Here is a 115,343-nt window from a genome sequence, read left to right on the forward strand (position 1 = left end):
GGACAAGGATGGGATGGAACCTACAATGGAAACCCAATGCCATCAAGTGATTACTGGTTTGTAGTAGAGTACGACGAACCAATTGGTGGGCAGAGAAAAGAGTTTAAAGCTCACTTTACTTTGAAACGATAAACCAAAGAAGTTTATAAAAAGAAAAGGCTGAATTTTTATTCAGCCTTTTTCTTTTTTTTATGTGTTGTATTCTTTCTATAAATTGAAAGCTAAAGATAAAGTTACATTAGAGTTTTTAGAATCTAAAAGAGCTGCATTTGTAAGACCAACACTATAGAATTGATGGTTAATCTCTCTGTCAGATTGATCAAAAGCTAAATCTAATTTTATATCACCAAAATTATATCCTAAACCTAGAGAATATCCAGTAAGATCACCATAAAAAGAATCATCTTCGTAAGGGCTTTCTTCAAAACGATAGCCACCTCTAAAACTTATTTGCTTATATCTGTATTCTCCACCAAATCTATATGTAGATGCAGCTTTAAGTGTATTACTAATAATATCATTTTGAGCAGAAAAATAAGTGTCAGAAGTTGGCTTGAATTTAGTGTTTGAGTAATCTTTTCTAGAATAATCAAAACTAATTAAACCTTGCTCTCCAAAAACATAAGCTAAACTTCCTGTTAGTTTACCTGGTGTTTGTAATCTGTATCTAGGAAAAACATTAATAATAGCTGGGTTAATTACTTGAGTGATGTTTGAACCTCCATCATTTCTAACTGTAGCAAGGTATTGAGTAGTTTCTTCTTCAATACTAAACCAAGTAGGAGAGTTATAGGTTAACCCTACTCTAAGTTCTTCTGTAAGCTTTGTAATTGCTCCTAGCTGAAAAGAAAAACCACTTCCTGTTGTGAATAGTGAATTTTCAAACCCAACTTCGTTAACCAAAGATCCTTCGTTTGAATTAAATTCATTCAAATAAGTATATCGCTCATAATTAATAAAGTGAGTATTTAGGTTAAGACCTATATATAATTTGTCTTTAAACTGTGAAGCAAAGTTAAATGTAAACTTGCCATTATATCCTGTAGCAAGATAGCTGTAATCGTGTTCAAAACTTCCAGGAGCAATATTTGAAAAATAAGAAGTGTTATCATCAGTATCACTGTTTGGTTCAAGAATATAGGATTCATAACCTAAAAAAGCTTGTTGGTTATTAAAACCGTAAGCAGAGCCAATATCAGCATAAGCGTCAGTATAGTTTTCGTCATCAAAGGCAGAAATTTCATCAAGCCTCAAACCTTGTGCATAAGACAAAAAGTAAGAATCTATTGAATTTGTACTTGTTCCAGTTGCAAACCAATCGTTATCATAATTAGCAACTTTATCATAAGCAATACTAAATACAAACTTTCTCCATGGTGAATTTTGATTAGTGTTATTAAAAACAAAAGCAGCTCCAGTTTGATGAAGATCAAATTTAGAGTCAGATGAAGATCGCATTTCTCCAAAATAATTAACATCATTATTGATGCTTAAAATGGAAACAGAAGCCGAAGCATGACTTCTAGTAAATACAGCTGCTCCTGCAGGATTTAAACTAACGGCAGACATATCTCCACCAAGAGCTCCAAAAGCTCCACTCATAGCTCTAAATCGAGCTGTTCCTTGAATTTCGTCTGAAGAATATCTCAACGCATCAGATATATCTTGAGCCATAACATTAGACATAGATAGTAGGCCTATGAATAGTAAACTTAACTTTTTCATATCAATTTTTTATTTAATATTTTAGGGAATATTATCGTCTTCTTCCAGATGAACCTCTGCTACCACTACTACGCGATGGAGAACCAGAAGAGCTTCTTACTGAAGAACTTCTAGATGGAGTATTTACTCTAGTTCTTGTCGATGAAGAGTTAACTCTTGTTCTTGTAGAATTTGATCTAGGTCTTACAGAGTTGTTAGATCTTGTATTAACTCTAGTTCTATTTGGTGTGATAGAACTATTTCTTCTCGTTGTAGAAGAATTTACTCTAGTTCTTGTAGTAGTACTTCTAGGTCTAGTTAATGTAGAACGATTAGTTCTCCCAATACGACTATTATTTATTACAGAATTAGAACGTCTAGAATTGTAAGCATTGTTAATTTGACCACGTCTTGAGTTTACACGATTGTATGCATACCCATTTCGGTATCCATTGTAGTAGTATGGTCGATTGTAATAACCTCCATAATAGAAGCCATTGTAATATGGGTTACCCCAAAACGAATTGTAGCCATAATATCCCCAACCAGAGTTCCAAGCCCAATTGTTCCAACCCCAAGAATTCCATCCCCAAGTGTTCCATCTATTCCATGAATAAAAAGGTCTATTCCAACCCCAATAATTGTAGTAACCCCAATTATTCCATCCATAATTAGAATACACATTTATGGTAATGTTATCGCTATCTTGTCCCCAACCAGCATATCCATTGTACTCATCGGTTGTATCTTCTTCTTCAGTGTAATTGCCTTCGTAAGATTCAATATCTGTGAATATTATATTTTCCTCAGGAATGCTTTCGTATTGTTGAGATTTTTCAGCAAAATAATTTTTGTAGTAGCTGCCGCTAGCGCTTGTAGTTTCTTGATAAGTGTCTTCTTCATAAACAACTCCATCAGAATTGTATATACCATCATTGTCATAACCAACATATTGGTATGAACCACAAGAAGCTAAAACAAAAGCAAAGCTTAGTGCAACAAAAAATGGCAATTTTGATATGATGTAATTTTTAAATTGCATAACTGTATAATTTTATTGTTGAACATTACAAAAATAGTTAGTTTTGTTGAACTATTTTTTTATTTAACATACGCACAATTTTTGTGCCAAAATACTTACAATGAGCAAAAATCTCACAAGTAGAGCAGAAGATTATTCAAAATGGTATAACGAATTGGTCGTAAAGGCTGATATGGCTGAGAATTCAGCAGTTAGAGGATGCATGGTTATAAAACCATATGGATATGCAATATGGGAAAAAATGCAAGCTGAATTAGATAGAATGTTTAAAGAAACAGGTCATCAAAACGCATATTTTCCACTATTTGTACCTAAAAGTTTATTTGAAGCTGAAGAAAAGAATGCCGAAGGGTTTGCAAAAGAATGTGCTGTTGTAACACATTATAGATTACAAAATGACCCTGATAATGAAGGAAAATTAAGGGTCGATCCAGAAGCGAGATTAGAAGAAGAATTAGTTGTGCGTCCAACTAGTGAAGCAATTATATGGAACACCTATAAAGGTTGGATTCAAAGCTATAGAGACTTACCTATACTTATTAACCAATGGGCAAATGTTGTACGTTGGGAAATGCGTACACGTTTGTTTTTGCGTACTGCAGAATTTTTGTGGCAAGAAGGACATACAGCTCACGCAACAGAAGCAGAAGCATTAGCTGAAGCCGAACAAATGAACAATGTGTATGCTGAATTTGCTGAAAACTTTATGGCTATTCCAGTTATTAAAGGATTAAAGACCGAAAGCGAACGTTTTGCTGGAGCAGTAGAAACTTATTGTATTGAAGCTTTAATGCAAGATGGTAAGGCTTTACAAGCAGGAACATCGCATTTTCTTGGGCAAAACTTTGCAAAAGCATTTGATGTAAAGTTTACAAATAATGAAGGAAAGCTAGATTATGTTTGGGCTACTTCATGGGGAGTGTCTACACGTTTAATGGGAGCTTTAATAATGACACATAGTGATGATAAAGGTTTGGTTTTACCTCCTAATTTAGCACCAACACAAGTGGTTATTGTTCCTATATACAAAAATGATGAGCAGTTAAAACAGATTTCTGATCTAGCAAATACTATAAAAAACGATTTAAAGGCTTTAGGAGTAAGCTGCAAGTTTGATGCAAGAGAAACACACAGACCAGGAGCAAAATTTGCTCAGCATGAATTGCAAGGTGTTCCTCTGCGAATTGCTATTGGACCTAAAGATTTAGAAAATGGAACTGTTGAATTAGCTAGAAGAGACACTTTAACAAAAGAAATTGTAAACCTTGATGGTTTACCTACTTTAATCTCAAAACTACTAGTTACCATACAAGAAGGATTATTTAATAAAGCCTTAAATTTTAGAAATAGTCATATCACAAAAGTTGAGACGTTTGATGAGTTTAAAGACGTTTTAGAGAATAAAACAGGTTTTATATCAGCGCATTGGGATGGAACTCCTGAAACAGAGCAAAAAATTAAGGAGTTAACAAAAGCAACAATTAGATGTATTCCTCAAGATGGAGAAGAGGAGGCTGGAGTATGCGTATTTACTGGTAATCCATCAAAAAGAAGAGTACTATTTGCAAAGGCATATTAATTTTTTTTGAAAAAAAATTGATTAGCTATTGCAACATTTAAAAATAGTTGTATTTTTGCATCCGCAATGAGGAAATTGCATGTTCATTTAAAGATTGTTGCATATTTAAATTTTATAATTAAATTTGTGCTTTCAAAATTTAATGGCCCGTTCGTCTATCGGCTAGGACGCCAGGTTTTCATCCTGGTAAGAGGGGTTCGATTCCCCTACGGGCTACAATTTTTTAATAAGGAAAAAGTAAAATGGCAAATCATAAGTCAGCATTAAAAAGAATAAGAAGTAACGAAGCAAAGCGTTTAACTAACAGGTATCAGCATAAAACTACACGTAATGCTATTAAGAAATTACGTGAAATGGAAACAGCTAAAGATGCTCAGGATTTTTATCCTACAGTAGTTTCTATGATTGATAAGTTAGCTAAGAAAAATGTTATTCATGCTAACAAAGCAGCTAACTTAAAATCAGGTTTAGCTAAGCATATAGCTTCTCTATAAGAGAATTACTTTTAAAAGATATTTTAAAAGCCTTTTCATTGAAAAGGCTTTTTTTATTGATTAAGTTTACAGTTACTATAAAGCAAATAAAAAACCCATGGAAACTCCATGGGTTTTTAATATTTTATTATTAGGATCTTTATTTATTAACCATTCATAGAGATTAAAAACTCTTCATTGTTTTTGGTTTGTTTAAAACGCTCGTTAATAAACTCCATTGCTTCAACAGGATTCATGTCTGCTAGGTATTTTCGCATTACCCACATTCTTTGTATGGTATTGTCATCAAGCAATAAATCGTCACGACGTGTACTTGAAGATGTAAGGTCAATTGCAGGGAAAATTCTACGGTTAGATATTTTTCTATCTAATTGTAGTTCCATGTTTCCTGTACCTTTAAACTCTTCAAAAATTACTTCATCCATTTTTGAACCAGTTTCGGTAAGTGCTGTAGCTATAATTGTTAATGAACCTCCATTTTCAATATTTCTAGCAGCTCCAAAGAATCTTTTGGGTCTATGTAATGCATTAGCATCAACACCACCACTTAATATTTTACCTGATGCAGGTTGAACAGTGTTGTATGCTCTTGCCAAACGAGTAATTGAATCTAAAAGGATTACAACATCGTGTCCACACTCGACTAATCGTTTAGCTTTTTCAAGGACTATGTTGGCGATTTTTACATGCTCGTGAGCTTCTTTATCAAAAGTTGAAGCAATAACTTCGCCACGAACATTACGTTGCATGTCTGTTACTTCTTCAGGACGCTCATCGATAAGTAAAATCATTTGATATACTTCAGGATGATTTGCAGCAATTGCATTTGCAACATCTTTAAGAAGCATAGTTTTACCTGTTTTAGGTTGTGAAACAATCATACCACGTTGTCCTTTTCCAATAGGAGAGAACAAATCCATAATTCTGGTTGAAATAGTACTTTGCTTTTCAGCGATATTAAATTTTTCCTGAGGGAATAAAGGTGTTAAGTGTTCAAAAGATACTCTGTCTCTAACAACTTCAGGTTTTTGACCATTAATTTTACTCACTTTAATAAGTGGGAAATATTTTTCACCTTCTTTAGGAGGTCTTACATGACCTAAAACTGTATCTCCAGTTTTTAATCCAAATAATCTAATTTGAGATTGCGATACATAAATATCATCAGGAGATGATAAATAGTTGTAGTCAGAAGAGCGTAAAAACCCATATCCATCTTGCATGATGTCAAGTACACCTTCACTTTGTATTATAGCATCAAACTCAAAATCTGGTTCTCTATAACGGTTACGGTTGTCTTTATTACCGTTATTTCCATTATTGTTATTGGAATTGTTATTTTGGTTATTGTCTTTAGAGCGCTGTTGCTTATTGTTGGTGTTGTCTTTTTGAGCTTGTTGTTTGTTGTTAGCGCTGTCTTTTTGAGTTTGCTGTTTTTGGTTCGAGTTGTCTTTTTGAGACTGTCTTTTATTGTCTTTCGCAGCTGGCTTTTGGTTGTCTTTACTGTTATTGTTGTTGCTGTTCTCTTTTTTAGACTCAGAAAACTCTATTTTTTGCTGCTCTTTAGACTGTTGATCGGCAGGTTTTTTTTGAATTCTCTGCCTTGGTTGTCTAGGTTTTCTTTCGGTAGTTTTTTTGCTTTTATTGCTGTCGTTAGATGCTGGAGCTTCGTTTTTAAGTGCATCAGGGTTTGCAGCCTGATAATCTAGTATTTGATATACTAAATCCAATTTTTTTAATGAACGGTATTTAGGAACGTTCAGTTTTTGAGCTATTTCCTGTAACTCAGAAAGCTTTTTTTCTTTTAATTGCGAAATTTCAAACATGTATGTTTATTGAATAATTTTTATTGAATAGATTTAATCTGAATATTCTCTATTTTGAAATAAAAGGGAAAAACTAGAAAAAAATCTTGAAGATTAATAACCTGAAACTGTTGTGTGTAACAAATTACTACTGCAATAATACAATTTTATTTTAAAAACAAGTATATGTTTTAAAAAGAAACTACTAATTTTGTGCTTTAAATTTAAAAAAAAGTAGATGCTTCAACGTATTCAAACGGTTTATTTATTAATTTCTGCTGGTATCTCAGCTGGTCTAATATTTGTTTTTCATTTATGGACTAATGCTTCGGATGTGCAGGTTTTTGTAAAAGACAACAATCTTTATTTAGGTTTGTTTTTGGCTTCAGCTTTTTTATCTTTGGTTTCAATATTTAGATATAAAAATAGGAAGTCGCAATTTGTTTTGGGACGACTTAACATCATATTAAACTTTATTTTATTAGGATTATTTGTATATCAATCGCTAAACTTATCTGGAGAAGCTGATGTTTCTGAGAAAGGTATTGGGATTCTTCTACCTATTTTTTCTATCGTATTTTTGGTTTTAGCCAATAAAGCCATCAAAAAGGATGAAGATCTTGTAAAATCTGTGGATAGATTACGATAAACCTTATATCTTAATTAATTTAGTGCGTAAGCCCAAGGTGAAGATCTTGGGCTTTTTTTATCGCTTCAACTCAATAACTTCTAGGTTATCAATTTTTTCTCCATCAATAGTAAAACGAAGCATTGTTCGTACTTTATGAAAACCATGTTTACCAACTGCACCAGGATTCATATGCAATATATTGAGTTTTTTATCAGGCATTACTTTTAAAATGTGGGAATGACCACAAATAAATAGTTTAGGCGGATTGTTGTAAATTTCAGGTTTTACCCGTGGATTATATCTGCTAGGATAACCACCAATATGAGTTATCCATACATCAACATCCTCACACATAAACCTATTATGCTCAGGAAATTCAACTCTAGCTTTAGCGTCATCAATATTACCATATACAGCTCGTAAAGGTTTAAGTGCTTTAATAGCATCAGTAACACTTAAGTCACCAATATCACCAGCATGCCAAACCTCGTCGGCTTGTTTTACATATTTTAAAATAGTGTCGTCAATGTGACTATGTGTGTCTGAAAGTAGAAGAATTTTCTTCATATAATGTTAATGTAAAATGTTAACTCAGAAAACTAATTATCTTTGTCATTTACAAAAGTAGAAGTTTCCATTGAGATATTTTATCGAATTGTCATATAACGGAAAAGCATATCATGGTTGGCAAAATCAGCCTAATGCTATTTCTGTACAAGAAGTTATAGAGAAAGCACTTTCAACGTTATTGCAGCAAAAAACAGATATTGTTGGAGCAGGAAGAACTGATGCAGGCGTGCATGCATCGCAAATGTATGCCCATTTTGATTCTGAAATAGAATTAAATACTCAGGATTTAACCTATAAGCTAAACTCATTTTTACCTAAAGATGTGGCAATACACAACATGTTTTTGGTGACTAACGATGCTCATGCGCGTTTTGATGCTACTGAGAGAACATATCATTACAAGGTTTCCAATCGTAAAAATGTGTTTACTTTTGATTATGCTTACTTGTTACAACTTCCGTTGGATGTAGAAAAAATGAATGCAGCCTGCGATGTCTTATTGCAGTATAAAGATTTTCAATGTTTTTCTAAAACAAATACAGATGTAAAGACGTATAATTGCATTATAAAGCATGCACGATGGATTAATGATGGCGGAGAGTTAACCTTTGTAATTACTGCTGACCGTTTTCTTAGAAATATGGTAAGAGCCATAGTTGGTACTATGGTGAATATTGGATTAGGTAAAACTACCGTTGAGGAATTGCATGATATTATAAAATCAAAAAATAGGAGTGAAGCAGGTTTTTCGGTTCCTGCTCATGGACTGTATTTAACCGAAGTAAAGTATCCTGATACGATAAAGAAATAAAAACTATATATGTCTAAAAAAGGAGCAGACGTTTTTGATATAAAACTTTTTAAACGATTACTAAAGTTTGTAAAACCTTACAAGCTTGTGTTTTTTGGTACCTTAATTTTTGTTATTGGACTGTCTGTTTTTGGAGTTTTTAGACCTAAAGTGCTTCAATTAGCTATTGATACAAAAATTGCTTTGCAAGAGTATGATGGCTTTTTGTTTTACATCATTATCATGATTACGCTTTTAGTTTTAGAAGTTATCTCTCAACTCCTTTTTATTTATTATGCAAGTTGGTTAGGGCAATCTGTAGTTAAAGATATACGAGTAAAGTTGTTTAAACACATGTTGAGTTTTAAAATGAAATATTTTGATAACTCTTCAGTAGGTGTTTTGATTACTAGAGCAGTTACCGATATGGAGCGTATTGCTGATATTTTTGGTGAAGGCTTGTTTATGATTTTTAGCGATGTGTTGAAAATGTTGGCTGTAGCTATTATGATGTTTTCAATGAATTGGAAATTGAGCCTTATTGTATTTACTACATTGCCAATTGTATTGTTTGCTACCAAGATTTTTCAGAAGTATATGAAATTAGCGTTTCAGGATGTAAGAACGGAAGTGTCTAACCTAAATAGTTTTGTTCAAGAACGTGTTACAGGTATGAAAATACTTCAGCTGTTTACAAGAGAAGATACAGAATATAAAAAGTTTATGGCAATTAATGAACGTCATAAAAAAGGTTGGTTAAAAACCGTATGGTATAACTCTATTTTCTTTCCTATTGCAGAATTTTTATCATCAATAACCTTAGGGTTGGTTGTTTGGTATGGAGGACTAAATGTAATTATGGATAGTACAGCATCTCTTGGTGAGCTTACTGCTTTTATTATGATGATTCCTATGTTGTTTAGACCGCTTAACCAAATTGCTAATAAGTTCAATACGCTACAAATGGGAATGGTTGCCGCTGATAGAGTGTTTAAGGTATTGGATACTACATCTCAAATTGATGATAGTGGTAATGTGGTAGCAACTCAATTTAAAGGAGACATAACTTTTAAAAACGTGCATTTTTCTTATATAGAAAATGAAGAAGTTCTTAAAGGTATATCTTTTAAAGTAGAAGCTGGACAAACCATCGCTATTGTTGGTGCTACAGGAGCTGGAAAGTCTACAATTATTAATTTGTTAAATAGGTTTTACGATATTCAAAAAGGTGAAATTTGTATTGATGGTGTCAATATAAAAAATATGACTTTGCAATCGTTACGCGCACAAATTGCAGTGGTATTACAAGATGTGTTTTTGTTTGCTGATACGATATTAAATAACATTACACTTAATAATGATACCGTTACGGAAGCTGAAGTGCAACAAGCAGCAAAAGATATTGGGATTCATGATTTTATAATGAGTTTGCCTAATGGTTATCATTATAATGTTAAAGAAAGAGGTGTGATGCTATCTTCAGGTCAACGTCAGTTAATCTCATTTTTAAGAGCTTATGTTACTAATCCAAGTATTTTGGTGTTAGATGAAGCGACCTCTTCGGTAGATTCTTATTCTGAGCAATTAATACAAGATGCAACCGATAAAATTACTAAAGGTAGAACATCAATAGTTATTGCTCATAGGTTAGCAACCATTAAAAAAGCAGACAAAATCATTGTGATGGATGCTGGTAAAATTGTTGAAGAAGGTACACATAAAACGCTTCTTAAAAAAGAAAATGGATATTACAAAAACCTATACGAAGTGCAGTTTATGAAAGAAGAACTGGCTTAAGCACCTTGAGCAGCTTTTTGGGTTTCAATCATTTGTTGAAAATCACCATTTAAATACATTATAACAAACATTCCAATACTAAGGGCAATAAAGAAAAATATTAAAATAAAAATAAATAGTAAGCCTCTTAGTAGTAAATGTTTTAAACTCAGTCTATAAATTCTTTGTAAGCAATACGCTGAATATAATATCATTAACGGAAGCAAAAACAAGCTCATTACGCCATAAGTTATACCAAAAAAAGCGCCTATAATTACTATTGCTGCAGAAACAACAGATATTTGTGCTTGTATGTACATAAACACAACAACCATTTCGGTGTAGTTGAATTTTTTTAGTCCAATAAAAGTCAGTTTTGCAATTAACGCATAGATAGGTACATATAGCATCATAACAATAGATTGATACTCTTGTAAAAAACTCATGTTGCGTTGTTGCATTTCTTCTTGACCTTTTGGTGTTATTGCAGAAAAATCCATGATTTCAGGAAAAAACTTATTTAAAGCTAAAACGTAAAGACCACTAAGGGTTAATGCGACACCAAAAAAACTAATAGGGTTTACATAACGTTTTCTAACACCTTCAATATAACTTACAATAACAGCTTCGGGTTTTTTAAATAAGTCGATAATAGTACGTAGTAGCTTGTTGTCGTAATTAAAGAATGTTTCGCTAATGTGTTCAAATAAATTCTTAAAATTAAGTCTGTTTCTTATTACTTTTCCGCCACAAGCATTGCAATAATCGCTGTTTTCGGATAAAGTAATATTACAGTTTTTACAATTCATGCTTATGCGCCTTTTACTTTGTTAGCTGCATCAATTCCTTCTTTTATACCATTAATTATTATAGGAGATAATAGGATTAAAGAAATGATAGCGTATATAAAAAACATAACTAGCATATTGGCTAAAGTTTGCCAAAAACCAGCTCCAATAACTCGTTTAAATATATAGATGTAATAGACGATTGTAAGAAATGAGATCAATGAAGATATTACATAATAATTTGCTCCAACGCATAAGAAAATAATGTTAAGCAAAGCAGTAACAATAATAGCTTGCGATGAATAGTAAAGATTTATGACTATATGCTCAGTGAAATTAAATTGCCTATAATTGGTTAGGTAGTGAGCAGCCCAAGTAGCAAAAGCAGATATTGGAACAGTTATTATATAAATAATGTTTTGATAGTTTGAAACTTTTTGTTGTATGGTGGCTTGGTCCTTTAAAAAATCGGATGAGTTAGTGACACCATTATCAAACTTGTTTAAAAATGAAATGTCTTTAAACAAAACATCTTCAAAAAAAGTATTGAGTAAAAATACTTGAATACCAATAAGTGTAAGCGAAATAGCAAAATACTGTATAACATTAATGTACTTTTTTCTAGTGCCATCAATATAACTATTTATAACAGCCTCTGGTTTTTTGAATAGTAATATAAACGTTTGAAAAAGCTTATTGTCGTATTGAAAAAGATGTTCTTTTACTTCTGAAAAAATGTTGGATAGAGTAAGGCGGTTTCTAATAATTTTAGCACCACATTCAAAGCAATAATTTTGCTCTACTGCAAGGTTAGTATTACAGTTTTTGCAATTCATTTTATACCATATCTTTTTTAATCATTTCAGTAAGGTCTGCAGTGTCATTATACATCACAAACTCACCATTTTTAATATATGAAATTTGTCCAGTTTCTTCACTAACAACAATAGCTAAGGCATCGGTTTTTTCGGTAATTCCAATAGCTGCTCTATGTCTTAAACCAAAACGTTGCGGAATATTTTTCTCGTTATTTACAGGTAAAATAACACGAGTTGCTTTTACCACATTGTTTTCAATAATTATGGCTCCATCGTGCAGCGGACTGTTTTTAAAGAATATACTTTCAATAATGGCTTGAGTAACCGAGATATTCATATTGTCTCCAGTTCCTGTTAAAAAATCAAGATTATTATTGCGTTCTAAAACAATTAAAGCTCCAGTTTGAGTCGTTCCCATTTTGTTGCATGCAGCAATTATGGCGTCAATATCTGTTTCAGTTTCAACTTCGGTTTTTAAGAACCGTATTTTACTAAAGAATTTTCGTTTACCACCTAAATTCGTAGATCCAACCATAAGCAGAAATTTCCGTATTTCGGGTTGAAATACTACTATTAAGGCTATAATTCCTACTTTCATAAACCCATCAAAGATATTATGAAGCATATTCATGTTGAGTAAATCGGTAAGTTTCCAAACGGAATAAATTACTATAATTCCTATAAAAATATTTATGGCAACAGTACCTTTTACTAGCTTATATACATAGTAGAGTAAAATAGCGACGAGAAACACGTCGATAAAGTCTATAAGCGTAAAATCCCAAAATTTGAATTTATCCAAGGTTAAGGTGTTTGTGTAAATGTAACAAAATATGATTAATAAATAAATTCGTTGTTATCTATTGTTATTGAATCTAGCTTTATGTTAGAAACAAGCGATTTAAAAGTGATGTAGTCTTGAATACTTAATTTTTCATCAAAGTTTAGCTTAATGCTAATTGTCTTGTTAGGGAATTGGTGTTTTAAGTTTGTAAGATGATTTTCAAACTCAGAATAATGTATTGTTTTAATACTTAATTCATCATTGGTGTTAGAAATATGAATTTTTTTATCTAAACCTAACTTTAGATGTATAGCTATAGTATTGTCTTTAGGAAGTTGAGACGTCTTTTTTTGTATGCCAACTGAAGATTCTTCCCAATAGACCACATCAGTAAACTCTATAAACCCTAAGTTTTTAATGCTAGTATCATTGCAACTATAATAGTTTTTAGCATTTTCATTTTTATGCATTTCAGCATTTCTCTTTTTGTCTTGTAAAAATTTTATTTTGGGTATAGCTTGTTCTAGTGTTAATCGCTTATCAACATTAACCAGCCAATTGGTGGTGCTAATTAAGTTTTTTCGGTTGAGTTCTAGACTATCTGGTTGGGTTTCATCGTAAAACAAATAGGCTGAGGATACATCTTTTACTTCTGTAATTTTTGCCGTATTAATTTCCGGCAGCAAAACAACTTTGTCTTTTCCACAGGATAAGCATAAAGCAGTTAGTATTACTATATAAAATTTGATTTTCATTAGTGTAATAGATTTGTAAGTTTTATACATTCCATAGCTTCCTTAACATCATGTACTCTTAAAATAGTTGCTCCTTTTTGTAAGGCAACAGTATTTAAAACTGTTGTGCCATTTAAAGCTTCTTTTGGAGTATTGTTTAAGGTTTTGTAAATCATCGATTTTCTAGACACTCCAGTCAATAATGATAATTCAAGCATTTTAAAAAGGTCAAGCTTGTTTAGTAGCTCAAAGTTTTGTTCGGTAGTTTTGGCAAAACCAAAACCAGGATCTACAATAATATCAATAATACCAAGAGCTCTTGCGGCAGTTATTCTTTCAGAAAAGTAAAATAAAATATCTTTTACCAAATCATCATAGCTTGTATATTGTTGCATAGTTTGAGGTGTACCTCTCATGTGCATCATAATATATGGAACTTGCAATTGGGCAATGGTTTTAAGCATATCTTGATCCAATAAGCCTGCTGAAATATCGTTTATCAAGGCAGCTCCAGAGTTGATAGCATGTTTAGCAACGGCACTTCTAAAGGTGTCAACCGAAATTAAAACATTAGGAAATTCTTTTAAAGCTAGTTCAATAATTGGAAGTATGCGCTTTAGCTCTTCGGTTTCAGAAACATGTTCAGCATTAGGTCTTGAACTGTAAGCGCCAATGTCTATAAACCTTGCTCCATCTTTAAGCATTACATATATTTGAGAGAGTAGCTCACTTTCGTTTTTGTATTTTCCACCATCATAAAACGAATCTGGAGTTACATTTAAAATACCCATTACTTGAGGTGTGCTTAAATCTATAAGTTGCCCTTTGCAATTAATAGTCATAAATAAGAATTTGAAGTGTTAATAGTAGCAAACTTTAAAGGCTAAACTTTGAACTTTAAACTTTTTTATGCGAAATTTACGGAAAATTAAATGTTTTAAATGCAAGATACCTCAAAACAGTACGACGACGTTATAAAAACATGCCGAGACTTATTTGTTAATAAAATGAAAGACTACGGAAGTGCATGGAGAATATTAAGATTACCGTCGTTAACCGACCAAATTTTTATAAAAGCGCAACGTATTAGAAGTCTTCAGCAAAACGACATACGAAAAGTTGATGAAGGCGAAACCAGTGAGTTTATAGGTATAATAAACTATTGCATTATGGCGCTTATACAGTTAGACAAAGGTGTTGTAGAACAGCCAGATCTATCGGTTGAAGAAGCTACTGAATTGTATGATGAAAAAATAGGCATTACCAAGCAATTAATGATGGATAAAAACCACGATTATGGTGAAGCTTGGAGAGAAATGCGCGTAAGTTCATTAACCGATTTAATTTTACAAAAACTATTACGCGTAAAACAAATTGAAGATAACGCAGGAAAAACACTGGTTAGCGAAGGTATAGATGCTAATTATCAAGATATGATAAACTACGCTGTTTTTGCAATGATTCACTTAAAAGAATAACACATGAAATTTATAGTAAACGTTAGTAGATTGCTTGTTGGAGCACTTTTTATATTTTCTGGTTTTATAAAACTTAACGATCCGTTAGGGTTTTCGTATAAACTCCAAGAGTATTTTAGTTATGACGTACTTAATATTCCTTTTTTAGAGCCTTATGCTTTAGGGATTTCCATTTTTGTGGTCATTTTTGAAGTGGTTTTAGGTATATTTTTACTCATAGGTTACAAACCTAAGTTTACTGTTTGGAGCCTTTTGGCAATGATTGTGTTCTTCACATTTTTAACCTTTTATGCAGCCTATTTTGATAAAGTAAAAGACTGTGGTTGCTTTGGTGATTTCTTAAAACTTACACCTTGGGAATCATTTACCAAAGATGTTATTCTGCTAATACTTATTTTAATCCTGTTTTTTGGAGTAAAACATATCAAACCAATTTTTGGAAAATTAGGACTAACCGTTGCATCGCTATTAAGTTTTATAGCATGTTTATGGTTTGCTTACCATGTGTTAATGCATTTACCTGTATTTGATTTTAGAGCCTACAAAATAGGAAGCAACATACAAGATAATATGACAATTCCTGAAGGCGCTAAAAAACCAGTTATGGAATGGACATGGTTATTTGATGTCAATGGTGAAGAAAAAGAATTTGTGACTAATGGGTCTTATCCAACAGTTGAAGGAAAACTTATAAGTTATGAAACCAAGGTTATTGAAAAAGGATATGAACCTTCAATATTGGATTTCTCTATAGAGTCTGACGACGAAGATTTAACCACTCAATTTCTTGAAGAAGACCACCTTGTAATGATAACGAGTTATAGCCTAGAGTCTGCTGAAGTTGATGGACTTAAAAAACTTAAAGCAGTGTCAGATAAAGCTATTGAAAACGGTTATACTGTTATTGGGCTTTCAGCATCTGGAAACGATGTAAAAGCACAAATTAAAAAAGATTATGACTTAAATTTCGATTTCTATTTGTGTGATGAAAAAGTGCTAAAAACTATTGTGCGTTCTAATCCTGGAGTATTGGTGTTAGAAAAAGGAACTGTACTTCAAAAAGAACATTGGAATGATATTGAAGATATTGAGTTGCCAAAGGTTGAGCGTAAGCAAGAGGTAATTAAAGATGATGGAACAGTATACTTAATTGATGGCGAAATATCAACCAAAGAAGAAGTAGAAGCTTTAACTAAAGATGATATTGAAGCAATGTATGTTCTAAAGGAAAGAAACGAAGGCGATGTTTTGGATTCAATTAATGCAGCAAATAAAACCAACTATACATCATTTGTTGAAGCTGTTTTAAAAAAGGAGTAATCTGATAAGCTATTTCCTAAATAAAGCCTTTTATGCAATACTTACCTTATTAGGAGTAGTTACGGTAATCTTTTTTCTGTTTAATGTCTTACCAGGAGATCCTGCTCAAATGATGTTAGGTCAAAATGAAGACAGCAAGCAGCTAGCAATTGTTAAAGCAAAATATGGTTTCGATAAACCCATAGGAACCCAGTATTTATATTACCTTAATGATTTGTCACCTTTGTCATTCCATTCAACTTCTGAAAGTGATTACACGTATTTAAGAAACGGAAAATACACAGCTTCAAAGCTATTCACTATTGGTAATACTACAACAGTTTTAAAATTTCCTTACCTAAGAGAATCGTTTACCAAACAAGGAAAAAAGGTGACGCAAGTAATTGGAGAAACGCTTCCTAATACCTTTGTGTTGGCTGTTTCTGCTATTGTAATTGCAATAGTTTTAGGGATTATTTTCGGGATTATATCAGCATTGTACAAAGACACATGGATTGATAAAATTATTCAAATTCTAAGCACATTAGGAATGAGTGTACCTTCCTTTTTTAGCGCAATACTCTTTGCGTGGTTATTTGGGTTTGTACTTCATAAATACACTAATCTTGAAATGACAGGAAGCCTTTATGAGTTAGATGATTTTGGCGAGCGTATGCATATTAAATGGAAAAACCTTATTCTACCAGCTATTGTATTGGGAATTCGTCCACTAGCAGTAGTAATACAACTTATGAGAAACTCGCTATTAGAAGTCTTTAATCAAGATTACATACGAACAGCTAGAGCAAAAGGACTAAACGAATTTCAGGTTATAAAACGTCATGCTATAAAAAACGCATTAAATCCTGTGGTTACTGCAATTTCAGGATGGTTTGCATCTATGCTAGCAGGAGCTGTTTTTGTAGAATATATTTTTGGATGGAATGGTCTCGGAAAGGAAATCGTGAATGCATTAAATACTTTAGATTTACCAGTAATTATGGGAGCTGTATTAGTTATTGCAATTGTATTTGTAAGTATTAATATTTTAGTCGACATAATCTACACATGGTTAGATCCTAAAGTAAAATTGCAATAAAAATGAAAAAAATGAACATTCTATTAGTAGCACTAATTAGCTTTTTAAGCTGTAGTAAAGACACTCCAACTCAATTTTCGCAAGACGCTTTAAATGATACATTTATAACCTTAAGCGGAGAAACAATACCATTTAATGAAATACTTACCAAGCACAAAGGCAAGACCTTATTAATTGATGTTTGGGCATCTTGGTGTAAAGATTGTATAAAAGGCATGCCAAAAGTTAAAACTTTACAAGAAAATAATACTGATGTTGTCTATGTCTTTTTATCTTTGGACAAGAGTATGGATAGCTGGAAGAGAGGAATAGATAAATATCAGGTTGAAGGCGACCACTATTTTATGCAATCAGGTTGGAAAGGTGACTTTGGAACTTTTATTGACTTAGATTGGATTCCAAGATATATGGTAGTTGATGAAACAGGAACAATCAAACTCTTTAAAGCAGTGAAAGCCGACGATAGTAAACTTATAAATGCATTAAAATGAGAAAAAAAATAGTAGCAGGTAACTGGAAAATGAATAACGATTTATCGTTAACAGAAGGATTAATAACCGATTTAAAATCGCAATCAAAAACATCTAATGCGCAAGTGATGGTTGCTCCTACGTTTACCAATTTGTGGCCTGCTTTTCAGTCATTAAGAGAAACCGATATTGAAGTTGTAGCACAAAACATGCACTTTGCTGAGAATGGTGCCTACACAGGAGAAATAAGTGCAAGTATGCTGAAAAGTGTTGGTGTTAAAACAGTAATACTAGGTCATAGTGAACGTCGTGCATATTTTAATGAAACCGATGAGCTTTTAGCTAAAAAAGTTGATGCTGCTTTAAACAATGAAATGACTGTTATTTTTTGTTTTGGTGAGGAACTAAATGATAGAAAATCTGGTAATCATGAGCATGTAGTTGAAAGCCAAATTAAAAATGCTTTGTTTCATTTAGAAGCGTCTGCATTTAGTAATATAATATTAGCTTACGAACCTGTTTGGGCTATTGGTACAGGAGAAACTGCGTCACCAGAACAAGCTCAAGACATGCACGCATTTATTAGAACAACATTGGCTAATAAGTATGGCAGTGAAGTAGCTGATAGTGTTTCAATATTATATGGAGGAAGTGTAAAGCCTAATAATGCTAAAGAAATTTTCTCTAAACCAGATGTTGATGGAGGGTTAATAGGTGGAGCATCACTAAAAGCAGAAGACTTTTTTGCGATAGTTAATGCGTTCTAATTAAAAAGTAAATAATATAAAAAAAACGGTCTTAAAATTTTAAGACCGTTTTTTTATATACCTATTTCAACCTGAAAGCGCACATACCAATTATTAGCACTGCTAGAATCGAAATAGCTTAAATCGCTATTGGTAACTTCGGCTTGCAGTTTTAAAGCGTGTTCCCAAATGTATTTAGTTACACCCAAACTGTATTGATTGGTTTGTGGAGTTAAGGCTTCAATATCTTCATGAGGTTTTTGATACGAATATCTACCTATAAGTTCGTAGTTGTTTTCAAAAACATAACTCAATTGCGCATCAAATCCATGGCCAACAAAAACGTATCTAGTGTCAGTATTGTCTTCAGGGTTTACCGTTATAGGGTTGTTAGTTGTTCTATTCATATAAGCAGTTTGAAACGCCCAACCATTATACTTTAAAATCGCGTCTAAAAGAAAAGATTGCATATCGCGCTGCTCAAATAAATCGTCACCTAGAGTGCCTCTGGTTCGTCTTGCTTTTTCATTATAATGATACACACCAGATAACATTAGTTTAGGCGTAGTTTCTCGCTTGATATCACCTTCAAAAAGAGTTCCATTGTTTTTAAATGCACCAAAAGGAAACAATTCTAATCGACCTGTAAATGCTAATCCATTGTCAGGGTCTTTGGTCCAGTTTCTACCTTCACCTGTACTAATCGCAGTTTTAACATTGTAAGAAAACTGATTTTGTAATTCGTTTAAATAATACACTTGCAAACCAAAATCTCTATCAATATTAAAACGAGCGTTGTTGATAGAACGATCTGTAAGTTGTAAAGCTCCCGAAGAGTTAATACGTTGTCTGTTACCAGGTAATTTTGTTTGACCAAAACCAATGTTCCAGTGATTATCTGGTCTATAAAACACAATAGCATCTCTTATAATGTTGAGGTTTTCACCATCTTCAATAGCTCCAACATCGTTTGGAGAAAACGATAACTGAATCACATAAATTATTTTTGGGTCACCAACATAACCGTCAAAACGTAAACGTAAACGTCTTATCATGGCTTCATAAGCAGGATCTTCGTCTTCGTTGTTTAAATACGTTAAACGATTTTGCATTCTAAATCTAATATTCAACTTAAAAATACTATCAGGAGAGGTAATACCTAGTCCTTTTCCGTAGCTATAATAAGGAAGTGCAGAAAGTTTAATATCGTTATTGTCTTGAGCATTTGTTATTGTACAAAAGCAAAAAAAACATAAAGCAATAATGAGTTTGTTCATTTTAAAATCAATTTAGCTACAAAAGTAAGAGTAACTAAATTAAGGATTAGTAAATTTGCAAAAAAAAAGATGTCAAATACAATATACATAGGCTATTACTTTAAAGTACAACCGTTGCAACCAGCTGTTGAAATTTTGATTGCTGAATTAGGTTATGCTGGTTTTGAAAGTTTTGTTGAAACAGAAGAAGGTGTTACAGCGTACATTCAAAAAGAGGAGTGGAGTGAAACTATTCTTGACGATATACAAATCTTAAACTCTAATGAGTTTGAAATTTCTTTTTCGTTTGAAGACATTGAGCAAACCAATTGGAATGAAGAATGGGAAAAAAACTTCACACCAATAGTTGTAGATGAGAAATGTTCGGTACGTGCGCCTTTTCATGACAAACCTAATACGGAGTACGATATAATTATTGAACCAAAAATGAGTTTTGGTACAGGTCATCATGAAACCACACATATGATGATACAGTATATTCTTAATAATGATTTTAAAGATAAATCGGTTTTAGATATGGGTTGTGGAACAGGAGTTTTAGCGATTTTAGCTGAAATGAAAGGCGCAAAACCAATTGATGCCATAGACTATGATAACTGGTGTTATTTAAATAGTTTGGAAAATGTAGAACGTAATAATTGTGAGCATATTACAGTTTTAGAAGGAGATGCAAGCTTATTGGTAGATAAACATTATGATGTTATTATAGCTAATATAAATCGAAATATCCTTTTAAACGATTTAGACAAATATGTAGCATGTTTGAACAAAAATGGTATGTTGCTCTTAAGTGGTTTTTATAAAGATGACATACCAGTTTTAGAGGCTGAATGTAATAAGCATATGTTAAAACTCGTTGAAACTTTGGAGAAAAACCATTGGGTTGCTCTAAAATTTTTAAATTAGTCTAAAAAAAGAAGAAGAATGGGAACTATAGAAAAAACATCAGAAGAAGTTCTTTTTAAAGAAGACACCCTAAGACAAAACGAAATTGTGCTTTACAATGACGATGTCAATACTTTTGACCATGTTATTGAAACTTTAATTTTTGCTTGTGACCATACTCCAGAACAAGCAGAGCAATGCTCTATTATAGTGCATTACAAAGGGAAATGTACTGTAAAAACTGGTGATTACGACGATTTAAAACCACGCTGTTCTAAACTCTTGGAAGCAGGTTTAAGTGCTGAAATTGTTTAGTGAGGCAATTTGTCTTTTAAAACACCGTAAATGTAAGTTCCAAATATAGCAGCAGCTATAACTATAAGCATACTAAAAACACCAGTACCAACTAAAATATACATTGGTCCAGGGCACGCTCCAGAAAGTGCCCAACCTAGTCCAAATATTGATCCACCTACAATGTAACGTGTTAATCCCATATCCTTTTTAGGGACATTAACATGAGTGCCTTCAATATTTTTTAGTTTTAAAATCTTAGCTATTTGTAATAATAAAATACCAGTTACTACAGCGCTTCCTATAATTCCGTACATGTGAAACGATTCAAATTTGAACATTTCATAAATGCGATACCATGATACAGCTTCAGACTTTACTAAAACAATTCCGAAGAAGATACCTACTAATAAAAATTTTAAATACTTCATACTAACCAAAAATTAAAGGAAACAATAAGTGAATCATTACTAAGCCACCAATAAAAAAGCCTATAACTGCAATAAGAGAAGGTAATTGTAAGCTACTTATACCTGTTATGGCATGACCAGAGGTACAACCTCCAGCATAGCGAGTACCAAAACCAACTAAAAAACCACCAAAAATTAAAATGGCTAAATTTTTAATGGTGAAAATAGAGTCTAAACTATAGAGTTCTGGTGGTAACAGTGATTTACCAACGTTATTAAACCCTAAAGCATTAAGGCTTTCAATAGTTTTTGGGTTTAGGTCAATATTAGTAGGTTCTGACAAATAAAATTGAGCGATAAAACCACCAATGACAGCACCTAATACTACAATAAGATTCCATTTGTAGTCTCTCCAGTTTATATTAAAAAAAGACACTTTTTTTCCTGCACCACCAATGGCACAAAATGTTCTTAAGTTTGACGACATCCCAAATGTTTTTCCAAAGTAAATAAGTGTAAACATTACTAATGCTATCAAAGGACCAGTAACATACCAAGGCCAAGGTTGTAAAATATAGTCTATCATAAATTTATTTTTTGCAAAGTTACTTTTAAGTCAATTATCGTTGTGTGATAAATGTTACTTAAAAGTCTAAAACTTCTATTTTATTTCTACTGAGTTTTATTTTGTTATCATTTTCTAGTTGTTTCAATAGTCTAGAAATTACAACTCTAGAGGTGTGAAGGTCTTCTGCAATATTTTGATGGGTTTTGCTAATTGTTGTAGATGCATTTAGTTTTACTTGGTCAATTAAGTATTTAAATAAACGCTCATCCATTTTCATAAAAGCAAGGGTATCGATAGTTTCCAGCATTTCATTAAAGCGTATTTGATAGCTTTGAAGAATAAAGTTTCTCCAGCTAGTATTATTATTAAACCATTCACTCATTTTTTCATTAGGAATCATTATAACTGTAGAGGTTTTGTCAGCAACAGCTCGTATTTTACTTTTTGATTTAGCCATACAACAGGTAAGAGACATTGCACAGGTATCTCCAGTTTCGAGAACGTATAATAAAAGTTCGTTACCATTGTTGTCCTCTCTAAATACTTTAATGTTGCCTTCAAGCAATAGAGGAACGTGTGTGAGTTCTTGATCAATATCCATAATAATGTCATTAGCTTCAAACGTTTTTAATACACCATTCTTGGTTATGCTATTTACCAATTGTTCGTCAAAATTGTAATGAAAAGGCGCTAAAATTTCTTTTTGTATCATACATCAAAAATAAGGAAATACATTTTTGAAATAATTGTTTGGAAGTTTTTTAATAAAAGTATTATATTTGCACCCACTTTAAAACGGCCTCGTGGCGCAACTGAATAGCGCATCTGATTACGGCTCAGAAGGTTACAGGTTTGAATCCTGTCGAGGTCACTAGATAAAATCCTAATTCATTTGAAAATAATGAGTTAGGATTTTTTGTTTTTACTTTATTAATTTTATTTGTTTGTTAATTAGTACAGCAAATTTATCTTACAGTTTTTACATAAGATAAGATTATCTACTTAAGATTTATATACTGTTTGTACAGCATTTATCGGTTTTACACAGGCAGTATTTTAAATTATAAATATGTAACACTGCTAAAGAAACAGAAGAGATATGCATTAAGCTTTCAGGTAATGAAATCCACAATAGTCTTTCATTTATTATTAAAAAAAATAAACAAGACCAATTAATCCATAACAAAGGCTTCATGAAAGGCTTTGATGTGTTTTGAGTAGAACGTTTTACTGCTATTAATGAAATAGCAAGAAAGACAAAATCTAAACTTTTCCACCAAAAAGGACTTGAAGCACAACCTCCAACAGCACAAGAGTGTACTATGAAGAGCAAAGGTGTGGCAATACAATGGAGTAAACATAGCGTACTTGCAAGCGCTCCAACTGTATCTGGTTTTTGTAAAATAATTTTCACTTAATATAATTATTAATGCAACTAGGTTGCAAATGTAATTTTATTATTTGGTTTTACAACATAGTTGTGATAACTTTGAGTTATGGCAATAATAAGAAAGACCAAATCAGTAGAAGCGCTTTTAACCTTATTTAATAAAGCTGAGAATGCAATGTCAGTTGTAGAGTTGGTAAAACAACTAGAAAAAGAAATGAATAAAACAACTGTTTATCGTATTTTGGACCGTTTAGAAGAGAGTGGGCATTTACACTCATTTATAGGTAAAGATGGATTAACGTGGTATGCCAAATGTAAAGATTGTGATGAAGCTCATCACCATGATGCGCATCCTCATTTTCAATGTTTAAATTGTGGTAAAGTAGAATGCTTGTCAGTTGATGTTTCTATTCCAAAAATACCTAATCGAGAAGTAGTTGTCTCTCATGTTTTAATTCAAGGAAAATGTGAGTCTTGTGTTAAATAATATAATATTTATAAAAATAAAAAGCAGCTATTTTATAGCTGCTTTTTTTATATTATCAATGAGTGTTTACTTTTATTCAACAATACTTAACTCATCAACAATGTGACTTGATTTTGCGTATTTGTCTATTAACCATAGTACAAATCTTATATCAACATTAATAGTTCTTTGTAGGTTTGAGTCAAAAATAACATCTCCAGCCATAGCTTCAATGTTTCCGTCAAAGGCTAAACCAATTAATTCTCCTTTTCCATTTAGTACTGGAGAACCAGAGTTTCCTCCTGTAATATCATTATCTGATAAGAAGTTTACAGGCAATTCACCTTTACTGTTTGCGTATCTTCCGTAGTCTTTTTTATTGTAAATATCTAGTATGCCTTGAGGTAAATCAAACTCATCATCATTAGGCTTATATTTATTGATTAAGCCTTTAAAAGTTGTGTAGTTATTTACAGCAGCATCGTTTCTTGGATCTTTAGGTAAAGCTCTTACTTTACCATAAGTTAGACGTAATGTAGAGTTAGCATCTGGATATTTTATATTACTTAATTCAGATTTTCTTAACCCATCAACCAACAATCTAAAAGATTTTTGGTAGTCTTCTAGTGGTTGTTTTATATGTTCAGGTTGTTCTCTGTATTTTTCTAATAAACCTGATGAAAGTTTATAAAGAGGATCGTTAGCTAGTAAATTAGCATCAGGATATTTTAAAAACGCTTCTGCGCGTTCTTTTGATGAAAATAAACTTAACTTAAAGATTGTGTCAATAAACGAATTAAAATCATTGCTTTCAGAAACATTCAATACTACTTCTGGTAAGTCGTAATTAGATTTAGAAGTATAAAGTTCTAATTGAGCTGCTAACATTTCTTTTTCTAAAGGAAGGTGAAAATCTTTATAAGAATTCTCAATGAATTTAGTTAATTCAGGTAATAATTCTTTACGCTTTGCTTCATTAGCTTCAATATAAGCTTCAAACCCTTTTCCTATACGATAAGGTAACATTGAAAACGTACTAGAACGTAACATTATTCTAAGGTAATTGTCATGTTTAGCTTTTTCGTTTGTTAAGTTGTAGTAGTTGTTTATGTTACTAATTACATCTCCATAGGTTTCTTTATTAGGTTTTTTGTTAGCCCATTTATCAAACTTTTTCTCTACCTTTCGTTTAGTTTCAGCAGTTTTATGAGCTGTTAAGGCATCAATCATCCCTTGTCTATTTTTCCAATAGTTTGCTATGCCTGCATATTTAGAGGCGTACATTAAATTTATGGACTCATCTTTATCCATATATTTTTTCATAACGTCCATACTAAGCTTTGAACCTTCAACCCAAGCAGGATAAGCATAATTAACATTTTGCTCAATACCTTCTGCAGGCATCCAACGGTTAGTTCTTCCTGGATAACCTAAAATCATTGCAAAATCATTTTCTTCAACACCTGAAATATTTACAGGTAAGTGATATTTTGATTTTAAAGGAACGTTACTAGTTGAATATTGAGCAGGATTACCATTAGCGTCAGCATATACTCTAAAAATAGAGAAATCTCCTGTATGACGAGGCCACTCCCAGTTATCAGTGTCTCCACCAAATTTTCCTATTTTGTCAGATGGTGTTCCTACTAGTCTTACGTCAGTATAATCTTCATAAACGAAGTAGTAATATTCGTTACCTTGAAAAAACGAACGAACAGAAACGGTGTATTTACCACCTTCGTTATTTTCTTGCTCAATTTTTGCAATTTCTTTGTTAATGGCAGCTTCACGCTCTTCTTCGGTCATTGAATCGTTAACTTGAGACAATATACGGTTTGAAACGTCATCCATTCTAACAAAAAACCTCACGTATAAGCGTTCAGGTTTTAATTCTTCTGAAAGTGATTTTGCCCAAAACCCATTTTTTAAGTGGTTTTGTTCTGCAGTTGATAATTCGGCAATTGCATTGTAACCACAGTGGTGGTTAGTTAAAACCAGTCCGTTTTCAGAAATAATACTTGCAGTACAACCACCATTAAATTGTACAATGGCATCTTTAAGGCTTTGGTTGTTGATGCTATAAATTTCTTCGGCAGTTAACTGAAGTCCCATTTTTTGCATATCGCGTTGATTTAGTCTGTCGATATGCATTAAAAACCACATGCCTTCATTTGCAAAAAATGAAGTAGGTAAAGAAATTAAAAATGCAATAAGAATTAATTTAGTTTTTTTCATTATGTAATTAAGTGTTAATGATTTGTGTTTGGGCTTCGTTATAGTTCTAGGAAAAGAACTAGTTTGTAGATAAGTCGCTGAGTTGAAGCTTACACATTTTTTAATTGATATTTATTTAATGCTACTTAGTAGCAAAATTAAGTATTTATTTATAAACGCAACCATGTTGCTTTAAAAAAATAGTGATTTTTTATTTTTCTTTTTGAGTTTTGCAATTCACCTTGAGTATATTAATTATTTAATGCAACTAAGTTGCGATAGGTAAAATTTAATCGTATTTTTGTTGTAAAGTTTTGTAACACAACTAAGCTTATTATGTTAAATTAATAACTATGAGTGTTACTGACTCTAATTATAGTTTTGCTTCATTTTACAATATGCATTGTAGGTGTGAGTTAAATGTAAATAATGACTAGAAGAGAAATAATTAAACTATTTGGAGTATCGGGTTTGGTGCTAGCGTTACCAAAACCTTTATCACTCTTTGCTAAATATAACAACATGGATAAAAATGAATTTGAAGTAATTATAATTGGTGGAAGCTATTCAGGGCTTTCGGCAGCAATGGCTTTAGGGCGTTCTTTAAGAAAAACCTTAATTATAGATTCTGGAAAACCTTGTAATAGGCAAACACCACACTCCCATAATTTCTTAACACAAGATGGTAGTACACCACAAGAGATTTCTACGATTGCTAAACAACAGGTTTTAAGCTATGACACTATAAGGTTTTATGAAGGATTGGCTATTAGTGGCAAGAAAATAGCTGAAGGTTATGAGGTTACTACTTCTAATCAAGATGTCTTTAGAGCAAAAAAACTTGTTTTTGCTTCAGGAATAAAAGACTTAATGCCTAATATAAAAGGGTTTTCAGAATGTTGGGGAATATCTGTAGTACATTGTCCTTATTGTCATGGGTACGAAATACGTAATAAAAAAACAGCAATTATAGCTAATGGTGAACGTGCTTTTCATATTGCTTCTTTGGTCAATAACTTAACAAAAGACATCACGATATTAACTTCTGGAAAAAAAGATTTTGATGACAATCAACTTCTTAAGCTCAAATCACATAATATAACAGTTATAGAAAATGAGGTTTTAGAGATTGAACACAAGGAAGGACAATTAGAGACTATCATTTTTAAAGATGGTAGTAAAGCACATTTTGAATGTGCTTATGCTTCTATTCCGTTTGAACAAAGCTCTAAAATACCCGAAGAATTAGGTTGTAAGCTAACTGAACATGGACATATTGAAGTGGATTTTATGCATAAAACAACCCAAGATGGAATTTTTGCTTGTGGTGATAATAGCTCAATGATGCGTTCTGTAGCTACAGCTGTTTATGGAGGAAATATTACTGGAGCAGTTATTAATAGTGAGCTTACAAAAGAAAATTTTTAGTATGGTGGAGGTGTTAATAACTAATGTGAGAACGGAAGCCTTCTCAAACAAAATTTTAAAAATATTAGTTGATAAATTTCCAAGCTTAAAGTTTAATTTTGATTTAGAAGATTTTAATGAGCCATATCCTTGTGGGCACTCCGTTTTAAGAGTAGAAGGTAACCTTATTAAGATTAACTCTATTATTAAAATAGTTAAAAGTTATAATATAGAATGTCAGTTACTGGAAGATAGAATTTGTAGTTAGTGATAATGAATTAATTATTGGAACTTTTTATGTTTCATATACGTTTTAATTTCATTTTCTGAGTTTAATTAGTTTTTCTTGTTTTGTAGAGAAGTTTATTTCTTTTATTCAAACCTAGCGAAGTAAATACAAAAACTTACTGTGCACTTTTTACAATTCATATAAATAGGTAAATTAGTACCTTGTAAAAGGATTTATCTGTTGCTATGAATTTTTCCCAAATAATAAAGTATGTACTGTTTCTAGTGCTTTGTTTTCAAGCACAACTAGTTTCTGCACAATATTCACCTTATTTTCAAAACTATTCCCTTTCAGAGTATAATGCTGGTAATCAAAACTGGGATGTTTCTAGGGCTAAAAATGGAAAGCTTTATGTAGCCAATAATGATGGTTTGTTAGAGTATGATGGACTTAAGTGGAATTTTTATGAGTTACCCAATAAAACCACTGTTAGATCTGTTTTGGCTCATAACGACATAATTTATACTGGTTCTTACGAAGAATTTGGATTTTGGAAAAAAAATGAAAAAGGAATTTTAGTGTATAAATCGCTTAGCCAAGATATACAAGATCAAATTTCTGCAAATGATGAGATTTGGCAAATTATTCCTTTTAAGAACCAAATCATTTTTCGAGCATTTTCTAGCATTTATAGTTTTAAACCCGAAGTAGGTATCGAAAAAATAAGACCTAAATCGGTAATTATGTCTTGTAGTATTGTTGATGATGAATTGTTAGTCTCTACACTTAATAATGGCATTTTTACCTTAGTAGATAATGAGTTAAAACAAATAATTAGTGACGAAAAATTAGTAAATACAAAAGTTATTTCTATTGATAAGTATAGAGAAGGGTTGTTGCTTACAACTTCATTAAAAGGCTGCTTCTTATATGATGGTAACGGATTAATTAAAACCAACTTTGAAGTGGATGACTACATTATTCAACACCAACTAAATGACTTTTCAATATTAGCAGATGGCAGAATGGTGTTTGGTACTATTAAAGACGGAATTTACTTAACTGATAGTAAAGGAAAAGTGCTTTTTCATTTAAGTAAAGAAAATGGACTTGTCAATAACACTGTTTTAAGGCATCATTTAGATGAGACTAATAAACTTTGGTTAGGTCTAGACAATGGTTTGGCGTCATTAGATTTAAGTAGTCATAATTATTTTTTTAATGATGTTTCAGGAAAGCTAGGAGCTGTTTATGACGTTATAGATTATAAAGGAGATATATACATAGGCAGTAACACAGGCTTATTTTATTTAGATAAAAAAAATAAACTTCAATTTATTGAAGGTTCTCAAGGACAAGTCTGGAATTTAAAAGAAATTAATGGAGAACTTTTTTGCGGTCATAACGATGGAACATTTTTAATTAAAGATAAAAAGCCTATACCTATAAGTAACTACACAGGAGGCTTAACAATAAAAAAAGTACCAGAACAGAAGAATGTTTACATTCAAGGGACTTATACTGGTTTAGTCACTTTTAAAAACGAAAATAATACCTGGAACTCACAGCGACTTGGAGGAGGAATTGCAATGCCAATTCGCTTTTTGGTTTTTGAAGACCAAAATACAGCTTGGGTTTCTCATGCTTATAAAGGACTTTATAAAGTGAAATTTAATGGTAATTATGATAAAATAACAAGTTTTAAAAGTTATGAAAATAAAGGTATTTGGTCGAGTTTTAATGTAAGAGTTTATAAAATTAAAAATGACATTTGTTTTAAAACTAATGACGGATGGCAAAAATATGAACCACTTTTAGATAGTATAGTTCCTCATAAATTACTAAATGAAAGTTTTGGAAAAGGAACACATATTATTTCTGAAGACAACGTAAAACGATTAGTCTTAAAAAATGAAAATGACGTTATAAGTTTTAAATCTCTGGCAATAGCAGAAGATGAGTTTTCATTGACTAGCAATTATTTTAAAAATAGGCTTATTGTGGGTTATGAAAATGTTTCAAAAATTAGTGACTCTACCTATGCTTTAAATTTAATTGATGGTTTTATGCTTATTGACGATAGGTTAAATGAAACTCTAAAAATGGAACAGCCACAGGTAGAAATGGTTGAAATTAATAAAGAACCTGTTGCTATTAATGAAGAAAAACCAATAGAACTTAAGTTTAATCAAAGTGTTGGTGTATCTATATCTTCAGCTAAATCTGATAACCATTTTTTTGAATATGCTTTTCTTGGGATTGACTCCTCTAAGTGGAATAGAATGGAAAATCATAAACTAGAATTATCCAACCTTAACCATGGAGAATATGATATAGCTATAAGAGCAAGTAATGGATTTGGCGAAACTTCGCCTGTTAAAGAATTAAAAATTAACATACTTCCGCCATGGTATAAAGATGATATAGGTTTTGCGTTATACACATTTTTAATTCTCTTAACCTTATTGGTAATTTTCATTTTACACAAACGAAAAATTATTAAAGAGCAAAAAATACTCGAATTAAAGTTTGAAAAGCAACAAGAGGAACTACTCAAAGAAAAAACCTTAGAAAACGAGAAACGTATAGTGCAGTTAAAAAATGAATCGCTTCAAAATGAAATAAAGCTAAAGAGTAAGCAATTAGCAAATACTGCTATGGCTTTAGTTAAAAAGAACGAAACCTTGCAAGAGATTAAGCAAGAATTAGTAGGTAACAAAACAAGTTTTGACAATTACTACTCATACAAAAAGCTATTGAAAAAAGTAGATGGTTCAATTGCACATAAAGATGAATGGAAAGTTTTTGAGTATAACTTTAATCAAGTTCACGAAGAATTCTTCAAAGGTTTAAAGGAAAACCACCCGCAATTAACACAAAAAGACTTAAAGATTTGTGCCTACATCAAAATGAATTTATCCACTAAAGAGATTGCGCCATTGATGAATATTTCGGTAAGAGGCGTAGAAACACATAGATACAGGTTAAAAAAGAAGCTTGATTTAGAAAATGACATTTCTTTGACTGATTATTTGCTAAATTTTAAATAATCACTACTTATTTTTATCTAAATCTTATTTTTTAATACGTCATTAATACGTCATTTATCGTTTTCGTTAGTCTTTTAGCGTACTTCTTTGTAAATTTAAAGTACGTCAAACGTTGATTTTAAGCGGAGTTTCACTTTTGTTAATTCAAATGGCGTAATTAAAATGTAAACAACACTATTTCGTCAAACGCTTAGATTATTAATTTAGAAGTCGAAAACTAACTCATTCTAATTATTAATTTATGAAAACTAAATTCAGTTTATTATTACTTTTATTTTTCTCTCTTGTCTCATGGAGTCAACAAATAGAAGTAAATGGTCAAGTGACCGCTGCAAGTGATGGATTACCATTGCCAGGTGTAAGTGTTATTGTCGATGGAACAAATCGAGGAGCATCCACCGATTTAGATGGTAGATATACCATAAGTGTAGCACTAGGTGAGGTGTTGCAATTTAGCTACATAGGCTTTAAAACACAAAAAATTACAGTTGGTAGTCAAACAACTTTAAATGTTGTTTTGGCCGATGATGTTGAAGCTTTAGAAGAAATTGTAGTTATTGGATATGGTACACAAACCAGAAAAGAAGTAACTGGTGCAATTGCAAGTGTATCTGGTGACGAATTATTAAAACAACCAGCTGCTAACGCCTTACAGTCAATACAAGGTAAAATGACTGGTGTTAATATTGTAAATACTAATGCTCCAGGTAGTCAACCTAATATTATTATTAGAGGTATTGGTACTGCAGCAGGAGGTGATGATCCTTTATATGTAGTAGATGGTGTACAAGTTAACAGTATTACCAATATAAACCCTGCTGATATTGAGTCTTTTGATGTACTTAAAGATGCTTCATCAGCAAGTATTTATGGTATGAATGCTGCTAATGGAGTTGTAATTATTACAACAAAAAAGGGTAAACAGGGTAAGATGAAAATTGAATTATCTTCTTTTTATGGAGCTAAGTCAATGCTAAACCCAGTTGAAATGGCTAACTCTAGTCAATATGTTAGATATTTTAATGAAAATCAAGTAGCTATTGGTGAAACAGCATTTTTATCACCAAACCAACCTCATGATACCGACTGGTATGATGAATTAACAGACATAGGGTTTAGTAACTCTAACAACATAGCTATCTCAGGAGCAAGTGACGATTTTAGCTATTTTTTTAGTTTCAACAATTATAATGAAGATGGTATTTTAGATAATGATGACTATAACCGTAATACTCTAAGAGCAAACAATAGCATTGAGTTATTTGATGATCGATTAAAAATATCTTCAAATATTAGTGCATCTTTTATCAGGTCTTTCCCAAAACCATTTGGAGCATTTAATGCAGCTTACAGACAAGCACCTGTAATTCCTGTGTATTATGAAACAGGACAATATGGTCAATCGTTTTGGAATCAATCAACTGGTATTGCAACTTACTTAGGAAACCCAGGAGAAATTATTGACAGATTAAACTCTACAGGTAACCCAATTATGGCTGTTGATTTTGCAAATGAAAAAAACAATACTACAGACTTACAAGGAAGTATTCAAGCAGATTTACAAATTACTGACTACTTAAAAGCTTCCGCTAGATATACTGCTACAAAATCGTTTAACAAGTCAAGAGCATTTAATGATACAAGAGGTCAATGGTTAGCAGGAGATCCTACTAGAACAGATGAGGAGTTTCAAACTAATCAAGATAACAACCCATCAGTAGTATCATGGGCAGACAATAGCTTGTTTTATCAAAACTCTGAAAGTTATAGATATAACGTAGAAGGATTTTTAACTTTCGATAAAACCTTTAATAGTGTACACAATGTAAATGCTGTTGTTGGTCTTTCAAGAGGACAAAGAAACGATGTGTACACAATGAATGCAACTGGTTACGGTGTGCCATTACAAGAAAACTATTGGAGCATAAACTTTGCGGACGATGGATATGAAAAAGTTGTAAACCAGTTTTATACTACACCAACAAGAGAGCAGTCTTATTTTGGTAGAGTAATGTATAATTATGATGAAAAATATTACATCCAAGCAAATGTAAGAAGAGATGGCTCTAGTAACTTTAGAAACGATAATAACGAAGAGTACTATGATAACTTCCCAGCAGTAAGTTTAGGCTGGGCATTATCAAACGAAGAGTTTTTTAATGTGCCATCAATCAATTACCTAAAATTAAAAGCAGGTTGGGGGCGTGTAGGTAACTCTAGAGTACCATTTAACCAAACAACAATAACAACTAGTGCAGGTAGTAACAGTGTTAACTATGTGTTTGGAGCAAATCAAGATTTGGCATTTGGAGCAGCATTTGGAGCTGAAACATTCCCAATTTCATGGGAGGTGACTGAGGAGTTAAATGCAGGTTTTAACCTAAGTGCATTAGATAACAGATTAGATTTTGAATTTAACTATTATGACAGAAATACTGAAAATGCAGTATTGTTAGTAACGCCAATATATACAACCGAAGGTTCTTTAAGCTCTTACGATCATGGAGCAGAAGTATCAAACAAGGGTATTGAGATTAATCTAGGTTGGAAAGATTACATTGGAGAAGATTTCTCGTATAACATTGGTGCAGTGTTCTCAACTAATAAAAACAGAGTTGAAAATGTAAAATCTGCTTATGATGGACAAGTTGGAGGAAGTTTAGGAAATGGACAAATAACTAAACGATTAGAAGAAGGACAACCATTATATGCATGGTGGATGTACGAAGTAGAAGGCGTTTGGCAAAACGAAGATGAAATAAATAACAATGCTAGTATATCAGGAGCTTTACCAGGTCACTTACGCTACAAAGATCAAAACGAAGATGGTGTTATTGATGATAAGGATAAAAAGTTTTTTGGAACATACTTACCAACGTTTTCTTACGGTCTTAACTTAGGATTCAATTATAAAAACTTTGATTTAATTGTTGAAGGTTATGGAGCTGGAGGAAATAAAGTTTACAATGGATTAAAAGGAACTAGAATTAATGGAGGAGAGAACATTACTGCAAATGTGTATAACACAAGATGGAATGGAGAAGGATCTACAAATACTAATCCAGGAGCAAACAGAGACTCTTACGCATCTAACTATTACCTAGAAGACGGAGACTTTTTCAGAATTAATAATATTACTGTAGGCTACACATTGAAAAATGTTTTAAGCGGAGTAAATTCTTTAAGAATATATGCAACAGCGCAAAACCCTTTTATGTTTACTGAATATACAGGATTCACTCCTGAAATAGTAGGAGGAGCAGGAGGTAGTGCAGCAAATACATCAGGTATAGAGCTGTCTGCTTATCCAAACCTTAAAACATTTTTATTTGGTGTTAACATTGAATTATAAAAAAAACGAATTATGAAACTAAAAGAAATAAAATTTGGAATACTACTATCCTCATTATTAATGATAGTGAGCTGTAGTGATGATTATTTAGATGTAGACAGTAGAGCTGAAATTGATGCAGCTGATATTGGTGAAGCTATACCACCAGAGCAAATGGTAAATGGTATATACGGAATGCTAACAGATTGGAATTACGCTTTCTCTTATTTAGGAATTACTGAAATTATTTCTGATAACGCTGATAAAGGTAGTTCTGCTTCTGATACAGGTACTGATAAACACCAGTTAGATGCATTAGAGCATACAACTACAGGACCTTCAATTAGATCTATGTGGGAACATTGGTATAAAAGTATTGGTAGAGCAAGTATTGCTATTAACTATACTGAAAACTTTGGATTAACTGATCAGTCGTATAGAGACAGACTAATTGGTGAGGCTAAATTTTTAAGAGCATTAAACTACTTTTGGTTAGTACGTTCTTTTGGAGATGTGCCTTTACAACATGTTGATTATGTTGTACGTCAACCTAAAAATGATGTATACGAGTTTATAGAGCAAGATTTATTAGACGCAATCGATATGCTACCTGAAAAGAGTGAGTACAGTGCTTCAGATTTAGGTAGAGCAACAAAAGGAGCAGCTCAAGGATTATTAGCTAAAGTATACATGTACCATGAAAAATGGCAAGAAGCTTATAATATGGCAACAATAGTTGCAACAGATCCACAATATAACCTTCATCCTAATTATGAAGAAATCTGGAGAGCTTCTCAAGAAAACGGAGTTGAATCACTTTTTGAAGTTCAAGCTAGAGGAGAGTCAATTGCTCATGGTGTACAACAATATTCTCAAACTCAAGGTGCTAGAGGTACTGGAGGTTGGGGCTGGGGCTTCAACACGCCTTCTCAAAATCTTTTAAATGCTTTTAATGCTGAAGGAGATGTAATTCGTAGAGATGCTACAATAATCTTTGCCGGAGAAACACTATGGGATGGAAGACAAGTTAGTGCTGCAGCTGAAAACCCAATGTATAATGAAAAAGCATACTCAAGCGCTAATGCTGGAGCTGGCGATGGAGACAAAAATGTTAGAATTCTTCGTTATGCTGATGTATTATTAATTCAAGCAGAAGCAGCTTTACATGTAGGGGAAGATGCAGCAACACCTCTAAACAGAGTTAGAAATAGAGTTAACCTTACTCCAATCAATTCTCCAACATTTAACGATGTATGGAAAGAAAGAAGATTAGAACTAGCTTTTGAACACGACCGTTGGTTTGACTTAGTAAGAACAGGTCAAGCGCAAAGCGCTATGGCTGCAGATGGTAAAACATTTGTTGTAGGAAAACATGAGTTATTCCCTATCCCAGACCTTCAGTTGATTCAAACACCTGAAATGACTCAAAATCCAGGTTGGTAATACAAATTTAAAAATGACCTAAAACACCTATGATTAATAGCGTGTAGAAATCTTTGAATTAGTCTTTATTGCTTTAGCTGCATTTAATAAATGTAGCTAAAGCTTATTCTAACTTTGCTAATGAAATCAATCCATCAAAATAAAATTTTTGTTTTGACAGCTATTCTTTTGTCGATTTTTAGCTGTAAAAACAATACCGAAAACAAAGAAAACTCTGAGTTAGCTTTACCTAATAATACTAAAGTTGAATTAACCGAAAATCAACTGTTAGACACTATTCAATATCAGACATTCAATTACTTCTGGGATGGTGCAGAACCTAATTCAGGATTGGCAAGAGAACGTATTCACATGGATGATAAATACCCTTCATCACCAAAAAATACAGTTACAACTGGAGGAAGTGGTTTTGGGCTTATGGCAATTTTGGTTGGTGTTGAGCGTGGTTGGATTACTAGAGAACAAGCCTTCAATAGATACACTAAAATTGTAAACTTCCTTGAAAAAGCTGATCGTTTTCATGGTGCTTGGTCTCATTGGATAGATGGTGAAACAGGAAAAATGTATCCATTTGGAAAGAAAGATAATGGAGGAGATTTAGTTGAAACAGCGTTTTTAATACAAGGCTTACTTACTGTTTCAGAATATTTCAAAGACGGAAACAAACAAGAGCAACAATTAGTCGCCAAAATAGATAAACTTTGGAAAGAAGTTGAATGGAATTGGTATACCAAAGGAGGTGAAGACGTCTTGTATTGGCATTGGTCGCCAGAATACGGTTGGGATATGAATTTTCCTGTAGGCGGTTATAACGAATGCCTAATTATGTATGTGCTTGCAGCAGCATCACCAACGTATCCAATTACAAAAGAAGTTTACGAAAAAGGTTGGGCAAGAAACGGAGCTATTGTTTCCAAAGATTCATATTATGATGAAGAATTAGTTTTAGACTATTTTGAACATAGCGATGCACCAATAGGTCCTCTATTTTGGGCACATTATTCATACTTAGGTTTAAACCCAAATGGTCTTACAGATCAATTTGGCGATTACTGGAAACTGACTCAAAATCACGCTAAAATACATTACAAGTACGCTATAGATAACCCTAAAAATTACAAAGGTTACGGAAAAGATATTTGGGGATTTACCTCAAGCTATTCCGTAAAAGGTTACGCAGGTCATAGACCTGGAGACGATCTAGGTGTAGTATCACCAACAGCTGCGTTATCCTCTTTTCCTTATACACCAAAAGAGAGCATGCAAATGCTAAAAAACCTTTATAAAAACCACGATAGTTTAGTAGGTAAATATGGTCCTTATGATGCTTTTAGTTTAGAACATAATTGGTACGTACCAAGATATTTGGCAATTGATCAAGGTCCAATTCCAGTAATGATTGAAAATTACAGAACAGGTTTGTTCTGGGATTTATTTATGAAAAATAAAGACCTGCAAAACGGTTTACAAAAACTAGGTTTTAAATACGAAAACAAAAGCTAAATGAAGACATTCTGTTTTATATTATTATTAATTTTTTTTAGTTGCGGTTCTAGCGATGAATCTACATATCAAGAAAATAATGATCCTGTAGATGACGAAGTGCCAACAGATGATGATCCTGTTGTAGTTAATCCTCTAACTGATGATCAAATAATGAATTTAACCCAGCGAGAAACCTTCAAGTATTTTTGGGATTATGCTGGTACTAATTCTGGTGCAGCTAAAGAACGTTATCATCCTAACAATCCGTCAGATAGTCAAAATGTAATTACAACTGGCGGAAGTGGTTTTGGACTTATGGCTATTTTGGTAGGTATAGAGCGTAATTATATTTCTAAAACTCAAGGTGTACAACGTCTAACACAAATACTCAATTTCTTTGAAAATGCTGATCGTTTTCATGGAGCATGGTCACATTGGATAGATGATGGAACAGGAGCTACAATTCCTTTTAGTACGCAGGATAATGGAGGAGATATTGTTGAAACAGCATTTTTTGCTCAAGGCTTAATTTGCGTGAAAGAATATTTTAAAAACGGAACAACTGAAGAACAAGCTTTAGCAAACCAAGCTGATGCGCTTTGGAAAGGTGTCGAGTGGGATTGGTATACTGATAACCAAAATAAATTATTATGGCATTGGAGTCCATCAGGTGAGTTCGCCATAAACTTAGAATTAAAAGGTTATAACGAAACTTTAATAGCATTTATTCTTGGTGCTGCATCACCTGACTATGCAATTTCTTCAGATGTATACCATCAAGGATGGGCAAGTAGTGGAAGTATTGTGTCTTCATTAAGTCAATATAGTATTCCACTGATATTAGATCATGCAGGTTCAGGGACTGGTCCTTTGTTTTGGGCACATTATTCATACTTAGGATTAAACCCTTCAAACCTAAACGACCAGTATGCTAACTATTGGAACTTAAATGTTAATCATACCAATATTAATTATCAGCATTGTGTTAGTAACCCTCATAACTTTGCCGATTATGGTCCAGATTGTTGGGGATTAACAGCAAGTTATAGTCGTAATTCCGATGGTTCTGTAGGTTATTCTGCTCACGAACCAGAAAATGATAACGGTACAATTTCGCCAACAGCAGCTGTGAGTTCTATTCCATATACGCCTGAGAAATCATTAGCAGCAATGCATTATTTCTACAATAACGATTTAATGGGACCAGCTGGTTTTTATGATGCATTTAGCCCGCAATATAATTGGGTAACAGAGCGCTACTTGGCAATAGACCAAGGTCCGCAAATCATCATGATAGAAAATTACCGTACAGGTTTACTGTGGAATTTATTTATGCAAAACGAAGACGTACAAAACGGATTAGACACACTAGGATTCACCTATTAAACTCACTAAAAATGAAACACATTAAAACGCAAATTACTTTTTGTCTGCTACTAATGACATCACTAGCATTTGCACAAAAAGATCTTTATAAAGAAAAGGTTCATATTAAAGGCAAAGACACGCTTAAGTACCGTATTATGTACCCTGAAAATTTTTCAGAAGACAAACAATATCCTGTTTTATTATTTCTTCATGGTGCTGGCGAACGTGGAAATGATAACCAAAGACAGTTAGCACACGGAAGTAAATTATTTGCAGACAAAACCAATCGTGGTGCATTTCCTGCAATAGTAATTTTCCCGCAATGTCCAAAAGATAGTTACTGGTCTAATGCAGATGTAGATCGGTCATCTTTTCCAATAAAATTAGTGTTTCCTAAAGATAAAGAAGCTACAAAACCAATGCAATTGGTTATAGATTTAATGCAAGAAGTTACCAGCAAAGACTATGTAAATACAGACAAAGTTTATGTTGGCGGATTATCTATGGGAGGCATGGGAACATTCGAAATTCTATCAAGACAACCAGACATGTTCGCTGCTGCTATCGCTATTTGCGGTGACGGTAATGCCGAACTAACTAAAAACTACGCAACAAAAGTAGATTTATGGGTGTTTCATGGTGCAAATGATGATGTTGTAGACCCAAAAGGTTCAATAAAAATGGTTAATGCTATTCTAGAAAATGGCGGAAAACCGAATTTCACTTTATACTCAGATGCAAATCACAACAGTTGGGATCCTGCTTTTGCAGAACCTGAATTATTAACATGGCTTTTCTCTAAATCAAAAAAATAAATAATGACAACGCTTAAACTTACTAACATAAAATCCCTAGCAATAGGTTTTGGGTTACTAACTGCTATATCGTGCAATACCAATAGCAACAAAACTACATCGGCAAAAAGCGATAACCCATATCAAACTAAAGTAGATTCTATTATCGGGTTAATGACTTTAGATGAAAAAATTGGTCAATTAAACCTTCCTGCTACAGGTCCAATTACAACAGGTGCTTCAAAAAGTACTGATGTTGTAAAAAAGATTGAAGACGGTAAAATTGGTGGTCTTTTCAATATTAAAGATCCAAAAAATATTTATGAAGTTCAGAAAATTGCAGTTGAAAAAAGCCGACTTGGTATTCCACTTATTTTCGGAATGGATGTAATTCACGGTTTTAAAACCACATTCCCAATTCCGTTAGGTTTATCTGCCTCTTGGGATATGGACATGATTGAAAAAACAGCACAAATTGCAGCTAATGAAGCTAGTGCAAACGGTATTAACTGGACCTTTTCCCCAATGGTAGACATTTCTCGAGATCCACGTTGGGGACGCGTTTCCGAAGGAAATGGTGAAGATCCTTTTTTAGGTAGCGCTATTGCTCGCGCTATGGTTCGTGGCTATCAGCAAGATGATGTGGCTGCAAATAATACCTTAATGTCTTGTGTAAAACACTTTGCATTATATGGTGCGCCAGAAGCAGGTAGAGATTACAATACAGTAGATATGAGCCGTATTCGTATGTATAACGAATATTTAGCGCCTTACAAAGCTGCTGTAGACGAAGGTGTTGGTTCTGTAATGGCATCGTTTAACGAGATTGATGGTGTTCCTGCAACTGGAAACAAATGGTTATTAACAGATTTACTTCGTGATGATTGGGGATTTGATGGTTTTGTAGTGTCTGATTATACTGGTATTTACGAAATGCGTGCACACGGAATGGGTGACGAATACGATGTAACGTCACTAGCATTAAAAGCTGGATTAGATATGGATATGGCTGGTGATTCGCCAAATATTAAAGCCTCTTTTACGCATGCTTTAAAAGGCGCTTTAGACCAAGGTAGAATTTCTATGGAAGATATTGATACTGCTGTAGCACGTGTGTTAACCGCAAAATATCAATTAGGTTTATTTGACAATCCTTACAAATATTGCAGTGAAGAGCGTGCTAAAAACGAAACTTACACACAAGAAAATAGAGATTATGCACGTCTTGTTGGTGCAGAATCTTCAGTATTATTAAAAAATGATAATCAGCTTTTACCATTAAAAAAATCTGGTACTATTGCTGTTATTGGTCCGTTAGCTAAAGCTAATAGTAATATGGCTGGTACTTGGTCTGTATCTACAGATCATCAAAGTTCTATTTCAGTTTGGGACGGTTTACAACAAACCGTTGGTAACGATGTTAATTTGTTATATGCAAAAGGAAGTAATGTAGATTACGATTTAGATTTAGAAAAACGCGTTACAATGTTCGGTAAAGATATCCCAAGAGATGGAAGAACCGATCAGCAAATGCTTGATGAGGCTTTAGCAATCGCTAAAAAATCTGATGTTATTGTAGCTACTATTGGTGAGTCTGCTGAGTTTAGTGGAGAAAGTAGTAGTCGCACAGATTTAGGCATTCCGCAAGTTCAAAAAGATTTATTACAAGCCTTATTAAAAACAGGAAAACCGGTTGTTTTAGTACTGTTTACAGGTAGACCTCTAACGTTAGTTGAAGAGAGTGAAACTGTTCCGGCAATCCTTAATGTTTGGTTTCCTGGTAGCGAAGCTGGTTTATCCATTTCAGATGTGCTGTTTGGTGATGTTAACCCTTCAGGAAAATTAACGGCAACATTCCCAAGAAATGTTGGTCAAGTTCCGTTATTCTATAATCACAAAAATACAGGTCGTCCATTAGGAAACGACGAAGGTCATTTTGAAAAATTCAAAACCAATTATTTAGATGTTCGTAACGAGCCTTTATATCCGTTTGGTTACGGATTAAGCTACACTACCTTTGAGTATGGTGATCTTAAATTAGATAAAACATCAATGTCTCAAAACGATACAATTAATATTTCGGTAGATATTACAAATACTGGTGACTACGACGGAAAAGAAGTAGCTCAATTATATATAAGAGACTTAGTTGGCAGTGTAACAAGACCTGTAAAAGAGCTAAAAGGCTTCCAAAAAGTATTCATTAAAAAGGGTGAAACTGTAACAGTTACTTTTAAAATTTCGGTTGAAGACTTAAAATTCTACAACTCTAATTTAGATTTTGTTGCAGAACCTGGTGAATTCCAAGTTGCTATCGGAACAAACTCTGATGTTGCATTAAAAAATTCATTCAAACTTTTAGATTAATAGCTAATTATTATGCCACACATAAAATATAAGACGTTTTCCCTAGTTTTAATGGCGTGTGTGGCTTCCCTTTTTTTAAGTCACGCACAATCTAAAATCATCAATTCGGGTTGGCAATATTCCGAGGATAAAACCCATTGGCAAACCGTAAATATTCCACATACGTGGAATGATAAAGATGCTTTTGATGACGAGTCTGGTTACCGTCGTGGCTTAGGCTACTACAAAAAGCAAATCTATGTGTCTTCTCAAGATAAAGACCAGATTTTCTATCTAAAATTTAACGCTGTAAATCAGGAAGCGACTGTTTTTATTAATGGAAAAAAAGCAACCAATCACAAAGGTGGTTACACAGCGTTTAATTTTGAAATTACATCGCTTTTAAACTTTGATGCTTATAATTTAATTGAAGTTGAAGTCGATAATGCTCACAACGACAACATTCCGCCATCAGATGCAGATTTCACCTTTTATGGTGGTATTTGTCGTAATGTGGAATTGATTAAAGTCCCAAAACAGCATTTTAGTTTAAAGGATTTTGCATCCGATGGTTTTTATGTCAATTATTACAACGTTTCCAACGACAAAGCTGGTGTAAAAGTTGACGTATTAATAGATAATTTTGAAACCAAAACCGATGCACATTTATATCTTGAAATTTTAGATGCCGAAGGAAATCGTATTAGAGAAGAACATCAAGGATTAACTTTAAAATCCAATAAAACCGAAATCGTAAAGGTCACGTTTCCTGAAATTAAAAACCAAAAATTGTGGTCACCAGACAATCCATATTTATACAAATTACAACTAACCTTAAGTGATAAAAACGGAACCATTTTAGATCAAAAACAGTCTAATTTAGGCTTTCGTTGGGCAACTGTAGATCCTGAAAAAGGCTTTTTTCTTAACGGAAAACCAATAAAATTAATTGGTGTAAATAGTCATCAAGATTATAAAGATTATGGTAATGCAGTACCCATTGAGCTACAAAAACAAGATATTCATCTTATTAAAAATATGGGTGCAAATGTGATACGTTTTGCACATTATCCGCATTCTAGAGAATTATACAAACTTTGTGACGAACTTGGTATTTTGGTATGGACTGAAATACCAATAGTAAATAAAGTGACCGATTCTGAAACCTTCTTTGAGGTCTCACATACAATGCAAAACGAGCACATCAAACAATATTACAATTACCCAAGTGTAGTAATGTTTGGATATATGAACGAAATTTTTCTGCGTTTAGCATTCGATAGAAAATCGTCTGATAAAGAAAAAGAAGCTCTAAAAACAACGACTTTAAAACTCGCCAACCAGCTAGAAGATTTAACCCGAAAATTGGCACCTAACCACATTACAGTTATGGCTGGTCATTTAAACGAAGTTTATAACGATACTGGCATAGCAGATTTACCAATGCTGTTTGGTTGGAATCTGTACTTTGGTTGGTATGATGGGCAGATTGAAGATTTAGGTAAATTCTTGGACCAACAACATCAACGCTATCCAAAACGTTCGTTATTGTTGTCGGAATATGGTCCTGGTGCAGATGTTAGAATCTTTACCAAAACACCCAAAAAGTTCGACTTTTCCACCAATTATCAAGCAAAATTGCATCAATCGTATTACAAACAGATTACAGACAGACCATTTATGACAGGAATGACAACGTGGAATTTTGCCGATTTTGGTTCAGAATTTCGTGGTGATGCCATTCCGCACGTCAACCAAAAAGGACTTGTGCAGTACGACCGAACACCAAAAGACATTTACTATTGGTACAAATCAGTTTTAGATAATAAAAAACCATTCATACATATCTCAACAGATTATTTAAAGCAACTAACAGTTTTAGAAAATGAAACTGTTCCTATCCAAATATATTCAAATCAAAATGACGTCAATGTCAGTTTGAATGGTCACAATTTAGGTGATTTTAAAGTTGAAAACGGTGTTATTTCTATTGATATGTCTTTCAAAAATGGAAATAATTCTATTAGAGTTTCAACAGGAACCATTTCCGAAGAAAAAACAATAAAAGTTAATCGTATTGAAGTTTTTGATTTTAAAAACTTCAAACGTTTCGGTATCAATTTAGGTGCGCATTTCAACTTTTATGATAAAACACAAAACATCACATTTGTACCAGACCAAGCGTATAAAAAAGGATGGTTTGGATATAAAGATGGTTTAGCTTTTGGGATGACCAAAGATAAAAATCAAGGTCTGCCACATAACATTAAGAACACCGATGCAGAACCGTTATTTCAAACCTTATTGGAAGGTTGCACAGAATATCAACTGGACGTTCCTGAAGGTAACTATAAGGTAAAATTATATTTTGTAGAGCCACAAATTAAACCAACTGAAAATATTTATAACCTTTCAAAAGTAACTTCAAGAAATACTAGAACACAGCGCATTTTTGATGTGTATATTAACGATACATTAATAGAAGAACAATTGAACTTGGCTCAAGCTTATCCAGAAAAATATGGTATAACGCTGCAGGCAACTATTCAAACAAAAAAAGGATTAACTTTAAAACTCAACGCTATTGAAGGTTTACCTGTAATTAGCGGTATTTTAATTGAAAAACTAGACTAAATGAAATTAGTAATAAACGTATTTATTTTCTTTTTTGTGTTAACAATTTCGGCACAAAACAAAGCGACTTACACCTACTCGATCAAAGGAAAAGACACATTAAAACTAGACGTTTACACACCAGAAAACATCAAAAAAACAGACACGTTACCTGTATTGCTTTGGATGCATGGTGGCGGATTTTCAGGTGGTCATAGAGAATACATAGATGATGAAAATTTAGTTAAATATGCAGCGAAAGAGCAGAATTACATTGGTATTTCCATTTCGTACCGTTTGCTAAGAAAAGGTACAAAAACAGGTTTTGGTTGCGATTGTAGTAAGGACGAAAAGCTTGAGACCTTTAAACAAGCTGCTATCGATTATATGGATGCTGCAAAATATGTAGTTGAACACGCTAACGAGCTTCAAATTGATACTACAAAAATCATTGCTGGTGGTAGTAGCGCTGGTGCTGAAGGCATTCTAAATGCAGTTTTTATGCGCGAGTATTTTTTAGATAATGCCGAAGCGTATAGCAATGTAAAATTCGCTGGTGCTTTTTCTTGCGCTGGTGCTATTGTAGATGCAAGTTATATGACGCCAGAAAACGCTGTGCCAACTGTGTTGTATCACGGTACAAAAGACCAATTGGTACCTTACGGAAATGCGCCACACCATTATTGCGCGCCAACAAAGGATGGTTATATAATGCTAGATGGTTCTAAAATTATTGCTGATAAATTAGAGGAATTTGAAACGTCTTTTTATTTCAATATTGTTAAAGAAGCACGTCACGAAATTTCCAGAATTCCTTATGAAGAATTGGATATTGTGTTCAACTTTTTTGAGCGTACAGTGATTAACGATGAGGTTGTTCAAACTAAAATTATAAAAACGAAAAAGTAATGTATTTTTTGAATACAAATAAAAGCGTCAGTTCGAGTATTTCGACCCAAAAGTCGAAATGTATCGAGAACAAGAGTATTGGTAATGCTCTGTTTATTTTTATACTATCATTTTTTTTATTGACACTCCTATCTTGTAAAGATAAACATAAAAAGGATGTCAGTTCGAGCGCAGTCGAGAACATAACAAGACCAAACATCATTTACATTATGGCAGACGACCATGCTGCACAAGCCATTAGTGCGTATGGTCATCCTATTGGTCAACTGGCACCAACACCAAACATTGATAGATTGGCAAAAAACGGTGCGATTTTCAAAAATAATTTCTGTACCAATTCTATTTGCGGACCAAGTCGTGCTGTAGTTTTAACCGGGAAACATAGTCATATTAATGGATTTAGAATGAATGGCGACCGTTTTGATGGTTCACAACAAACGCTTCCAAAATTATTGAAAGAGTCAGGTTACAATACTGCAATTGTCGGTAAATGGCATTTACACGGATATCCTGAAGGTTTTGACCACTGGAATATTTTAAACGACCAAGGGAACTATTACAATCCGCAGTTTATTAAGATTCAAGATACAGTTCACATCAACAAAAAACACATTGATACCACTGCGCATTGGACAACCAAATTACCAGATACCACTGTGGTTAAAGGTTATGCAACCGACTTAATTACAGATTATGCAATTGATTACATAGATGAAAAGAAAAACAGCGACCAGCCTTTCTTTTTAATGGTGCATCACAAAGCGCCACATCGTAATTGGATGCCAGCGTTACGTCACGTTAATAAGTACGATTCGGTGCAATTTCCGTTACCTGACACGTATTTTACAAAGCATGAAAATTCAACAGCATCAAAAGAGCAGTTACAGACTATCTATCGTGATATGTACGAAGGTCACGACCTTAAAATGACCAAAGAAAAAGGCAATCCAGAATTGGCTTGGAATCCTTGGAAAACAGATTTTGAACGTATGACACCAGAGCAACGTGCAGCTTGGGATAAAGCCTATCAACCAAAAAATGATGCATTTCACGATGCTAATTTATCTGAAAAGGCGTTAGCAGAATGGAAAGGACAACGTTATTTACAAGAATATTTATCAACAATAGCTTCGGTAGATGAAGGTATCGGGAAGATATTAGATTATTTAGATGCTAATGGTTTAACCGAAAACACCATTGTTGTGTACACATCAGACCAAGGGTTTTATTTAGGCGAAAAAGGATGGTTTGATAAGCGATTTATGTATGAAGAATCCTTAAAAATGCCATTATTAATCCAATATCCTGAAAAAATCAAACCAGGAACTGTTGTTGAAGGCTTAACCCAAAACCTAGACTTTGCTGAAACCTTTTTAGATTTTGCAAATGTTGATATACCTAATGATATGCAAGGAAAATCCTTTGCAGGTTTATTAGATGGCACTGAAAACAAAGAAGGTTTTAGAGATGCGGTTTACTACCATTATTACGATTATCCAGCATTCCATATGGTTAAAAAGATGTATGGTGTTCGTACCAATCGTTATAAGTTAATTCACGTGTACGACGATATTGATGAGTGGGAATTATACGATTTACAAACCGACCCAAAAGAGTTAATCAACCTTATCGATGACGAAAATTACGACGAGATTGAAACCAAATTAAGAACACGTTTAGCCGAATTACAACAACAATATAAAGTTACCGAAAAAGAATTTGAAAAAGCGCCAAAGCAACGTGTTGATAATGCTTACAGGCAATTTGACAGATTAAGAGGTAACACAGGATCAAAATATCATCATCATTAAAATGAAACATCTCTGATTAATCTCAAGTCACTTAGTGAGCATATTAATAAGATGTTCCATCTGACGATTGAAAAACAATAAAAATTAACAGATGAAATTAAAACATAGCATACAACTCGCATTCGTAATTATAGCAATGGTATCTTGTAAACAAAAACAAGAAAATACTATTGTTATAGAAGATAATAAAACTGAAACAGCAACAATAGACACCACGCAAACCTACATCAATCCGTTAGATATTGATTACACCTATATGGTTTACAATTCTGCCAGAAATCAATCCTATCGTTCTGGTGCAGATCCAGCGGTTATAGAGTTTAAAGGCGAATATTATATGTTCGTGACACGATCTTTTGGGTATTGGCATTCTAAAGATTTAGTCAACTGGAAATTTATCAAACCGCAACAATGGTTTTTTGAAGGTAGTAATGCGCCAACAGCTTTCAATTATAAAGATTCACTAGTTTATTTTGCTGGCGATCCTGCTGGTTACGGAAGTATTTTATATACCGACGATCCTAAAAAAGGATTATGGTCACCAACAGCATCTATTTCAAATAACATTCAAGATTCCGAATTATTTATTGATGACGATGGTAAGTCGTATTTATATTGGGGAAGTTCTAACGTGCATCCTATCCGTGTAAAAATGCTGAATAAAGACGATCGCTTTTTAGAAACTGGTGTTAGAAAAGAGCTAATTAATTTAGATGAAGAAAAGCACGGTTGGGAACGTTTTGGTGAAAACAACTTTCATCCAACTTTAAAAGAAGGTTATATGGAAGGCGCGTCAATGACTAAACACAACGGAAAGTACTATTTACAATATGCAGCACCAGGTACGCAATTTAATGTCTATGCAGATGGTGTGTATGTTGGCGATTCGCCACTTGGACCTTTCACCTATATGAAAAATAATCCGATGAGTTTTAAACCTGGCGGATTTACCAATGGTGCAGGACACGGTATTACAGTAAAGCAAACCAACGGTCAATACTGGCATTTTGCGACGATGGCGTTGGCATCTAATGCACAATGGGAACGTCGTTTATGCATGTTCCCTACCTATTTTGACGAAGATGGTTTAATGTACAGCAATACCTCTTATGGCGATTATCCACGTTATGGCGCTAATCACCCAACAAAAGCCGGACAACATAATGGTTGGATGTTATTATCGTATAAAGGCAATGTAACAGTTTCATCTTCGCTTCAACAAATCATGAAATTTACGTCTAATGATGATGAAGTTGAAGTCAAAGAAATCCCAACAGAAACCAATGCTGAAGGGAAAATAACTTCAAAAGTTTTAACCGACGAAAACCCTAAAACCTTTTGGGTTGCCGAAGCTAATGACAATCAACAATGGATCACAATCGAATTGTTAAATGAAGGAACTGTACACGCTATTCAGTTAAATTACCACGATCACGAATCAGGAATTTACACACGTGTTGAAGGATTAAAACATCAATTTACTATTGAAACTTCTGAAGATGGAAAAAACTGGAAGACGGTTGTAGATAGAAGTAAATCTGAGATTGACGCACCAAATGCCTATCTTGTTTTAGATAAACCTGTAAAAGCAAAATACGTTAGATATAACAATATAAAAGTACCAGGAAACAACTTCGCGATGTCAGAGGTTAGAGTTTTTGGTTTAGGCTTAGGTGAAGCACCAAACAAGGTGTCAAATTTCAAAATTAATCGAGAAAAGGACCGCAGAGATATTTCATTTTCTTGGGATAAAGTTAAAGGTGCACAAGGGTATAACATACGTTGGGGAATTGCACCAAACAAATTGTACCAATCTTGGCAAGTTTACGATACCAACACGCATTTTATGCGCTGTTTGGATAGAGATACACCGTATTATTTTACCATTGAAGCATATAATGAAAACGGAATTTCGGAACAAACTGAAACGATTTCTGTAGAGTAAAGATGAATCAAATTTAATTTTATAAACGATAATAAATTTATTTTAAAACTGAATATTAACTTAATAATTATAAATATGAAAAATCTCACAACCAGCAAATTAATTAAGTTGGCACATTTTTGTCTTTGTGCATTCTTAGTTATCAATTTTTATTCGTGTAGTAGAACATCTGACGATTATACAACATCAAATTTAGAAACTGAAGCATTACTTGAAGGAGACTTAACTTTAGCGACAAGTTGTCAATATACAATTGTCCCAGAATTTAATAATGTTATTTTTCCATCAAGAAGCTACACTTGGTCAGCTGAACCTTCTAATTTAGTTGATTTTACTGTTGACCCATTAACATTTGCAATAACTATTCAAACACTTGCAGAGGGAACTGTGACATTGAGCTTAAACTCAGATGATGGTCAAGTTTCTTCATCTACTCAAGTAGTTATTGACGATGAAAATGATGGAATTTTAAAGATCTTAGCAATTGGTAATAGTTTTTCTGAAGACGCGTTAGAATCGCATTTTTGGGGATTAGCTAATGCTCAAGGTAAGCAAGTAATTGTAGGGAACATGTATATTGGTGGTGCAAACTTAGATACACACGCTACAAACGCATCATCTGATTCAAATAGTTATAGTTACAGAAAAATTGACCTAGATGGAACTCGTACAGTAACTTCTGGAGTTTCTATTTCTGAGGCTGTAGCTGACGAGAACTGGGACTATATTAGTTTTCAGCAAGCAAGTTATGAATCAGGACTTTTTGAAACCTTTATAAACCCACTTCCAATTGTTTATAATGCTGTAAAAAGTCATAATAGTAACCCATGTACTAAGTATATCTTACATAAAACTTGGGCTTACGCACAAAATTCAACGCATTCTGGTTTTGCAAACTATAACAATGACCAAATGACGATGTTTAACGGAATTATAGATGCTTACATTTTAGCTGAAAATTTAATTCCTGTAGAAATGGTTGTACCTGCTGGAACTGCAATTCAAAATGCAAGAACAAGCTTTTTAGGAGACGGATTTACAAGCGATGGTTATCACTTAAACGATTTTGGTAAATATATTGCTTCTTGTACTTGGTATGAAACCCTATTTGGTGAGTCGGTTATAGGGAATTCATATTCTCCAGATGGTATGTTGCCTTTGTATATAGAATTGGCTCAACAAGCAGCACACGAAGCAGTGTTGACGCCTAATGAAATTACTGAGTTAACTGATTATCAAGATCCAGGTGGAAATGGTATTTTAACTCAACCAGTATTCATTAACTTTTCTACTAGTGATAACCCTGATGGATGGAATGCTTATACAGGTTTTTTAGAAGGTGTTGCAATACCAAATATGATTTACACTAATGGACAGTTTACAGGAATTGAGGCTGCTACAACTTCTAGATTTAGAGGTGTTAATAATACTTCAGGAGCAGGATCTACAACTACTGATTTAAATATGGATGATTCAGTATCAAAATCTAATTTTTATTCTCATGCTTTAGCTTGGGGATCAAATGACCCAATTGAAGAGAGTATTATTGAGTTTTCAGGTTTTGAATCAAATGATACTTATGAATTTTGCTTCTTTGCTTCAAGAAATAGTGTAAGCGATAATAGAGATACTAAATATACTCTTGTTGGAGCTAACGAGCAATCAGCAAACTTAGACGCTGCAAATAATGCAACAAATACAGTTTGTATATCGAATGTACAAGCTGATGCTAACGGTAAAATTATCTTAAAGGTTGCAGCTGGAGATTCTAATAATAACGGAAACCAGTTTTATTATATTAATGCTTTAAGAATATCTCCACAATAAACTCATAAGTTTATACAATGAAAAAAGCCTCTTTAAATGTTTACATCAAATACATTTAAAGAGGCTTTTTTACTAAACTATTTATGCATAGATTTAAACATATATAAAGATTTTTATTTCATGATTATGAAGCGTTTTTTTACCATTATAGCTATAATTATTTCATTTTCGGCTACATCTCAAGAGCTGAAAATTATGAGCTACAACATAAAGTTAGATTACCCGAAAGAAGGTAAAAATAGTTGGACTAACCGAAAGCCTTTTATGATGAATCAAATCAAGTTTTATGAACCAGATGTTTTAGGTGTACAAGAGGCAATGCCAAATCAAATGAAGGATTTAGATGCTTTGTTGACCAATTATAGTTTTGTGGGTGTTGGTCGTGATGATGGTAAAGATGAAGGTGAGTATTCAGCAATATTTTACAGGAAGGATGACTTAGAAGTTTTAGAATCTTCAACATTTTGGTTGTCGCAAACACCAGATAGAGTAGGAATGGGTTGGGATGCAGTTTGTAATCGTGTGTGTACCTATGCCTTGTTTCAACATAAAACTACCAAGAAGAAATTTTGGGTATTTAATACGCATTTTGATCATGTAGGTAAGGAAGCACGTTCAAAAAGCGCTGTTTTAATTTTAGATAAAATTAAAAGCTTAAATACAGAAAATCATCCTGTGTTTTTAACTGGCGATTTTAATATGGAGCCTAATCACGAAAGTGTTGATTATATTACACAAACTTTAAAAGATTCTAAAATAGATACAGAATTAGATTTTGGTCCAGAAGGTACATTTAATGGATTTCATTTTGACCAACCTGTAACGCGAAGAATCGATTATGTTTTCGTTTCATTTGACGTTAAAATAAACAAATATGCAGTGTTAAGTGATAATTGGAATATGCAATACCCTTCAGATCATTTACCAGTACTAATAGAAGCGAGTTTTTAGTTCTGAATTAGTTTTAAATCAAAGCTTACAAGGACTTCATTGGACAGTTTGTTCTTAACTATTTTGGGGATTTTTATGTTAAAATCTGAAGCTAAAACTTTAAAGTTTCCTTTTAAAGTAATTGTGCTTCCTTTTTTTTGAATTGTTGCTGAAATATTATCAATTTTTTTGGTTTCTCCATGAAAGCTTAATTCGCCTTCAATTTTAATTTGCGTTTCGGTTTCAATTTCTGAAAGAGAAAAATCTACTAAATTTCCTTTAAATGTTGCCTTTGGAAATTTTGAGGTTTCAGCATAATTTTCATTGAAATGCTCTTCCATTAATGCGTTTTGAAACCTAAACCCTTTTACTAAAGCTAAAGCTGCAAACTCACCATTTTCTGTATTAAGTATTGCTGTTACTGAGTTATTGGTTGCTGCAACTTCTTCAAATGAAGGGACTGAAGCTTCAAAGTTTAGTATGCCTGTTTTAGTCAAAAATTTACCTTGAGAAAAACTTTGGAAGCTAATAAGCAGTATTATTAATAGTGTTTTTTTCATTATGTTTATTCTTCTAAGAGTCCATCGGTTTCCCATTGTATAACAATGTCTATTAGGTTTTGAGGTAATCTTGGGCCACCAAAAGGCATTAAAAATCCAGTGTCTTCTGATGAAATTCTGCTAATTAAGTCTCTGTTTTCAACAGCATTTTTTACATCTTCATAAGTTAGTAAAGGCATTGGAGCACTATTAACAGGAGGGTTGTTGTGACACGAAATACAGTTGTTGTCAATTATTGGTTTAACATCATTTACGTAGGTAATGTTCTCTATTATTGGAGTAGCATCAATTAAATCTTCTTCGCTAGCGTTGGTACAGCTATTAGTGACTATAAAAAGACAACTTATAATGAGTATTAATTTTTTCATTTTAAATTCTTAAAAAACTCTACTTAAATTAAATCCGAAATAAATATTACCATCACTCCAATCGCCGGTACTTTGTCCTAAAAACCCATTGGTGTTCATTGGTTGTGCATTGGTAAAATGCATTTGAAATACATGTCCTCCTGTTTCTAAATCGACACCTATTGAAAGCGGATTTTTAAAAGGAGAATTTGAAGCTCTGTTGAGGTGCCAACCATAATCTACATTTAAAGACCACCTGCTTGCAAGTTTATAACGACCACCAAAACCTAAAGCAAATTGTGAATTGTCTTGCTCATCAAATTGTACAAAATTGTCATGGAAAAAAGTAGGAGCAATCTCTAATGAAAGATTATGGTTTATTTTCCTTGAAGCTAATAATTGTACTGTATAGCCTAAACGGTGTTTGAACTCTAACTTAGGTAAATTGTCTTTTTCTAAAGCGGTATTTACAAGAATAGAATTATAACCAACGATAGTAAAAGGAAATCCATTGTCGTGTTGTGATACTAAGCGATATTTAATTGCGCTTTCATAAATTTTTTGGTAAGAACTACGAGAAACACTAATGTTAAATGCATCTGAAATACCATAAATAAAATTTAATCTAGTGACAGCATCATCAAGACCAAAAAAGGTGTCAAAACCGTTTTCGATACTTCCAAACCTGTGAGCAACCACAAAGGTGAATTCGTTTTTAGCAACCAGTTTTGTGGACTCAAAATTTACAATTTTGAGCCCTTTAAAAACCGCTATAGTTTTTTGATTTTCTAAAGAGTCTGTATCGATTTCGTCTAGCAAACTATCTTGAGAAAATGCAAGGAATGGGAATAATACTATTAAAAGAGTTCTATAGAGCACTTTTTCAATTTTTAATGAAACGTTTACTCTCTTTATTGCTTTCAGAAGTAACTGTAATAATATACATACCACTATTTAATGAAGAGACATCAAATGTTGCTAGGTTTGTATTGCTTATGTTTTTTGAATTTACTTGCTTACCTAAAAGGTTGTAAATTGCGACTTCTCCTGAAAAAGCACTTTGAGAAAAATTAAGGTTTAAAACAGTGTTTGTTGGATTTGGTGTTAGACTAAAGCTTGAAATGTTTTCAAAATCTTCTAGTCCTAATAAAGTATCCCAAAAAGGAGCTCCATTTTGCCCACCATTTCCAGTATATTCAAATGGAGGCGCAACATTAACAAAAGTTCCTGCTGTCCAAATTCCTTTATTTACCGCAACGACTTCTCGTTGATGTCCAGCAGAACCCCATTGCATATAGTCTTGCATAGCAACGGATGATGCAAAACTAGCAGAATTGTATAAACCTAACTCTGCATCATTAGGATTACTGATTACTGTGGTTATTACGGTTACATCAGCACCAGCTGCTAAGTTTAATGAGCCTTGAGTAACTGTTAAAGAGCTTAATTGGTTGTAACTTGGGAAATTACATAATTGGTAATTACTAATGTCTACTGTAGTTCCTCCATAATTATGCATAGTAACTTCTCCTGTTGATGGATTAACAACTGTTAACCTCACTTGAGCATTTGTATTAAAACAAAATGCGGTAAAGAACATTAGGGCAATAATTGTTTTGAGTGTGTAATTGTTTTTCATTTGAATTTATTTTTGGTTAATTAATAATTATACATTGGTCTAATTTGATTTCGTTTAGTAAATCGTCATAGCCTATAACACGTCCTTTTATTTTTATGTTTTTATCTCGTTCGATGTTGTCTAGAGGTGTATTGAATTGACAAAAAATACTGTTGTTTAATGTGATGCTGTTCTTGTCAGAATCAGTTACAGTTCCATCCACTTCAATGGTTTTGTTTAGGTATTTACTTTCAGATGCTTTGGGGTTTATAGAAAATTCGGCTGAAAAATTTGAAGCTTTAAATACAAATTCAGCTTCTTCATTTCCAATATCTCTATGGTCTTGATAGATGTAATTATATGCTATAAGAGCAATAATGATGAGTATTACTATGGCGATCCATTTTTTCATGTTGTCTCATTAGCTTAAAACCTAGACTTTACTTTTTTATAAACTGCTCCAACATTGTTGAAGCAGTTTAAACATCAATCTAAGAACTTAGTTGTGCTTTTAGGAAAAACAAATAATAGTGGAACTTTTCTTTTTCAATTAATCTTTTCCTTTGGCTAACACAATCACTAAGTGTATTTTTAATTACAAGTACTCTCGTATCTCAATCTATCTTCACCGCCAACTCTAAGATCTACTTTGGTTTCCCCAGAATATTGTTGAATTTCATGTAAAACCCAATCGTTATTACAATATGGTAAACCTGTAATGTTTATTGTTACTGTTATATCGTTTCCACTACCGTTAGTTGACCATGTTCCGTTGTATGTAGTTCCTAAATAATAAGCATAAACAGTGCCTTCTTCATAAAACTGAAATGTATAACCATCATATAAATCGTCATAATCATTATCATTTCGTTCTAGTTTATCAACAATCCAACTATTGCAACTTGTAAGTATATTCACTAATTCAACAGGAGAACAATTGTCGCAATCGTCATCATTGTAATCATTGTCATCATCTTCATCGCAACTTTCAGCATAAGCGTTTATAGTTGTTTCAAGTTCAGTAAAATTGCTAATCGTAATCTCGGTGTTGTCCTGTAAAACAACAGTGATAGGAAACCCAATAGTAATTAAATCATCTTCATCTATTTCATCAATAAAATCAAACAACATGAAGTCATTTGTGAAAGTAACAGTGTTTATAATTTCATTGTTTGTATTAAAAAAAGAAGCTGTAATAGGGTATTGAAAATCTAAACATTCAATGTCATCGTCATATTGGTTTTCACCATTACAGTCATTTGCAAAGTTTTGTAGTTCACTTATGTTGTTTATTGCAGTTTGACTGAAGTCAGAAAAAATGATTGTAATAGGAAAAATTATTTCAAGAGAGTCAATATCATCGTCGCTATCATCAAAAATGATTTCTATAGCTTCATAATCATCAGTAGTGTTAATTACAAGTTCTTGCCCATTGGCAATAACCGTTACAGGAAGTTCAACATTAAAACAATTGGCGTTATCAATAATATTATCATTAGAGCCATCATTCATAGCAGTGCGTTGCATTAAATTGGCAACGACTGATCCGGCTACTAGAGTTTCTTCTTCTGGAGCTTGCTCAAATACTACTTCTTCTTTTCGGCATGATGTAGCTAAAATAGCTAAAGCTAGTAGTGGTAGAAAAAAGGTTTTTAATTGTAATTTCATTTTATAAGCAATGTTTATTATTAAACAACTCAGTTTTAAAAACTCCTGAACACTTTAAAAAATATTTATATACATTTAGGCAATTAAAGTGCTCAAATTGTCAAAAGATTTAAAAGAAAATATCTGCGAAGAAACTGTTTTTGAACGTGTTTATAATAAGTATTCAAAAGACTTAAACGACTTTTTATATTATAAATATGGAGCTCAGTACAACCCTAGTGATAAAGCGCAAGATGCTTTTATGAAATTATGGGATAATTGTAAAAAAGTAACATTAAGTAAAGCAAAATCTTTTTTATTCACTGTTGCCAATAACATGATGTTGAATGAAATAAAGCATCAAAAAGTGGTGATGAAATTTGAAAAAGAAGCACCTAAGAAATATACAAACGAAACTCCCGAATTTTTACTTGAGAAGGAACAGTATTTTGAGCGTTACCAAACTGTACTGGAGAGTTTAACCGAAGAGCAACGAGTCGCTTTTTTGCTAAGTAAAGTTGAAGGTAAAAAACATGCTGAAATAGCTGAAATGTTAGGTGTTACCAAAAAAGTTGTTGAGTATAGAATTTATTCAGCATTTGACAAATTGAAAGAGGGATTGGACGATTTTAAAATTAAATAATCAGGATTAATTAGGGTTAAGTTGTTATATATAAAATGATGGTTAATGGATAAAGATTACCTATTACAGAAATGGTTAAGAAATGAACTGACAGATGAAGAGCGTGAAGCTTTTTCAAAAATAGAAGATGCTGATTTTTATAACGAGATAATAACTTCAGCAAAAGCTTTTAAAGCATCAAATTTTTCAAAAGTAGATTCTTTTGAAGTGTTTAAAGCCAAAGCCTTAGAAACTCAAAATAAAAAACCTGTTTACAAGCTTAATACTAAAAAATACTTAATGCGAATAGCTAGTTTATTAGTCATTGCTTTCGGTATTTATTTTTTGTTTGTTTTTAATCCAAATACTCAAATAGAAACATTAGCTAGTGAAAAGACTACCATTGAATTGCCTGATGCTTCTTTGGTTAGTTTAAATGCGTATTCGACTATCTCATTCAATAAAAAAGATTGGAAGGAGAACAGGTTGGTTGAATTGGATGGTGAAGCTTATTTTAAAGTTTCAAAAGGAGGTCAGTTTGATGTAAAAACCCAAGAAGGACTAGTAACAGTTGTTGGAACAGAGTTTAATGTTAAACAACGTAGTAACTACTTTGAAGTGGTTTGTTTTGAAGGTAAAGTTAAGGTTGTTTCAGATACCATATCAAGACTTTTACAAGCAGGAGATAGTTATAGAATCCTTAATAATATGTTTACTGAAACGACTACTGCTTCAATAAAACCAAAATGGACAGAAAATATTAGTGAGTTTGTTTCAGTGCCTTTTAAAGAAGTTTTGGCAGAGTTAGAGAGACAGTATAATATTGAGGTTACGTTTAAAGATGTAAATGTTAATCGTATATTTACAGGAGGCTTTATGCATAATGATTTAGAAAGTGCATTATTATCCATTACTCAACCTATGGATATGACCTTTGAACTGAGCTCTGATAACCTTGTTGTAATTCATGCAAAGAAGAATTAAAAAAGGGTTTTTACTATTTTGGTTTCTATTTTTTACTGTTCTTACCATAAATGCTCAAGATAGTAAAGAACAACAATCTCTTGCTCAAATAATTCAAAATTTACAACAGAGCTATAAGGTGCAATTCAATTATGCTCAAGATTTAGTGGACAATATTTTTATTGCTCCTCCACCTCAAAATATATCTTTACAAGAAGCATTACAATACCTTGAGAATAATACACAATTAGTCTTTTCAATTACTAATAATCAGTTTGTTTTAGTAACGGCAAAACAATCTATTATCATTTGTGGATATTTAAAAAACAAAGAAGGGCAACCTTTAGGTAATGCAACAATACAGAGCGAATCTGTTTTAACTGTTAGTGATAATAATGGTTTTTTTGAGTTGGAGCTACCTTTAAAAGCAAAAACTATAACTGTTAGGTATTTGGGTTATAAAACACTACAAAAGCCAATTAAAGAGCTTCTTTCTAGGACTTGTGAAACTGTTGAGTTAATTCCAAATTTTGAATCACTTTCAGAAGTAATTATTTCAAACTTTATTACTCATGGTATTAAAAAACTTAATAACGGAACATATCAAATAAACTTTAACGAGTTTGATATTTTACCAGGTGTTATAGATACTGATGTTTTGCAGTCAGTACAAGCGTTTCCTGGTATTCAGAGTATTAATGAAACAGTATCAAATATAAGTATTAGAGGTGGAGCACATGACCAAAATTTGTTGCTTTGGGATAATATAAAAATGTACCAATCTGGTCACTTTTTCGGGCTTATTTCTATGTATAACCCTCAAATTACACAAAGCGTTAGTTTGGTTAAAAATGGAACTGATGTAGCTTTAACAGATGGAGTTTCGGGTACAATTGATATGAAAACCGAAAAAGAACTGAATACAAAGTTTAAAGGAAGCTTAGGAGCTAATCTTACTGATGTTAATGGATTTGCCGATGTGCCAATAGGAAAAAAATCGTCTTTTCAATTTGCTGCTAGAAAATCAATTAGTGATTTTGTGAAAACACCAACTTACAATGAGTTTTTTGATCGTATTTCTCAAAATACTGAGGTGGAAACAAATATGGGAGATATTATTAATTCTGATAAAGAGTTTGACTTTTATGACGCGTCGCTTCGATGGATTTATAAAATAAGTGAAAAAGATGAACTAAGGCTCAATTTTATAACAGTATCAAACAGGTTGCTATTTAATGAAAATGCTATGGTGAATGGTGTTGAAGACTCAAGAGAAAGTAGCTTAACCCAAAATAGTATTGCTGGTGCAATACGATATGATAGAGAGTGGAATACTAAGCTTAAAACCGCTCTTGAGATTTATGAAACAGATTACAAATTAAAAGCCGTAAATGTAAATATACTAGATTCGCAAAGATATTTACAAGAGAACGTGGTGTCTGAAACGAGCTTAAAGTTAATCTCAAATTACAAGCTAAACCCAAAAATGCAGTTATTAAGCGGATACCATTTTGTAGAAACTGAAGTAACTAATCTAGATGATGTTGATAATCCGCTATACAAACTATTGGTCTCAGAGGTTGTTAGAACTCACGGTGTGTTTTCGCAATTTGGTTATACTTCAACTAATAGAAATACGAATATAAATGCAGGAGTAAGGTTTAATTATATTGACAAGTTTAAAAAAACAATTTGGGAGCCAAGGCTTAGTTTTAGTCAGCGTTTTCTTGAGGATTTTACGTTTGAAATTCTTGGAGAGTTTAAACACCAAAACACGTCTCAGGTAATAAACGTTCAGAACGATTTTTTTGGAATTGAAAAACGTAGATGGCAACTTTCTAACGATGACAATATTCCTGTAATTACCAGTAAACAAATTTCTACAGGAGTAAGTTTTTCAAAAAAAGGATGGTTATTAAGTTTAGAAGGATATTATAAGAATGTAGACGGAATAACTTCACGTAGTCAAGGGTTTCAAAATCAATATGAACTTTCTAGAACTTCAGGAAGCTATGAGGTAAAAGGTCTTGATGTTTTACTTAGAAAAGGATTTGATAAAGTAAGTGCTTGGTTGAGTTACTCCTTTATGGATAATAATTATGAATTCAAATCTTTACAAGAAACAGTTTTTCCTAGTAATTATAATATTAGGCACGCAATTGCTTTTGGCACAACGTATTCTTCAAATAGATTTAAGGTTTCAGCAGGCTTAAATTGGCATTCAGGTAAACCAACAACAAATCCTATGGTATTAAATCCAATAAGTGATGGTGAAATTAATTATGAAGCATCAAACAACAGTAACCTACAAGACTATTTAAGAGTAGATGTTTCTGCTATATATAATTTGAAGATTTCTGAAAAAGTAAATTCCCATTTAGGACTTTCAGTATGGAATGTTCTCAACAAAGAAAACCAAATCAATAAGTTTTACAGTTTGGAAAATAATTCGGTAACACAATCTATTCAACACTCGTTGGGTATAACTCCCAATGCAGTTTTTAGAGTGTATTTTTAATTAACCCAAAGCATTTTTTGTAACATAAGCTCTCCAAGCAATAATTGCTAATTGGAGTTTACTGGCTTTGGTAATGTCGAGTTTTCGCTTAGTGAAGCTTGGTAGTAAAGCTTTGTTAACTGTTGCCAAGGTTTTGAAGACTTGCTTTTTCATTTAGCAAAAATAGTAAAACTTATTCTAGAACTAAGTTTTATATTTTTGTTAGGGTTGTACTTAACTGAAAATAATATCAATTAAAATTTTAGCAATTGTCATCATAATTTCTTGGTTTTTGGTTGTTAAAAATTCTTTGTTTTTTCGATTGAGTTTTCAATATATATTTTTAGAAATCTATCCTCCAAGTCTTTTAATGAAAATCGATGAAATTAACTTCTAATTGATAAGTAAAAAAATCATATATGTTTCGATTTATATGTGACTTGTCTTAAATAAAGTTTTATATTGTAATTTTTAAATAGTTTTTTGTTTTAAATTGTAATAATTGTAGGGCTTTTTTGAAGGTGAAAAATAAAACCAAGGGGATTTTGGTTATAAAAAGGCTGTTTTTTTAGCTTTTCATCTTTTTGAGTTAGTTAAAATATAAATACGAACCAATAAAGATAGATGTAGTTTTTAGCTCATTTTATGTTAAAATTAATGATTTGGTAAACCCCAAAATGTATTCTAGTTAAATTGATGCGTACATTTGCAAAAACTCCCTAATATGAAAAAAAAATTACTAGCAGTCATTTTACTTTTTTTTGCATGTACAACATTATTTAGTCAAGTTGTGATTAATGAGTTGGACTGTGATACACCAGGAATAGATGACCAAGAGTTTGTTGAGTTAAAGTCTGATACACCAAACTTTTCTTTAGACGGTTATGTTTTGGTGTTTTTTAATGGTTCTTCTTCTGGAGGAGATTCTAGTTATATGACTATTGATTTAGATGGTGCAGTTACTGATGTTAATGGTTTATTGTTAATAGGTAGTAGTACTGTAACTCCTTTTCCTCAGTTCTTAATTTCACCTAATGTTATTCAAAATGGAGCTGATGCAGTTGCGATTTATTTAGGAGACGATACCGATTTTCCTGAAGGTACTCTAGCAACTCAGACTAATTTAATTGATGCGTTGGCTTATGATACTAATGATAGTGACGATACTAATTTAATGGCGCTTTTAGGTTTAACTGAACAGATTAGCGAAGGTGCTTCAAACAATACAAATTCTATTCAAAGAAATGATGATGGCTCTTATACAGCAACAACACCAACTCCAAGAGCATTAAATGAAGGTGGAGGAGTCGTGTTTAATGCGATTAGTATTTCAACTGCGCTAACACAGTATGGTGAAGGAGACACGTTTGATATCACTTTTACAGCACAAGAAAACGTTACTGCAGATTTTCAGTTTGACTTTACTTTAAACAATGGAACTTTTGATACTTCAGATTTTACAGGAACCACAACTGTTACTATTCCAAATGGACAAAACTCTGTAACCACTTCAATAACTATTATTGACGATGCTATTGATGAAGGTGATGAAGAACTCTTAATTCGATTTTCAGGTCTAGAGCCTCCTTATATTCCATTTAATAATTTTATAAAAATTAGAGTTATTGATAATGATTTTACTGTTGCTCCTTTTGGGACTCCAATAAACCCAACATATGGTGTTGTAGAAAGTACACAGCCTAGTGGATATTACAATAGTTTAGATGAGTTGTCTGATACAGCTTTAAGACAAGCGTTACAAGATATTATTGCTGAAGAAGGTGTGGTTAGAGCTCAAACCTATACTGATGTTATTGATATTTTAAAAGAAGCAGACCAAAACCCTGAAAACAGTAACCAGGTTTGGTTGGTGTATTTAGAACAAGGAAGGGCAAAATTAGATTTTCAAACCACTTCTAATAATGTAGGAACTTGGAATAGAGAGCATACTTTTCCAAGGTCTAGAGGAGGGTTTGATAGTATTGAAGAAGATGAAGTTGGTGACGGAATTGATATATTTTGGAATACCACTGCAGACTCTCTTCGTCATGGAAACTCAGATGCTCATGCACTACGAGCGGTTGATGGACCAGAAAATAGTAGTAGAGGAAACCAATTTTATGGAGAGTACAATGGACCTTCAGGAACTTTAGGTGGCTTTAAAGGAGATGTTGCAAGAAGCGTATTTTACATGGCTGTTAGATATAATGGTTTAGAAATTGTAAATGGTTTTCCAGAAGGATTGACAGGACAATTTGGAGACTTAGCAACGCTTTTGGATTGGCACAGAAATGATCCGCCTGACGATTTTGAAATGAACAGAAACAATGTGGTGTATCAATGGCAATTTAATAGAAACCCATTTATAGACCAACCTGATTTAGTGGAATACATTTGGGGAAATATGGTAGGGCAAGTTTGGAATCAAGAACTTGGAATAGATGATGTCGATATCACTCAAATAAAGGTGTATCCTAACCCAACAAGCAGAGGTGTTCATATTTCAGGAATTAATAATCCTGCAAGTGTTGAGGTATTTGCTGTTGATGGTCGTAAGGTTTATACTGAAAATATTTCAGGAGGGAATTCATATTTGAATATTAACGTTTCTCCTGGTATGTATTTGCTTAACATAGTCTCAGAGGAACTAACAATTGTCAAGAAAATTATAGTGGAATAACAAAAAAGCCCAAACTTAAGTTTGGGCTTTTTTGTTTGTATAAGGGTGTCTAGTTTTTCTTTGTAATGATAATGACAACACCATCTTTGGCTTTATCTCCATATTTTTCTACTGCTTTTTCGCCTTTAAGAACTTCAACCTCTTTTATTGTTTTTGGATCAATGTCTTTCAATTCTTTTCTTGAAACTTCCTTTCCGTCTAAAATAAATAAAGGATTGCCATTGCTATAAGCAAAAGAATTGTTACCGTTTTCAGAAGCTATAATTTCAACATCTTTACCATCTTCATCAGTTAATACAATAGTTTTTACATCTTTTGTTACCCAAACATTGTCCTTATCTTTTTTAACAACAAAAACATTCTCTTCGTTATCTGTGTCTTCGTTTAATTCTATAATTTGAACATTGTCATCATCGGTTTTAATTTCAATAACAGTATTGCTTTTTCCGTTGGTGGTTGTTTTAACGTTTTGTTTTACAATAACTTTTTTGTCAGCATGTACGTTATCATCATCTTTTGAAATGAAAACTACATTGTTACCATTGTTTTGGCTGAATTTTACTTTACCATCATCAGATACAAAATGGATGTTTTTTAAGCTGTTTTCTACATGGCCAATTGCAACACTTTTACCGTCTTCGTCAAGTGCAATTTTAATATCTGCTATTGGTTCGTCTCCTTTTACATGATAGTTAGCATTTGAATTTTTGTATTCAATATCAATTTTAATGGCAGTTATTTCATTGCTTTTGTTGCGTTTTATGCCTTTGAATTTTACCGAAGCACCATTGCTTTCCAGCTTAGATTTTAAATTGTCAAAATCAGCGTCAGTGAAATCTTTAGTAATTAAAAACATTTCAGTATATGCTAAGATAGATGTTGTGCTTTTAGCGGTTTTTGATTTTACAGCAGCTACTTTCTTGGTTGATGTCTCTTTAGCAGTTGCAGTTATTGCTTTTGTTTGTTTTTGTGTTGTAGCAATTTTAGGTTGTTCAATAGCGTCTAAACCTTCAACTGTAGCGTAATCAATTATTGGTGTTTCAATAGGAATTACTTTTTCGATATAAACAGTTTTAGTGTTGAAGCTCATTAAAAATAAAGCTAAAGCAGGAAGTATTAATATATATTTCCAAGCTCTTAATTTGTTCGATTTTGATTTGTGTAACATGACTATTCGTTTTTTGATTAATGAAGTATAAAAATTGTTGGCTAATGCCAATTGATTGCTGTTTGTGCTTGCTTTTACTAATAGCATTTGATAACTTTTTTCACATGATGAAACATGCTGAGCTTCTTGGTCTGCAATAAACTCTAGGTTTTGCTGTAGCGCTTTTTTGTACAACCACATAAAGGGGTTGAACCAAAAGAGTATAGTAGCAAGATGGGTAATTATTATGTCAATTGAATGAAACTGTTTTGAATGCACTTTTTCATGATTGATAATATGTTTAAGCTCTTCAGGGTTAAAATGAGAAGGGTTGTAAACGATATAGTTGAAAAATGAAAAAGGAGCGATGCTTTTACTTGTTTTTATGTAATAATGATTTTCAATTTTTTCAAGGCTGTTCTTTTTTAATAAAGAGAATAAAGAGAATAATTCTATTCCAAACTTTAGTAACAATACTACAACTCCAATGCTGTAAGCTAATGGGAGTAGTTGCATGTAGTTAAAAGTTTGTTCGGTTTGTTGCGTTTCAATAATTTTTCCAACAGCAATAAAATTTTGAGTTACAGGAGTGTATTCAACATAAACAGGAATAACAATAAATGGAATAGTGATTGCTGTAAATAACCCTGTAATTAAAAACCAACGGTTAGATGTAAAGAAGGTTTCGCGTTGTAAGAATAGCTTATAACACAAATAAAAAAGTACAATTATGGCTGATGATTTTAAAAGATATTCCATAACTAGCTCTTGTTTTCAATTAAAGCAATAATCTCTTTAAGCTCATCAACGCTTATCTTTTCTTCTTTAGCAAAAAACGATACAACATTCTTGTATGAGTTGTTGAAATAGTTTTCAATAGCTGTGTTCATAAAACGTTTCTTGTAGGCTTCCTTAGAAATAATAGGGTAGTATTGATGCGTTTTACCATAAGCATTATAACTTACATAACCTTTCTCTTCAAGGTTTCTAATTATGGTTGATAGTGTGTTGTAATGAGGTTTGTCGTCTTTTATTTCAGCAAGTACATCTTTAACGAAAGCTTTTTCAAGTTTCCAGAGTACATGCATAATCTCTTCTTCCTTATTGGTTAACTTTTGCATAGTGGATTTTAATTTGATTGAATACTCAAACTTATAACTATTTTTCTAGTTACACAACTACAAATATAGTTTTTTAACGAAATTTTTAGTTTTTAGCACAGATTGAAACTAAATAGTATCTTCGCCAAAAAATAGTTTTTATGAGTGTAATTTGGGTTATTTTAGGGTTATTGCTTTTAGTGGTAGGAGGTGAGTTTTTAGTACGCTCATCGGTTGCACTTTCATTTAAATTAAAATTATCCAAGCTTGTAATAGGTATGACAGTTGTGTCTTTTGCAACTTCAGCTCCAGAGCTATTAGTGAGTTTACAAGCTGCTTTAGATGGTTCTTCAGATATTTCTTTAGGAAATGTTATTGGTTCAAATATTGCCAATATTGGTTTGGTTTTGGGTATAACCGCAATTATTTCTCCGTTATTAGTAGATAAAGACTTTTACAGATTGAATTGGCCAATGATGATGCTAATGTCTGTGTTGCTTTATGTTTTTCTGAAAAATGATGATTACTTAAGCTTGATGGAAGGTGTGCTTTTTATTGTTATGCTTACAGTATTTCTTATTGTGCTTATTAAAGATTCTAGAAGAAAAACTAAAGTTAATTTAGATGAGGTCGACGATTCGCTTAAAGAAACATCCAATTTTAAAATTATACTTTGGTTATTAATAGGAGCTGCTGCGTTGTATTTTGGTAGTGAGTGGTTGGTAAAAGGCGCAAAAGATTTAGCTTCAGCGGTTGGAGTAAGCGAGTATGCTATTTCGGTTACTGTTATTGCAATTGGTACAAGTGTTCCTGAGCTAGCAGCATCAGTTATCGCAGCACTTAAAAAGGAAAAAGCAATTTCTTTAGGAAACCTAATAGGTTCAAATATTTTCAACATTGCATCGGTTTTAGGGTTTACAGCTATTATAAAGCCAATAGCAGTAAATCCAAATACTCCAGAAATTTTATCGACCAATATCTTTTGGATGATAGGTTTTGCGGCTGTATTAATTCCGTTAGTGTTTTTACCTAAACGTTACGAACTAGGACGTTTAAAAGGTTTTTTGTTGTTTGGTGCGTATTTGATATTTATCTATTACGCAGTGGTATAAAAAAACAAAAGCTTACAAATTAATGTAAGCTTTTGTGATTGTTTTTATGAACAAAACAAGATAATGTCTAATTAAACATTTGCCGACTTAACTGTTTTTACAATTCTACCAGCAATTTTGTAAGGGTCTCCATTAGAAGCAGGACGTCTGTCTTCTAACCAACCTTTCCAGCCTTTTTCAACGGTAATAATAGGTATTCTAATTGAAGCTCCTCTATCTGAAACTCCATAACTAAAATCAGTTATAGCTGCAGTTTCGTGCTTTCCTGTTAAACGTTGGTCGTTAAATTCACCATAAACTTCAATGTGTTCTTTAACAACTGGTCTGAAAGCTTCACATATTTTTTCATAAGTTTCCTTGCTACCACAAGTTCTTAAAGTGGTGTTAGAGAAATTAGCGTGCATACCAGATCCATTCCAATCCATATCTTTTCCTAATGGTTTTGGGTGGTATTCTATATAGTAACCATATTTTTCAGTTAATCTATCTAAAAGATAACGTGCAACCCATAATTCATCACCAGCTAATTTAGCACCTTTGGCAAATAACTGGAATTCCCATTGACCACAAGCAACTTCTTGGTTGATACCTTCAAAGTTTAAACCAGCAGCAATACATAAATCAGCGTGCTCTTCAACAAGCTGTCTACCATGAGTGTTTTTTCCACCAACTGAACAATAATACAATCCTTGAGGCGCAGGATAACCTCCTACAGGGAAACCTAAAGGTAATTGTGTTTTAGTGTCCATAATGAAATATTCTTGCTCAAATCCAAACCAAAAGTCATTATCATCGTCATCAATTGTAGCTCTTCCGTTAGATTCGTGAGGAGTACCATCTGCATTTAAAACTTCAGTCATTACTAAGTATCCATTTTTTCTTTCAGGATCAGGAAAAATTGCAACAGGCTTTAATAAGCAGTCAGAAGATCCACCTTCTGCTTGTCGTGTTGAACTTCCGTCAAAAGACCAAATAGGACAGTCTTCTAGTTTACCGCTAAAGTCTTCTTCAATCTTTGTTTTACTTCTCATGTTTTGAGTAGGATAGTAACCATCCAGCCATATGTACTCAAGTTTAGATTTTGCCATTGTGTAAATAGTTTTTGTAATTAAGCTACAAATATAATTTTTTTGTTTTTAAGTGTCATTTTTGAGGGGTTAATTTATTAACAAGCGATATTTTTTTATTTACACCCTTAAATTTAAAGGGTGATTTTAATAAATAATCATTTTAAAGCGTCTTAATTGTTAAATTGTTAATAATCTAATGTTAATTCGCTTTTTTAAAATTCATCATAACTATAAGTTTGTACTTTATTAACAAACAAAAACATACGTTATGTCCACATTACGATTTCATGCGATAAAAGAATCATTAACAAGAAAACCTTTAGAGATTAAAGAAACAGAAAGACGTTCTGAAATCTTTGGAGCTAATGTTTTTAATGAGGTTTCAATGCGACAATACCTTACTAAAGAAGCATACATGAGCGTTATGGATGCTATAAATAAAGGGACAAAAATAGATAGAGTTGTTGCTGACCATATTTCAACAGGAATGAAAGAGTGGGCAATTTCTAAAGGAGCAACGCATTATACACATTGGTTTCAGCCTTTAACAGGAACTACAGCTGAGAAACACGATGCCTTTTTTGAGCCATTAGGAGGAGGTCAAGCTATTGAAAAATTTGGAGGAGGTCAACTTGTACAGCAAGAACCAGATGCATCTAGTTTCCCAAATGGAGGAATAAGAAATACTTTTGAAGCAAGAGGTTACACCGCTTGGGATCCAACTTCGCCAGCATTTATTTATGGTACTACATTATGTATTCCAACAGTTTTTGTAGCATATACAGGTGAAGCTTTAGATTATAAAACACCATTGCTTAGAGCGCTTCAAGCAGTTGATAATGCAGCTGTAGATGTGTGTAAGTATTTTGATAAAAATGTGAAAAAAGTAAATGCGTCTTTAGGTTGGGAGCAGGAATACTTTTTAATAGATAGTGGTTTGGCAGCTTCTAGACCAGATATTGTTTTAACAGGAAGAACTTTATTAGGTCACTCTTCGGCCAAAGGACAGCAGTTAGACGATCATTATTTTGGTACAATACCTAATAGAGCTATGGCGTATATGCGCGATTTAGAACACGAGTGTATGTTGTTGGGAATTCCTGTAAAAACTAGACATAATGAGGTGGCACCAAATCAGTTTGAGTTGGCACCAATATATGATGAAGCTAACCTTGCAGTAGACCATAATTCGTTATTAATGGATGTAATGGGTAAGATTGCCGAACGTCATAATTTTAAGGTGTTGCTGCACGAGAAACCTTTTGCAGGAGTTAATGGATCAGGTAAACATAACAACTGGAGTTTAGGAACCGATACAGGAGTTAACTTATTAAGTCCAGGAAAAACACCAATGAGTAATCTTCAGTTTTTAACCTTTTTTATCAATACTATAAAAGCAGTTAATGATAATGAGGAGTTGTTAAGAGCAGCAATAGCTTCGGCAAGTAACGATCATAGGTTAGGAGCAAACGAAGCTCCACCAGCAATTATTTCGGTATTTATTGGTGAACAATTAACTAAGGTACTTAGTGAACTAGAAAATGTAACCGATGGAAAATTGTCTCCAGAAGAAAAAACGGACCTTAAACTAAACGTGGTTGGGAAAATTCCTGAGATTTTATTGGACAATACTGATAGAAATAGAACTTCATCTTTTGCTTTTACAGGTAATAAGTTTGAGTTTAGAGCTGTGGGTTCTAAAGCGAATTGTGCAAATCCAATGACCACGCTCAATGCTATTATGGCAAAACAGTTAATAGAGTTTAAAAAAGAAGTAGACGCACTTATAGATAAGAAAAACCTTAAAAAAGACGAGGCTGTATTTAATATTCTTAGAGAGTATATTAAAAAATCAAAAAACATATTATTTGAAGGTAATGGTTACAGTGATGAATGGGAAAAGGAAGCTAAGAAAAGAGGTTTAAGTAATAATAAAACCACTCCTGAAGCATTAAAAGCTAAAGTAACCAAAAAGGCAATCGACCTTTTTGAGGAGTTGGGTATTATGAATAAAGTAGAGTCTGAAGCACGATATGAAATTGAAATGGAAGAATACATTATGCGTATTCAAATTGAAGGTCGTGTATTAGGAGATATAGCTCGAAATCATGTGGTTCCTACTGCTGTACGTTATCAAAATATCTTGATTGATAATGTAAAAGGGTTAAAAGAAATTTATGGAACAAACTATAAAAAGTTAGCTCAAGAACAGTTGAATTTAATCGAAGAAATTTCTGGGCACATTGCATCAATAAATTCTAATGTTACAAAAATGACAGAAGAACGTAAAACCTCAAATAAAATTGAAGATATAGAAAAGAAAGCACATGCTTACTGTAATAAAGTTAAACCAATATTTGATGATATAAGATACCATTGTGATAAGTTAGAATTACTTGTTGACGATGAGCTTTGGCCACTTACAAAATACAGAGAGCTACTTTTTACTAAGTAGTAAATACTGTGTTTGTGGCTCTTTTCTGTAAAAATTGATAAGTAGGTATACGTACATGAAAATGAGTAGGATAGCATTTCAACGCTAAATTTTACTAATAATCGATTATTTGGTTAAACATAGTCAGGTCAGCTACTTAATTTAGTAAGTTTGTGACGCTATTAATCAATTATTTGTAAAATGAAGAAGTTACTATTAAGTGTGGCTGCTTTGATGTTTGCTACATTATTATTTTCTCAAGATGATTCTAATGTAGAGAATGACGAATTAACACATGACACAAGTGTTGTTAAGACAGAAATGAAAGTAACGAAAGAGTCATAATATTCTTTCGTAAATACTTAACTGTTTTATTAAATGGGTTTCACACTCATTTAGTAGGAAAAAGACAGGTGATTTTAAAATCATCTGTCTTTTTTTGTTTCAGAAATACCTAATAAGTTGATTCTTTGAATTTTATTTTGTTATATTGTGCTCCTTATTGCCTCAAAATTAGAACTTTAAATCTCTTTTGTTATTAATTAAAGAACGTTTAATTAATACTAAATTGATGATAGCAAAATTCAAATGTATTAAGACGCTTGTCTTAATATTCCTAACTTTCTGCACGACTATATCTTTTGGTCAGGAAAACGAAAACCTTGATAACAGTAAAGCTTTTAAAAAGCTAAAATTTTATGACTATAGAAGTGATAATGTTATTGATGTTGCAGGAGGAACTTCAGTAATGAATGGAGATTATTTTACCTATCCGTTATTTGAAATGTTTTTTCATGTTGGTTATAAACGTTATATCTTTCCTCATTTAAATGTCAATTTCGGGTACAACAAGTTCAATCTTGCATATAAAGATATTTTTAATGAAGGGTTTATGTCTTTCGATTTGAACTTAGAGTACACAATACTACCTTATGAAAAATTCACACCTTATGTGTTTGCAGGAGCAGGTTATAATGCAGCTAATTATTTTGAGCGTACAGATATGAAGGCACAAGCAGGACTTGGCGTAGAATATATAGTTATTGAAGGTTTGGGGCTAAAACTTTACGCTGACTATAATCATGTTTTTACTGATGAACTTGATGGTTTTGAGTTTGGTGATGCTGATGATGTATACTGGAGAATTGGGTTCGGAATTAACTTTTATTTAGGTGGAACTAAGAAAAGAGAAAAGATTTTAGCCAAATTACCAACAGTTATTAACACCAATTCTATAATTGAGAAACAAAATTGGGGTAAAAAATAAATTACAATCCTTATTTTTGTGGCTCAAAACAAATCCATGAGTCAAAATATAAGTAAAAGATATGCGCAAAGAGGCGTTTCAGCTTCTAAAGAAGACGTGCATAACGCTATCAAGAATATTGATAAAGGCTTGTTTCCTAAAGCATTCTGTAAAATTGTACCAGACTATTTAACAAACGATGAGGACCATTGCTTGATTATGCATGCAGATGGAGCTGGTACAAAATCGTCTTTAGCTTATATGTATTGGAAAGAAACAGGAGATGTTTCAGTATGGAAAGGTATCGCACAAGATGCACTTATCATGAATATTGATGACTTGCTATGTGTTGGAGCTACTGATAATATCATGCTGTCTTCAACTATAGGGAGAAATAAAAACTTAATTCCTGGAGAAGTTATTTCGGCAATTATTAATGGAACTGAAGAGCTGATCTCTGAATTAAAAAATTTTGGAGTAACCATTCATTCTACAGGTGGAGAAACTGCCGATGTTGGTGATTTGGTAAGAACTATTATTGTAGATTCTACTGTTACTGCTCGAATGAAACGTGAAGACGTCATTGATAATGCTAATATTAAAGCAGGTGATGTTATTGTTGGTTTGGAGTCTTTTGGTCAAGCAACTTATGAAAAAGAGTACAATGGCGGAATGGGAAGTAATGGATTAACATCGGCTAGACATGATGTTTTTAATAGTTATTTAGCTGAAAAATATCCTGAAAGTTTTGATGCCTCTGTGCCTAAAGATTTAGTGTATTCTGGTAATGTGAAGTTGACTGATGAAGTTGAAAATTCGCCAATTGATGCAGGTAAATTAGTGCTGTCACCAACACGTACTTACGCTCCAATTATTAAGAATATTTTGTCAAAATACAATAGTGATTCCATTCACGGAATGGTACATTGCTCTGGTGGAGCACAAACTAAAATCCTTCATTTTGTGGACAGCCTTCACATAATTAAGGATAATATGTTTGGAATTCCTCCGTTGTTTAAGTTAATTCAAGAGCAATCAAATACAGACTGGAAAGAAATGTACCAAGTGTTTAATTGTGGGCATAGAATGGAGTTATATGTGTCTCCTGAAGTTGCACAAGACATTATTACAATTTCAAAATCATTTAACGTAAACGCTCAAATTATTGGAAGAGTTGAAGCGTCTTCAACTAAAAAACTAACTATTGAGAGTGAATACGGAACCTTTAATTACTAAATTTTTCACATCCGCTTAAACCCTATGATATAATGAAAAACCTTTTTTACCTTATCTTTTTATTAGTATTTCAATTTTCATACTCACAACCAGATTCATTGTTTTTCAAGAAGAAAATTAAAGAGATTGCTCCCAAATGGGAATTGGTAAATAGGGCAGGTTTAGATTTAAGTGAAGTGGCATTTGTAAACTGGAGTGCTGGTGGTAGTAACTCAATATCTGCACTTGTAGGTGTAACTTCTAATTTAACTTATAGACATAAAAATTTTGTTTGGAAGAGTATTGGTTCTGTACGTTACGGAATTAATAAGCAAGAGAGTCAAAAAGTAAGAAAAACAGAAGATGTTATTGAGTTAGCGTCAAATTTAGGCTATAGAAAAGATACCCTAAATAACTGGTTTTATTCTGCAAGGTTTAACTTTAAAACACAAATTACCAATGGATATAACTATCCTGACAGAAATAATCCTATTTCTCAGTTTATGGCACCTGGTTATTTGTTTTTTGGTGTTGGTGCAGAGTATGGCAAGAACATGGAGAAACTTAACCTGTATTTATCGCCATTAACCTTTAAATCAACATTTGTTCTGGATGAAGATTTAGCTAATGCTGGTTCTTTTGGTGTTACACCTGCTGAATTTGATGACGAAGGTAATGTGCTTATTCCTGGTCAACGAGTACGAACCGAAATGGGAGTTTTAATAACTAATGCCTACGAAACGACGTTGCTGGAAAATATATCAATAGTGAATTTAGTGAGTTTCTACACAGACTATCTCAATAGCTTTGGAAACGTAGATGTCGATTGGGAAGTTGTCTTCGATTTTAAAGTAAACAATTATGTGAGAGCAACTTTAGGGTCTCATCTAAAATATGATAATGATGTAAAAATCATTGAGCCAACCGAAGTAGAAGACGAGTTTGTTGAAAAAGGAGCTAGAGTACAATGGAAACAACTTTTAGGCGTTGGCGTTGTTGTAGACTTTTAATTTAGATTTCCTGTATTAACATAGTTATAGGTCTCAAGTTCTTTGAGATCGTTAATAGGTTTGCTGCATCTGTTTTTTATTAGATACAAGTTATCACTTGTGTTAATTACATTTTTAAACATGTGATCTGTTATGATAATTATCTTTTCGTGCTTTTCTTCAGAAATTAAGCCTATAATTTTTTGAATATGTAAAGGCGATAAGTGCGAAAACGGTTCGTCCAATAAAGCAATTTTGTTTTTTCCTTTCAGTATTAGGTAAGTTTCAATTACACGACGTTCTCCACCTGAAAGTCTATTGAGCCTTTTGTCTTTGTAAGACGAAAACGATTCAAATTCTGCTACGAAATCATTCCAGTCTATCTTTAAAAGTTTGAAAACAGTTTTTAATTTAGCATGATCTGGAGTAAAATTAAATTGAGGTAAAAAGCTTGCGAGTTTTGTTTTATATAAAGCAGATGTAATTGGCTTTCCGTCAATTCGTATAAGCTTATATTTTGATTGTAACGAGCCAAAAATAATGTTTAACAAGCAACTTTTTCCAGAACCATTACTACCAAGTACACCTGTGACTTTTCCAGTTTCGGCTTTTAAGTAAATACCGTTTAAAATGCATTTATCTTTAAAATAAAGCTCAACGTTATCTACCTCTAACGTCATATAAACTCTTTAATGAGTATAATATAAACAATCATTATAGATATGTCTATTATAAAAAGGGACGAGAAAAGTTTAAAAGATGAAATACCTAAGTTTTTGTAGAAAATAAGCTTTCGTCTAGCATTAGTTTCGGTTACTAAATACCACAAAAACACAGTAAGAAAGAGTTTGGTAATTACAGCAGGAACAATGTGTGGATTAAATATAGTAATGCCAATATTAACAAGAAAAGACCAAATAAAATAAGGTCTGTAAAAAGAAAGTATAGCTCCAAATTGCTGCATAATACTAAGAAAACGTATTTTTAATAAAAATATTTTGAAGCAGTAGTCGTAGCTAATAGTGCATATTAAAATTTAAGGATTCATAAATCATTGTAAATTCAATTCAAAGAAATTTTTTTATTAAAAAACACTTGGATAAAAGAGTAAGTGTTGTATGTTTAAAGTTTCTTTTAAGTAAGAAAGGTTACAGTAATTTTTTCATACTATTTTTATAATGCTTAAAACAAATTTGGGAGTATTTATAGCTACCATCATCTTAATTTTATTCAATTTTTTATCTATATATAAATTCGGATTAAAATATTTTGATGAAACTAATTGTGTTGTTGTGTTTCTTTTATTTGTAGTGTTTTTGTATAACAAATGCTACTTAAATTTTAAACTATGTCTGGCATTCATATTGGCATTATTAGCCAATATTTCACTCATATATTATGAAAACATTGTGTTTTCTTTTTTGGTTAACATATTTAAATTTCTCTTTTATGTTGTGTTAATGTGGCATGTAATTCCGCTTCAGAGAAATGTCAAAATAACCCGTTTAGATTGGTTGTCTTATATATTTGTGTCTTTTTTAGGATTCGGTATAATTAAATTACTTATTGATTCTATTCAACAAAATCTAGAAGCAGGTCTAAGCCTATTGTTTTATATTCATGGTTTATGTTTAATGATTGTTCTGATTATAGCTTTTAGGTATAATAGTACTGATTTTAAAGGTGCTAAGTATTTTGCGTTTCTTTTAGCTTTGTTCCTTTTTTCAGACATATTTTCATCCTTTGGGTACTACCTTGGTTATGATAATTTGTCTTACTTTGAGCGTTTTTTCTATACTATGGGACTTTGTTTTACTATAATATATTCAAAAAAATATATAGCAAAAAGCTTGAGTGAAAAGGATAGAGTTATCTAGCAATGTATATCGAGCAGATTTAAACATTTTAAATTCATAAATTATCGTATTTTTGCGGCACAATTTTAAGAAGATAAATGTTAGATAAATTACAAATAGTAAAACAGCGTTTTGATGAGGTTAGTGACCTAATCATTCAACCTGATATTATTTCAGACCAAAAACGCTATGTTGCTCTCAATAAAGAATACAAAGATCTTAAAGTGCTTGTTGATAAGCGTGATGAGTACCAAGAGCTTGTAAATAATATAACTGAAGCTGAAGAAATCATTGCTGATGGAAGTGACCAAGAAATGGTTGAAATGGCTAAAATGCAGTATGATGAAGCTAAAGCAAGAATACCTGTTTTAGAAGACGAAATTAAATTCTTACTAATACCAAAAGATCCTGAAGATGCTAAAAATGCTGTGGTTGAATTACGTGCAGGAACTGGTGGAGATGAGGCTAGTATTTTTGCGGGAGATTTATTTAGAATGTATACTAAATACTGCGAAGGTAAAGGGTGGAATGTAAGTACTGTTGATTTTAGCGAAGGAACAAATGGTGGGTTTAAGGAAATCCAGTTTGAAGTGTCTGGTGAAGATGTTTACGGAACTTTAAAATTTGAAGCAGGTGTACATCGTGTACAACGTGTACCGCAAACCGAAACACAAGGTAGAGTACACACAAGCGCTGCAACGGTTATGGTATTCCCAGAAGCCGAAGAGTTTGATGTGGAGATAGACCCAAAAGATGTACGTATTGATTATTTCTGTTCGTCAGGACCAGGAGGACAATCGGTAAACACTACCTATTCAGCTGTACGTTTAACGCATATCCCAACAGGTTTGGTGGCGCAGTGTCAAGACCAAAAGTCACAGCACAAAAACAAGGAAAAAGCCTTTAAAGTATTACGTTCGCGTTTGTATGACTTAGAGCTTGCGAAAAAGCAAGAAGAAGATGCAGCAAAACGTGGTAGTATGGTAACATCTGGAGATCGAAGCGCAAAGATTAGAACCTACAATTATCCACAAGGACGTGTTACAGATCATAGAATAGGGCTTACGTTATACGATTTACAAAATATCGTAAATGGAGACATTCAAAAAATAATAGACGAATTAATGTTAGCTGAAAACACTGAGAAGTTAAAAGCTAGCGAAGAACATATTTAATAATAAGCCTCAATTTTGAGGCTTTTTTAATAACCAATTGTTAAGCTGTATTAATACAGAACTAAAAGAATATGACAACAGAACAATTAGTTGAACAAATCAAAAAAAAGAAATCCTTTTTGTGTATAGGTTTAGATGTTGACCTTAATAAAGTACCACAACATTTATTAGATGAAGAGGATCCTATATTTGCGTTTAATAAAGCAATTATCGATGCTACACATCACCTCTGTGTAGCTTATAAGCCTAATACTGCTTTTTATGAAGCCTATGGTATAAAAGGATGGCAGTCTTTAGAGAAGACAATTAATTATATAAATGATAATCACCCAGAGATCTTTACTATTGCAGATGCTAAGAGAGGCGATATAGGTAATACAAGTAGTATGTATGCCAAAGCTTTCTTTGAAGATTTAAAGTTTGATAGTGTAACTGTTGCACCTTATATGGGAAAAGACTCTGTAGAGCCATTTTTAGCTTTTACTAATAAACATACTATATTGTTAGCATTGACCTCTAATCAAGGCGCTTTCGATTTTCAAACAAAAACAATTGAGGGCAAAGAACTTTATAAAGAGGTTTTGGAGGTTTCTAAAACTTGGGAAAATTCTAAAAACTTAATGTACGTTGTAGGTGCTACTAAGGCAGAATATTTAGCAGAGATTAGGCAGATTATTCCTGATAGCTTTTTGTTAGTACCAGGAGTTGGTGCACAAGGAGGTAATTTACAAGATGTTTGTAAATACGGAATGACAAAAGACATTGGCTTACTTATTAATTCTTCACGAGGTATAATATATGCTTCTAATAAAGAAGATTTTGCTGAAGCTGCTGCCCAAAAAGCCCAAGAATTGCAAGCGCAAATGGCTTTTGAGCTACCATAATCATTATCATGATTGTTAAAGATCAGCTTAATAGAGAAATATATTTAGAGAAAACCCCTAGACGTATAGTGTCTTTAGTGCCAAGTCAAACTGAGCTTTTGGTAGATTTAGGTCTTAAAGAGGTTATTGTAGGAATAACTAAGTTCTGTATTCATCCTAAGAATTTAAGAAAAGAAAAAGAAGTTGTAGGAGGAACAAAGCAGGTAAATATAGATAAGATTAAGAAGTTAAATCCAGGCATTATTCTTTGCAATAAGGAAGAAAATACTCTTGGAATGGTTGAGCAATTAAAAGAGATTGCTCCAGTTCATATTAGCGATATAAATACTATCGAAGATTGTTGTCAACTTATTGAAATGTATGGCAATTTGTTTAATGTTCAAGAGAAATCATCCTATGTGATCTCTAAAATTTTAGAAGAGCGCTCTAAGTTTAAAGCAACATTAAAATATAGTAAAAAAGATAAAGTTGCTTACTTTATTTGGAAAGAACCATGGATGGTAGCTGCTTCAAATACATTTATAGATTTTATGATTAATGAAGCTGGATATACAAATGTTTTTAAAAATCAAGAGCGTTATCCTGAAATTGACTTAAGCGATAGTGATTTGCAAAAAGCAGATACACTATTTTTATCTAGTGAACCTTACCCATTTAAAGAAGAGCATGTGCAAATCTTAAAGGAGGAATTTCCGAAGAAAAATATTGAAATTATAGATGGAGAAATGTTTTCCTGGTATGGCTCAAGACTAATAAGATCTTACGAATATTTTACTTTGCTAGTTGATAGTGCTAGTTGATAGTGCTAGTTGATAAATCTCGTTCTAAATATTTTAACCGATTAATTTTATTTAATAGTTTTATGGCTTTGTATTCCGAAACGTCACTTAAAGCATGGTCGGTTTGCCTAAGATTATAAGCTTGCTCTATAAGCTGTTTATAACGCAAATGAAGCTTGTTTTGGCGATTTTTTATTTCGGTTAGTTTTAGCACTTTTAAAGAGTTAAGTACTAAATATACTTAAATTAGTTGGTCTTGCCAAGATAATTAGTGCTTAATATGCAAGAAATTTAATTTTAATAAGAGTAACTATTCTAGTTTTAAAAAACATATAAATTAACACAATCATATGAGAAAATACATTTTAATCATTACTTTTTTGTTTACTTCAAGCTCAATATTTAGTCAGATAAATTTTGAAAAAGGATATATTATAAATAGCTCTTCTGGAAAAATTTTATGTTTTATAAAAAATGAAGGTTGGGTAAATAGTCCTGATAAGATTTTATACAAATTGGATATGTCTTCGGATAAAGTCTTTGAAGGTGATTTAAGTAATATTAAGGAGTTTGGTTTTAAAAGTAATGTAAAGTATGTGAATAGATTAGTCAATGTAGATCTATCTTCTAATTTGATTAATAAATTAAGTAAAAACAGAGAGCCTAATTTTGTATTGAAACAAGTTTTTTTAAAACAGTTGATTGATGGAAAAGCAAATTTGTATGAATATAGAAGTAGTAAAGTAACTCGTTATTTTATCTCATTAAGTCTCGATGAAATTATTCCATTAATTTATAAAAGATATAAAGTTAATGTTACACAGATAGCCGAAAATGTTTCCTTTAAAAGTCAATTATATGAAAATTTAAAGTGCTCCTCTGGTGAATTATCAACTTTAAGGAAAATGGATTATTACTATAAAGACCTTATGGAGTATGTTGGAGCTTATAATTTATGTGAAACTGGGGAAAATATTGAATTGATTGATTTGAATCGTAAAAATCAGTTTTTGTTAAATGTAAAAGCAGGAGCTTTTCTTTCTACCATGTCAGTTGATTATAGAGCTAGTGGTTTCACGGCAAATGTAAACTCAGGAAAATTTGATAATAGGTTTTCACCTAGGTTTGGGTTAGAATTAGAGTACATGTTACCATTTAATAAAAACAAGTGGTCACTTTTTGTAGAACCTTCTTATCAGAGTTTTAATTCTTCTGGTGTTACAGATTTAAATGGTACGCTAAACTCTCAAGATATTAATATTGAATATAGCTTTGTGGAAATTCCAGTAGGAGTTCGTCATTATATGTATCTTTCAAATAAGGATTCAAGACTGTTTTTTAATCTGGCTTATGTTGTAGTGGCAGATTTTGGTGGTGAGCTTGAATATTCTGAAAATCTAAACTTAGATATTAAATCAAGACCTAATTTATTGTTCGGGTTTGGTTATAATCTAAACAAGGTAAGTTTAGAGTTTAGAATAGCTACATCCAGAAATATAGTTTCGGAATACTCAAGTTATTCAACAGATTATAAAAATATAGGAATTGTTTTTGGATATCACATCCTTTAATAATTCTATATGATTTTTCATTAAAAAAGTCGGTAACCTTACCGACTTTTTACTAACCAACTTGCCAACCTAAATTAAAGAAGTATGACTTAATTATTGTGCAAAGATGTAAATTAATAGGTGTTTTAATGTTATGTTAATATTAGCTTTAAATTAAGCTTCGTTTAATAACTTTAAACGAATGCTAAAACCAACCTAATGAAATCAACTATATTTTTATTGAGTTTCCTTTTTCTTTCTGTTTTAGGATACTCTCAAAATAATTCTGCTAATTGTAATTGTTGTACAGAAACCCATTCACAGTTTGATTTTTGGATAGGTGATTGGGTAGTAACCAACCCAGATGGTAAAAATAGTATTGATAAGATTCAAGATAAATGTATTTTAAGAGAAAACTGGACGAGTGCTAAAGGAAACTTTACAGGAACGAGTTATAATTTCTATAATGCTCAGAAAAAGCAATGGGAACAAATATGGGTTGATAACCAAGGCGGAAATCTTCATTTAAAAGGGCATAGAAAAGGAAATCAAATGATTCTAAGAACTGAGAATGCTAAAAATAAAAATGGCCAGACTTTTTACCATTAAGTCATATGGACTAAAAATGATGATGGCTCAGTAAGGCAACTTTGGGAAACTTATACTCAAGGAGTTGGTGTAGTTGTTGCTTTTGATGGGCTTTATAAAAAATTAAAGTAGAGTATAGTGTAACTCTAGGGTTTAAGAGAGAGGCGACTTTGACGTTGAGATTTATTTAACAATAAGATTTTAATCAAATCGTTATTTTAGCACAGTATTTGAAGTGTTAGAAGTTGTTTTATGGATATATTACTGTATAAAAAAGTTTTAATTTTTTCTATTTGCCTTAATGTATGTTTTACATTAAACGCACAAATTAGTGTCTCTGAAGTTATGCAAGAGTCAACAATTGCTACACATGATAACAATAAGTTGTATTATGTTGATTTTTGGGCAACTTGGTGTGGTCCATGTATTCATGCCAAGAAACATTTGACTGTGATTCAGAAGTTATTTCCTAATGACTTACATGTTATTTCTATATCAGAAGAAAGTCCAGTTAGGATAGAGCAGTTTTTGGAAAGGAATAATACTAAATTAACAATAGTTAGAGATTATTATGGTGAAACTTTTGATGCTTTTAAGATTAAAAGTTTACCTGTAGGAATGCTTTTTGATACTAAGGGTAAAAAGCTATGGGAAGGCCATCCAGGTGATTTAAATGCATCTTTAATCAATAGGTTTTTAAGAACTTCTTCTAAGGTTTCATCCCTTCATGATTTTGTGAATGTCATTGTGGAAGTTGAGGATGATATGGCCGATTACATGCCAGCTAAATCAATTGAAATAAACCCTTTAAAATCATCTAGTTCTGAATTCTTAATTATTGATAATAAGAATTATTTGGAGCTAAATGGCGATTTATTGGATATCGTTAGTTACTTATCAAGGATTTATAAAAAACAAATAGTGATAGATAATGATCTTAATAGCTCATATCAGATTTATATTAAGAAGCCAGTTGCAAATAAGGCTGATATTGCTATTACATTATTAGAGCAATTGGATTATTCAATTGAAATTAATGAAACTACAAATCAAGTATTTTCTCTAAAACTTGATAATCCAAATTTTTGGGATACAAATCAAATTAATTGGGGAAATAATAACAATCATTATTTAATTAGTGATACAGACATCACAGCAGATAATGTCTCTTTAAAAGATTTAACCTACGAGTTGTCCAGAGTTCTCGAAACACCTGTAGTGATTTTAGATGAAGATGAGCAAAGCTTAAAGATTCATGATTGGCAAATCCATTACAAGTATTTTGAATTTATGTACAATAATTTTTTAGATTATGGAATAAGTATTAAAAAAGAAAAAATAAACTATCCAGTATATTCAATTACTAAAAAAGCTCCTTAATAAGGAGCTTTTTTATTCTTGTTTCTATAACTAAAACCTAGTTAGTAGCATTAATAACTCTAAACTCTGTACGTCTGTTTCTTTGATGTTGAGCTTCAGAGCACTCTACACCATTAGAACATCTATTTGTAAGACGTGTTTCTCCAAATCCTCTAGCCGATAATCTACTTCTAGAAATACCTTTAGATACTAAGTAATTAACTACTGAATTTGCACGTTGCTGTGACAGTGATTGATTGAAAGTATCATCACCTCTAGAATCTGTATGAGACATAATTTCAATATTTACATTAGATTCTCTTAAAAGAGGTAATAAAGTATCGTCTATTGTTCTTTTAGATGCGTTAGTTAATCTAGCGCTTGCTAGTTCGTAGAAAATAGGAATTACATTAGGATCTAGTAAATCACAATCAACTTCTTCCCAAGAAGAAATTCCACCTCTTTGATCCATCACAGTTCTTGATATTTCATCAGACTTAGAAGGGATATTAGTAGGAACAGATCTTGCTGGAGTGTCAACAACGCGTCTAGTAATAGTCGCATATTCTGCTGGGATTTCAATTTCATCTACACGAGCAGGAGTTTTAATAACTCTTTTCTTATATGTGGTTGGTTGCTCTGGTACTGGAACATTACTTGTAGTAGCGTCTGATGTTAAGGTTGTAAATGAGACTTCTCTAAATTGAGCTGGATATTCAACAAAACAAGCAGCTACACAATCTTCTTTATTTACAGAAGGACAATCTTCCAAGATTTTGTATTCCCATCCAGAAGTTTTTGGATATGTTTCGTATGTTCTAGAATCCGTACCAAAGGTTGCTGGAATTACTTTTAAATCTGTACGACCTTCTTTTTTAATGTATGAGACTTCCACAGTTTCATAAACTGCAGGTACATATACAAACTTTTTAGAGGCTTCTTTAACAAGTACTCGTTCTTCAACCGTTTTATAGGTGGCTGGTTCAATTTCCAAAGTTGTATAAGCTGGATACGACTGATAGGTTTCTGTAACTTCCTTAAAAGTGTCTTTTGTAATACACTTTACATAACACTTGCCTGGAGCAGGATTAGCAGGTAAGTCTTGAGCTGAGGATACACCATAACCTACTAAGGCACAAATAGTCAAAAATAGTTTTTGTTTCATAAGATTTAAATTTGTAATTGGTTTAATAGCTTAATTCATAACACTACAGGACTGATACCTGTTTTTTTATAAAGTTATAGTCGAAGTAGAAAAGGGTATTTATAAAGATAAGAAAAATTAACATATTTTAACAAATAATTTCATTATAAATTAAGTTTCAGAGTTTTATTGATAATAAAAATTAAGTTGTAGACCTACTTTTTGATTAAAGATTTTTTAATGTTTTTATCTTTTCTTTGAAAATTCAGTAAATTTGCAGCACTAAAAAGCAATATTATTACGAATGAAGCAAATCGCGCCATACAACCCAAAACATAAAGTAAGAATAGTAACTGCAGCCTCTTTATTTGATGGTCATGACGCCTCAATAAATATTATGCGTAGAATTATTCAATCTACTGGTGTTGAGGTAATTCATTTAGGGCATGATCGTAGTGTTGAAGAAGTTGTAAATACTGCAATACAAGAAGATGTAAATGCTATTTGTTTAACCTCATACCAAGGAGGACACAATGAGTACTTTAAATATATGTACGATCTGCTTAAAGAAAAAGGTGCAGGACATATTAAAATCTTCGGAGGAGGAGGAGGAGTAATTCTTCCTGAAGAAATTAAAGAATTGATGGACTACGGAATTGATCGTATCTATTCTCCAGATGATGGTAGAGAGATGGGATTACAAGGTATGATAAATGACCTAGTAGAAAAATCGGATTTTGCTATTGGTGATGCTTTAAATGGTGAGATAGATAAATTACCATCAAAAAACCCTAAGGCAATTGCTCGCGTAATTTCTTCAGCAGAAAATTTTCCAGAAATAGCTAAAGATACTTTAGATAAAATTCATAAAAAAAATGAAGACTGTAAAACTCCAGTATTAGGAATTACAGGAACAGGAGGAGCTGGTAAATCGAGTTTAGTTGATGAGTTAGTGAGACGTTTCTTAATAGACTTCCCTGAAAAAACTATCGGACTTATTTCTGTAGATCCTTCTAAACGTAAAACAGGGGGTGCGCTTTTAGGAGATCGTATTCGTATGAATGCTATTAATTCTCCTAGAGTCTATATGAGAAGTTTGGCTACGCGTCAATCTAATTTAGCACTGTCTAAATACGTTAACGAAGCTGTTGAGGTATTAAAGGCTGCAGAATACGATTTAATAATTCTTGAAACTTCTGGTATTGGTCAATCTGATACTGAAATTATTGAACATAGTGATGTGTCGCTTTATGTAATGACGCCAGAATTTGGTGCTGCTACTCAGCTTGAAAAAATAGACATGCTTGACTTTGCAGATTTAGTAGCCATTAATAAGTTCGATAAGCGTGGTGCATTAGATGCGTTACGTGATGTGAAAAAGCAATACATGCGTAATAATAATCTTTGGGATACACCTCAAGATCAGTTACCTGTTTTTGGTACTATTGCTTCTCAGTTTAATGATCCAGGAATGAATACGCTTTATAAGGCTATTATGGATAAACTAGTAGAGCGAACAGAATCTAACCTGAAATCTTCATTTGAGATTACAGATGAAATGAGTGAGAAGGTATTTGTTATTCCGCCAGCTAGAACACGATACCTTTCGGAAATAGCAGAGAATAATAGAGCATACGACAAAAAAGCTAATACTCAAGTAGAAGTAGCTCAGAAATTATATGGAATTTATAAAACCATCTGTTCGGTTGCTAATGTCACTTCGAGCGCAGTCGAGAAGTCTTTCATAATTAAATCTGGTTTACATCAAGATGAGATTCTGAATCAAGTTCAGAATGACAGTGATAAAGACTTTTTAAACTTATTGCTTAAAGAATTCGATAGAGTTAAACTTAACTTAGATCCTTATAACTGGGAAATTATAACAGGTTGGGAAAACAAAGTAAATAGATATAAAAACCCAATTTATTCTTTTAAAGTAAGAGATAAAGAGATTAAAATAGAAACACATACGGAGTCTTTATCGCATACGCAGATTCCAAAAGTGGCATTACCAAAGTATCAAGCTTGGGGAGATATCTTACGTTGGAGCTTACAAGAAAATGTTCCTGGTGAGTTTCCTTATACTTCAGGATTATATCCTTTTAAAAGAACAGGAGAAGATCCAGCACGTATGTTTGCTGGAGAAGGAGGTCCAGAACGTACAAATAGACGTTTTCATTATGTGAGCATGGGATTACCAGCAAAGCGTTTATCTACTGCTTTTGATAGTGTTACACTTTATGGTAATGATCCAGATCATAGACCAGATATTTATGGTAAAATAGGAAATGCAGGAGTGTCTATATGTTGTTTAGACGACGCCAAAAAATTGTATTCTGGATTTAATTTAGCAGATGTCATGACTTCTGTGAGTATGACTATTAATGGTCCAGCTCCAATATTATTAGGATTCTTTATGAATGCTGCTATAGACCAGCAGTGTGAGATCTATATTAAAGCGCAAGGATTAGAAAGTGAAGTAGAAGCTAAAATTGCTGAAATCTATAAAGAGAAAGGCATAGAGCGACCAAGATATAATGGAGATTTACCAGAAGGTAATGATGGTTTAGGTTTAATGTTGTTAGGTGTAACAGGAGATCAAGTGTTGCCAGCAGACGTTTATGCAGATATTAAGACCAGAACCATTGCTCAAGTTAGAGGAACTGTACAGGCCGATATTTTAAAAGAAGATCAAGCGCAAAATACGTGTATTTTCTCTACGGAATTTGCACTGCGTTTAATGGGAGACGTACAAGAGTATTTTATTGAAAATAATGTGCGTAACTTCTATTCGGTGTCTATTTCTGGATATCATATTGCAGAAGCAGGAGCGAACCCTATTACGCAATTGGCATTGACATTATCTAACGGTTTCACTTATGTAGAATATTACTTAAGTCGCGGTATGGATATTAATAAGTTTGGTCCAAACTTATCGTTCTTTTTCTCTAACGGTATCGATCCTGAATATGCTGTTATTGGTCGTGTGGCACGTAAAATATGGGCAAAAGCCTTAAAGCATAAGTATGGTGCCAACCCAAGAGCGCAGATGTTGAAATACCATATACAAACTTCGGGTCGTAGTTTGCATGCTCAAGAAATTGACTTTAACGATATTCGTACGACACTTCAAGCGTTATATGCTATTTATGATAACTGTAACTCGTTGCATACTAATGCTTATGACGAGGCTATTACTACACCAACCGAAGAGAGTGTGCGTAGAGCAATGGCTATTCAGTTGATTATTAATAAGGAGTTAGGACTTGCTAAAAACGAAAACCCAATACAAGGGTCGTTTATTATAGAAGAGCTTACCGATTTGGTAGAAGAAGCCGTATTACTAGAGTTTGATAGAATTACGGAGCGTGGTGGTGTACTTGGCGCTATGGAAACCATGTACCAACGTAGTAAAATTCAGGAGGAAAGCTTGTATTATGAGACTTTAAAGCACAATGGTGATTTTCCAATTATTGGAGTAAACACCTTCTTGAGTAGTAAAGGATCGCCAACGGTACAACCTGCTGAAGTTATAAGAGCTACTGAAGAAGAGAAGCAATACCAAATACAAACCCTTGAGAATTTACATAAGAGTAATGATACCAAGGCGTTGCTAAAAGCGCTTCAGCATAAAGCGATTAACAACGAAAACATTTTTGAAGCCTTAATGGATGTTTGTAAAGTGTGTTCTTTAGGGCAAATTACTGAAGCTTTATTTGAAGTAGGCGGACAGTATAGACGTAATATGTAGTGTGTTTTTACACCTTAAGCTATAAGAATCCCGAGTGTTTGCTCGGGATTTTTTATGGAGTTAACCTAACATAAAGGGTTGTTTGTAAATTTATGTTGGATTTTTTAGTTTGATACACGAGTAATTTATATAACTACTTAATTTTGCATAAAGCCATTACTACCCATTTACACCCTAATGACCAAAAAATAATTTGATTTTGTAGGAGATTTACTAAATAACTAATTCATTTGCTATATATTAGATTTTTTGAATGTACAATTGTTAACCCAAAACAAACCCAATGAAATACTTTTACAACAAAAAACAGTCCTTATTATTTTCATTAATGCTTGTAGTTACTACTCATGTTTTTTATGCTCAAGAACCGCACAAGGAATATTATGATGATGGAACAGTATCTAGAACAGGTTACTATAAGGATGATAAACGCGTTGGCGAATGGAAATTTTATCATGAGAATGGAAAATTAGCATTGGCAGGAAAGTTTGAAAACGGTAATACTGTTGGTGTGTGGAAAAGCTATACAGAAAGTGGTAAATTATATGGTGAAGGACATTTTGAAAATGGCATTGAAATAGGTGAATGGAAGTATTATTATGAAACAGGTCAATTAGAAAAAGTAGTAATGTTTAATGCTAATGAACAGCTAGATGGCGTATGGAAAAAATACCATGAAAATGGTAAGCTGGCTGCCGTAGGAACCTTTGAAAATAATGCTCAGGTAGATGAATGGAAAATATACCATGAAAATGGTCAATTAGCTGAAATAGGAGTTTTTGAAGCTGGTGAATATGAAGGCCTGTGGAAAGCTTATCATGAGAATGGTCAGTTATCTATGATAGGGTATTATGAAGATGATAAAGCTACTGGTGAATGGAAACATTATCATGAAAACGGTCAATTATCTGAAATAGGATATATAGAAAATGGTAAAAAAATAGGAGAATGGAAATTCTACTATGACAATGGTCAATTATCTGAAATAGGAACTTTTGACGCTGAAGGATCACAAGGAGTGTGGAAGTCCTATCATGAAAATGGCCAATTATCAGCTGTCGGAATACGTGAAAATTATAAAAAAGATGGAGAATGGAAACATTATCACGATAATGGGCAGTTACAGGAATTCGGAAATTTTACTAAAGGCAAAGCCACAGGAGAATGGAAAATTTACCATAGAAACAATACCATCTATCAAATAAGACTATGGGATGATGGTAAGTTTATGGATATTATTTCTTGTTATGATAATAAAGGCAATAAACTAGACAAAGGCACCTTGGTACATGGTAATGGTACTGTAAATTATTATGATGAAAACGGTAAACTAACCGAAACAAAAACATTTGTAGATGGTTTAGAACAAAAATAATGAGTTATTAGCACTCTCTTAAACACAGTGTACTAAAACTAAATATTAGATACTTAATCGCTTGTTCTTATCGATTGTTAAACACCTAACTACAACGTCAGCATCCAAGTATGTTGAAGCTTTTTAAAGGTTTTAAGTTCGCGTCTTAATAATGGGATGTAGTCTTTACCGTTACTGTTACATTTTTCTAAACGACGACAGTTGCTATACAAACGGTTGGTAAGCTGTCTTACCGATGCCATGTGCTTGTGTTTTTTATCTGTGTGACGTTCTTGTTCGGCTTTAGCGATTTCAGGTGCTAAAGAAATAGACTGTTGTACGATGTCTCCAGAGAAGTAGATGTGTTCGTTTTCTGAACCATCTTTATGCAAATATGACAAATCATGGCTTAAGTAGGTAGAGATGCTTCTAGATAGGACAAAAATATCCATAGCCTTTTGATATATAGGCAAATCCGATAGATGAGATGGTAAATGAGGTAACATAGTATATAATAGCAATTTATATCAAAATTAAGCACAAGAATTGAGATTCTACTTTTGATATTAAAGCAATATATTATATTTGCTTTAAATATTAAGTTATTTTTTAATTTCTCTTTAAATGAGTATAGATAGATTAAACTGGAAGATTTTAAAGTGTTTGCAGGACAATGCAAGACAGTCTAACGCTGAAATTGGTAGACAAGTAGGTATTACCTCTCCAGCAGTTTCGGAGCGTATAAAAAAGATGGAAGATGCAGGTATTATTGAAGACTATTACACATCAGTTTCTTATTTTGAAGCAGGTTATCAATTAAAGGCTATTATTACCTTACGCGCTTTTATGGGAAAGCTAAAGCCTTTTTTTGAGAAGGTAAAAACCTATGATGAGGTGTTGAACTGCTATCGTATTACAGGAAACGAAAATATTGTAATGGAAGTGGTGCTTAAAAACCAAAAGCACTTAGAAACCTTTATTGACCAGTTGATTATATATGGAGAAACCAAAACGCAAATAGTGCTTTCGCAAGTGGTAAAGAATGGAGCGATAAAGCCATTGAAGTGATTACTTCTTGTTGGGTAAGTCGTCGTCAGGGTCATGATCGTCATAGTTGACACCTGGAGGGTTAAAAAGTCCCCAACGGTCAATAATATAATCCCAAGGATTAAAACTTTTAACCCATTCAGCAAATAAAACTCTAAACTCTTCTATTTCTTGTCTTAGAAAATTTAGGTATTCAACATCTTTATAACCGTGCATTTCTATACCTGTTAAATCTGTTGAAATTTCTCGAGCAGCTTTTCGTATTATTGTTGCATTTTCCATTTTTATAGCATAAGGAATATTAGAACTTAAAGCTCCAGCAATTTTAGCAGGAATGATTAAAGCATTTTTTGAAAGATAATCAATATTATTTTTAATCATTTCTGCTTCAATGTCTTTATTAAACTCAATGTCAGTGTGTTCTATAGCTTCAACTAAATTTCTAACGAGTTGTTGAATTTCAATTGCTTTAGCAAAAACTGGTATTTTATTCCATTCTTCTATCATTTGCCAATATTATTTGCAATATGCTCAGCAATTAGCTTAGCGTGTACTCTTGAGTTTTCAATAAACCATTTGTGGGTTTCGGTTCCTCCACAAATTACACCTGCAAGGTAGAGTCCTTGTACGTTGCTTTCCATGGTATCAGGATTGTACTGTGGAAAGAAATTTCCATCATTAGACAAGGTAACTCCTGCTTGTTCTAAAAACTGAAAGTTAGGTTGGTAGCCTGTGAGAGCCACTACATAGTCGTTAGCAATGGTTTCAGTGCCTTTAGGTGTGGAAATGATTACCTGATGTGGTGTAATTTCTTTGATTTCGGAATTAAAATAGGCTTTAATGCTACCTTCCTCAATTCTGTTAATGATATCAGGTCTTACCCAATATTTTACACGTTCGCCAATAGCTCCTTTACGTACTACCATAGTAACGTTTCCACCTTTACGCCAAATTTCAAGTGCAGCATCAACTGCAGAATTGCTAGCACCAACCACAATAACGTCTTGCATACTAAAAGGATGCGCTTCTTTGTAGTAATGTGACACTTTAGGTAAGGACTCACCAGGAACATTTAAAAGTTTAGGGATGTCGTAAAACCCTGTGGCGATCACTACTTTTTTTGCACTGTAGTTGGTTTTGTTTGAGGTAACCTGAAATTGGTTGTTTTGCTTTTGTATGGCTGTTACTTCTTCATACAGGTTTATGTTGAGCGTGTTAGATGTTGCTACACGACGGTAATATTCCAAGGCCTCGTCTCTATTTGGTTTTGGGTTATTGCTTATAAATGGAATGTTGTCGATTTCCAAACGCTCGGAAGTGGAGAAAAAGGTCATGTTTAAAGGGTAGTTAAACAAAGAGTTGGTGAGTGCGCCTTTTTCGAGTACGATATAATTCCAACCTCTTTTCTCACATTCCAAAGCGCAGGCAATTCCAATAGGACCTGCTCCAATAATTAGTATATCTGTTTGTGTCATTAATATTGTGTTGCTACTAAGTTAAGGTTATTCTTCTATTTTTTGAAATCTCATTTTACGCTTTAACATTAAAAGTATGGCAATACATACTACCATCACTAAAGACACAATGTACCATGTGTTGGTAAAGCCTACCAATTCCACCATGTGCATTCCTGAATTATGCCCAAAGATATGTGCAATGGCAAACGCCATACTGTATAAAGCCATGTATTCGCCTTGGTTGCCTTGTTTTGCACGTTTTAAGGCAAAAGCATTAGAAAATGGGAAGGCAATCATTTCGCCAATGGTCATAAACAACATGCCAATAACCAATACACCAACCCAAGCAGTAACATTAAGCACAATAAAGCTTATAAGTGTTAATACAGCTCCAAAGGCTACTAAACCTGTTTTGGTGTATTTAGGAGATTCGAGCCATTTTACTAGAGGCATTTCAAATACAGCAATTAATAAACCGTTCATTCCCATGAGTAATCCTATTTTAAACTCTGATAATACATGTACGTCTTTGTAGTACAGTGGCATTGTTGAGAAGTACTGAAGAAAGGCAATACTAAATAATACCATAGCTACTAAAAAGATAATGTACTTTCCGTCTTTATAAGCCGATTTAGGGTTTTGAGAAACGATGTTATCCTGAACTCTAGCAGTTTTAGGGTTGAGTACCTTGAGTAATAGGAAGCCTGCAGCTATACAAGTAATACCATCTACCCAAAACAAACCACCATAACCCAATGTAGCAATAATTAATCCGCCAATGGCAGGACCAGCAGAAAATCCAAGGTTAATAGCCAAACGAATAAGTGTAACTGAGCGTGTTTTGTTTTCAGGCTTACTGTAAGCACTTAATGCTACAAACATTGCAGGACGAAACATATCGGCTACTGCAAGGAGTAAAAATATACCTAGCATGATGCCATAGTAGGTGCTTATAAATTGTAAGCCAATGAATAGAAGCCCTGACAGTACTAAACTAATTACCATTACTTTGTAATACCCAATTTTGTCGGTGAGTTTGCCACCAAGCCAAGACCCAACTACCGAACCTGCACCAAAAGCACTCATAATCATACCAACATCAGAAAGACTAAAGTCTAAGCTTTTATTGAGATATAATGATAAAAACGGAATAACCATGGTGCCAGCTCTGTTAATGAGTGTAATGAGCGATAACCACCATACTTCTTTAGACAACCCACTAAATGTGTTTAGGTAGGGTTGTAATAACTTGTTGTTTAAAAAATAAATAAATTTCATTGTTTGATTGATTGTTATAAAAGTAAAAAGTCCGACGCTAGCGTCGGACTTTTCTATATTGATTAATTGTATTCAACTATCACTACAATATATAGCAAGCCCGACTTCGTTGAGAAGAGGTATATTTTTGCTTTACAATTGTATTACAGTTGAACATGATTTTTTCTTTATTGCTCTTCAAAGCTAGGTAAAAAAAGTTTAAGTTGTATTTTTGAATTGAAAAAATTAACCCAAATGAGAAAAGTTATTACATTTTTAGTGTTGGTATTAGTCTTAGGTTGTCATCAAGGAAAAGAACCGATTGTTGGTGAGACCGAGTTTCAAAAGAAGATGAATGCTGATTTTAGAGATGCAACAAGTTCGCCACTTAAAGGAAGAGCTAAAAAGAATTTTAAGGGACTTGATTTTTTTAAGTTTGACTCAGCTTATGTAGTTACTGCTCAATTAAAACGTACACCAGACTCTAAGTGGTTTAATATGAAAACGAATACTGACCGTTTATCTAGAGAACGTGTTTATGGTGTTTTGACGTTTGAGTTACAAGGGCAAACTTATCAGTTGAATGTATACCAAGGCGAAGATTCTATTACTAGCGAAGATCAGCAAGATTATTTGTTTTTACCTTTTTTAGACAACACAAATGGAGAGACGACCTATGGAGGCGGACGTTATATTGATTTAAAAATTCCTGAAGGCGACACTATTGTGGTTGATTTTAACAAAGCTTATAACCCTTATTGTGCTTACAATGAGAACTACTCTTGCCCAATTGTGCCTAGAGTAAATTACTTAGATACCAACATACAAGCAGGTGTGAAGGCATATAAAAAATAAAAGCGCCATTTTAAACGACGCTTTTATTTAAGATTATTGTTTTATTATTCGTTTGGAGAGTGCTCCACTACTGGTTTTTAATTGTAATAGATATACTCCATTGGAAAACGAGCTGCAATCGATTTTAGAGAGTGACTCTTGAGAGTGAAATATAAGTCTTCCGTTTATGTCAATTACTTCAATACTTTCTATAGTAATATGATTAGGTAGTTTTATATTTACTACATTGGAAGTTGGATTAGGATAGATACTTATTTTGGATAATTCTTCAGTTTCGATACCCAATGTACCACTTACTTCAAAATATTGCTTGTCGTAAAGTGACCAAGTGCCATCTGCGTTTTGTACTCTCACGTACACATAATGATCACCTTGAGCCATACTACCAGATGTTGCAACAATAACATTTTCGTCAATATTATCACCAGATGTTGTGATTGGGTTTCCGTTGCCTTCTCCAGGATCTATGTCAATAAAATATTCAGCAGCTACAATAGATGCGTTATTGAAAAACGTAGGTGTTCTTACAGAAAATACTGTATGTGTGTAAACACTGTAGTTGCCAGCAGTGTTACCAACACGTATAAATAATCTGTGGCTTCCTGTAGGTAAACCTGTTGTAGGAATAGCAAGATTTTGGTCTACGGTTTCAGTATCTGTGATTGTTACTTGATTGCCTAAACCTATGCCAGGATCAGCGTCAAAATAATATTCTATGCTGTTAATATCAGCTATATTAATCTCTGCTAGTGGTACAACTGAAAACACTATGTTGTCATATAAAGACCATACATCGTTTGCATTTTTTACTCTTACAAAGGCTCTATGACTACCTTGCGGTAATGTATTTGTAAGAAATGCTAAATTCTCATCCAAGGTTTCGTCTGTAGGTATTGTAATTACTGTTGCATTTCCAGTTCCAGGGTCAGTACCAAAATAGTATTCAGCAGCTGTAATATCATAATTGTTTAATACAGCAGGACTATGGTTAACGCTAAAAGCTACATTGTCATATGCACCATAAGTTCCATCGCTATTTTTTGCTCTAATGAATAATTTATGACTACCAGAACTTAAAGCAGCTGTTGAAATATTGAACGATTGGTCAATAGTCTCCATAGCAGCTACAGATAATTGTGTGCCGTTGCCAATACCAGGATCTGTATCAACATAATATTCAAAACCATCAATGTTTGCTGTATTAAAGGTTGCATTAGCTGCTTTAACACTAAAGCTTTGAGAATAGTAATAGCTAGTGCTGCCATCATCTTTTACAGCGCGTACAAATAGCTTGTGGTTGCCAGCAGATAATCCTGTTGTAGGAATACTGAAGTTTTGATTAAGTAATTCAGCATCTGGGTCAATATCTATACTTGTGCCATTGCCAATACCTGGATCGGTGTCAAAGTAATATTCTATTTCAGAAATATCACCTTGAGCAAACGATAGGTAAGCGGTAAGCAAAAAAGTTATGTGAATAAGTCGTTTCATAATCAGTTTATTTTTTGATTATTAATTAGACTTATTAGCATTTGCCTTTACGTTTACGTTGATGTTTTCACCAGCTTCAATTAAGTTGTTACTGATAGTAAAGCTTGTTAAGTATGGTAATTCGGTTGGGTAACCACGCATATCAAAATCGTAATCGCCATTGAAAATACCTATGTCGTTTCCGTCAGAACCAGCGTTAAGCCCAACTGAACTTGGAGACAGTGTGAAATCATCTTCAGGAGCAATATCAAAAGCCGATGATGCTACACTGGTAAAAAATGGATTTTGGTTGTCAAAATTACCTGTTCCAGGCATTGCTAGTGAAAGTGTACCACCAGTTGACATGTAGCTAATAGAGTTGTTAAGAGTTAGTGTTCTACCTGTAGTTGGTGTAAATAAAGTGTTTATTCCGTTTGAGATAAATATATTATTGAAAGCAGTTACATCACCAGTCATGTTTGGGAAAATATTTGTGTTTCCCCACGTATGGTTTATTCTAACAACGTTATTGTTAAAAATGGTTGTGTCGTTAAAGTATCGTAAGGCGTAACTAGCAGTTGCATTACCGTTTAATAATGTAATGTGGTTATTGGTAATTACGGTGTTTATACATTTTGTTGGGTCTGCATGAAGTGTGATACCAAAATTAATGACATTACCTCTTATAATCCAGTTGTTGTTGGTAGTGGTATGGCCAGCATTTGTAGAGCCCACAAAAATAGTTTGGTTAACAAAGTTATCTTCAATAATAATATTATCAGATGTAGATGTGCTTGAGTTGTAAGTGATGTAAGTACTGATGTAAAACCCACTAATTTTAATGTTATCAGCATCAATTCTTACACTTGATAATTCGGTTCTTCTACCATCATTTAGTTCCGGTGCATAACCAGAACCAAAAAGAGTAATTTCTTTGTTGATAGTAACAGCTCCATAACTTGTTAAAGACGGTTGTACGTAAATAATGTCTCCATTATTAGCTGCTGAAATAGCATCAGTAATGTTATTAAACATATGAGCAGGAGATGTGTCAATAACAGGGTCGTTGTCAACAATAAGAATGTTTTGAGCTTGGGTGTAGCTAAGTACAAAAATTGATAATACAGTAAATAGTTTTTTCATGATAATTAGGTTTGATTAATAACATTTCAAAAGTCCTAATTGTCAGTAAGAAAAAACATACGATATATGTCGTATATTTAATTATATGATTGGATGTTAATTATTTAGTTAGGTATATGCCTGCAAAAACTGCTAAAAATCCAACTATAAAACTAGCAATTGTATATAGTGCAAAACTTGTAAAATCACCTGATTTTAAAAAAACATGGTTTTCGTAAGCAAAGGTTGAAAATGTGGTGAATCCACCACAAAAACCAGTGGCTAAAAGCAGTGTTTGATTTGAAGACAGTGTATTGTTTTTAACTGCTAATCCTAAAATAATGCCAATGAGTAAACTCCCTAAAATATTTGCTGCAAATGTACCATAAGGAATTCCAGTTTCGGTGCTGTTAAGGTATTTGCTTAGGATGTATCTTAAAACACTTCCAAAACCACCACCAACAAAAACAAGAAGTAGGTTTTTCATCTATTTTACAGCAATGTATATTTTAGTTATCCAATCAGCAGGATTAGGTGTGCTTGTAGGATCGGTTAAGTACGTTTCAAGCATTGGTCCGTTTTCATCGGTGAATTCAAGATTATTTTCGGTGATATATTTCATAGTAGTGTCCCAAGCCTCTTTTAAGTTAGCATAATCGCCAGTAAGAGTTGTTTCAACTGCTTTAAATGGTTGTAACTGTCCTGTTAAAATATCACTATCATCAGCAGTAATTACTTGAGATGTTGTAGGTATGCAGCACGAAAACATTACAGCATTATTGGCTTCGTCCCATTTGTGATAATATACAAAAGGAGGTCCAGCCATAGTAATATTGTGTGTAATAGCATAAGCACCAACTTTAGGTAACATATCCTGCATTTTAGTATCTAGCTCGCTAATTTTACAAGAAGTGGTATTATATAGGTAAAATCCGCCACTGTGCTGTGTTACTCCATTTACTTTAATTGAATAGACTTTCATAGACTCAACAACTAAGCTATCTAGTTTTTCTAAACCACGCTCAAAGTCTGGACCAATCATGTTGTCAAAACCACCAGAAACTAATGCAGAAGCTTTAAATATAAACGGAACATTGTCACTGTTCATTTTCCATACTACGTTGGTTTTACCGTCTTCGGTAGGAGTAAATTCCCATTGTATCTTTGAAGGGTCAAAATCCCCAAACTGTAGTTCTTGATCAATAGAAACATTAGGTTTAGTTGCTAAGGTTTTCATGTTACCTTCTCCATGAGAATCCACCCACGAATACGCACCTCCAACACCTTTGGTTTGTTCGCTAAGAGTAATTACTGTTTCTGGATCTTTTTCAACCCAAGACGACCATGCTTCCCAGTTTTTAAAATCAATAACATTATTGTAAATAACAGCAGCAGGCGCATTGATTGTACGTTCTCTTTTAACTTCAAAAGAATTAGGCTGTACAGCAATGTAAATAGCAATACCTATAATGAGTATAAGAAGTAAAAAGAATATATATTTTAAAGCTTTCATCTTTGGTTTTAAAGTTGTTTTACCAAAGATAATTAAAAAAGCGATACTATTATTAATTGATATAGCATCAAGAAACTACATGAATACAAATTTAATTGTGGAGATAAAAAAGATGAAAGAAATAAAAGCTATTAGTACCCAAATAACGCCTTTGTAATAACGTTTATGTAGCTTAAGGTCTTTTTTGTAGGTGAAAATTAATATAATAATAAATGCTATTGCAAATAAAATTCCAAAAACCCATTGCCCTTTAGTAAACATAAAATTAAATTTATGTAAAATTAAATATTTATATTTCAAAAATTTTTAAAAAAAGCATAAAATAATACTAATATACTAATGAAAGATAAAATTGAAGCCGTAAAAGCTTTTCACTCAGCATTTAAAATAGGACATAGAGAAACACCTAAAGCTGACTTAGGTTTAGAAAAGAATATGTTGCGTTATAAACTGATGAGAGAAGAAAATGAAGAGTATCTAGAAGCAGCAAATAACAATGATTTGGTTGAGGTTGCAGATGCGCTTGGTGATTTACTTTATATTTTATGCGGAACCATTATTGAACACGGTTTGCAATATAAAATAGAAGAAGTTTTTGAAGAAATACAACGCAGTAATATGAGTAAGCTAGGTGAAGATGGAGAGCCTATTTATAGAGAAGATGGAAAAGTATTGAAAGGACCTAATTATTTTAAACCTGATATTGCATCTATTTTAGATAAATAAAAAAAGAGAAGCAATGTTGCTTCTCTTTTTTTTAAACCTTAACTCTCCAACCAAAAGGGTCGTCAGTTCTGTTATATTGTATGTCTGTAATTCGTTTTTTCAATAATGAAGCGTAGCTGTTTTCTAATTCTGGTAGGTCGTAATCAGTTCCTTTATATCCAAAAGCAGCTATTGGAGATACAACAGCAGCAGTACCAGAGCCAAACATTTCTTTAAGTGATCCATTTTTGGCAGCTTCAACAACTTCGTTCACCGATATTTTTTTGACTTCAACATTTATACCTTCGGCTTCTGCAATTTCAATAATACTCTTACGAGTAATCCCATCTAAAATTCTATCGCTAGTAGGTGCAGTCATTAATGTGTCGTTAATTCTAACAAAAATATTCATTGCGCCAGCTTCTTCAATATATTCGTGAGTGTTATCGTCAGTCCAAATAACTTGATTATATCCTTTTTGAATTGCTAACTGTGTTGGGTAAAATTGACCTGCATAGTTACCACCAGCTTTAGCATATCCTACACCACCATTAGCTGAGCGCGAGTATTTTTCTTCAATAGCCACTTTAACTTTACCAGAAAAATAAGCGCCAGAAGGTGCAGTTGCGATAATAAACTTATACGCATTGGCAGGCGACGCATGAAAACCATTTCCAGAAGCAAAAATAAAAGGTCTTATGTATAAAGAACCTCCAGAGTTTGTAGGAATCCAATTGCTATCCAGTTTTAAAAGTGCTTTTAAGCCTTCCATAAAATACGCTTCTGGTAATTCAGGGATTGCCAAGCGTTTTGCTGAAATATTTAAACGCTTGCAATTGTCCATTGGGCGAAATAACCACACGTCTTCATTAGTGTCTTTATAGGCTTTCATGCCTTCAAAAATAGACTGTCCGTAATGAAATATTTTAGCAGAAGGGTCTAAAGTAATAGGTTGGTAAGGCACAATTGTAGGAGTTTCCCAAGCGCCATTTTTATAATCGCAAACCAACATATGATCTGAAAACACACTACCAAATGCTAAATTGTTAAAATCTACATCACTTATCTTGCTTTTTTCACACTTAGTTACAGGGATATTGTTGATTATATTTTCCATGGATATGTTTTGAGTATATTTTGCAAAATTATGAAAATATAATGGTATTTAATTTAGTATTGGATTAAGAACTCGTTTAAACTTTTTCAATTGGCTAAAAAAGTATTGATTTTTATACACTTTTGATTTTATAAAAGTGATTGTGTTTTTAACTTTTATAAGTGATTATTACGTAATACTCTTTGTATTATACTTTAAATTAAAAAGTTTAGAAACATTCTAACAAAAAAAACAAGTATCTTAGTGGCGTTATTAAAATTTATTAAAATTATGAGAAAAATAGCTGCCCTTTTGGTTGTGTTAGTTGCTTTTGCAGCGTGTAAAAGTGAAAAGAAAGAACCTGCAAATGATACTGTAAAAGAAGAAGTGACTTATGCTTCTTTTGGAAAAGAAATAGTTGCTGATGATGCCGTTGCTGCTAAATCTATGGCAAAACATTATAAAGACATGAGTGTAGGAGATAGTATTCCTTCTAAAATGATTGCTACTGTTGAAGAAGTATGTCAAGCTAAAGGTTGTTGGATGAAATTAAAACTAGAAGATGATAGCCAAGTTATGGTGAAGTTTAAAGACTATGCTTTTTTTGTGCCTAAAAATATTGCTGGTAAAGAAGTAATCATAAACGGACAAGCTTTTGTTACTGAAACTTCAGTAGATCAATTACGCCATATTGCTGAAGATGGAGGAAAAACAACTGAAGAAATTGAAGCAATAACTGAGCCTAAAAAAGAATATGCTTTTTTAGCTGATGGTGTATTGTTAAAAGAAGAGTAAATGAGACTATTTGCTTGCATAGCTTTGACTTTTGTGCTTTTTGGGTGTGGTGAGTCTGATAAAAAAGAAACCACTGAGCAAAAAGAGGAGATTGTGTATGATATGTACGAACCGTCTGAAATGGCTATCCTCATGAATCAAATGTATGAACATAACATGAAGGTTAAGCAAGATATTTTGGAAGGTAAAACACCAACACAATTTCCAATGGATTTTCTTAAAATCCATTCTGCTGAAATGACCAAAGCATCTGATAGAAATGAAACTTTTGAAAGCTTTTCAAAGTTGTTTATAGCAACAGAAAAGGAAATATTCAATGACGAATCTACAGTAGATATCAAAGAAAGGTTTAACAACGCTGTAAACTTGTGTGTGGCATGTCACCAAACCAGTTGTACAGGTCCAATACCTAGAATAAAAAAGTTGCTTATCAACTAGTTTTGAAGCGAAAAATTATTACCACAGCAGACGGTTCTAAAACCATTCAAATTGAAGATTGGAACGAACAATACCATTCTGTTCATGGTGCTATACAAGAGGCTATGCATGTTTTTATACTGCATGGTCTTTTTTGTTTTTTAGATAGCCATAAACCAATTTCTATCCTTGAAATAGGTTTTGGTACAGGACTAAATGCATTTATTACACTTTTAGAAAGTGAAAAAAGCAACCTTCATATCAATTACACAGGAGTAGAGGCTTATCCTGTAACACAAGAAGAAGTTGATGCTCTAAATTATACCGAACAGTTAAAAACTAACAACACTTTATTCTCTAAACTACACCAATACGATTGGGAAGTTCTACACCATATTACGCCTAAATTCTCATTAACCAAACAGCAGAAGTTTTTTAAAGAAATTGATGCTGTAGCAGAATATGATCTCATATACTTTGATGCTTTTGGAGCAAGAGTGCAACCAGAACTTTGGACAGAGGGTATTTTTGAATTAATGTATAAGGCATTAAAAACCAAAGGTGTATTAGTTACCTATTCCGCAAAAGGAAGTGTAAGACGCGCAATGCAAGCTGTAGGGTTTAGTGTTGAAAAACTTCCTGGACCACCAGGAAAACGAGAAATGCTCAGAGCAACTAAGTTAGAAGTTTAAAGTTTAGTTAAATCTGTTAAACCTTAATTAAATACCAAGTCTAAGGGTAAACTATTTCGTAATTTTATTAAAAAATTGTAAATGAGAGTCTTAATTACAGGCGCAACAGGTTTGATAGGAAAAGCAATAGTGAAGCAATGCCATAAAAAAGGTATTGAAGTTCATTATTTAACAACTTCTAAAAATAAAATAAGTACAGCAAGTAACTATAAAGGATTTTATTGGAATCCTAAAAACAATGAAATTGATAGTGAGTGTTTTGTGGATGTAGATGCTATAATTAATTTAGCAGGAGCCTCAATTTCTAAACGTTGGACACCAAGCTACAAACAACAAATTTTAGACAGTAGAATTCAGTCCTTAGAGTTGTTGAAATCAACCCTTGCAAATGAAAATATCAGTGTAAAACAAATTATTTCGGCAAGTGCTATTGGTGTCTATCCTGATTCTTTAACCAATTATTATGAAGAAACTTTTGATGAGGTTTCGCCAACATTCTTAGGAAAGGTGGTCAATGCTTGGGAAGATAAAGTAGATGCTTTTAAAGCGTTAAACATAAAAGTAACCAAAGTTAGAATAGGCTTGGTTTTAGATGCTAAGGAAGGTGCGTTACCAGAAATGGTTAAACCTGTAACGTTTGGAGCTGGAGCAGCTTTTGGCGAAGGCACACAATGGCAATCTTGGATTCATGTAAAGGATTTGGCTAGACTTTTTGTGTATACATTTACCGAAGAACTTGAAGGCGTTTATAATGGCGTAGCTCCAAACCCTGTTACCAATAATGAGTTGATTAAAGCTATTGCAAAACAAAAAAAGAGACCTTTGTTATTACCTAATATTCCAAAATCCATTATGAAACTTTTATTAGGAGAGATGCATATACTGCTTTTTGAAAGTCAAAGAGTGAGTAGTAAGAAAATAGAAGGTGAAGGATTCCATTTTAAGCATCATCATTTACAGCCAACACTTGAAGATTTATTAAAATAGAACATATAAAAAAAAGCCACTCCCAAAAGAGTGGCTTCAAATTTTATATTGAAAATTAATTAAGACTTGTTAGCCTTAACAGTAATTTTTAATTCAATATCATCGTTGATGAACTTATCACCTAAGTTGTCAAAGAACGATTTTGAACCGTATTTTACGTCCCATTTAGAACGGTCAATAGTAAATGTTTCACTAGTGATAGTAACAGAATCTCCACTTTCAGTAACCGTTACAGGAATAGTAATGTTATTAGTTTTCTCTTTTAACTTTAAGTTTCCAGATAAGTTTCCGTTTTCAAAACCAGTTACTTCAAAACCAGCAGAAGGGTATTTTTCTACGTCAAAGAAATCAGCATTTTTTAAATGACCAACTAATTTACCGTTCATTTCTTCCTCAGCAGGAATATCAGTAACAGTAATAGAATTCATGTCAATTAAAAACGTACCACTTTCAATAGCTCCATCTTTTACAGTAACTACACCGCTTTCAACAGCAATAGTTCCGTCATGGCTTCCTGTAGGTTTGTAACCTTTCCAAGTTATAGTTGAAGCATCAGTATCCACTGAGTATTTAGTTGCTTCTGCCGTAGTTTCAGCTACTGTTTCAGCATCTGTAGTTTCAGCTTCTTTAGCCTTATCTTTACAACCAACAACTGCAAGTCCTAAAAACGCTACGAATAAAATATTTAAAAAATTAGTTTTCATATAAAGTTTAAGTTTTTGTGTTAAAGAACAAATTTAACTATTTAAAAAGACACTTTTGTTAAAAAAGCGTAAAAAAATATTTAGTGACATTTTGACATTTTAATAATAATGGCAGTACTTTTGCCAACTATTATTCGAAGAATAAAGCGCACTTAACAATGAGTAAAAAAGATAAAAGCGAACAAGCTGAAAAAGAACAAATACAAGAAGAAGTAACTACTGATACAGCTCAGGTAGAAGAACTTAGCATAGAAGAAAAACTAAATGAAGATTTAGCAAAAGAAAAAGACAAGTTTATGCGTCTTTTTGCTGAATTTGAAAACTACAAAAAGCGTACTGCCAAAGAGCGTCTAGATTTATTTAAAACAGCAAGTCAGGATGTAATGTTGGCAATGTTGCCAGTTTTAGACGATTTTGAAAGAGCTTTAACGCATATTGAAGAAGATAAGGAAGCAGAAGATTTAAGAAAAGGCGTATTGCTCATCTATCAAAAGCTATTAAAAACCCTAGAGCAAAAGGGGTTGAGCGCTATTGTAGTAGAACAAGGAGATATGTTTAATGCAGATGACCATGAAGCTATTACCCAAATTTCTGCTCCAAGCGACGATTTAAAAGGAAAAATTATAGACGTTGTTGAAAAAGGATATAAGCTAGGAGATAAGGTAATACGTTTTCCTAAAGTGGTTATTGGACAATAAAAGATATGGCAAAAAGAGATTATTACGAAGTATTAGGAGTCAGTAAACAGGCTACTGCAGCAGAAATAAAAAAGGCTTACCGTAAAATGGCATTAAAATACCATCCTGATAAAAATCCGGATGATAAAGATGCTGAAGCTAAATTTAAAGAAGCAGCCGAAGCTTATGAAGTTTTAAGTAACGCTGACAAGAAAGCACGTTATGACCAATTTGGTCACCAAGCATTTGAAGGCGCAGGAGGCTTTGGTGGTGGAGGTATGAATATGGATGACATATTCAGTCAGTTTGGTGATATTTTTGGAGGTGCTTTTGGTGGAGGTGGTTTCTCTGGTTTTGGTGGCGGATTTGGTGGAGGTCAAAGACGCGTTAAAGGAAGTAACTTAAGAATTAGAGTGACTTTAACACTAGAAGAGATTGCTAATGGTGTTGAGAAAAAAATTAAAGTAAAGCGTAAAATTCAAGCACCAGGAACAACCTATAAAACTTGTGGTACTTGTAATGGAACAGGTCAGGTTACCAGAATAACCAATACCATTTTAGGTAGAATGCAAACCTCTGCACCATGTCAAACCTGTGGAGGAGCTGGTCAAACTATTGATAAAAAACCTGCTGATGCTGATGCACAAGGTTTAAAAGTTGCAGAAGAAACCGTTTCAGTAAAAATTCCTGCTGGTGTGGTAGATGGTATGCAGCTTAAAGTTACTGGAAAAGGTAACGATGCTCCAGGTAATGGTATCTCTGGTGATTTGTTGGTTGCTATACAAGAAGAAGAACACCCAACCTTAAAACGTGAAGGTGACAATTTACATTACGATTTATATGTAAGTCTTCCTGATGCGGTTTTAGGAACCTCTACTGAGATTGATACCGTTACTGGTAAAGTAAGAATAAAAATAGAAGCTGGTGTTCAATCAGGTAAAATCCTTCGCTTACGCGGAAAAGGAATACCAAGTATTAACGGTTATGGTAAAGGGGATTTGCTAGTTCATGTGAATGTATGGACTCCAAAAACGCTTAATAAACAGCAAAAAGAATTTTTTGAAAACATGAGAGAAGATGAACACTTTGCTCCAAAACCAGAAAGCAGTGACAAGTCATTTTTTGAAAAAGTTAAAGATATGTTTTCTTAAAAAACTCTTAATTTAATAAAAAACACTATATTTGAATATCACTAATTAACTTTAGTGGTAATTTTTCTTTTTCATAGCAATTTTTTCCCATCCTTAATTTTTTAAGGGTGGGTTTTGTTTTTTTAGACACAATTGTTGATATTTAAATGCCTATAAAAAGGCTACTTGTGTAACATTTAATATCTTTACGCAACAAATAAATATATTTCACAAAACAACATATATGAGCAATTTATTAGTGGCTAATTCTGTTTCTAAAAGTTTTGGAAACTTTAAAGCACTAAACAATGTCTCCATTTCTGTACCTACAGGAAGTATATTTGGTCTTCTTGGACCTAATGGAGCAGGGAAAACAACACTTATTAGAATTATCAATCAAATTACAATGCCAGATGAAGGTAGCGTAATGTTAGATGGAGATGCATTACAACCTCACCATATTCAGGATATTGGTTATTTACCTGAAGAACGTGGACTATACAAATCCATGAAGGTCGGTGAGCAAGCATTATACTTGGCACAACTGAAAGGATTATCAAAATCTGTTGCTAAAGAGCGTCTAAAATACTGGTTTGATAAATTAGATATTGGTGATTGGTGGAATAAAAAAATACAAGAACTCAGTAAAGGACAAGCTCAAAAAATTCAGTTTATTGTCACAGTTTTGCATCAACCTAAACTGTTGATTTTTGATGAACCATTTTCAGGCTTTGACCCTATAAACGCCAACTTGATTAAAGACGAGATTTTGCAATTGAGAGATGAAGGAGCAACTGTTATCTTCTCAACACATCGAATGGAATCGGTTGAAGAGTTGTGCGACCACATTGCGTTAATACACGAGTCTAATAAAATATTGGATGGTAAATTAACAGATATTAAGCGTCAGTTTAAAACCAATACTTTTGAAGTTGGACTTCAAACCGATAACATTGATGAGGTGACTAAATTAATAAAAGATAAGTTTGAAGTGTTTCCAGCTACGTTTAAAAATCTTAATGACGATTTAAAGCTGAACATTAAACTGAACACAAACGACACCTCTAACGATCTACTATCGTTTTTAACATCTAAAGCAGAAGTTCACCACTTTGTTGAAGTTGTGCCAAGTGCTAATGATATTTTTATTCAAACTGTAAAAAATAATTAAGAATGAATCATTTATCACTTATAATAAAAAGAGAATACCTTACAAAAGTTAAGAATAAATCATTCATAATCATGACAATTTTAAGTCCGTTGATTATGATTGCTCTTATTGCTGTGGTGGCTTATTTGACTCAGCTTAACAATAATAAAGAACGTACTATTGCCATTTTGGACGAGTCAGGATTGGTAAGCGATATTTTTAAAGATACAGAACATACCACTTACAAAGTTTTAACTAATACTACTCTTGAAGCCGCTAAGGAAGACGTAAAAACTAATGAAACTTATGGTTTATTGTACATCACCAAAAGTGCAGATACCACTCAGTTTTATAACAATGTTACGTTTTACTCAGAAGACACACCATCTTTAACTGTAATATCTTCTTTAGAAAATAAACTCGAAAAGAAATTTCAGGATATAAAATTGGAAAGAGATGGAGTAGACTTAGAGAAGATAAAATCTTCAAAAACAAGTGTTGATATTTCGCAGGAAAGCTTTTCAGGAGAAACCACTTCAAAAATTGATAATGTATTAAAATTAGCTTTTGGTGGTGTAGCTGGTTACTTACTGTTCATGTTTATCATTATTTATGGAAACATGATTATGAGAAGTGTCATCGAAGAAAAAACCAGTAGAATAATTGAAGTCATCATTTCTTCAGTAAAGCCTATTCAGCTTATGATGGGTAAGATTATTGGAACATCCTTAGCAGGAATTACTCAATTTGTAATTTGGGTGATTTTAGGAGGTTTAATGATGCTTATTGTGTCTACAATTTTCGGAATTGATTTTAGTGAGATGCAATCCTCTCAACAACAGCTAATGCAACAAGCTATGGAGAGTCCTGAGCTTGAGTCGCAACTAAAACTTGCTTTTGCAGCATTTCAAAACTTACCAATAGCTAACCTTATACTTGCATTCATCTTTTTCTTTGTTGGAGGCTATTTACTGTACAGTTCTCTATATGCAGCCATTGGAGCAGCAGTAGATAACGAAACAGATACACAACAGTTTATGATGCCTATTTTAATGCCTTTAATTTTGGCAGTATATGTTGGTGTATTCACAGTAATTGAAGATCCACACGGAACCGTTTCAACAGTATTCTCATTTATTCCGTTAACCTCTCCTGTGGTTATGCTTATGCGTATTCCTTTTGGAGTACCAATTTGGCAACAACTGTTGTCATTGGCATTATTAATTGGTACATTTATGTTTACGGTTTGGTTTGCAGCAAAAATTTACAGAGTAGGTATTTTAATGTATGGTAAAAAACCAAGCTACAAAGAGCTTTATAAATGGTTGAAATACTAATTGCATGAAAGATTTTTTAAAAGCTTTAAAAGAATCTTACAAGATTACTGATAATATCTCCATAAGCATCATGGATGTTATTATATTGGTTGTAGTCTTAGTTATTGCAAGTGTAATATTAAGACTTATTCGTAAGCTAATTACTAGAAACCTACCGTATTCTGACAAGCAAAAATTTAAAGTAGTTTTTTCCTACGGAAGATGGTTTATATATGTTGTAATAATGCTAATAACGCTGCACACTTTAGGTGTAAATGTTACTGGTATTTTTGCAGCATCTGCAGCACTTTTAATTGGTATTGGTCTTGCGCTACAAACCCTGTTTCAAGATATTATTTCAGGTGTTTTTATACTTATAGATCAAACAGTACACGTTGGAGACATTATTGAAATAGATGGAAAAGTAGGACGTGTTGAAGAAATTAAATTAAGAACAACTCGAGCAGTAACTATAGATAATAAAGTGTTAATTATTCCTAATCACTTATACTTAACCAATACTTTATACAATTGGACTCAAAATGGAACTATAACTAGAGATAGTGTGTCAGTTGGTGTTGCTTATGGGAGTGATGTACAGTTGGTTAAAAAGCTGTTGTTACAAGCTGCAAATTCGCATCCTGATACTTTAAGCGAACCAGAAACAGCTGTTGTTTTTACCGATTTTGGAGACAGTTCACTTAACTTTAAAGTGGTTTTTACGCTTAATGATAGTTTTAAAGGACAATTTCCGAGAAGCGATATTCGTTTTGAAATTGACCGATTATTTAGAGAGCATAATATATCTATACCATTTCCGCAAAGAGATATTCACATTATATCAAAACCTAAAGAATAAAATATGCCTAAAATATTAATTATAGAAGACGAAGCAGCTATTAGAAGAGTATTGGTTAAAATACTTTCAGAAGAAAATGATACTTATGAGGTTTTTGAAGCTGAAGATGGTCTTGTTGGAATTGAAAAGATTAAAAAAGACGATTTTGACCTAGTACTTTGCGATATAAAAATGCCAAAAATGGATGGTGTTGAGGTTTTAGAAGCTGTTAAAAAGTTAAAACCTGAAACTCCTATGGTTATGATTTCTGGTCATGGAGATCTTGATACTGCTGTAAATACAATGCGACTTGGTGCGTTTGATTATATTTCAAAACCACCAGATCTTAATAGGTTGCTGAATACTGTTCGTATTGCTTTAGATAGAAAAGAACTTGTGGTTGAGAACACTAGGCTTAAAAAGAAAGTGAGCAAAAACTATGAGATGATAGGTGAGAGTAAGGCGATTCTTCATATTAAAGAAATGATAGAAAAAGTGTCTGCTACAGATGCTCGTGTACTTATTACTGGACCAAACGGAACAGGAAAAGAGCTCGTAGCGCATTGGTTACATCAAAAGAGTTATCGTTCTAAAGGTCCTTTAATTGAGGTAAACTGTGCTGCAATTCCGTCAGAACTTATCGAGAGTGAATTATTTGGCCATGTAAAAGGTGCGTTTACTAGTGCTGTTAAAGACAGAGCAGGTAAGTTTGAAGCAGCTAATGGAGGTACTATTTTTCTTGATGAAATTGGTGATATGAGTTTGTCTGCTCAAGCTAAAGTTCTTAGAGCATTACAGGAAAATAAAATTCAGCGTGTAGGTAACGATAAAGACATAAAAGTAGATGTAAGAGTTGTTGCTGCAACTAACAAAGACTTGAAAAAGGAAATCGCTGACGGAAAGTTTAGAGAAGATTTGTATCATAGGTTAGCGGTAATATTAATTCAAGTGCCAGCCTTAAATGATAGGAGAGAAGACATTCCGTTATTGGTAGATTTCTTTGCCAATAAAATAGCAACAGAACAAGGTTCGACCAAAAAAGAGTTCTCTGATAAGGCTATAAAACTGTTACAAGAATATGATTGGACAGGTAACATTAGAGAGTTAAGAAACGTAGTAGAACGTTTAATTATCCTTGGAGAAAAAATAGTGAGCGAAAATGACGTGAAGTTGTTTGCTTCAAAATAAAACCTAACCGTATGAAAAAGAACATTGATATCAACGATTTTAAGGTAACGCAAAACATTTCTTTAAAAAATGTAAGTACTACCTATGACCTTGAAGCAGATAAAGATAAGATTGAAGATGAAATGGAAGAGGTGTGCGAAGATCTTGCTGATATTCAAAATGCAATGTATGCACATGGTAAATATGCTGTTTTAATTTGTATTCAAGGTATGGATACAGCAGGAAAAGACAGTATGATACGCGAGGTTTTTAAGGAGTTAAACGCAAGAGGTGTTGTGGTGCATAGCTTTAAAGTTCCAACCGAATTAGAGCTAAAACACGATTACCTTTGGAGACATTACATTGCTTTACCTGCTCGTGGAAAATTTGGAGTTTTTAATCGTACGCATTACGAAAATGTATTGGTAACAAGAGTGCATCCTAATTATATTTTAAATGAAAACTTGCCTGATGTTCATTCGGTAGAGGATGTCAACGAAGCCTTTTGGGATAAACGTTTTGAGCAAATCAATAATTTTGAAAAGCACATTGCTGATAACGGAACCATTATCTTCAAATTCTTTTTACACCTTTCAAAAGAAGAACAGAAAAACCGATTACTTCGTAGGTTGGAAAAACAAGAAAAAAACTGGAAATTTTCTCCAGGCGATTTAAAAGAGCGCAAACTTTGGGACAACTACCAAGAGTGCTATGAAGATGCTATTAATAGAACGTCTAAAGCACATGCGCCTTGGTACACCATTCCTGCTGATGATAAACCTACAGCACGTTATATTGTAGCCAAAATTTTATACAATACACTGAAGCAGTATGACGATATCAAGGAGCCTGAATTAGATGATGACGTAAAAGAAAACCTTCATATTTACAAACAGCAATTAGAAAATGAATAAGTTTTTAAGTTTTCTTTTAGAGTTTAATGTCATTTAAAACTTATCTTTAGCTTTTTAAAACATTAACCATCTATGAGAAACATTTTATTTCTACTCAGTATTCTTGTATCCATTTCAGTAACTGCACAAGAAGATGCTGATAACATTAAAAAAATATACTCAACATCATTAACCAACGGAAAAAGCTACGAATGGTTAGACCATTTATCCAACCAAATTGGAGGTCGACTTTCAGGTTCTTTAAATGCTGAAAAAGCAGTTGAATATACTAAAGAAGAACTAGAAAAATTAGGTTTAGACAAAGTATGGTTGCAACCAGTTATGGTACCAAGATGGGTAAGAGGAGCACCTGAGTTTGCATATATTGAAACCTCTCCAGGAAAGACTACCAGTGTAAATATTTGTGCCTTAGGAGGCTCGATAGCAACTCCAAGTGGAGGCATAAAAGCTAATGTAGTTGAGGTTAAAAGTTTGGATGAATTAGAGGCTCTAGGTAAAGAAAAAATAGAAGGTAAGATTGTATTTTTTAATAGACCAATGCAAGCCGACTTAATCAATACTTTTGAAGCTTATGGAGGTTGTGTAGACCAAAGATATGCTGGAGCAAGAGAAGCAGGAAAGTTTGGAGCTGTTGGTGTAATTGTACGTTCAGTTAATTTAAGGTTAGACGATTATCCGCATACAGGAAGCATGAGTTATGGCGATTTACCTAACTCACAACGTATTCCTTCAGCAGCAATAAGCACTAACGATGCTGAGTTGCTAAGTAATATGCTAGGTTTAAATAAAGATATTAAGTTTTACTTCAGTCAGCATTGTCAACAATTAAAAGATGTGCAGTCTTATAATGTTATTGGAGAAATTACAGGGAGTGAATTTCCTAACGAATATATTATTGTTGGTGGTCATTTAGATTCATGGGATTTAGGTGATGGTTCGCACGACGATGGAGCAGGTTGTGTACAATCTATGGATGTGTTACGACTGTTAAAAGAAAGTGGTATAAAACCAAAGCGTAGTATTCGTGTGGTGTTGTTTATGAATGAAGAAAACGGACTTAGAGGAGGACGAAAATATGCTGAAGTTGCAAAGGCAAAAGGCGAGAAGCACGTTTTTGCTTTAGAAAGTGATTCGGGTGGATTTACACCTAGAGGATTTACTTTTGATTGCAGTGATGCGGTTTATAATAAAGTTTTAGGTTGGAAAGAACTCTTTAAACCCTACTTAATTCATTATTTTGAAAAAGGAGGAAGTGGAGCAGATATTGGACCTTTAAAGGATGATAATATTGTATTAGCTGGTTTAAGACCAGATTCTCAACGTTATTTTGATCACCATCATGCAGCTAATGATACTTTTGAGCATGTTAATAAAAGAGAGCTAGAACTTGGTGCTGCAACAATGACTGCTTTGGTATATTTGTTTGATAAATATGGTACTGAAACAATTACAGATAAAACTGAGTTGAAAGATTAATAGCTTATAAATGTTTTTAAAACTCTGAATTTAAGACGAGTAAGAGTAAAAATTTTATATATTTATTATATGTATAAAATCAACCACTATGAAACTCGTGCTATTTTCACTAGGTTTATCTTTAATCATAACCACTATTGGAATTTTCTTTGATGAAGATAAAAAGTCAAACGACACAACTCCCGATGAAGAAGGGAAAAAATCAAAGTTCATTTTTAATAAAAGTAGTTTAACAACTAAAAATATTCTTTTGTTTGCAGTTAATGTTGCTGCATTGGTTGTGTCCTACATAATGATACAAACTGAAGCAAATGAGAATGATGATTTAAAGAAAAACATTAGTCAGTCCAAATCACTTTTAAATGAAGCAAATGAAAAATTAAACAATCAACAAGCTCAAATATTTTCTGGTTTTGAAAAGCTTAAAAAGCAATTGGATAGACAAGGTAGTAAAACAAATGCTATTAGTAATTCAATATCTGAATTGACCGAAAACATAGAAGCCTACTCTTCATCATCTAAAAATCTAATGAGTTCGCTTAATCGGTCACTTACAATTAAAGATGTTGGAACTAAAGCAAAATTAATTCCAGAGTTTTCTATTCCTGTTGGTGAAAAATCGGCTTTAACTATTGATGGTAAAAACCAAATAGCAGTTTATAGTGAGACTAGTAGATATTCTTATTTTATACTAAATGGTAAAAGACAGAAGCTATATCCTGCTCAAGAAATACCATTTACTGATGAAAATGGTATTGAACAAATCTTGGTTTATCATGGCGTAATAAATGAAAAACATAATTTTACAATAAAATCAAAGTAACCTTTTAAATCAATGAAAAAGATAAGCATTACTGCACTTTTAATTTTTGTATCTATAAATGTGAAAGCACAAGATAATTTACCTTATTACGAAATCCCTGAATATTCAGATACTTACACAGCAGGAACTTTAGCCGCAAGAATGATAGATGGTTTAGGGTTTAGGTTTTATTGGGCTACAGATGGATTGACAGAAGAGGATTTAAGTTATAAACCTATTGGTGGCTCACGCTCTACAGGAGAAACCGTTGATCATGTTTTAACACTTTCTTATGTGATTTTAAGTGCAGCTTTACATCAACCATATGATAAAAAAGACACCTCACAATTAAGTTTTGAAGAAAAACGTAAACAAACATTAATCAATTTAAAAACAGCTGCTGATATTTTAAGAGCTAGTGATGATGTATCAAAATTTGTTATTGTTTTTGGAGAAAGAGAAAATCCTTTTTGGAATGCTATTAATGGCCCAATTGCCGATGCAATATGGCATTCAGGACAAATAGCATCTTATAGAAGAACTTCAGGAAATCCAATAAATTCTGATATTAATCATTTTACAGGTACTGTGAAAAGTAATTAGTTTACTAAGGCTGTAATTTCACTAGCTATATGTTTTATTTTTTCGCGAGTAATAGGTTTAATAATGTAGTTTGAAACGTTTTGGTACTCGTTAGCTTTTTGAATATCGTTAGGATCAATTGAGGAACTAACAATAAAAATGATAATTTTCTTTTTGGTTTTGTGTTTTACAAACTCATCAAGAAACTGCCATCCATCCATAATAGGCATATTCAAATCCAGTAAAATAAGTTCAGGAAGTTCTTCTTCATTATTAGCATCCATTAATGGCGTTAAATGATTTATGGCATCTTCTCCGTTAGGAAATACTAAAATGTTTTGACAGATTTTTTCCTTATCGAACATCTTTTTTGTTGTAAAAACAAAAATAGGATCGTCGTCTATTATGTATAGGGTGTTAATTGATTTCATGTTTTAAATGTAGTAAAAATGTTGTACCAATACCTACTTCACTTTCAACTTCTATTTTTCCACCTATAGCTTCTACCTGATTTTTGGTTATAAATAACCCAAGACCTCTAGAATCTTTGTGTTTGTGAAAGGTTTTGTACATCCCAAATAATTTTTTTCTGTGTCTATTTAAATCGATACCCATTCCATTGTCTTCAATTTTTAAAATAAGATATTGGTTATCGTCAGTAAAACTAGTACTAATATTAATTTTTGGAGCAACATCAGGCTTTTTATATTTTATACTATTACTGATAAAATTTAAAAGAATACTGTCTAAATAAGCAGGTACAGTATCAATGATAAGATGTTTTGGTACATTATTGATTATGCTTCCATCATTTTCTAAGATGTGTGCTTTTAAGCTTTCTTTTGTTTTGTTTATGGCTTCATAAAGATTGGTTGGTGTTAAATCTTCATGCAGTTTTGTGTTTAAAATAGCAACTTGGTTAAGGTTTTCTACCGTTTCACTTAAATTATTAACTGCAGTGTCAACTAGAGGAAAATAGCTATTATCAGTAGCTTCAGGTTCTTCGTGTTTCATCAAATCTAGTAACATTTCTAAGTTACCAGAATGTGAACGCAAATTATGCGAAACTATGTGAGCAAAGTTTAATAATCTTGAATTTTGGTCTTTAGTGATTTCTAAAAGGGTGTTAACTTTTTTCTGAGATTCTTTTCGTTTAGTAATATCATTTATTTGAGCGACTAGGTGAAGAGGTGTGTCATCTTCATTACTAACTAAAGATACATTAAGACTAGCCCAAATTATACTTCCATTTTTATGAAGATATCTTTTTTCTATTTGAAAATTTGAGATTTCATTACTTAATAGTTTTGCAAATTTTTTATCTCCTAAAGTAGTGTCTTCTTTGTGAGTTATATCTTTAAAATTAAAAGTTTTAAACTCATCAGTAGTATAACCTAGCATGTTTCTTAAGCTTTGGTTTACCCTAATGAATTTACCCTCTAAACTTACAATAGCCATTCCAATGGAGGCACTGTCAAAAGTTTTTCTAAACTGTTGTTCTCTTAGTGCAACCTTTTTTTGAGTTTTATTTTTCTCAGTAATGTCTTGAAATAGTCCTTGAACTTTTACGCATTTTTCATTCTCTAATACAGGAAAACCAATAGCGCGAACCCATTTTTCTCGACCTTTAGCACTTACAAGTTCTAATTCTACGTCATAAGGTTCTCCTTGCTCAATACACCTATTGAAATAGTAAGTTATTTTATCTCTAGAGTAGCCTTCTTTGTAAAAATCTAGTGCTTTTTCAAGTTCTATATTATAGGATTTTCCAACATCATGAATTTCTCTAGTTATATCACTCCATTGAATTTCATAAGGTTCTAGTAATACTTGCCATGTACCAATTTTTGCAGCTTTCTGAATAAAATCGAGAACTTGCTGAGAGTCGTTTACATTGAATTGCATATATAGCTATTAGTTTTAAGGTATTATTGGGATAATTCAAATATACAATTTGAAATGAAATTTGCAATTATACCGTTACTAATAACTTAATGGTTTTGATTACTTAACAATGTTTGAGTATGCTTCTTAAACATTTAATCGGTCTTTTTACGTTTAATAAATCTTATAACAAAGAAAATAGCAGTTAGTAAACCTATAAAAACAGCTGTAGCTATCATTTCTTTATGAGAAAGATTAGATAAGAAATATATAATAATGCCAATTGATAGAATTGGAACAGTTAGTCCACCAGGAATTTTAAATTCACCAGCCTCAGATTTTTTAGTTTTCCTAAGTTTTATAACTGAAAGTGCTACACCCAAGTAAAGTAAAAGAATAGAGCTAGTAGCAATAATTACAAGTTGTTCAAAACTTCCTGTAGATGCAAATAAAAACACCAAAAAACCATGTACAATAATTGCAATGTATGGTGTAGCAAATTTAGGGTGGATTTTAGCTAGTGGTTTTATAGGAATAACTTTATCTCTAGCTAAAGCATACATTACTCTTGGTGAGTTTAGCAAGTCGCCACTAACCATACCAAACATTGAAACAGCGGCTCCAATGGTAAGTAAAACATAACCAAATGTTCCCATTGATATTTTTGCGGTTTCAGCTAGAGGTGTTGCTTTGTGGTTTATTAAATCAGTTCCAAGAACACCTTGCGACACCGTTTGAATAAGAATATATAATACTACTACAGAGCCTATGCTGAAAAAAATTGAACGAGGTATTGTGCGTTTAGGATTCTTAATTTCTCCACCAACAATTAACCCAGTTTCACAACCTAAAAAAGCAAAAAAGAGAATTAATGAGGATTCACCAAGTTGACCTAAGGTAGGTAATGTCTCAATATGCAAATTAGACACTGATATGTTTTTAAACCCTAAAACCACTAAAACAATTAAAGGAATAACTTTTAAAAGTGTGTTGATTTTCACCAAACCAATACCTTGTTTTATACCTCTTACATTAATTGTAACCAGTAATACATACACTATAAGTAACGAAAGTACTCTGTAAGAAGTTAATTCAAACAAAGGGTTGAATGTTGCTATAATATTTAATAGCGCATTAGCTACTGCTGCAGATGCAAGTATATTACTACCTGAAGCAAAAATACCTGCAAGAAAACCTGCATAATCACCAAAAGCGGTTTCAATGTAAGTGTATGGACCTCCAGTATTATTTACTTTACTTCCTGCTTCAGCAAAGCAGAGTACTATTAATGCAATAAGAATTCCACAAAAAATGTAAGAAAAAATACTTGCTGAACCCATAATGCCAGCAATTACAGCAGGAAGAGCAAAAATTCCAGCTCCAATCATAATGTTCATTATATTGGCAGATAACCCAAAAACACCAATGGAGCGTTTTAATCCTTCATCTTTTTTTATCATCTTTTAAGTGTTAGTTTTTTACCATAAGTTAATTGTCTCCAAATCCATTCCATTGGGCCAAATTTAAAATAGTTAAGCCATAGTTTGCTGAGAATAACTTGAAGAACAAAAATAGTTAAGGCAATTAGCATCACAATAGTAAAACCATATTTTCCAGTTTGATTGAATCCAAAACCGTAAAAAATAATTATTGAAATAATGGTTTGTGTGAGGTAGCATGTTAATGCCATTTTTCCAACAGGCTTAAACCAGTTTAAAAAACTTACTTTTCTTTTGCATAGTAAAGCAATTCCTGCAGCAAAAGCCATAGCTAATGGTACAGTGCCAAAGGCATAAGTTAGTATATGTAAGATTTCTAGTGACACATTTTTTACGCTAAAAAATTCTATATAACCTCTTATGAAGTTCATTGGTAAACCTAGTAGAATTCCAATAAGTAAGCTCTTCCTTAAAAATGGAATATTGTTTAATAAATTTTCATTTAAAATTTTTCTTCCAGCCCAAATGCCTAATAAGAAAATACCAAAAACTTTAAAAATGCGAC

Annotated in this window: 106 protein-coding genes and 2 tRNA genes (1 of these 108 running past the window's edge); 65 read left to right on the plus strand and 43 right to left on the minus strand. The window is 32.8% G+C overall.

The genetic code is table 11. The annotated features are described in order from the left end of the window. Positions 1–132 (plus strand): T9SS type B sorting domain-containing protein (locus OD803_RS04650; RefSeq protein WP_262732715.1); only part of this gene is annotated, 132 nt, incomplete at its 5' end. 75 nt (positions 133–207) lie between these two features. Here the strand turns inward: OD803_RS04650 and OD803_RS04655 are convergent. Together OD803_RS04655 and OD803_RS04660 are read right to left on the minus strand one after the other, a co-directional pair. After that, entirely contained in the window at positions 208–1,725 is a 1,518-nt protein-coding gene (locus OD803_RS04655) for an OmpP1/FadL family transporter (RefSeq protein ID WP_262732531.1), read from the minus strand. A gap of 31 nt (positions 1,726–1,756) precedes the next feature. Beyond that, the gene (locus tag OD803_RS04660) at positions 1,757–2,746 is read right to left on the minus strand and encodes a hypothetical protein (RefSeq protein ID WP_262732532.1); all 990 of its coding nucleotides are present in this window, start codon (positions 2,744–2,746) and stop codon (positions 1,757–1,759) included. A gap of 100 nt (positions 2,747–2,846) precedes the next feature. Here OD803_RS04660 and proS point away from each other — a divergent pair, with 100 nt between their 5' ends. From proS to rpsT, 3 genes are all read left to right on the plus strand, one after another. Further along, complete coding sequence (proS, locus tag OD803_RS04665) at positions 2,847–4,325, plus strand: proline--tRNA ligase (protein WP_262732533.1); 1,479 nt, start codon at positions 2,847–2,849, stop codon at positions 4,323–4,325. 144 nt (positions 4,326–4,469) lie between these two features. Beyond that, positions 4,470–4,541: transfer RNA gene (locus OD803_RS04670), tRNA-Glu, on the plus strand. A 26-nt stretch (positions 4,542–4,567) separates the two neighbouring features. Beyond that, positions 4,568–4,819: a 30S ribosomal protein S20 gene (rpsT, locus tag OD803_RS04675; protein ID WP_262732534.1), complete on the plus strand. Its 252-nt coding sequence runs from the start codon at positions 4,568–4,570 to the stop codon at positions 4,817–4,819. 146 nt (positions 4,820–4,965) lie between these two features. Here rpsT and rho read toward each other — a convergent pair whose 3' ends face one another. Continuing rightward, positions 4,966–6,645 carry a transcription termination factor Rho gene (gene rho, locus OD803_RS04680; protein ID WP_262732535.1) on the minus strand — a complete coding sequence of 560 codons (1,680 nt, stop codon included), beginning with the start codon at positions 6,643–6,645 and terminating at the stop codon, positions 4,966–4,968. A gap of 217 nt (positions 6,646–6,862) precedes the next feature. Between rho and OD803_RS04685 the strand changes: the two genes are divergently transcribed. Next, a complete protein-coding gene (locus OD803_RS04685) occupies positions 6,863–7,273 on the plus strand; it encodes a DUF4293 domain-containing protein (RefSeq protein ID WP_131507983.1) in 411 nt (136 codons plus the stop codon). A gap of 57 nt (positions 7,274–7,330) precedes the next feature. On the opposite strand, the gene OD803_RS04690 is transcribed toward OD803_RS04685, so the two are convergent. Further along, the gene (locus OD803_RS04690; RefSeq protein WP_262732536.1) at positions 7,331–7,822 is read right to left on the minus strand and encodes a metallophosphoesterase family protein; all 492 of its coding nucleotides are present in this window, start codon (positions 7,820–7,822) and stop codon (positions 7,331–7,333) included. A 70-nt stretch (positions 7,823–7,892) separates the two neighbouring features. Here OD803_RS04690 and truA point away from each other — a divergent pair, with 70 nt between their 5' ends. Continuing rightward, positions 7,893–8,636 carry a tRNA pseudouridine(38-40) synthase TruA gene (truA, locus tag OD803_RS04695; protein WP_131507979.1) on the plus strand — a complete coding sequence of 248 codons (744 nt, stop codon included), beginning with the start codon at positions 7,893–7,895 and terminating at the stop codon, positions 8,634–8,636. Between the two features lie 9 nt (positions 8,637–8,645). Further along, the gene (locus tag OD803_RS04700) at positions 8,646–10,412 is read left to right on the plus strand and encodes an ABC transporter ATP-binding protein (protein ID WP_262732537.1); all 1,767 of its coding nucleotides are present in this window, start codon (positions 8,646–8,648) and stop codon (positions 10,410–10,412) included. On the opposite strand, the gene OD803_RS04705 is transcribed toward OD803_RS04700, so the two are convergent. From OD803_RS04705 to folP, 5 genes are read right to left on the minus strand one after another with little or no spacing between them, the layout of a single operon-like run. Beyond that, positions 10,409–11,200, minus strand: coding sequence for a DUF3667 domain-containing protein (locus tag OD803_RS04705; protein ID WP_262732538.1), 792 nt, complete (start codon positions 11,198–11,200; stop codon positions 10,409–10,411). The genes OD803_RS04700 and OD803_RS04705 overlap by 4 nt on opposite strands. A 2-nt stretch (positions 11,201–11,202) precedes the next feature. Beyond that, positions 11,203–12,015, minus strand: coding sequence for a DUF3667 domain-containing protein (locus OD803_RS04710; protein WP_262732539.1), 813 nt, complete (start codon positions 12,013–12,015; stop codon positions 11,203–11,205). A gap of 1 nt (position 12,016) precedes the next feature. Next, positions 12,017–12,799, minus strand: a complete 783-nt coding sequence (gene cdaA / locus OD803_RS04715) for a diadenylate cyclase CdaA (protein ID WP_129761528.1) — start codon at positions 12,797–12,799, stop codon at positions 12,017–12,019. A 35-nt stretch (positions 12,800–12,834) separates the two neighbouring features. Next, on the minus strand, positions 12,835–13,536 hold the full coding sequence (locus OD803_RS04720; protein WP_262732540.1) for a hypothetical protein: 702 nt from the start codon (positions 13,534–13,536) through the stop codon (positions 12,835–12,837). Then, a complete protein-coding gene (gene folP, locus OD803_RS04725; protein ID WP_262732541.1) occupies positions 13,536–14,357 on the minus strand; it encodes a dihydropteroate synthase in 822 nt (273 codons plus the stop codon). The genes OD803_RS04720 and folP overlap by 1 nt, the downstream gene beginning before the upstream one ends. A gap of 99 nt (positions 14,358–14,456) precedes the next feature. Between folP and OD803_RS04730 the strand changes: the two genes are divergently transcribed. The 5 genes from OD803_RS04730 to tpiA are packed head-to-tail and all read left to right on the plus strand — an operon-like array spanning position 14,457 to position 18,628. Next, positions 14,457–14,993 carry a DUF1599 domain-containing protein gene (locus OD803_RS04730; protein ID WP_129761531.1) on the plus strand — a complete coding sequence of 179 codons (537 nt, stop codon included), beginning with the start codon at positions 14,457–14,459 and terminating at the stop codon, positions 14,991–14,993. A 3-nt stretch (positions 14,994–14,996) separates the two neighbouring features. Beyond that, positions 14,997–16,313, plus strand: coding sequence for a BT_3928 family protein (locus OD803_RS04735; protein ID WP_129761532.1), 1,317 nt, complete (start codon positions 14,997–14,999; stop codon positions 16,311–16,313). Between the two features lies 1 nt (position 16,314). Further along, positions 16,315–17,391: an ABC transporter permease gene (locus OD803_RS04740; protein WP_129761533.1), complete on the plus strand. Its 1,077-nt coding sequence runs from the start codon at positions 16,315–16,317 to the stop codon at positions 17,389–17,391. Between the two features lie 11 nt (positions 17,392–17,402). Then, the gene (locus OD803_RS04745; protein ID WP_332006929.1) at positions 17,403–17,882 is read left to right on the plus strand and encodes a TlpA family protein disulfide reductase; all 480 of its coding nucleotides are present in this window, start codon (positions 17,403–17,405) and stop codon (positions 17,880–17,882) included. Then, entirely contained in the window at positions 17,879–18,628 is a 750-nt protein-coding gene (gene tpiA, locus OD803_RS04750) for a triose-phosphate isomerase (protein ID WP_129761535.1), read from the plus strand. The genes OD803_RS04745 and tpiA overlap by 4 nt, the downstream gene beginning before the upstream one ends. A 53-nt stretch (positions 18,629–18,681) precedes the next feature. Here tpiA and OD803_RS04755 read toward each other — a convergent pair whose 3' ends face one another. After that, positions 18,682–19,884, minus strand: coding sequence for an OprO/OprP family phosphate-selective porin (locus OD803_RS04755; RefSeq protein ID WP_262732542.1), 1,203 nt, complete (start codon positions 19,882–19,884; stop codon positions 18,682–18,684). 69 nt (positions 19,885–19,953) lie between these two features. Here OD803_RS04755 and prmA point away from each other — a divergent pair, with 69 nt between their 5' ends. Both prmA and OD803_RS04765 read left to right on the plus strand, forming a co-directional pair. Beyond that, the gene (prmA, locus tag OD803_RS04760) at positions 19,954–20,790 is read left to right on the plus strand and encodes a 50S ribosomal protein L11 methyltransferase (RefSeq protein WP_262732543.1); all 837 of its coding nucleotides are present in this window, start codon (positions 19,954–19,956) and stop codon (positions 20,788–20,790) included. 18 nt (positions 20,791–20,808) lie between these two features. After that, entirely contained in the window at positions 20,809–21,084 is a 276-nt protein-coding gene (locus OD803_RS04765; RefSeq protein ID WP_131507951.1) for an ATP-dependent Clp protease adaptor ClpS, read from the plus strand. Here OD803_RS04765 and OD803_RS04770 read toward each other — a convergent pair. The 3 genes from OD803_RS04770 to OD803_RS04780 form a co-directional block, all read right to left on the minus strand. Then, on the minus strand, positions 21,081–21,494 hold the full coding sequence (locus OD803_RS04770; protein WP_262732544.1) for a YeeE/YedE family protein: 414 nt from the start codon (positions 21,492–21,494) through the stop codon (positions 21,081–21,083). The genes OD803_RS04765 and OD803_RS04770 overlap by 4 nt on opposite strands. Position 21,495: 1 nt before the next feature. After that, positions 21,496–22,056 (minus strand): YeeE/YedE family protein, encoded by a 561-nt coding sequence (locus OD803_RS04775; RefSeq protein ID WP_262732716.1) that lies wholly within the window; start codon positions 22,054–22,056, stop codon positions 21,496–21,498. A gap of 61 nt (positions 22,057–22,117) precedes the next feature. Continuing rightward, entirely contained in the window at positions 22,118–22,753 is a 636-nt protein-coding gene (locus OD803_RS04780; RefSeq protein WP_262732545.1) for a Crp/Fnr family transcriptional regulator, read from the minus strand. 85 nt (positions 22,754–22,838) lie between these two features. Between OD803_RS04780 and OD803_RS04785 the strand changes: the two genes are divergently transcribed. Next, positions 22,839–22,912 (plus strand) — tRNA-Arg (locus OD803_RS04785). Positions 22,913–23,050: 138 nt separating this feature from the next. Here OD803_RS04785 and OD803_RS04790 read toward each other — a convergent pair. Further along, a complete protein-coding gene (locus OD803_RS04790) occupies positions 23,051–23,455 on the minus strand; it encodes a MerC domain-containing protein (protein WP_262732546.1) in 405 nt (134 codons plus the stop codon). An 82-nt stretch (positions 23,456–23,537) separates the two neighbouring features. Between OD803_RS04790 and OD803_RS04795 the strand changes: the two genes are divergently transcribed. Next, positions 23,538–23,918 (plus strand): Fur family transcriptional regulator, encoded by a 381-nt coding sequence (locus OD803_RS04795; RefSeq protein ID WP_262732547.1) that lies wholly within the window; start codon positions 23,538–23,540, stop codon positions 23,916–23,918. A 72-nt stretch (positions 23,919–23,990) separates the two neighbouring features. Here the strand turns inward: OD803_RS04795 and OD803_RS04800 are convergent, their stop codons facing one another. After that, complete coding sequence (locus tag OD803_RS04800; RefSeq protein ID WP_262732548.1) at positions 23,991–26,132, minus strand: S46 family peptidase; 2,142 nt, start codon at positions 26,130–26,132, stop codon at positions 23,991–23,993. A 501-nt stretch (positions 26,133–26,633) separates the two neighbouring features. Between OD803_RS04800 and OD803_RS04805 the strand changes: the two genes are divergently transcribed. From OD803_RS04805 to OD803_RS04870, 14 genes are all read left to right on the plus strand, one after another. Then, positions 26,634–27,539: an NAD(P)/FAD-dependent oxidoreductase gene (locus OD803_RS04805; RefSeq protein ID WP_418744781.1), complete on the plus strand. Its 906-nt coding sequence runs from the start codon at positions 26,634–26,636 to the stop codon at positions 27,537–27,539. A 453-nt stretch (positions 27,540–27,992) separates the two neighbouring features. After that, complete coding sequence (locus OD803_RS04810) at positions 27,993–30,797, plus strand: helix-turn-helix and ligand-binding sensor domain-containing protein (RefSeq protein ID WP_262732550.1); 2,805 nt, start codon at positions 27,993–27,995, stop codon at positions 30,795–30,797. 241 nt (positions 30,798–31,038) lie between these two features. After that, positions 31,039–34,149 carry a SusC/RagA family TonB-linked outer membrane protein gene (locus OD803_RS04815; protein ID WP_262732551.1) on the plus strand — a complete coding sequence of 1,037 codons (3,111 nt, stop codon included), beginning with the start codon at positions 31,039–31,041 and terminating at the stop codon, positions 34,147–34,149. A 12-nt stretch (positions 34,150–34,161) separates the two neighbouring features. Then, positions 34,162–35,571: a RagB/SusD family nutrient uptake outer membrane protein gene (locus OD803_RS04820; protein ID WP_262732552.1), complete on the plus strand. Its 1,410-nt coding sequence runs from the start codon at positions 34,162–34,164 to the stop codon at positions 35,569–35,571. 120 nt (positions 35,572–35,691) lie between these two features. Then, complete coding sequence (locus OD803_RS04825) at positions 35,692–37,074, plus strand: glucoamylase family protein (protein WP_442899848.1); 1,383 nt, start codon at positions 35,692–35,694, stop codon at positions 37,072–37,074. Further along, positions 37,075–38,442 (plus strand): glucoamylase family protein, encoded by a 1,368-nt coding sequence (locus OD803_RS04830; RefSeq protein ID WP_262732554.1) that lies wholly within the window; start codon positions 37,075–37,077, stop codon positions 38,440–38,442. It begins immediately after the preceding gene. A gap of 11 nt (positions 38,443–38,453) precedes the next feature. Continuing rightward, positions 38,454–39,239, plus strand: a complete 786-nt coding sequence (locus tag OD803_RS04835) for a prolyl oligopeptidase family serine peptidase (RefSeq protein ID WP_262732555.1) — start codon at positions 38,454–38,456, stop codon at positions 39,237–39,239. A 3-nt stretch (positions 39,240–39,242) separates the two neighbouring features. Next, complete coding sequence (gene bglX / locus OD803_RS04840) at positions 39,243–41,585, plus strand: beta-glucosidase BglX (RefSeq protein ID WP_262732556.1); 2,343 nt, start codon at positions 39,243–39,245, stop codon at positions 41,583–41,585. A gap of 12 nt (positions 41,586–41,597) precedes the next feature. Further along, positions 41,598–44,198 (plus strand): glycoside hydrolase family 2 TIM barrel-domain containing protein, encoded by a 2,601-nt coding sequence (locus tag OD803_RS04845; protein WP_262732557.1) that lies wholly within the window; start codon positions 41,598–41,600, stop codon positions 44,196–44,198. Continuing rightward, complete coding sequence (locus OD803_RS04850; RefSeq protein WP_262732558.1) at positions 44,199–45,086, plus strand: alpha/beta hydrolase; 888 nt, start codon at positions 44,199–44,201, stop codon at positions 45,084–45,086. A gap of 209 nt (positions 45,087–45,295) precedes the next feature. Then, positions 45,296–46,897: a sulfatase family protein gene (locus OD803_RS04855; protein ID WP_442899850.1), complete on the plus strand. Its 1,602-nt coding sequence runs from the start codon at positions 45,296–45,298 to the stop codon at positions 46,895–46,897. Positions 46,898–46,988: 91 nt separating this feature from the next. Beyond that, positions 46,989–48,842 (plus strand): family 43 glycosylhydrolase, encoded by a 1,854-nt coding sequence (locus OD803_RS04860; protein WP_262732559.1) that lies wholly within the window; start codon positions 46,989–46,991, stop codon positions 48,840–48,842. A 75-nt stretch (positions 48,843–48,917) separates the two neighbouring features. Continuing rightward, positions 48,918–50,669, plus strand: a complete 1,752-nt coding sequence (locus OD803_RS04865) for a DUF4886 domain-containing protein (protein ID WP_262732560.1) — start codon at positions 48,918–48,920, stop codon at positions 50,667–50,669. A 36-nt stretch (positions 50,670–50,705) separates the two neighbouring features. Then, positions 50,706–51,620, plus strand: a complete 915-nt coding sequence (locus OD803_RS04870) for an endonuclease/exonuclease/phosphatase family protein (RefSeq protein WP_332006930.1) — start codon at positions 50,706–50,708, stop codon at positions 51,618–51,620. Here OD803_RS04870 and OD803_RS04875 read toward each other — a convergent pair. The 6 genes from OD803_RS04875 to OD803_RS04900 form a co-directional block, all read right to left on the minus strand. Next, positions 51,617–52,159 carry a YceI family protein gene (locus tag OD803_RS04875; RefSeq protein WP_262732561.1) on the minus strand — a complete coding sequence of 181 codons (543 nt, stop codon included), beginning with the start codon at positions 52,157–52,159 and terminating at the stop codon, positions 51,617–51,619. The two genes, OD803_RS04870 and OD803_RS04875, sit on opposite strands and share 4 nt — an antisense overlap. A gap of 5 nt (positions 52,160–52,164) precedes the next feature. Further along, complete coding sequence (locus OD803_RS04880; protein WP_262732562.1) at positions 52,165–52,527, minus strand: hypothetical protein; 363 nt, start codon at positions 52,525–52,527, stop codon at positions 52,165–52,167. A gap of 9 nt (positions 52,528–52,536) precedes the next feature. Then, positions 52,537–53,385, minus strand: a complete 849-nt coding sequence (locus OD803_RS04885) for a DUF5777 family beta-barrel protein (protein WP_262732563.1) — start codon at positions 53,383–53,385, stop codon at positions 52,537–52,539. Between the two features lie 4 nt (positions 53,386–53,389). Continuing rightward, positions 53,390–54,145, minus strand: coding sequence for a T9SS type A sorting domain-containing protein (locus OD803_RS04890; RefSeq protein ID WP_134201117.1), 756 nt, complete (start codon positions 54,143–54,145; stop codon positions 53,390–53,392). A gap of 16 nt (positions 54,146–54,161) precedes the next feature. After that, a complete protein-coding gene (locus OD803_RS04895; RefSeq protein ID WP_262732564.1) occupies positions 54,162–54,536 on the minus strand; it encodes an OB-fold putative lipoprotein in 375 nt (124 codons plus the stop codon). A 179-nt stretch (positions 54,537–54,715) separates the two neighbouring features. Beyond that, positions 54,716–55,792 carry a hypothetical protein gene (locus OD803_RS04900; RefSeq protein WP_262732565.1) on the minus strand — a complete coding sequence of 359 codons (1,077 nt, stop codon included), beginning with the start codon at positions 55,790–55,792 and terminating at the stop codon, positions 54,716–54,718. A 97-nt stretch (positions 55,793–55,889) separates the two neighbouring features. Here OD803_RS04900 and OD803_RS04905 point away from each other — a divergent pair, with 97 nt between their 5' ends. The 3 genes from OD803_RS04905 to OD803_RS04915 are packed head-to-tail and all read left to right on the plus strand — an operon-like array spanning position 55,890 to position 59,874. Then, positions 55,890–56,414 (plus strand): RNA polymerase sigma factor, encoded by a 525-nt coding sequence (locus OD803_RS04905; protein WP_262732566.1) that lies wholly within the window; start codon positions 55,890–55,892, stop codon positions 56,412–56,414. 45 nt (positions 56,415–56,459) lie between these two features. Next, the gene (locus tag OD803_RS04910) at positions 56,460–57,377 is read left to right on the plus strand and encodes a FecR family protein (protein WP_262732567.1); all 918 of its coding nucleotides are present in this window, start codon (positions 56,460–56,462) and stop codon (positions 57,375–57,377) included. Further along, entirely contained in the window at positions 57,361–59,874 is a 2,514-nt protein-coding gene (locus OD803_RS04915) for a TonB-dependent receptor (RefSeq protein ID WP_262732568.1), read from the plus strand. Before OD803_RS04910 ends, OD803_RS04915 begins: the two co-directional genes overlap by 17 nt. Here OD803_RS04915 and OD803_RS04920 read toward each other — a convergent pair whose 3' ends face one another. Next, on the minus strand, positions 59,875–60,027 hold the full coding sequence (locus OD803_RS04920; RefSeq protein WP_129761565.1) for an SsrA-binding protein: 153 nt from the start codon (positions 60,025–60,027) through the stop codon (positions 59,875–59,877). A gap of 550 nt (positions 60,028–60,577) precedes the next feature. Between OD803_RS04920 and OD803_RS04925 the strand changes: the two genes are divergently transcribed. Continuing rightward, complete coding sequence (locus OD803_RS04925) at positions 60,578–62,533, plus strand: endonuclease (RefSeq protein ID WP_262732569.1); 1,956 nt, start codon at positions 60,578–60,580, stop codon at positions 62,531–62,533. Positions 62,534–62,582: 49 nt separating this feature from the next. Here OD803_RS04925 and OD803_RS04930 read toward each other — a convergent pair whose 3' ends face one another. Continuing rightward, positions 62,583–64,439: a M56 family metallopeptidase gene (locus tag OD803_RS04930; RefSeq protein ID WP_262732570.1), complete on the minus strand. Its 1,857-nt coding sequence runs from the start codon at positions 64,437–64,439 to the stop codon at positions 62,583–62,585. Between the two features lie 2 nt (positions 64,440–64,441). Then, on the minus strand, positions 64,442–64,801 hold the full coding sequence (locus tag OD803_RS04935; RefSeq protein ID WP_129761568.1) for a BlaI/MecI/CopY family transcriptional regulator: 360 nt from the start codon (positions 64,799–64,801) through the stop codon (positions 64,442–64,444). A gap of 140 nt (positions 64,802–64,941) precedes the next feature. On the opposite strand from OD803_RS04935, the gene OD803_RS04940 reads away from it, so the two are divergent. Next, on the plus strand, positions 64,942–65,892 hold the full coding sequence (locus OD803_RS04940; RefSeq protein ID WP_262732571.1) for a calcium/sodium antiporter: 951 nt from the start codon (positions 64,942–64,944) through the stop codon (positions 65,890–65,892). Positions 65,893–65,963: 71 nt separating this feature from the next. On the opposite strand, the gene OD803_RS04945 is transcribed toward OD803_RS04940, so the two are convergent. Next, positions 65,964–66,980, minus strand: coding sequence for a glutamine synthetase beta-grasp domain-containing protein (locus OD803_RS04945; RefSeq protein ID WP_129761570.1), 1,017 nt, complete (start codon positions 66,978–66,980; stop codon positions 65,964–65,966). Positions 66,981–67,230: 250 nt separating this feature from the next. Here OD803_RS04945 and OD803_RS04950 point away from each other — a divergent pair, with 250 nt between their 5' ends. From OD803_RS04950 to OD803_RS04970, 5 genes are all read left to right on the plus strand, one after another. Further along, on the plus strand, positions 67,231–69,417 hold the full coding sequence (locus OD803_RS04950; RefSeq protein WP_134201101.1) for a glutamine synthetase III family protein: 2,187 nt from the start codon (positions 67,231–67,233) through the stop codon (positions 69,415–69,417). A 180-nt stretch (positions 69,418–69,597) separates the two neighbouring features. Then, entirely contained in the window at positions 69,598–69,741 is a 144-nt protein-coding gene (locus OD803_RS04955) for a hypothetical protein (protein ID WP_165353718.1), read from the plus strand. A gap of 226 nt (positions 69,742–69,967) precedes the next feature. Further along, a complete protein-coding gene (locus OD803_RS04960; protein WP_262732572.1) occupies positions 69,968–70,663 on the plus strand; it encodes an outer membrane protein in 696 nt (231 codons plus the stop codon). Between the two features lie 36 nt (positions 70,664–70,699). After that, positions 70,700–71,878 carry an AIR synthase related protein gene (locus OD803_RS04965; protein WP_262732573.1) on the plus strand — a complete coding sequence of 393 codons (1,179 nt, stop codon included), beginning with the start codon at positions 70,700–70,702 and terminating at the stop codon, positions 71,876–71,878. 32 nt (positions 71,879–71,910) lie between these two features. After that, positions 71,911–72,867, plus strand: coding sequence for a DUF3078 domain-containing protein (locus tag OD803_RS04970; RefSeq protein ID WP_129761573.1), 957 nt, complete (start codon positions 71,911–71,913; stop codon positions 72,865–72,867). Here OD803_RS04970 and OD803_RS04975 read toward each other — a convergent pair. Then, positions 72,864–73,526, minus strand: a complete 663-nt coding sequence (locus OD803_RS04975; RefSeq protein ID WP_262732574.1) for an ATP-binding cassette domain-containing protein — start codon at positions 73,524–73,526, stop codon at positions 72,864–72,866. The genes OD803_RS04970 and OD803_RS04975 overlap by 4 nt on opposite strands. Further along, a complete protein-coding gene (locus tag OD803_RS04980; RefSeq protein ID WP_262732575.1) occupies positions 73,523–73,810 on the minus strand; it encodes a hypothetical protein in 288 nt (95 codons plus the stop codon). The genes OD803_RS04975 and OD803_RS04980 overlap by 4 nt, the downstream gene beginning before the upstream one ends. Positions 73,811–74,800: 990 nt before the next feature. Between OD803_RS04980 and prfA the strand changes: the two genes are divergently transcribed. From prfA to OD803_RS04995, 3 genes are all read left to right on the plus strand, one after another. Further along, positions 74,801–75,877: a peptide chain release factor 1 gene (gene prfA / locus OD803_RS04985; protein WP_262732576.1), complete on the plus strand. Its 1,077-nt coding sequence runs from the start codon at positions 74,801–74,803 to the stop codon at positions 75,875–75,877. 71 nt (positions 75,878–75,948) lie between these two features. Next, entirely contained in the window at positions 75,949–76,761 is an 813-nt protein-coding gene (gene pyrF / locus OD803_RS04990; protein ID WP_262732577.1) for an orotidine-5'-phosphate decarboxylase, read from the plus strand. Positions 76,762–76,769: 8 nt separating this feature from the next. Then, positions 76,770–77,561, plus strand: coding sequence for an ABC transporter substrate-binding protein (locus tag OD803_RS04995; RefSeq protein ID WP_262732578.1), 792 nt, complete (start codon positions 76,770–76,772; stop codon positions 77,559–77,561). On the opposite strand, the gene OD803_RS05000 is transcribed toward OD803_RS04995, so the two are convergent. Continuing rightward, a complete protein-coding gene (locus OD803_RS05000) occupies positions 77,554–77,754 on the minus strand; it encodes a Lacal_2735 family protein (protein WP_262732579.1) in 201 nt (66 codons plus the stop codon). The two genes, OD803_RS04995 and OD803_RS05000, sit on opposite strands and share 8 nt — an antisense overlap. A 136-nt stretch (positions 77,755–77,890) precedes the next feature. Between OD803_RS05000 and OD803_RS05005 the strand changes: the two genes are divergently transcribed. From OD803_RS05005 to OD803_RS05015, 3 genes are all read left to right on the plus strand, one after another. Then, on the plus strand, positions 77,891–79,111 hold the full coding sequence (locus OD803_RS05005; RefSeq protein WP_262732580.1) for a hypothetical protein: 1,221 nt from the start codon (positions 77,891–77,893) through the stop codon (positions 79,109–79,111). Between the two features lie 198 nt (positions 79,112–79,309). Beyond that, entirely contained in the window at positions 79,310–79,699 is a 390-nt protein-coding gene (locus tag OD803_RS05010) for a hypothetical protein (protein WP_262732581.1), read from the plus strand. A gap of 231 nt (positions 79,700–79,930) precedes the next feature. Next, positions 79,931–81,058 (plus strand): TlpA family protein disulfide reductase, encoded by a 1,128-nt coding sequence (locus tag OD803_RS05015; protein WP_262732582.1) that lies wholly within the window; start codon positions 79,931–79,933, stop codon positions 81,056–81,058. A 37-nt stretch (positions 81,059–81,095) separates the two neighbouring features. Here OD803_RS05015 and OD803_RS05020 read toward each other — a convergent pair whose 3' ends face one another. Continuing rightward, the gene (locus tag OD803_RS05020; protein WP_262732583.1) at positions 81,096–82,202 is read right to left on the minus strand and encodes an OmpA family protein; all 1,107 of its coding nucleotides are present in this window, start codon (positions 82,200–82,202) and stop codon (positions 81,096–81,098) included. A 283-nt stretch (positions 82,203–82,485) separates the two neighbouring features. On the opposite strand from OD803_RS05020, the gene OD803_RS05025 reads away from it, so the two are divergent. Together OD803_RS05025 and OD803_RS05030 are read left to right on the plus strand one after the other, a co-directional pair. Next, the gene (locus tag OD803_RS05025; protein ID WP_262732584.1) at positions 82,486–85,932 is read left to right on the plus strand and encodes a methylmalonyl-CoA mutase family protein; all 3,447 of its coding nucleotides are present in this window, start codon (positions 82,486–82,488) and stop codon (positions 85,930–85,932) included. Positions 85,933–86,215: 283 nt separating this feature from the next. Next, on the plus strand, positions 86,216–87,307 hold the full coding sequence (locus OD803_RS05030) for a toxin-antitoxin system YwqK family antitoxin (RefSeq protein WP_262732585.1): 1,092 nt from the start codon (positions 86,216–86,218) through the stop codon (positions 87,305–87,307). An 89-nt stretch (positions 87,308–87,396) separates the two neighbouring features. Here the strand turns inward: OD803_RS05030 and OD803_RS05035 are convergent, their stop codons facing one another. Continuing rightward, on the minus strand, positions 87,397–87,738 hold the full coding sequence (locus OD803_RS05035) for a hypothetical protein (RefSeq protein WP_262732586.1): 342 nt from the start codon (positions 87,736–87,738) through the stop codon (positions 87,397–87,399). Positions 87,739–87,910: 172 nt separating this feature from the next. Between OD803_RS05035 and OD803_RS05040 the strand changes: the two genes are divergently transcribed. Then, positions 87,911–88,354 (plus strand): Lrp/AsnC family transcriptional regulator, encoded by a 444-nt coding sequence (locus OD803_RS05040; protein WP_129761596.1) that lies wholly within the window; start codon positions 87,911–87,913, stop codon positions 88,352–88,354. Here OD803_RS05040 and OD803_RS05045 read toward each other — a convergent pair whose 3' ends face one another. Genes OD803_RS05045 through OD803_RS05055 form a run of 3 tightly spaced genes read right to left on the minus strand, consistent with a single transcriptional unit; the run spans position 88,355 to position 91,068 of the window. After that, positions 88,355–88,840, minus strand: a complete 486-nt coding sequence (locus OD803_RS05045; protein WP_262732587.1) for a hypothetical protein — start codon at positions 88,838–88,840, stop codon at positions 88,355–88,357. It abuts the gene before it with no gap. Continuing rightward, a complete protein-coding gene (locus OD803_RS05050; protein WP_262732588.1) occupies positions 88,837–89,808 on the minus strand; it encodes a YpdA family putative bacillithiol disulfide reductase in 972 nt (323 codons plus the stop codon). Before OD803_RS05050 ends, OD803_RS05045 begins: the two co-directional genes overlap by 4 nt. Positions 89,809–89,835: 27 nt before the next feature. Further along, a complete protein-coding gene (locus tag OD803_RS05055) occupies positions 89,836–91,068 on the minus strand; it encodes an MDR family MFS transporter (protein WP_131507833.1) in 1,233 nt (410 codons plus the stop codon). 234 nt (positions 91,069–91,302) lie between these two features. On the opposite strand from OD803_RS05055, the gene OD803_RS05060 reads away from it, so the two are divergent. Further along, a complete protein-coding gene (locus tag OD803_RS05060; protein ID WP_131507831.1) occupies positions 91,303–91,902 on the plus strand; it encodes a DUF1684 domain-containing protein in 600 nt (199 codons plus the stop codon). A gap of 33 nt (positions 91,903–91,935) precedes the next feature. On the opposite strand, the gene OD803_RS05065 is transcribed toward OD803_RS05060, so the two are convergent. The 4 genes from OD803_RS05065 to OD803_RS05080 form a co-directional block, all read right to left on the minus strand. After that, the gene (locus tag OD803_RS05065) at positions 91,936–93,393 is read right to left on the minus strand and encodes a T9SS type A sorting domain-containing protein (RefSeq protein ID WP_262732589.1); all 1,458 of its coding nucleotides are present in this window, start codon (positions 93,391–93,393) and stop codon (positions 91,936–91,938) included. A 21-nt stretch (positions 93,394–93,414) separates the two neighbouring features. Then, a complete protein-coding gene (locus OD803_RS05070) occupies positions 93,415–94,515 on the minus strand; it encodes a hypothetical protein (protein ID WP_131507827.1) in 1,101 nt (366 codons plus the stop codon). A gap of 100 nt (positions 94,516–94,615) precedes the next feature. Further along, on the minus strand, positions 94,616–94,981 hold the full coding sequence (gene crcB / locus OD803_RS05075; RefSeq protein ID WP_131507825.1) for a fluoride efflux transporter CrcB: 366 nt from the start codon (positions 94,979–94,981) through the stop codon (positions 94,616–94,618). Further along, a complete protein-coding gene (locus OD803_RS05080; protein WP_262732590.1) occupies positions 94,982–96,007 on the minus strand; it encodes an SRPBCC family protein in 1,026 nt (341 codons plus the stop codon). It abuts the gene before it with no gap. 339 nt (positions 96,008–96,346) lie between these two features. On the opposite strand from OD803_RS05080, the gene OD803_RS05090 reads away from it, so the two are divergent. Further along, positions 96,347–96,733 carry a nucleoside triphosphate pyrophosphohydrolase family protein gene (locus OD803_RS05090; RefSeq protein WP_131507820.1) on the plus strand — a complete coding sequence of 129 codons (387 nt, stop codon included), beginning with the start codon at positions 96,347–96,349 and terminating at the stop codon, positions 96,731–96,733. Positions 96,734–96,764: 31 nt separating this feature from the next. On the opposite strand, the gene OD803_RS05095 is transcribed toward OD803_RS05090, so the two are convergent. After that, positions 96,765–97,829 (minus strand): branched-chain amino acid aminotransferase, encoded by a 1,065-nt coding sequence (locus OD803_RS05095; protein WP_262732592.1) that lies wholly within the window; start codon positions 97,827–97,829, stop codon positions 96,765–96,767. A 270-nt stretch (positions 97,830–98,099) separates the two neighbouring features. Here OD803_RS05095 and OD803_RS05100 point away from each other — a divergent pair, with 270 nt between their 5' ends. From OD803_RS05100 to OD803_RS05115, 4 genes are all read left to right on the plus strand, one after another. Continuing rightward, the gene (locus OD803_RS05100) at positions 98,100–98,603 is read left to right on the plus strand and encodes a DUF4920 domain-containing protein (protein ID WP_129761604.1); all 504 of its coding nucleotides are present in this window, start codon (positions 98,100–98,102) and stop codon (positions 98,601–98,603) included. Next, positions 98,604–99,041: a hypothetical protein gene (locus OD803_RS05105; RefSeq protein WP_129761605.1), complete on the plus strand. Its 438-nt coding sequence runs from the start codon at positions 98,604–98,606 to the stop codon at positions 99,039–99,041. It abuts the gene before it with no gap. 2 nt (positions 99,042–99,043) lie between these two features. Beyond that, positions 99,044–99,712, plus strand: coding sequence for a tRNA (5-methylaminomethyl-2-thiouridine)(34)-methyltransferase MnmD (mnmD, locus tag OD803_RS05110; protein WP_262732593.1), 669 nt, complete (start codon positions 99,044–99,046; stop codon positions 99,710–99,712). Positions 99,713–99,793: 81 nt separating this feature from the next. Beyond that, the gene (locus OD803_RS05115; protein ID WP_262732594.1) at positions 99,794–100,699 is read left to right on the plus strand and encodes a TIGR01777 family oxidoreductase; all 906 of its coding nucleotides are present in this window, start codon (positions 99,794–99,796) and stop codon (positions 100,697–100,699) included. Positions 100,700–100,758: 59 nt separating this feature from the next. On the opposite strand, the gene OD803_RS05120 is transcribed toward OD803_RS05115, so the two are convergent. Next, on the minus strand, positions 100,759–101,403 hold the full coding sequence (locus OD803_RS05120; RefSeq protein WP_262732595.1) for a YceI family protein: 645 nt from the start codon (positions 101,401–101,403) through the stop codon (positions 100,759–100,761). Between the two features lie 158 nt (positions 101,404–101,561). Between OD803_RS05120 and OD803_RS05125 the strand changes: the two genes are divergently transcribed. The 10 genes from OD803_RS05125 to OD803_RS05170 all read left to right on the plus strand — a co-directional run bounded on the left by OD803_RS05125 (position 101,562) and on the right by OD803_RS05170 (position 111,476). After that, positions 101,562–102,101: a nucleotide exchange factor GrpE gene (locus tag OD803_RS05125; RefSeq protein WP_262732596.1), complete on the plus strand. Its 540-nt coding sequence runs from the start codon at positions 101,562–101,564 to the stop codon at positions 102,099–102,101. 5 nt (positions 102,102–102,106) lie between these two features. Then, positions 102,107–103,231, plus strand: a complete 1,125-nt coding sequence (dnaJ, locus tag OD803_RS05130; protein WP_129761610.1) for a molecular chaperone DnaJ — start codon at positions 102,107–102,109, stop codon at positions 103,229–103,231. Between the two features lie 223 nt (positions 103,232–103,454). Further along, the gene (locus OD803_RS05135; RefSeq protein WP_131507812.1) at positions 103,455–104,381 is read left to right on the plus strand and encodes an ABC transporter ATP-binding protein; all 927 of its coding nucleotides are present in this window, start codon (positions 103,455–103,457) and stop codon (positions 104,379–104,381) included. Between the two features lie 2 nt (positions 104,382–104,383). Continuing rightward, entirely contained in the window at positions 104,384–105,697 is a 1,314-nt protein-coding gene (locus OD803_RS05140; RefSeq protein WP_262732597.1) for an ABC transporter permease, read from the plus strand. Positions 105,698–105,701: 4 nt separating this feature from the next. After that, entirely contained in the window at positions 105,702–106,535 is an 834-nt protein-coding gene (locus tag OD803_RS05145) for a mechanosensitive ion channel family protein (RefSeq protein WP_131507808.1), read from the plus strand. Positions 106,536–106,538: 3 nt separating this feature from the next. Further along, a complete protein-coding gene (locus OD803_RS05150; protein ID WP_262732598.1) occupies positions 106,539–107,702 on the plus strand; it encodes a sigma-54-dependent transcriptional regulator in 1,164 nt (387 codons plus the stop codon). A gap of 11 nt (positions 107,703–107,713) precedes the next feature. Beyond that, the gene (locus OD803_RS05155) at positions 107,714–108,595 is read left to right on the plus strand and encodes a PPK2 family polyphosphate kinase (RefSeq protein WP_131507806.1); all 882 of its coding nucleotides are present in this window, start codon (positions 107,714–107,716) and stop codon (positions 108,593–108,595) included. Between the two features lie 72 nt (positions 108,596–108,667). Next, on the plus strand, positions 108,668–110,071 hold the full coding sequence (locus OD803_RS05160) for a M20/M25/M40 family metallo-hydrolase (RefSeq protein ID WP_262732599.1): 1,404 nt from the start codon (positions 108,668–108,670) through the stop codon (positions 110,069–110,071). Positions 110,072–110,159: 88 nt separating this feature from the next. Further along, on the plus strand, positions 110,160–110,894 hold the full coding sequence (locus OD803_RS05165) for a hypothetical protein (protein WP_262732600.1): 735 nt from the start codon (positions 110,160–110,162) through the stop codon (positions 110,892–110,894). Between the two features lie 12 nt (positions 110,895–110,906). Then, on the plus strand, positions 110,907–111,476 hold the full coding sequence (locus OD803_RS05170) for a DinB family protein (RefSeq protein WP_262732601.1): 570 nt from the start codon (positions 110,907–110,909) through the stop codon (positions 111,474–111,476). Here OD803_RS05170 and OD803_RS05175 read toward each other — a convergent pair. The 4 genes from OD803_RS05175 to OD803_RS05190 all read right to left on the minus strand — a co-directional run. After that, the gene (locus tag OD803_RS05175) at positions 111,473–111,886 is read right to left on the minus strand and encodes a response regulator (protein WP_262732602.1); all 414 of its coding nucleotides are present in this window, start codon (positions 111,884–111,886) and stop codon (positions 111,473–111,475) included. The genes OD803_RS05170 and OD803_RS05175 overlap by 4 nt on opposite strands. Continuing rightward, complete coding sequence (locus OD803_RS05180) at positions 111,873–113,360, minus strand: PAS domain-containing sensor histidine kinase (RefSeq protein ID WP_262732603.1); 1,488 nt, start codon at positions 113,358–113,360, stop codon at positions 111,873–111,875. The genes OD803_RS05175 and OD803_RS05180 overlap by 14 nt, the downstream gene beginning before the upstream one ends. Positions 113,361–113,494: 134 nt before the next feature. Continuing rightward, a complete protein-coding gene (locus tag OD803_RS05185) occupies positions 113,495–114,799 on the minus strand; it encodes an APC family permease (RefSeq protein WP_262732604.1) in 1,305 nt (434 codons plus the stop codon). Then, positions 114,796–115,343, minus strand: the final stretch of a protein-coding gene (locus OD803_RS05190; protein ID WP_262732605.1) for a DUF418 domain-containing protein. Its footprint extends 697 nt past the window's final position; only the last 548 of its 1,245 coding nucleotides appear in the window; its start codon lies off the right edge, out of view — the gene reads right to left on this strand; it ends in the stop codon at positions 114,796–114,798. Before OD803_RS05190 ends, OD803_RS05185 begins: the two co-directional genes overlap by 4 nt.

The organism is Gaetbulibacter sp. NE (genome assembly GCF_025548475.1).
GTDB lineage: Bacteria > Bacteroidota > Bacteroidia > Flavobacteriales > Flavobacteriaceae > Gaetbulibacter_B > Gaetbulibacter_B jejuensis.

Coding starts and splice junctions, on each gene's coding strand:
- OD803_RS04655 (WP_262732531.1), bottom strand. CDS start 1,725: ATGAAAAAGTTAAGTTTACTATTCATAGGCCTACTATCTATGTCTAAT.
- OD803_RS04865 (WP_262732560.1), top strand. CDS start 48,918: ATGAAAAATCTCACAACCAGCAAATTAATTAAGTTGGCACATTTTTGT.
- OD803_RS04995 (WP_262732578.1), top strand. CDS start 76,770: ATGATTGTTAAAGATCAGCTTAATAGAGAAATATATTTAGAGAAAACC.
- OD803_RS04945 (WP_129761570.1), bottom strand. CDS start 66,980: ATGGCAAAATCTAAACTTGAGTACATATGGCTGGATGGTTACTATCCT.
- OD803_RS04685 (WP_131507983.1), top strand. CDS start 6,863: ATGCTTCAACGTATTCAAACGGTTTATTTATTAATTTCTGCTGGTATC.
- OD803_RS04820 (WP_262732552.1), top strand. CDS start 34,162: ATGAAACTAAAAGAAATAAAATTTGGAATACTACTATCCTCATTATTA.
- OD803_RS04845 (WP_262732557.1), top strand. CDS start 41,598: ATGCCACACATAAAATATAAGACGTTTTCCCTAGTTTTAATGGCGTGT.
- bglX (WP_262732556.1), top strand. CDS start 39,243: ATGACAACGCTTAAACTTACTAACATAAAATCCCTAGCAATAGGTTTT.
- OD803_RS04870 (WP_332006930.1), top strand. CDS start 50,706: ATGTTTACATCAAATACATTTAAAGAGGCTTTTTTACTAAACTATTTA.
- OD803_RS04960 (WP_262732572.1), top strand. CDS start 69,968: ATGATAGCAAAATTCAAATGTATTAAGACGCTTGTCTTAATATTCCTA.
- OD803_RS04815 (WP_262732551.1), top strand. CDS start 31,039: ATGAAAACTAAATTCAGTTTATTATTACTTTTATTTTTCTCTCTTGTC.
- OD803_RS05160 (WP_262732599.1), top strand. CDS start 108,668: ATGAGAAACATTTTATTTCTACTCAGTATTCTTGTATCCATTTCAGTA.
- OD803_RS05115 (WP_262732594.1), top strand. CDS start 99,794: ATGAGAGTCTTAATTACAGGCGCAACAGGTTTGATAGGAAAAGCAATA.
- prmA (WP_262732543.1), top strand. CDS start 19,954: ATGTCAAATACAATATACATAGGCTATTACTTTAAAGTACAACCGTTG.
- OD803_RS04940 (WP_262732571.1), top strand. CDS start 64,942: ATGAGTGTAATTTGGGTTATTTTAGGGTTATTGCTTTTAGTGGTAGGA.
- OD803_RS05175 (WP_262732602.1), bottom strand. CDS start 111,886: ATGAAATCAATTAACACCCTATACATAATAGACGACGATCCTATTTTT.
- OD803_RS05050 (WP_262732588.1), bottom strand. CDS start 89,808: ATGACACAAACAGATATACTAATTATTGGAGCAGGTCCTATTGGAATT.
- OD803_RS04745 (WP_332006929.1), top strand. CDS start 17,403: ATGAACATTCTATTAGTAGCACTAATTAGCTTTTTAAGCTGTAGTAAA.
- OD803_RS04800 (WP_262732548.1), bottom strand. CDS start 26,132: ATGAAAAAAACTAAATTAATTCTTATTGCATTTTTAATTTCTTTACCT.
- proS (WP_262732533.1), top strand. CDS start 2,847: ATGAGCAAAAATCTCACAAGTAGAGCAGAAGATTATTCAAAATGGTAT.
- OD803_RS05035 (WP_262732586.1), bottom strand. CDS start 87,738: ATGGATATTTTTGTCCTATCTAGAAGCATCTCTACCTACTTAAGCCAT.
- OD803_RS04730 (WP_129761531.1), top strand. CDS start 14,457: ATGCAAGATACCTCAAAACAGTACGACGACGTTATAAAAACATGCCGA.
- OD803_RS05045 (WP_262732587.1), bottom strand. CDS start 88,840: ATGATAGAAGAATGGAATAAAATACCAGTTTTTGCTAAAGCAATTGAA.
- OD803_RS05185 (WP_262732604.1), bottom strand. CDS start 114,799: ATGATAAAAAAAGATGAAGGATTAAAACGCTCCATTGGTGTTTTTGGG.
- OD803_RS04970 (WP_129761573.1), top strand. CDS start 71,911: ATGAAAAACCTTTTTTACCTTATCTTTTTATTAGTATTTCAATTTTCA.
- OD803_RS05005 (WP_262732580.1), top strand. CDS start 77,891: ATGAGAAAATACATTTTAATCATTACTTTTTTGTTTACTTCAAGCTCA.
- OD803_RS04910 (WP_262732567.1), top strand. CDS start 56,460: ATGGATAAAGATTACCTATTACAGAAATGGTTAAGAAATGAACTGACA.
- OD803_RS04835 (WP_262732555.1), top strand. CDS start 38,454: ATGAAACACATTAAAACGCAAATTACTTTTTGTCTGCTACTAATGACA.
- OD803_RS05095 (WP_262732592.1), bottom strand. CDS start 97,829: ATGGAAAATATAATCAACAATATCCCTGTAACTAAGTGTGAAAAAAGC.
- OD803_RS05100 (WP_129761604.1), top strand. CDS start 98,100: ATGAGAAAAATAGCTGCCCTTTTGGTTGTGTTAGTTGCTTTTGCAGCG.
- prfA (WP_262732576.1), top strand. CDS start 74,801: ATGTTAGATAAATTACAAATAGTAAAACAGCGTTTTGATGAGGTTAGT.
- OD803_RS04830 (WP_262732554.1), top strand. CDS start 37,075: ATGAAGACATTCTGTTTTATATTATTATTAATTTTTTTTAGTTGCGGT.
- OD803_RS04980 (WP_262732575.1), bottom strand. CDS start 73,810: ATGCAGCAATTTGGAGCTATACTTTCTTTTTACAGACCTTATTTTATT.
- OD803_RS05105 (WP_129761605.1), top strand. CDS start 98,604: ATGAGACTATTTGCTTGCATAGCTTTGACTTTTGTGCTTTTTGGGTGT.
- dnaJ (WP_129761610.1), top strand. CDS start 102,107: ATGGCAAAAAGAGATTATTACGAAGTATTAGGAGTCAGTAAACAGGCT.
- OD803_RS05150 (WP_262732598.1), top strand. CDS start 106,539: ATGCCTAAAATATTAATTATAGAAGACGAAGCAGCTATTAGAAGAGTA.
- OD803_RS05025 (WP_262732584.1), top strand. CDS start 82,486: ATGAAGCAAATCGCGCCATACAACCCAAAACATAAAGTAAGAATAGTA.
- OD803_RS04825 (WP_442899848.1), top strand. CDS start 35,692: ATGAAATCAATCCATCAAAATAAAATTTTTGTTTTGACAGCTATTCTT.
- OD803_RS04705 (WP_262732538.1), bottom strand. CDS start 11,200: ATGAATTGTAAAAACTGTAATATTACTTTATCCGAAAACAGCGATTAT.
- OD803_RS05040 (WP_129761596.1), top strand. CDS start 87,911: ATGAGTATAGATAGATTAAACTGGAAGATTTTAAAGTGTTTGCAGGAC.
- rpsT (WP_262732534.1), top strand. CDS start 4,568: ATGGCAAATCATAAGTCAGCATTAAAAAGAATAAGAAGTAACGAAGCA.
- OD803_RS04930 (WP_262732570.1), bottom strand. CDS start 64,439: ATGGAATATCTTTTAAAATCATCAGCCATAATTGTACTTTTTTATTTG.
- OD803_RS04880 (WP_262732562.1), bottom strand. CDS start 52,527: ATGAAAAAATTAATACTCATTATAAGTTGTCTTTTTATAGTCACTAAT.
- OD803_RS05165 (WP_262732600.1), top strand. CDS start 110,160: ATGAAACTCGTGCTATTTTCACTAGGTTTATCTTTAATCATAACCACT.
- OD803_RS04700 (WP_262732537.1), top strand. CDS start 8,646: ATGTCTAAAAAAGGAGCAGACGTTTTTGATATAAAACTTTTTAAACGA.
- OD803_RS04975 (WP_262732574.1), bottom strand. CDS start 73,526: ATGACGTTAGAGGTAGATAACGTTGAGCTTTATTTTAAAGATAAATGC.
- OD803_RS05170 (WP_262732601.1), top strand. CDS start 110,907: ATGAAAAAGATAAGCATTACTGCACTTTTAATTTTTGTATCTATAAAT.
- OD803_RS04915 (WP_262732568.1), top strand. CDS start 57,361: ATGCAAAGAAGAATTAAAAAAGGGTTTTTACTATTTTGGTTTCTATTT.
- OD803_RS05055 (WP_131507833.1), bottom strand. CDS start 91,068: ATGAAATTTATTTATTTTTTAAACAACAAGTTATTACAACCCTACCTA.
- OD803_RS04900 (WP_262732565.1), bottom strand. CDS start 55,792: ATGAAATTACAATTAAAAACCTTTTTTCTACCACTACTAGCTTTAGCT.
- OD803_RS04965 (WP_262732573.1), top strand. CDS start 70,700: ATGAGTCAAAATATAAGTAAAAGATATGCGCAAAGAGGCGTTTCAGCT.
- OD803_RS04810 (WP_262732550.1), top strand. CDS start 27,993: ATGAATTTTTCCCAAATAATAAAGTATGTACTGTTTCTAGTGCTTTGT.
- OD803_RS05090 (WP_131507820.1), top strand. CDS start 96,347: ATGAAAGATAAAATTGAAGCCGTAAAAGCTTTTCACTCAGCATTTAAA.
- OD803_RS04770 (WP_262732544.1), bottom strand. CDS start 21,494: ATGAAGTATTTAAAATTTTTATTAGTAGGTATCTTCTTCGGAATTGTT.
- OD803_RS05080 (WP_262732590.1), bottom strand. CDS start 96,007: ATGAAAGCTTTAAAATATATATTCTTTTTACTTCTTATACTCATTATA.
- OD803_RS04755 (WP_262732542.1), bottom strand. CDS start 19,884: ATGAACAAACTCATTATTGCTTTATGTTTTTTTTGCTTTTGTACAATA.
- OD803_RS04890 (WP_134201117.1), bottom strand. CDS start 54,145: ATGAAAAACAATTACACACTCAAAACAATTATTGCCCTAATGTTCTTT.
- OD803_RS04860 (WP_262732559.1), top strand. CDS start 46,989: ATGAAATTAAAACATAGCATACAACTCGCATTCGTAATTATAGCAATG.
- OD803_RS05015 (WP_262732582.1), top strand. CDS start 79,931: ATGGATATATTACTGTATAAAAAAGTTTTAATTTTTTCTATTTGCCTT.
- OD803_RS04795 (WP_262732547.1), top strand. CDS start 23,538: ATGGCAATAATAAGAAAGACCAAATCAGTAGAAGCGCTTTTAACCTTA.
- OD803_RS04765 (WP_131507951.1), top strand. CDS start 20,809: ATGGGAACTATAGAAAAAACATCAGAAGAAGTTCTTTTTAAAGAAGAC.
- pyrF (WP_262732577.1), top strand. CDS start 75,949: ATGACAACAGAACAATTAGTTGAACAAATCAAAAAAAAGAAATCCTTT.
- OD803_RS05180 (WP_262732603.1), bottom strand. CDS start 113,360: ATGCAATTCAATGTAAACGACTCTCAGCAAGTTCTCGATTTTATTCAG.
- OD803_RS04895 (WP_262732564.1), bottom strand. CDS start 54,536: ATGAAAAAATGGATCGCCATAGTAATACTCATCATTATTGCTCTTATA.
- OD803_RS04780 (WP_262732545.1), bottom strand. CDS start 22,753: ATGATACAAAAAGAAATTTTAGCGCCTTTTCATTACAATTTTGACGAA.
- OD803_RS04735 (WP_129761532.1), top strand. CDS start 14,997: ATGAAATTTATAGTAAACGTTAGTAGATTGCTTGTTGGAGCACTTTTT.
- OD803_RS04955 (WP_165353718.1), top strand. CDS start 69,598: ATGAAGAAGTTACTATTAAGTGTGGCTGCTTTGATGTTTGCTACATTA.
- OD803_RS05140 (WP_262732597.1), top strand. CDS start 104,384: ATGAATCATTTATCACTTATAATAAAAAGAGAATACCTTACAAAAGTT.
- OD803_RS05020 (WP_262732583.1), bottom strand. CDS start 82,202: ATGAAACAAAAACTATTTTTGACTATTTGTGCCTTAGTAGGTTATGGT.
- OD803_RS04805 (WP_418744781.1), top strand. CDS start 26,634: ATGGATAAAAATGAATTTGAAGTAATTATAATTGGTGGAAGCTATTCA.
- OD803_RS04720 (WP_262732540.1), bottom strand. CDS start 13,536: ATGAAAATCAAATTTTATATAGTAATACTAACTGCTTTATGCTTATCC.
- OD803_RS05145 (WP_131507808.1), top strand. CDS start 105,702: ATGAAAGATTTTTTAAAAGCTTTAAAAGAATCTTACAAGATTACTGAT.
- OD803_RS05070 (WP_131507827.1), bottom strand. CDS start 94,515: ATGAAAAAACTATTTACTGTATTATCAATTTTTGTACTTAGCTACACC.
- OD803_RS04920 (WP_129761565.1), bottom strand. CDS start 60,027: ATGAAAAAGCAAGTCTTCAAAACCTTGGCAACAGTTAACAAAGCTTTA.
- OD803_RS04935 (WP_129761568.1), bottom strand. CDS start 64,801: ATGCAAAAGTTAACCAATAAGGAAGAAGAGATTATGCATGTACTCTGG.
- OD803_RS05030 (WP_262732585.1), top strand. CDS start 86,216: ATGAAATACTTTTACAACAAAAAACAGTCCTTATTATTTTCATTAATG.
- OD803_RS04710 (WP_262732539.1), bottom strand. CDS start 12,015: ATGAATTGCAAAAACTGTAATACTAACCTTGCAGTAGAGCAAAATTAT.
- OD803_RS05065 (WP_262732589.1), bottom strand. CDS start 93,393: ATGAAACGACTTATTCACATAACTTTTTTGCTTACCGCTTACCTATCG.
- rho (WP_262732535.1), bottom strand. CDS start 6,645: ATGTTTGAAATTTCGCAATTAAAAGAAAAAAAGCTTTCTGAGTTACAG.
- OD803_RS05060 (WP_131507831.1), top strand. CDS start 91,303: ATGAGAAAAGTTATTACATTTTTAGTGTTGGTATTAGTCTTAGGTTGT.
- OD803_RS05120 (WP_262732595.1), bottom strand. CDS start 101,403: ATGAAAACTAATTTTTTAAATATTTTATTCGTAGCGTTTTTAGGACTT.
- OD803_RS05135 (WP_131507812.1), top strand. CDS start 103,455: ATGAGCAATTTATTAGTGGCTAATTCTGTTTCTAAAAGTTTTGGAAAC.
- folP (WP_262732541.1), bottom strand. CDS start 14,357: ATGACTATTAATTGCAAAGGGCAACTTATAGATTTAAGCACACCTCAA.
- OD803_RS04855 (WP_442899850.1), top strand. CDS start 45,296: ATGGCAGACGACCATGCTGCACAAGCCATTAGTGCGTATGGTCATCCT.
- OD803_RS04850 (WP_262732558.1), top strand. CDS start 44,199: ATGAAATTAGTAATAAACGTATTTATTTTCTTTTTTGTGTTAACAATT.
- crcB (WP_131507825.1), bottom strand. CDS start 94,981: ATGAAAAACCTACTTCTTGTTTTTGTTGGTGGTGGTTTTGGAAGTGTT.
- OD803_RS04690 (WP_262732536.1), bottom strand. CDS start 7,822: ATGAAGAAAATTCTTCTACTTTCAGACACACATAGTCACATTGACGAC.
- OD803_RS05155 (WP_131507806.1), top strand. CDS start 107,714: ATGAAAAAGAACATTGATATCAACGATTTTAAGGTAACGCAAAACATT.
- OD803_RS04875 (WP_262732561.1), bottom strand. CDS start 52,159: ATGAAAAAAACACTATTAATAATACTGCTTATTAGCTTCCAAAGTTTT.
- OD803_RS04660 (WP_262732532.1), bottom strand. CDS start 2,746: ATGCAATTTAAAAATTACATCATATCAAAATTGCCATTTTTTGTTGCA.
- tpiA (WP_129761535.1), top strand. CDS start 17,879: ATGAGAAAAAAAATAGTAGCAGGTAACTGGAAAATGAATAACGATTTA.
- OD803_RS04950 (WP_134201101.1), top strand. CDS start 67,231: ATGTCCACATTACGATTTCATGCGATAAAAGAATCATTAACAAGAAAA.
- OD803_RS04925 (WP_262732569.1), top strand. CDS start 60,578: ATGAAAAAAAAATTACTAGCAGTCATTTTACTTTTTTTTGCATGTACA.
- OD803_RS05010 (WP_262732581.1), top strand. CDS start 79,310: ATGAAATCAACTATATTTTTATTGAGTTTCCTTTTTCTTTCTGTTTTA.
- OD803_RS05125 (WP_262732596.1), top strand. CDS start 101,562: ATGAGTAAAAAAGATAAAAGCGAACAAGCTGAAAAAGAACAAATACAA.